Here is a 115,343-nt window from a genome sequence, read left to right as displayed (position 1 = left end):
GAGTCTTAATCGATGATCTTTCACTGCGTATTCCTAAAGGCGCAATTGTTGGAATTATCGGACCAAATGGTGCTGGTAAATCAACACTATTTAGAATGTTATCAGGTCAAGAGCAACCAGATTCAGGTAGCATTACACTTGGTGAAACCGTACAGCTTGCATCGGTTGATCAGTTCCGTGATAGTATGGATGATAAAAAAACGGTATGGGATGAAATTTCACATGGCCAAGATATTATGCGTATTGGTAACTTTGAGATCCCAAGTCGTGCTTATGTTGGGCGCTTTAACTTTAAAGGCGTAGATCAGCAAAAACGCGTTGGTGAATTATCAGGCGGAGAACGTGGCCGAGTTCATTTAGCAAAACTACTACAAGTAGGCGGTAATGTACTGCTACTCGATGAACCGACCAATGATTTAGATGTTGAAACGCTACGGGCGCTTGAAAATGCCATATTGGAATTTCCTGGCTGTGCACTCGTGATTTCCCATGACCGTTGGTTCTTAGATCGCATTGCAACGCATATTATTGATTACCAAGATGAAGGGCATGTTGAGTTCTTTGAAGGTAACTTTACGGAATACGAAGAGTGGAAAAAACGAACGCTTGGCGCTGAAGCATTAGAGCCTAAACGCGCTAAATACAAACGTATCACGAAATAAAATCACTCATTTCGTTAAAATATTGTTGTAAGATATCATTCTATCGAAAAAACCATAAGGCCGAATTATCGGCCTTATTTATATCGTTTAAGTAATAAGCTCAGGCTTAATAATCACAGGGTCAAGAACGGGGATATTTTGTAACAAAATAGCTGCGGCCTGCCGACCAATCTCAATAGGCTGATTATCAATATAATTTATCAATTTTTTGGCGATATAGATCTCAGCTTGTGTACCAAAACTAAACACTTCAATTTGCGGTTCAAAATAACTTATCATACGACCTTTACCCAACGCTCGGCCTAATTTAGATACCGTTAGCATCAAAGATAATGTTGTTGAAGAGTCGTGACATAAAAATGCCGAGATATTAGGATGCTGTTTAAGTAACTGCTCAAAATCAGCGAGTACCTCCGGGTGCTCATGGCTGATGGTCCACTCAGCCTTAAATTTTAAACCATGTTTAAATAATGCATCAGCAAATCCGGCTAAGCGCTCTGCTCTTGTTAAAGAATCCATTCGACCACCAAGATAACTAATTTGCCGATGACCCTTATTAATTAAATACTCAGTCGCAAGTTTAGCGCCTAATCGGTTATCTGAGCGTACCACTTTTATATTATCAATATTGCTAGATTGAGCGGCAATAATCAGCGGAATATTTTGTTTGTCAGCCATTATTTTCACTTCATCAGTGATTTGCCCGCCAATACATAAAATAATTCCCGATACACCTTGCTCGATTAAAGAATTAGCACATTGTAATAGTGTTTTTTGCTCATTGCCTGATTGAGTCAAAAATATCACATAACCTTGCTCTGTTAAAACGTCATTAATACCGGTAATAATACTTGCATAGAAAGGATCACGAATATCTTTGACGACAACACCAATTATCGCTGATTGACCACTGCGTAAATTAGCCGCGCTTTTATTGCGAATATAGCCTAACTCTTGTATTGCTTCATTAATTTTTTGTATCGTTATGTCAGATATACGCCCCTTACCACTTAAAGCAAGTGAGACCGTTGTAACAGAAACATTAGCATATTTTGCAACGTCATTAATGGTGGTTTTTCGTGTCATACCAAATTTATTTGAATATATTTTAATAATTATCATAGTATCTATTTTAAAGTAACTTGCCTATCTATAAATTTATTTTCTCATTTTGTGACAAACCCCTCATTTAGCTAATGGTAAAACGTTTTACCATGATGTAAATTGAACATGAAATTTATTAACTTTTAGGTAATATCATGTCAAATAAAATAACAACAAAAGTGACGTTCTGGGAATTCTTTCAAAGCCTAGGCAAAACATTTATGCTCCCCGTCGCTCTTCTATCATTTTGCGGTATCATGATGGGAATAGGTAGCTCACTTGCTAGCCAAGATGTTCGAGAATTATTACCATTTCTAGATAATCACATCTGCATTACCATTTTCACATGGATGAGTAAAATGGGATCTTTTGCTTTTAGCTTTTTACCTGCAATGTTTGCTATTGCCATTCCATTAGGGCTTGCGAGAGAAGATAAAGGGGTTGCAGCCTTTTCTGGTTTTGTTGGTTATATCATCTTAAATTTAAGCATTAACTTCTATCTAACTATTTCAGGCATTTTACCAACTACCGACCCAGACATACTGCGTTTAAATGACATTCAATCTGTTTTCGGTATTGAATCGATTAATACCGGTATTTTAGGGGCGATTTTTGTTGGTATCATTGTTTATTGTTTACATGAACGCTTTAGAGCAATTCGCTTACCTGATGCGTTAGCCTTTTTTGGCGGTAACCGCTTTGTCCCCATTATTACAACGGTTACTATCGGAATATTAGGGCTTATTGTACCGCTAGTTTGGCCATTTTTTGCATCAGCAATTAGTGGTTTAGGTTATATCATTAACAGTACTGGCGTATTTGGGCCACTTATTTTTGGTACCGGCGAACGCCTATTATTACCTTTTGGTTTACATCATATATTAGTAGCACTTATCCGCTTTACTGATGCAGGTGGCACCATGGAAGTATGTCATGAGACAGTGAGCGGCGCGTTAACTATTTTCCAAGCACAAATGTCATGCCCAACAACAACTGGCTTTGCTGAAAGTGCTACACGCTTTTTATCACAAGGTAAAATGCCCTCATTCTTAGGGGGTTTGCCCGGCGCAGCGCTTGCAATGTACTATTGTGCAAGGCCGGAAAATCGTCATAAAATCAAAGGATTGCTTATTTCAGGTGTGGTTGCTTGTGTAATTGGCGGGATCACCGAGCCATTAGAATTCTTATTCTTATTTGTTGCGCCAATATTATATGTTATCCATGCTTTCTTAACCGGTCTTGGCTTTATGGTCATGTCTATTTTAGAGGTGACAATTGGTAATACTGACGGTAACTTAATTGACTTTGTAGTATTTGGTATTTTACATGGCACAGCGACGAAATGGTATTGGGTACCAGTTATGGCGGCTATTTGGTTTGTCGTTTACTTCTTAGTGTTTCGATTTTTTATATTACGCTTTAATATCAAAACCCCTGGCCGTGAAATAGAAAGCCAAGAAAGTAACGAAGAAACGAACAATATTGCCTTAGGTAAATCAGGTTATAATGTTGTGGCTATCTTAAAAGCGCTTGGCGGCGCTGATAATATTGTGTCTTTAGATAACTGTATTACTCGCCTGCGTTTATCCGTTGAAGATATTAGTATTGTTGATGATAGTTTATTAAAAGCTAATAAAGCGATCGGTGTTGTTCGCCTTAATGAGCATAATTTACAAGTTGTCATTGGACCACAAGTTCAGTTAGTTAAAGATGAATTACAACAGTACTTATAAATAGATATTTACATCAGATAACAGCCGTATTTAATGACGGCTGTTATTGAACATAGAGGAACAAATACAATGTCAACTTTCAACTCTGATTTGTTTGATTTTGATACTCAAGTCGATAGAAAAGGAACTTGGTGCACCCAATGGGATTATGTGCAAGATCGTTTTGGTGTTAATGACTTAATTCCATTCACCATTTCTGATATGGATTTTAAAATCGCACCTTGTATTGAACAAGCATTGAATCAGCGAATTAGCCATGGTGTTTTAGGTTATAGTCGTTGGAATAATACTCAATACCTTAGTGCTCTTGAACACTGGTATTCATCACAATTTGTAACGAATATTGACACCAATATGGCGGTTTATGGTCCTTCTGTAATTTATATGGTCGCTAAACTTATTCATTTATGGAGTAATGAAAACGAAAGTATTGTGGTTCATACACCCGCTTACGATGCTTTTTATAAAGTAATTATCGGCAATAATCGAAACGTTGAAGCCTGCCCACTAATTAAAACAGACTCTCATTGGCAGTGTGATATGACTTACCTTGAAACGCTATTAGCCAAAAAAGAAGTAAAAATATTATTATTATGTAGCCCACATAATCCAACTGGTAAAGTATGGACTGAACAAGAATTAAGCCATATGGCACAATTATGTAAAAAATACCATGTAAAAGTAATTAGTGATGAAATCCATATGGATATGATATGGCAAGGAAAACACTTACCATGGAGCCGATTTGGTCTCAATGAATGGGCGCAACTATCGTCAGCATCAAAAAGTTTTAATATCCCAGCACTAACTGGTGCATACGGTTTTATTAACTGCCCTGAAACGAAAGAGCTGTATTTGCAACAGTTAAAATCGAAAGATGGCTTATCCTCACCCGCCGTATTATCTTTAGTTGCGACCATTGCAGCATATCAACAAGGCTTGCCTTGGCTTAACGCACTAAAATATTATTTGCGAGATAATCTTAATTTTGTCACGGAAAAATTAAATGATGCATTTCCACAATTAAACTATGAGATCCCACAATCAACCTATTTAGCTTGGATTGATTTAAGAGCCTTGAATATTGATGATGCAAAACTACAACATCAATTAATTCACCATGAAAAAGTTGCAATAATGCCTGGAACGACTTATGGTGCAGAGGGAAAAGGGTTTTTACGCTTAAATGTTGGCTGTGCACGCAGTAAAGTTGAAAAAGGTGTAAATGCTATCATTAATGCCGTTCATGCGATTAGATAATAAAAAAGAATAAACCTATCAATACGTTTATTCTTTTAAATTTACGGCTCGGTAAATACTAACGACTTGTAAGAGGCTAGCTATTGCACCTTACCCGTTGTTAGTCGTTATTTTTGGCTAATTTATCAATAATTTTTTGGTGTATACCACCAAAGCCGCCATTGCTCATCACTAAAATAACGTCGTTTGGCTTAAGCGTTTTTACAATCATTTCAACAAGCAAATCAAGATCACCTGACCAATGAGCAGGTTGGATACATTCATCAACCACATCTGAAACTAACCATGGCAAATGCTCGGGTTGGTAAATAAATACTTCGTCAGCTCGTCCTAAAGAAGGTGCGATTTCATCCTTACTCACGCCCAATTTCATCGTATTAGAGCGCGGCTCAAGCACCGCTAAAATACGTTTATTTGAGCCAACTTTACTTCTTAATGCTTCAAGTGTCGCTAAAATTGCCGTTGGATGGTGAGCAAAATCATCATATAACTCAATAGAATCAATTTGCGCATAAAGCTCTAAACGCCTTTTAGCATTATGAAAAGAACTTAATGCATTACACGCATCTTTAACTGTAATACCGACATTTCGAGCAGCGGCTATCGCCATTAAGGCATTATGCATATTATGTTCACCTACCAGTGAATACTTAACCTCTCCAACAATCTCATTGTTGAAGTAAACGGTAAAATGGCTTGCGTCATTAGAAACTTTTTTAGCATCCCAACCCGTTGCTGATTCAGTATTAATCTGTTCACTCCAGCAGCCTTTGGCTAAAACTTGCTTGAGGTTAATATCGTCTTGAGGCGAAATAATTAAGCCTTTACTTGGTACAAGCCTAACTAAATGATGAAACTGCTTTTGTATGGCATTTAAATCATCAAAGATATCTGCATGATCATATTCTAAATTATTTAAAATCAAGGTTTTTGGGCAATAATGCATAAATTTAGAACGTTTATCAAAAAAGGAGCAATCATACTCATCGGCTTCAATAACAAAAAAGTTACCTTCACCAAGCCGAGCTGATATATCAAAATTGCCGGGTACGCCACCAATTATAAAGCCTTGCTGATAGTTAGACTGTTCTAATATCCAGTTAACCATCCCAGCGGTTGTTGTCTTACCATGAGTACCTGCAACAGCAATAACCCAACGATCTTTAAGAACATTATCATGCAACCACTGCGGGGCTGAAATATAAGGGATATTATTATTAAGAATATATTCTACGCAAGGATTACCTCGCGACATGGCATTACCAATGATAACCAAATCAGGAGCCGTTGTAAGCTGACTTGGATCATAGCCTTCAATAACTTGAATATTTTCTTTTTCAAGCAACGTGCTCATTGGTGGATAGACATTTTTATCAGAGCCAGTCACTGTATGGCCTAAAGAACGTGCAATTAGGGCAATACCGGCCATAAATGTACCGCAAATACCTAGAATATGAATGCGCATTTTTTTATCCTTTACTGTTTACAATTATATTATACTTATTTCAAGTTATTTTGGATATTAATGATTAATCGACAGGCCATAGATGCCGAGCTAGCAATGAAATACTTTGATTGCCTCTAAATTCGTCGATCTCTAGCTGATAAACAATTTGTACTTTTCTAACTGACTGATCTGGCCATAATGCTAGGTCAACATTGAATGCAATACAGTTCATTAATGGCCCACCATCAAGCGGCTCTATCACGAGCTTTAAATGCTTACCTACCACGAGTTTTTGCTGATGAATTAAAAAAACACCATCAAATACAGGCTCAGGAAATGATTCGCCCCAAGGACCGTTATCTTTTAATAGTTTTGCTGTATCAAGGTTAAAAAAGCAATTTTCAATTTCACCATCAGTTTCAATAATATTGTCTAAACAAATATTACTCACAAGTTGAGCGACTTCCTCGGTAAAATATTGACTGAATTTAGGTAGATTTTTTTCGGTGATAGTAAGGCCAGCGGCCATAGCATGCCCACCAAAACACACAATTAAACCAGGATCACGAAGACTTACTCGCTCTAATATATCACGTAAATGGATCCCTTTAATAGAGCGCCCCGATCCTTTTAAATAGCCATTATCAGCCAGTGCAAACGAAATAACCGGTCGATAAAATCGTTCTTTAATTCTTGAAGACAAGACCCCAATCACGCCTTGATGAAAATCAGGATGATAAATCACAAAATTATTGGGGATTTCGCTAGTATTTTTCTCTAACTGTTCAATAAATGCTAGCGCATCTTGTTGCATATTTTTTTCAACTGTTTTTCTCGCTAGATTAAGATCTTCTAAAATCTCTGCAGCAGCAAAAGCACTTTGTTCATCCTTAGCCAAAAGTAATTCAACACCCAATGACATATTTTCCATTCGGCCCGCGGCGTTGATCCGTGGAGCAATATAATATGACAAATCTTGTGATGTTAATCGCGGTATATTTCTTTTAGTGATAGTTGCTAATGCTTTTATGCCAACGCAGCAATAACCAGAACGGATGCGCGCTAAACCTTGTTGTACTAAAACTCGGTTATTTTGATCAAGGTTAACAACATCAGCAACAGTGCCAAGCGCAACAAGATCAAGTAAATTGGCTAAATTATATTCTTTGAGATGCCGAGCTTCAAACCATTGATGCTGACGTAAAAAAGCACGAAAAGCCAGCATAAAATAAAATGTTACCCCAACCCCGGCAAGGCTTTTAGATGGGAATGGGCAATTCGGTAAATTAGGATTAATAATCGCATCAGCATCAGGTAAGGCTACTGGAGCAAGGTGATGGTCGGTTATGATCACTTGAATATTATTTTGTTTCGCAAACGCAACCGCGTCAAAAGCAGAGATCCCGTTATCAACGGTAATAATTAAATCAGCCTGCTTTTCTTGGGCTTTTTTAACAACAGATAAGCTTAAACCATAACCATCTTCAAAGCGATCAGGAATAAGGTAATCAACATTTTTAACCGCAAATTGTCTTAATGCCGTTACAATTAATGCCGTACTAGTTGCGCCATCAGTATCAAAATCACCAACAATTAAAATATTTTTATCCGCAGCGGCAGCTTGATAAAGTATTTCCACCGCATGATCAATACCCGATAACTGCTCGTAATTTATTAATGCTTTTGTTGAATGATTTAACTGCTCACAAGATTCAATCCCGCGAGAAAGGTAAAGCCTTTCTAATAAAGGATGAGAAATTGAAGATAGCTTAACTTTTTGCGAAGGTAGAACTCGCCGTTTTATTACCGTATTACTCATAGCTCACTTAATCTTTAATAGTAATAATGCGATACATTGGTATAGCATTATTACTATAAATTAGCAAAATTGAATGATTATTTAGCTGTTTTATCAAGTATTTTGATTAACTCACTGGCAGGAACATAACCGGCTAACAATTGACCGTTTGGTAAAACAATGCCTGGCGTTCCTGAAAGGCCAATTTTACGACCCGCATCAAACTGCATTTGCACATAAGGAACCATGCTGGTAGCTGGCGAAATTTTACCGCCTTTATAGGCATTATCAAACGCAGCCTTACGATCCTTAGAACTCCAAATTGACTGCATGTCCTTTGCCACTTGCGTATCTAACCCTTGTCTAGGAAATGCAAAATAATGCACAGAAATACCTAAATCAAGGTAGCTATTGATCTCTTCATGTAATTTTTTACAATAACCACAAGTATAATCAGTAAATACTGAGATCACATATTTTTGGTTTTTAGCTTGGTAAACAATCGCATCTTTTGCAATCGAATTAATCAGTTTAAGATTCTCACTATTGGCAATATTTTCTGGCGCTTCGCCTGTCATATTGTAAATTGGCCCTTGAGTTAAGAACTTACCATCATTTGTAATATAAAAAACGCCATCTGGAGTGGTGGCCCTTTTCATTGAACTCATTGGCGTAGTATTAATTTGGATAGTATCTTTTGGATAACCTAATTTTTGTAACGTCGCCATAATATCAGCATCTGATGCAGAAGCTGAACCGATTAATAAACTACTAAGAATGCCGAGGGTAAAGGTTAGTTTTTTCATTGGTCGTCCTATTATATCTGTTGCTATTAAAAAAAATCACGCTCTTGGATGATGTCTACGATGTAACTGTTTTAACCGCTCCGTTGCTACGTGAGTATATATTTGTGTTGTTGATAAACTGCTATGACCCAATAACATTTGCACAACACGCAAATCCGCGCCATGATTAAGTAAATGGGTCGCAAAAGCATGACGTAAAACATGAGGCGACAATGTATCAGAATCTATATTAGTTAGTATCGCATAATATTTAATCCGATGCCAGAATGTCTGCCGGGTCATTTTGTTACCTAACCGACTAGGAAACAAAACATCACTCGGCCCCTCTTTTAATAAATCGTTACGACTATACTTTAAGTAATATTCAAGCCAGTATACAGCCTCTTCACCTAAGGGAACTAAGCGCTCTTTATTCCCTTTACCAATAATTCGAACAACGCCTTGCGTTAAACTAATATCGTTAAGTTCCAAGCCAACAAGCTCTGAAACGCGCAAACCAGTTGCATAAAGAAGCTCTAGCATTGCTTTGTCGCGGATCTCTAGTCCATCTTGCGTATCTGGCGAATTAAGTAACGCCTCAACTTGAGACTCGGTTAAATCTTTTGGTAGATTTTTAGGTAATTTGGGTGATGATAATGCTGCGGAAGGATCATCCTCACGATATTTTTCACGATATAAATATTGAAATAATCGCTTAATGGCACTAAGTAAACGAGCTGAGCTCGTTGCTTTATAGCCTTCCTCAACTCGTTGTAATAAAAAATCTTGTAAATGCATTGTCTGGGCAGTTAAAAATGTCACGTTAAGATCGCCAAATGCTTTAATCAATGCGCGCAGATCTAAGCGATATGACTGAACGGTATTATCCGCCAAATTTCGCTCTAACCATAATGAATCTAAAAATTGATCTAGCAATACCGTATCTTGTGACATTATTAAACTTATATTTGTTTTGTTGGCTAATTAATAAATAGTGCGACTATTTCTAAAAAATAATTTCTCAACACCACTAACGACATTTTTAGCCAAGCGATCAGATATTTTTCTACGCCTTTGATATTTAACTGCAATAATTTTATAATTATCTAACTGCGATAAAATATAATCATCACTTGTACCAATTTCATCAACTAAACCTTTTTCTTGGGCTTGAAGCGCAAACCAGTGTTCACCAGTTGCAACGTCATCAATATTAAGTATAGGTCGGTTTTGTGCAACAAAATCTTTAAATAATAAATGCGTTTCTTCAAGTTCTTGTTGGAATTTTTGTCGACCTTCTTCGGTATTTTCACCAAACATCGTTAAAGTGCGTTTAAATTGCCCAGCAGTTTGTAATTCGACATCGATTTCATTCTTTTTTAATAACCGGTGGAAATTAGGAATTTGAGCAACCACACCAATAGATCCAACAATAGCAAACGGCGCTGCAATAATTTGGTTTGCCGTGCATGCCATCATATAACCGCCACTTGCTGCAACTTTATCAACCATAGCAGTTAGGTGAATATTACGCTGCTTAAAGCGCATCAATTGTGAGGCAGCAAGTCCATAACCATGTACTACGCCACCAGGGCTTTCAAGTTTTAATAGCACTTTATCATCAGGTTTGATAACCGCGAGCACCGCGGTAACTTCTTGTCTTAAATCTTCAACTTCATGAGCATCAACGCTACCATTAAAAGACAAGACATAACACATTGGCTTTTGAGTGGGCGATTTATTTTCAATATCGGTATCTTGCTCTTTTTTACTGGCATTATTTTTTTGGGCTTGCTTAGCCTTCTTTTGCTCTTGTTTTTTGATTTTCTTTTGTGTTTTATGGAATTGTTTAGCCTCAGCTTCATCCATAATACTTAACTGCATTGTCTCTTTAATATCTTGATATTCGACAGTGATATCTTTTATTTCAAGTGCGCCTTGTGGAGCAGATTTTTTACGCTGAACAATAATAAAAAGCAGAACAACAACGATAGCTAAAACAACAGTTACTGTTTCAGCTAAAAAAATAATATATTGAAAAAACCATTCCATAATTCTTAATCCTTAACAATCAATAGCAACATATCATAACAGATTTACTATTAATGTAATGTTCTTAGCAATTTTTTTACTTAACCTAATTGAGCCTTGTGTTACTAGTTTTAATCATACTAATCAATAAAAACCCTGAAGATTCATAATAATAGATTGATAAATGCTATCTTTAGAATCTCGCCTTTATTCAAAGTAGCAATTTCATTATACTATATAACATTAACACATCTTAATTTAAGGGATAATCGTTATGGCAGGCTCGGCTAAGTTACTTCCTATTCATGAAATTGCTCTAAAGTGTGGTATCGAGAATGAATATTTAATTCCTCACGGTAAATACGTTGCTAAAGTTGATTTATCGCTGATTGACGCGAATAAAAACAAACCTAAAGGAAAGTTAGTACTCGTAACCGCCATTACACCGACACCATTAGGTGAGGGTAAAACGGTTAATACCATTGGATTAAGCGAAGGGCTCAATTATATTGGTAAAAAAGCGATTGCCTGCATTAGGCAGCCAAGCCTTGGTCCCGTTTTTGGTGTAAAAGGCGGCGCAGCTGGTGGTGGTCAAGCTGAAGTCTTACCAATGGAAACCTTAAACCTACACCTAACCGGTGATATTCATGCAATTACTGCGGCTCATGATTTAGCCTCAGCAGCGCTTGATGCAAGGTTATATCATGAAGAGCGCCTTGGTGAGGAATTTACCGCACAAACAGGCCTTGAGCGTTTAAATATCGACAAAAATAGAATTATCTGGAAACGGGTAATTGATCATAATGATCGTGCATTAAAAAATATTACTGTTGGTGTTGGTGGTGGGCTTAATGGTGTTGAGCGCAAAGATGGTTTTGAAATTACTGCCGCATCAGAATTGATGGCAATACTGGCCTTGGCAAATGACCTACAAGATATGCGCCAGCGCGTTGGTAAAATTATTCTCGCTTATAATACTGATGGTGATGTGATAACCGCTGAAGATTTAGAAGTTGCAGGTGCAATAACCGTATTATTAAAAAATGCCATTAATCCTAATTTAATGCAAACCGTTGAAAATACGCCAGTACTGATCCATGCAGGCCCTTTTGCCAATATTGCTCATGGTAATTCATCGGTCATTGCCGATCGCGTTGCTCTACCATTAGCCGACTACGTTATAACGGAAGCTGGTTTTGGTTCAGATATGGGCATGGAAAAATTCTTTAATATTAAATATCGCCAATCAGGGATCGCGCCATCATGCGTGGTGCTCGTTGCAACCGTTAGAAGTTTAAAATCAAATAGCGGTAAATATAACATTAAACCTGGCCAGCCAATCCCAAAAGAAATTTCAGAATCAAATGTTGAATTACTCGAGCTTGGCGCAGCTAACCTTGCTTGGCATATTAATAATGCGAAAAGCTACGGAATGCCTGTTATTGTTGCAATTAACCGTTTTCCTCATGATAGTGATGAAGAATTGGCTTTTTTACAGCAATATGCCCTAAATCATGGCGCGTTTGCCTGTGAAGTTAGCGAAGTATTTACCAAAGGCGGCAAAGGCGCTGAAGAATTGTCACATCATATTGTCAATGCTTGTGAACAAACGAGTAAAGTTAAGTTGCCTTACCAAGATAGCGACAAATTAATCGATAAAATTCAATGCATGGCGAAAAAATATGGCGCCAATAGGGCCAACCTATCACCGCAAGCATTAAATGATATTAATGATATCGAAAAACTAAAACTGGATCATTTGCCACTTTGTATCGCCAAAACGCCAATGTCGATCAGTGCTAATCCAAACCTTAAAAACGTCCCGACTAATTTTGATATTGATATTAGTCACCTTGCTCTATCTGCTGGTGCTGGGTTTATTCGAGTTTATGCTGGCAATATTATGACCATGCCAGGACTTGGAACAAACCCAGCTTATCGCCATATTGATATTGATGAGCAGGGTAATATTATTGGTTTAAGCTAATGACACAAATATTGACAGCCTTTATTGATGAAAACAACTGTATCGGTTGCGGCAAATGCATTCGTGTTTGCCCAACGGATGCAATCGTTGGCAGTAAACACTATTTACATACTATTATTCCACAGTTATGCACATCTTGTGAGGAGTGTATTAATGCCTGTCCAACTGATTGTATTAGCCTAAAAACGCCATATAAACCGATGAGCCTTGCACTTGAGCAAAAATTAAAGCTTAAAAAGCAGCAACGCTTATCAGCAGCTAAAGTAGCGCCAACAACAATTAATAGTGCAAATAGTTCGGTAATGATGTATACCCCAGAACCACCTGCGCCAGACGAGCGAAAACAACAGATCGCAGACATGATTGCGCGCGCCCAAGCAAGGAAGAATTTGGCAAATAAATAGCTGTTATTTTCGTTATTTTTTTGTTGTAAGATATGATTATAGTGAAATAAATTCGAAAAATTTTTTGGGTAAAGGGCTCAGATGAGCCTTTTATTATAAGATTAAAAGTGACTTAAATTTTTCTTTTTTGTTCATCTATTTTACAATACTTTTATGATTGAATTGGGATCCAAAACGCCTCTTCCGCTAACGAATTATCAGGCGAATAGCTTTTGTGCATGATGTCTAATCTAGGTCGGTATTTATCTATGGTAATATTTTTATGCACTAAATAGTTAATAGCGGCAGAAAAGGATTGATTAAATTGCTTAGCTAAACCTGTATGAATAAAACCATAATAATCACCTTGAATCTCAAGGAGATTAAGCGGTTCACTAAGATAGGCCGATTTATTAACTATTTCTACCGCAGCCCACTTTCTTATCACACTAGCGGTAATATACTCATTGATTGAAATGATATTTTCATCAATTAAATAAGGCGCTATTTTGGGGTATTGAGCGGTCATAAAGCTTTGCCATAGCATATAGATATCGTGCCTATTTTGTGTACTCAACAAATCAGGATGATTTTTATCTATGGTTAAGTCAATCGAGCAACCGATTAACGTTTTATTTAATGTTTTATATCCTATGATTTGCAAGTCATTATTGAGCATATCGGTATTATCCTTAAGCTTAATTATTACTCTTTTTAAAATAGATATAACATTAGTTTTGAAAAAAAGCAGCAGAAATTATTTAGCATTGACAATCACTAGCGAGAAAAGACTATTTAGCATCTCTTGCAACTCACAGACTTATAAAATTCGAACCTCATAAACTTTAGGCGTAAAAAAACCTACTAAAAAGCAGGTTTTCAAAATTATAAACGATGTCCTATCGTTTACCCTTCGAGCCATTGCAATAGCAACGTTCAAATTTATTCCCGATAAATTAGTGGTCGGCGAGAGAGAATTCAATCGTATCATCCATGATACTCGCCTTACAGGTATCGTTTTACGATATGCAAATCTGTTCCTGACAGATTTGTCGACCTCCTGCGGAGGTTCGAACCTCATAAACTTTAGACGAAAAAAAACCTGCTAAAAAGCAGGTTTTCAAAATTGGTCGGCGAGAGAGGATTCGAACCTCCGACCCACTGGTCCCAAACCAGTTGCGCTACCAAGCTGCGCTACTCGCCGTAAGCTTAATGGGGTGGCTAATGGGATTCGAACCCACGACAACTGGAATCACAATCCAGGGCTCTACCAACTGAGCTATAGCCACCATATAAGCAGGACGCAATCTTACGCATTTCTAAATATTTTGTCTAGTAGATTTTTAAAAATCTTAGCTTATTTGTTTATATAAGCAACACTTTGTCACTTATTAGTCATTTTTTTATGGTTTGCTCGCCATTATTTCAATAATTTGTGCATCAGTTTGTCTCATACTGTTACTCGCAAGCGCACATAAATTATTAATCGATGACTCAACGCAGTCGCATACAATCCCTTCATTTCCAGTTACACGCACATCATCTAACGCCATTAGTACTGATTTAAATGCAGAGGAAGCAGAAGTTGATACTTTTAACGCACAGCTATTTGATGCACCATCACAAATAATACCCGTCAAATCCCCAACCATATTACAAATAGCCATATTTACCGCATCAAAGTTACCTTTATCAAGCAAATATACCATACCCGCAGCCGCTCCCATTGAGGCGGTTGATGCCGCGCAAAGCGCAGATAAAGGTGGAAACTTGCTATGGATATAAATTGCAATAGTGTGTGATAAGACAAGCGCTCTTGCTAAAAAATCATCATCAGCATCAATATAATCGGCAATAACAACCACCGGCATTGTAGCTGCAATGCCTTGATTACCTGAGCCAGAATTACTCATTGCGGGTAATGCAGCACCACCCATTCTAGCGTCAGAAGCAGCTGTTGTTCTAATCATTATTTTTGTCAATAAATCGTCAGATAGTAATCCACGGCTTACTTGCTTACGTAAAATATGGGCGATACTTAGTCCATAAGTTTGTGCAAGCCCTTCTTTAGATAACGCATCATTTAATTCAGCCGCTTTAAGGATAAATTTAATGTCATCAAAATCAATTTTACTAACAAAATCATAAATAACTTTAATTGATACTTGTTCCATTATATTAACTGAATGGTTAATATCACTTTGGCTATTACTCTTTTGGAAAACAACCTCATTATTATGCTCAATTAAGATAATATTAGTATGGTGATCTTCAATGCATACCCTTGCACTGTCGCCTTGTGAATAAATCTTAACTTCACAATACAGTGGTTTATCTGTTGGCAATATTGAAACACTAACGCAGTTTTGCTGTAAAAGCTCTTTAGCCCTAACTACATCTGCCGCTGTTATTTTTTGTAATACATCAAGCCCTGCATCAGCATCACCGCCGATAACCCCAACTGCGGCTGCAATTGACAAGCCAACCATGCCGGTACTTGGCACTGTTACACCCATGCCATTTTTCATTAAGTTAGGAGAAACTTTAGCCTCAATGCGTTCAATGTTATTCTTGGTTAAGTATTTTGCGGCAACCGCACTTGCAAAAGCCAAAGAAATAGGTTCAGTACAGCCTGTTGCTGGTAAAACTTGACGTTTTAAAACCTCAATCAATTCGTGCCAAATTACCTCTACGCTCTCCACTATGCCTCTCTTATATACTCATTTAACAATCCAACATGACAATATAACGTCTTATTTTATAATTAAAAGATATCATTTCAACAATATATGGTAGCTATTTTATAATCGTTTTTTTTAAAACACATTAACAATAATAGAAAAAATTTATTCAATATTATACAAAGAGTTAATAATTGGACTTGTTTCGATTTGATTTCCTCGCCATAATAGCAGGCTATTAGGCAATAACTGATTTCTAGATTGGTATGAAAACACACTGGTTTTTTTGTCCAATTTTATTTATATTGAATATATTAATAATAATAATTTTTAGAGGTAAATTAATATGTATAAGCAAGACGTTACAATCACTGCGCCAAATGGCCTACATACGCGGCCAGCAGCTCAATTTGTAAAGGAAGCAAAAGCATTTAATTCAGAAATTACCGTCACATCTAATGGCAAAAGTGCCAGCGCAAAAAGCCTATTCAAACTACAAACCCTTGGCTTAACGCAAGGAACTGTTATCACTATCTCCGCAGATGGTGAAGATGAGCAAGAGTCGGTAGAGCATTTAGTTAAGCTTATTCCAGAACTTGAATAACCCCACCGAATTAAAAATATTAGGTTTCTGTCATACCATCAGATAAGGATTAATAATTATGGTTTCAGGTATACTCGTTTCGCCAGGTATTGCATTTGCAAAGGCCTTATTACTTAAAGAAGATGAAATTGTTCTAAATACTAGACCAATTGCAGATAATAAAATTGATGCAGAGATTGCTCGCTTTAAAGATGCTCGTCAAAAATCAAGCGAACAATTAAATACAATTATGGAGCGTGCAAAAACCACTTTAGGTGAAGATAAAGCCGCAATCTTTGAAGGTCATATCATGCTATTAGAAGATGAAGACTTAGAAAGTGAAGTAATTAACCGTATTAAAACTAAGCATTCATCTGCTGATTCAGCCGTCCACTCTGTATTTGAAGCGCAAGCCAAAGAGTTAGAAGGTCTTGATGATGAATATCTAAAAGAACGTGCCGCGGATATCCGTGATATTGGTAAACGTTTATTAAAAAATGTACTAGGCTTGGAAATCGTTGATTTAAGTGCTATCTATGAACCTTGCGTTCTTGTTGCAAAAGATCTAACACCATCAGAAACAGCGCAGTTAAATCTTGATATGGTCCTTGGTTTTATTACTGATCTTGGTGGCCGTACGTCACACACTTCAATCATGGCTCGCTCTTTAGAAGTTCCTGCAATTGTTGGTACATCTAACGCAACTAAAACGATTAAACAAGGTGACAATATCATCTTAGATGCGATTAATAATAAAATTTATATTAATCCAGATGATAAAACGACTGAAAAACTTAAACAAGTTCAAAAACAATATATCTCAGATAAAGAAGAGCTAGCTAAATTGAAAGATTTACCAGCAATCACTTTAGATGGACATCAAGTTGAAGTATGCGCTAACATTGGTACTGTGCGTGATATTGCTGGTGCTGATCGCAATGGTTACGAAGGTGTTGGGCTTTACCGCACTGAATTCTTATTTATGGATCGTGATGCGTATCCTAATGAAGATGAACAATTTAAAGCCTATAAAGAAGTGGCTGAAGCGGCAAATGGACTACCCGTTATTGTTCGTACCATGGATATTGGCGGCGATAAAGATGTTCCTTATATGCACTTACCAAAAGAAGAAAATCCATTTTTAGGCTGGCGTGCAATCCGTATTGGTATGGATAAAAAAGATATTTTACATGCTCAGTTACGTGCTATTTTACGTGCATCTGCGTTTGGTAAGTTACGTATTATGTTCCCGATGATTATCTCGATTGAAGAAGTAAGAATGCTAAAATCAGAGCTTAACATTCTTAAAGAGCAACTGCGCGCTGAAAGTAAAAAATTCGATGAACAAATTGAAGTGGGTGTTATGGTTGAAACGCCAGCAGCAGCTGTTATTGCTCATCATTTAGCAAAAGAAGTGGACTTTTTAAGTATCGGTACGAATGATTTGACCCAGTACACGTTGGCCGTTGACCGTGGTAATGAGTTAATTTCACATCTTTATAATCCGATGTCACCATCAGTACTTACATTAATTAAAAGTGTTATTGATGCATCACATGCAGCAGGTAAGTGGACTGGAATGTGTGGTGAATTAGGCGGTGATGAGAAAGCGACGGTATTATTACTCGGTATGGGACTTGATGAGTTTAGTATGAGCGCAATCTCAATTCCAAAAATTAAAAAAATTATTCGCAACACTAATTTCAGCGAAGCACAAGCATTAGCAAACGAAGCTTTACAAAAAGCGACGGCAAAAGAAATTAGTGATTTGCTCGAAAAATTTACAGCTGAAAAGCAAGCTTGCTAGCAGGAGATAACTATGGGCTTATTCGATAAATTAAAACAGTTTGTTTCTGATGATGATCAGAATTATATTGAAATTTTAGCGCCAATATCTGGTGATATCGTTAAAATCGAAGATGTACCCGACGTAGTTTTCGCAGAGAAAATAGTTGGTGATGGGGTTGCAATTAAGCCAACGGGTAATAAAATTGTTGCACCATTATCTGGTAAAATTGGTAAAATTTTCGAAACAAATCATGCTTTTGCAATCGAGTCAGATGACGGGATTGAATTGTTTGTTCATTTTGGGATCGATACAGTTGAACTAAAAGGCGAAGGCTTTAAGCGCATTGCTGAAGAAGGACAACAAGTTAAAGCAGGTGATCCAATTATTGAATTTGATTTAGCTTTCCTTGAGGGTAAAGCAAAATCTATTCTAACGCCTGTTGTGATTTCTAATATGGATAGCATTCATGAACTGATTAAACTTTCTGGTCCTGTTGAAGAAGGAAAAACTCCGATTATGAAAGTAAAAAAATAAGTCTATTTTATTGAATAAAAAAAACCGCCAATTGGCGGTTTTATTTTTATTTACGACTTAACGCCATGATTTATAAAGATTAATTAAACCATTCGTCGAACTATCATGCGATGTAATATCTTCATTATTTTCTAGCTCTGGTAAAATACGACCCGCTAATTGTTTACCTAACTCAACACCCCACTGATCAAAGCTGAAAATATTCCAAATCACACCTTGAGTAAAGATCTTATGCTCATAAATAGCAATTAGGGCCCCAAGAGTATAAGGCGTCATTTCTTTAATTAAGATCGAGTTTGTTGGCCGATTACCTTCAAATACTTTAAATGGCACAATCTCAGTAATATCTTCAAGTTTTTTACCGGCAGATATAAATTCTTGCTCAACTTCCTCTTTAGTTTTACCAAAAGCAAGCGCTTGTGTTTGAGCAAAAAAGTTAGACAATAGTTTTTCGTGGTGATCGCCTAATGGATTATGGCTAATTGCTGGTGCAATAAAATCACATGGAATTAATTTAGTCCCTTGATGGATCAATTGATAAAAAGCATGTTGCCCATTAGTGCCAGGTTCACCCCAAATTACAGGGCCTGTCGAGTAGGTAACTCTATCACCGTTACGATCAATATATTTCCCATTAGACTCCATATTACCTTGCTGAAAATAAGCAGCAAAGCGGTGCATATATTGATCATAAGGAAGGATCGTTTCAGTTTCTGCGCCATAGAAATTATTATACCAAACATTGATTAACGCTAAAATAAGGGGAATATTTTGCTCTGCAGGTGCTTGGCTAAAGTGTTTATCAATATCATGGGCACCCGCTAATAGTTGTTTAAAATTATCAAAACCGATTGATAATACAATTGATAAACCAATTGCTGACCATAATGAATATCGTCCACCAACCCAGTCCCAAAATTCAAACATATTTGCCGTATCAATACCAAATTTAGCCACTTCTTTAGTGTTAGTTGATAAGGCAACAAAATGCTTTGCAACCGCAGTATCATCGTTAGCAGATTTTAGTAACCAATCTCTTGCACTTTGTGCATTAGTCATCGTTTCTTGTGTAGTAAATGTTTTTGACGCGACTAAAAATAGGGTAGTTTCTGGATTGACGGTTTTTAACACTTCAACCATTTGTGTACCATCAATATTAGATACAAAATGCATATTTAAATGATTCTTATAAGGTCGTAATGCTTCAGTGACCATAAATGGGCCTAAGTCAGAGCCGCCAATACCAATGTTAACAACATCAGTAATTGCTTTACCTGTATAGCCTTTCCATTCACCGCTAATTACCCTTTTACTAAAAGACTCCATTTTAGCGAGTACAGCATTAACATCATCCATAACATTCTTGCCATCAACATAAATGGGGGTATTAGAAAGGTTACGTAATGCAACGTGTAAAACGGCGCGATCTTCAGTACGGTTAATTTTTTCACCACTAAACATTGATTTAATCGCCGCTGATAAACCACATTCTTTCGCTAAAGCCTGCAGTTTATCTAGCGTATCTGAAGTAATACGATTTTTTGAATAATCGACAAAAATTTGCTCATTAAAGGTTAACGAAAATTTTTCTGCGCGCATTGGATCACTAGCAAAAAGTGATTTGATAGTCGTATTTTTAGTATCTTCAAAATGTGTTTGTAATGATTTCCACGCATCGGTATGAGTCGGATTAACTGTTTTTAACATAATATATAACTCCTCTATATAGATAGAATAATAATATAACGCTGAGCAAAAGAATCAACCTCGTTAATCATTTATTATTGATCCAAATCACATCAATAGTTGGAGACATCAATTTTTATACTAAAATGATACATTACAACAAAATAATAACGAAAAAATATTAGCGCAAAATATTTGATAGCTGATTACTCGTATTTACGATCAGTGATAATTTATCATTACCCTATTATCGCTTATGATTGTGAATAAAAAATGCTTATAAAAGAGTGATAAAAATAAACTTATTTATTTAATAATTTGTTTTTTAATATCTTTTTCAACTACTCCTAAAGTAGTAATTCCTTAGAGTACTTATATTCTACACCGGGTTACATACAATATAATCAGTTAATAATTTGAAATATAAAGTTAAAAATTAAAATTGGAGCATTTATGAGCAAAACTAATCTCGTTATTATTGGTAATGGGATGGTTGGGCATCGTTTCGTTGAAGAGCTAATCGAAAAAACACAGCCTGACTTATTCAATATCACGATTTTTTGTGAAGAACCACGCGTCGCCTACGATCGTGTTCACCTTTCGTCTTATTTTTCTGGTCATACTGCTGAAGCGCTATCGCTTGTTAGTGAAGGATTATACGCTAAACATAATATTAATATTTTACTCGGTGAGCGTGCAATTTTAATTAATCGTCAGCGTAAAGAAATTCATTCACAAACAGGGCGCATTGTCACTTATGATAAGTTAATTATTGCGACAGGATCTTATCCTTGGGTGCCGCCGATTAAGGGAGCGAACGGCGTCGATTGTTTTGTATATAGAACAATTGAAGATCTTGATGCAATTAAAGAATGTGCAAGTCGTAGTAAAAGCGGCGCGGTCGTTGGTGGCGGATTACTTGGACTTGAAGCCGCTGGGGCAGTTAAAAATTTAGGTATGCAAACGCATGTCGTTGAGTTTGCTCCAGTATTAATGGCTGAGCAACTCGATAGCATGGGGGGTGAGCAGCTACGCCGTAAAATTGAAGAGATGGGCGTTGGTGTTCATACCAGTAAAAATACTCAAGAAATTACAGATACACCAAAAGGCAAACTCATGCAGTTTGCTGATGGCTCTTCACTCGAAGTCGATTTTATCGTATTTTCAACGGGTATTCGTCCTCATGATGAACTTGCGAAAGCCTGTGAACTAGATATTGGACCTCGCGGCGGAATAATAATTAATGATTATTGCCAAACATCTGATCCTGATATTTATGCAATAGGTGAATGTGCTTGCTGGCAAGGACGCGTTTTTGGTTTAGTCGCTCCGGGCTATAAAATGGCTCAAGTTGCATTATCACACCTAACTGGCGATGACGCGAAATTTGAAGGCGCAGATATGAGCGCTAAATTAAAACTTATGGGTGTTGATGTTGGCAGCATTGGTGATGCTAAAGCTCGCGCAGCAGGTTGTCGCAGCTATGTTTACCTTGATGAAAGCATTCCGGTTTATAAAAGGCTCGTTGTTTCTTGTGATAATAAGAAATTACTCGGCGCAGTATTAGTGGGTGATACATCAGATTATAGTAATTTATTACAATTGATGCTTAATAATATGGATTTACCTGAGCATCCTGATACGCTTATTCTTCCCGAACATGCAGGTGCAAAACCTGCCATGGGCGTTGATGCTCTTCCTGATAGTGCGCAAATTTGCTCTTGCTTTGATGTTAGTAAAGCAAAAATCATTAATGCAATTCATGCCGGTTGTCATACAATTGCCGCAATTAAAGCAGAAACAAAAGCAGGAACAGGCTGTGGTGGCTGCATTCCACTTGTCACACAAATTCTTAATTTAGAGCTAGCGAAACAAGGAATTGAAGTCAGCCAAGCCCTGTGTGGTCATTTTAAGTATTCACGCCAAGAGCTTTATCACTTAATTCGTGTTGAGGGATTAAAATCATTTGACGAGGTGATTAAAAAACATGGTAACGGTTATGGCTGTGAAATATGTAAACCAACCATCGGATCTTTACTTGCGTCTTGCTGGAACGAGTATGTTCTCAAACCAGATCTTGTCCCACTACAAGAAACTAATGATATTTTCCTCGGTAATATTCAAAAAAATGGTACTTATTCTATCATTCCTCGTAGTGCTGGCGGCGAAATAACCCCTGCCGGTTTAATTGCGATAGGTGAGATTGCTAAAAAATATAATTTGTATTCTAAAATTACGGGCTCTCAGCGTATTGGCCTTTTTGGTGCACAAAAAGATGACCTGCCAACCATCTGGCAAGAATTAATCAAGGCAGGATTTGAAACTGGTCATGCTTATGCTAAAGCATTACGTATGGCGAAAACTTGCGTTGGTAGTACATGGTGCCGTTATGGTGTAGGTGATAGTGTTGGTTTAGGCGTTGAATTAGAAAACCGCTATAAAGGAATTAGGGCACCACATAAATTTAAACTAGGCGTATCTGGCTGTACACGTGAATGTGCAGAGGCACAAGGTAAAGATATTGGCGTTATTGCAACAGAAAAAGGTTGGAACCTTTATGTTTGCGGTAATGGTGGAATGAAGCCACGGCATGCTGATTTATTGGCAGCCGATCTTGATAAGGCAAAACTCATTGCCTATATTGATCGTTTCATTATGTTTTATATTCGCACAGCAGATAAGCTACAGCGAACCTCTGTATGGCTTGAAAACATGGACGGCGGCATTGAATACTTACGTAACGTTATTGTTGATGATAAGTTATTAATCAATGCTGAGCTAGAAAGCGAGATGGCTCGTATTCGTAAATTAGCAGTTTGTGAATGGCAAGAAACCGTCAATAATCCAGAAAACCAACACCGCTTTGCACATTTTATTAATAGTGATCTACGTGATGAAAATGTACAAATTGTCCCAGAACGAGATCAGCATCGCCCTGCAACAGCAGAAGAACGAGAAAGAAGATAAGGAGAATGAATATGAGTCAATGGATAACAATTTGTAAACTTGATGATATTTTACCTGCAACGGGCGTTTGTGCCCGCGTTAATAACGAGCATGTTGCTGTCTTTCGCCCATCGAATAACAATGAACTTTATGCATTAAGTAATATTGATCCTTTTGCTAAAGCGAGTGTATTATCTCGTGGTATTATTGCCGAACACGACGATGATTTATGGGTAGCAAGCCCACTTAAAAAGCAGCGCTTTCGTCTAAAAGATGGCTATTGCTTTGAAGATGAACAATACTCTATCGCTCACTATGAAGTAAAAGTTAATGAAGATGGGATTGTGCAAATAAAATCAGACTAAAGTCATTTCAAAACGAATAAGTTATATTGATATAATTTATCAACACATGGTAGATACTTTTACTCATCAAGTTAAGGATCTAAACCTAAATTAATCTATTTAATATTGATCCATAGTTTGCTAAATTAGGATCAATATTATTTTTTTTTGAGGCTCTATGGATTACTTACCCATATTTTGCAAACTTGAAAATCGTGACTGCCTCTTAGTTGGCGGTGGCGAAGTTGCAGAGCGTAAAGCGAGACTTTTACTTGAAGCTGGCGCGAAAATAACCGTAAATGCGAAAACATTTAACGAACAATTCCAATTCTGGGGTGCACAAAAGCAACTTCAACTGGCCACCGGTGAATTTAATCCAGAATTACTACAGGGCAAATGGCTTATTATTGCAGCAACAGATAGTAACGAAATTAATCAGCAAATTAGCGAAGAAGCAGAGCGACAACATATTTTTTGTAATGTGGTCGACTCACCTCAATCAGCAAGTTTTATTATGCCCTCGATAATTGATCGCTCCCCCATTATCGTTGCAGTATCATCAGCAGGCAGAGCACCTGTCTTAGCACGCTTATTGAGAGAAAAACTAGAGGCTATTTTACCTCATCATCTAGGTCAATTAGCCAACTATGCTGGTTATTTGAGGAAAAAAGTTAAAGCAACGTACAAAACGATTACTGAAAGGCGCCGTTTTTGGGAAAAATTATTTGTGCATGATCGCTTAGCTCAATCTTTAGCGAATAATGATTCAGATCAGGTTGAAAAATTAACACAATCACTATTTAATGAACCGGTTGTTGATCGTGGTGAGGTCGTCTTAGTTGGTGCAGGCCCAGGTGATCCTGGTTTATTAACATTAAAAGGATTACAACAAATTCAGCAAGCCGATATTATTGTTTATGATAGATTGGTTTCTGATGACGTCATGAATTTAACTCGTCGTGATGCTGAGAGAGTCTTTGTTGGTAAACGAGCAGGTTTTCATTGTGTTCCACAAGAACAAATAAATCAAATGTTACTTGAGCAAGCACAAAAAGGAAAACGCGTTGTAAGATTGAAAGGTGGTGATCCCTTCATTTTTGGTCGAGGAGGCGAGGAGCTAGAGACACTCTACAATGCTGATATTCCATTTTCTGTTGTTCCGGGAATTACAGCTGCATCCGGCTGCTCTGCTTATAGCGGTATTCCCTTAACTCATCGTGATTATGCGCATAGTGTACGCTTAATTACCAGCCACTTAAAAGATGGTAGTCACCTTGATTGGCAAAGCCTTGCCGCGGATAAACAAACGTTAGTCTTTTATATGGGCTTATCGCAAGCCGAAAATATCCAAAAACAGCTAATGTTGCATGGTATGGAGGCAAATACACCAGCCGCGATTATCGAAGAGGGAACGACGACCAAACAAAAAACTATCAGTGGTTCACTACAAGAATTATCGAATATGGCATTACAAGCCCGCAGCCCAAGTATTATTATTATTGGATCTGTTGTTGCGTTACGTGAAAAGCTCAATTGGTTTAGTCATAATTCGTGAGAAAATGTACTCAATAATATTGAGTACATTTTACTACTTAGTCATTATCAAATTTTAATAAACCATTATATGGGTAATTCCAATTACCATAGGTTCGTTATTGATAACCGGTAAAACACGGATAGGATGGATTTGATTGATAATGATATTAACGAGAGTACTTTAGCGTAAAAAAGTATTATTAATAAATTAACTCTGCCATTTAGCTTTTATACAAGAAGATAAATAGCCGAGCTAATCTATTTTAATTATTAAACTTAAAACATAAAATCAAGGACTAAAAGATTATTATTATCTTTATACTGGATCTTTTTCAGATTAGAGATGTTTTTCTTTAATTTGATAACGAGTTTTAAATTATCGTGTTCTTGTTCTGCTTTAATTGACAAAATAGAACCAGACATTCTTTTTATACGATTATTTAAGCGCGTTAATACTTCTTGGCTTGCCGTCATTTTATCAAGAATTAAGGTAAATGAATTATCTGTATCTGGCGTAAGTGTATAAGTAATTGGTTTCAAGGATTCAATTACAAAACGAGAACTATTTTTATTATCGCCAATACGTAAATCAACAATAGCCATTTCGCCAGAATTAACTTGGCTCAATTGGCTTGCATTGTTATTTACGGCTTTATTGGTGTTGTTAGTTTTTACTTTATCCTTGCTACTAACAATAGCGACTTGTCCTTTTGGGGGAGTCGATACTTTTTTGCTCTCTACTGTTTTTTGTGCAGCAATCTGATCTTTTAAGCTCGTTAGATTATCTTGAGCTTTTGAATATCCTTGTTTTGCTGCCTTTTCAAACCAATATAATGCTTTATCTTGATCTGCTTTTAAGCTACCAAACCCGGTCTGATATGCTAAACCTAAATTATTTTGTGCAGGCGTGTATCCCTGAACGGCAGCTTTTTCATAAAAAGAGATAGCCTTAAATGCATCTTGTTCTACACCTTTACCACTAGCATAAAAAACACCTAAACTATTTTGCGCCGCTGCATCACCTTTATCTGAGGCTTTTTGGTACCATTCACTCGATTTTTGATAATCTGGTGCATCTAATCCTAGCCCTTGTTGATACATTAAACCAAGCACTGTTTGCGCAGGAACATAACCGTTATTAGCGGCTTTTTCATACCATGAATAAGCAGCAGGATAATTTTGATTCGCACCTTGGCCGTTAGCATACATATAACCAACTGTTGCCATTGAGATAAGATCGCCTTGTTCAGCAGACTTTGTATACCACTTGAGTGCTTGTTGATAATTTTTTTCAATTTTATCGCCTTTATAGTACATATTTGCTAGCTGATTTTGGGCATAAGTTAGTCCTTGCTCTGCTGCTTTTTCATACCATTTTCTGGCTAATTCATAATCTGGTTCAACTTGTTTCCCCTCAGCATAAATAAAACCGAGAGTGTTTTGTGCATTACTATCATTATTTTCAGCTGCTTGTTTTAATAACGCCAAGCCCTTGTTAAAATCAGTTGTTACTCCAACGCCATTTACATACATTAAAGCAAGATGATATTGCGCTGGCGCATAATTTTGCTGAGCTGATTTTTCTAATAACGCTTTTGCCTTGTTATAATCGCGTTCAACCCCATCACCTTCAAAATATAATGCGCCCAAATAGTACTGTGCTAACATATGATTTTGATTAGCAGCTTTTTCTAACCACGATAATCCTTGCTTATACAGGGTTTCATTATCTTTATTATCCAATAGCATTAAACTTAAAGAGTATTGACCATCTGCATAATTATGTTCTGCTGAACGTGAAAAATATTCTAAAGCAGCATTAAAGTTTCGTTCAACACCTTGCCCATTTGAATACATTAATCCTGCTAGATATTCATTTTTCCCTTGGCTATCAGGAACATTGATACAGCGCTGAACAGCTTGAGTGAAATCACTACTTTTTAAGCCATCTAAATAAGCAGATAGACAAACATCGACATCAGCTGGTTTTTGAGTAGTTGAGGTAGCAGGCTCATTTAATTGAGTCTCTGCGGCAAACACATTACAACTAAAAATAAAAAAGAGAGAAATGAGGCTTCGCTTCATCTAGGATCCTTTGATGCCATGTTTAATCAAATCTTTACCATCTTATAAAAATTCAATTTAATAGACTAAATATAATTAACGACTATGACATCATTAAAGGTGCCAATCGATGTGATTCAAGATTATAACTTATAGCAAATAGCAAATAATTTGGCTAATGGTCATAACTTCAATTTATTTTTTCTATAAAAATAATATAGTATTCTATTCCTAGACTACTTTAGTAACAAGCCCTAATCTATTTACTACCTATCGATTTTACGCCTAATTTAATAGTTATATTCACTTTTTTATCAATGTCCGCAAGGTGTAAAGAAAAATTTTTAATCAGATGAATAAAATCCAATTATCCGCACAATTGCTAATTAAAATGTAAAAGAGTTAATCATTGATGTGATATTTTTTAATAAAATTGGCGAATAAATTTATCATTATCTTTTACAACAAAAGAAGCCGTTAAAAGGCTTCTTTCTTATTAGGTTTAAAACTGAAAAGAAATAAAATAAAGAGCACAGCTGCATATGACGAAAAAATAAGCCAGATAGTTGACCAATCACGGGTGCTATTTTCAGTAAAAATATTAACAATAATACCACCCAAAACTGCACCTAGATAAGCACCAAACCCTTTAACAATCATAAAGAGCCCTTGAGCACTATTTCTGATATCCTCGGTAACCGATTTTTCTATAAAAATGGAACCTGATACATTGAAAAAATCAAATGCACAGCCGTAAGCGAGCATAGATAAAATAAACAATATAAGCCCATATGATGATGGATCTGCATAAGCTAAAAAACCAAAACGTAGGATCCAAGCAAAAAGGCTAATTAGTAAAACCCCTTTAATACCATACTGTCTTAAAAAGAAAGGAATACAGACAATAAAAAAGATTTCTGACACTTGAGATAAAGATAATAAAATGCCAGGGTAGGCAACGACAATGCTCGTTTGATAGTCACTCCCCCCATTAAAATCATGTAAAAAAGGGCTGATAAATGCGTTATTTATCTGCAAAATAGCACCTAAAAAGAGTGTAAATAAGAAAAATATGCACATATTGTATTGTTTGAATAATATTAACGCATCAAGCCCAAGCATTGAAATCCATGATTTTTTTTCATTTTTTTGCACTATAGAAATACAAGGTAACATAGCAATAAATACGACTAGCAATAGTGAAACTGCCGCGCCAATAAATAATTGGATATGGCTTAATTCAAGTTTTAATAAGCTTATTATACACATTGCAGAAATTAACCCGACCGTGCCATAGACCCGCATTTTAGGGAAATAGCTAACAGGATCTCTTTGGTTTTTAGCTAAAAAATAAAAAATAATGGAATAAGATAATGAAATTGAAGGCATAAATGCACAACAATGAATAAGCATTATTAATATCATAATCGTTGGGTTAGTAACAAACCCGGCTATCGCTAATGAGATTGCGCCAATTAGGTGACAGAGCAAATAAAGATAGTTGGCGGGGATCCATTTATCAGCAATAATTCCAAGTATGCTTGGCATAAATAGACAAGCAATACCAACATTACCATATACTAAGCCAACCTCAATACTACTAAAACCTAACGTTTTAATCATATAAGCACTAAGGCTTATAAGCCATGTTCCCCAAATGAAAAATTGTAGAAAAGAGATGATTTTTAAGCGAGTTTCAATATTCAAAATAAAAGTTCTTTTATGTTATAAGTGATTAATTAGCGAGTTCAAATTTTATCGATACCGTGATATTAAAACACGATTAATGAAATGCATGAAAACTACTCTTTACTTTGCAGGTACCATACTGTCATTTCCATTCGTGATTTAAAGTTTAGCTTTTTAAAGATACTTTTTACATGTACTTTAACGGTACTTTCAACAATATCTAACTCTTTAGCAATTAATTTGTTTGATAGGCCTTGAACAAGTAAATTAAATATTTCATGTTCTCTAGGTGTTAGGGTGTTAACATCGTGATTTTGCGTAGCTGCTTGCTGCTCTCCTCGCATATAACTGAGGATAATATCGGCTGTTGTTCCTCCCATCATTAATTTACCATTCATGACTTCTTGTAATGATTGTAAAAAATCTTCAGGCTCCATGTCTTTTAGCAAATAACCATCAGCGCCATTTTTTAAAGCCGTTATGATATCTGCTTTATCGTCAGATACGGTAAACATGATAATGCGGCTAGCGACATTTTTACTACGCAGATGGCGTAAAATATCAAGGCCATTAATGTCATTCATATTAATATCAAGTAAAATAATATCAGGATCAAGCTCTTGAGCTAATTCTATCCCTTCTATCCCATGACCCGTTTCACCAATAACTTGAAAATGTGGGACAGTATTAATAAGCTGCTTCACACCATTACGCAACATTGGATGATCATCAATTAGTAATATTGTTGTTTTTAGTTGTTCCATATTTTAAGCCTTAAATCACCGTTAATGGAATATCAGAATTATGCTTAAACGTTATCATAACCTTAGTTCCTTTAAAAGGAATGCTTTCAACTATCAAGTTACCATTTAATAATTCAGCACGATCTTGCATAATAATTAATCCATAATGGTTTTCTTCTGTATTTTTATTTTGAATTCCTACACCATTATCTTCAATACTAATTGAAATAATTTGATTACTTTCAATAGTAAAATTAAGCGTAACTTGTGAAGCCTTGGCGTGCTTATAAATATTATTTAATGCTTCACGAATAATCTGAAGTAGGTGGATCGTATATTTGGTATTAATAATATTTAGTGGTAGCTGATAATTTTGAGTAAAAGCAAACCCCAGTTTTTGTTCAAATTCTTTAACCAGTTCTTGTAAGCTAGCATAAAACCCCGTTTGATTTAGTCTTAAGCGAAAAGTTGTAATTAGTTCACGCAGCTGAGAGTAAGCAATGCTCGTTTCTTTACGCATTGTATTAAGTAGTTTAATACTCTCTTGTGAAGAGGGCTCAACTTGCATTTGTAAGCAGCTTATATGTATTTTCAGGCACGATAACGATTGTGCAATCGAATCATGTAATTCTCTTGCCATCGCCGATCGCTCTTGCATTAGTAAATATTGTTTTTGTTGCTCAATTTGCCTATCAAGCGCAATCGCTAACGTCATTTGTTCGATTAAGCCTAAAATTAAATTTTCTTGCTCATCAGTTAATATTTCATCATCAGGTAAAATGGCAAATAATAAGCCATATTTTTCGCAACTATCTTGTAAATACCAACGAAGGGATTTACCTTTACTTGAAAGCGGTTTAGAGGGGATCAAGCAAGCTGAACACGCCTTTTCTTGGCAATGAGGCAATTTTTGTGCATTACCATAGCCAATTTGTTGGTAACGTTCAAGATCATCGGTTTCATAAAACCGCATTTGAAATTGACTTAACGGCGTTAATTTTTCCAACTGATTCAATATAACTAAAAATCGCTCGCATAAAGGCCTTGACGTATGTAACTGTTTTGTCGCCCAATATAAAAAAGAAACAATACTATTTTTAAGCTGCAATTCTGCTGTTTTTTCAACAACACGTTGTTCTAACAATGAATATTGTGACTCAATTTGTTCAGACATATTATTGAATGCAAGCCCAAGCAGATCTAATTCATTTCTTTTTCGGCCTAATTTAAAACGCTCACTAAAATTATGCTGAGAAATCGCTTCGGCCATATTAATAAGTTTTTTCCAAGGAATAAGTAAATATTTGCGTAAATAATACATTTGAGCAGACAATACTAGGACAATAATCACGATGAATAAAAGCTGTAGACGAGATATCATCACTAGCTGATCCTCCGTCTTTTGATCTATGCTATGAACTAAATAATCAATTTGTGCAACGTAACTATTAATCATCTGCCGAATATCATCAATCGATTTAGCCTGTTTAATTTTAGGAACAAGTTCATTAACCCATAGCTTTTGGAGCTGATCAAATTCACCAAGTAATTGATAACGTGCAAGTAGCTCACTATATTTTGAAGACAAAGGAATATCTGCAAATAAGTCTAAACGAAAATATTGGCGCGGCTCTAAAGGAACCATCGATAAAAGCTGATAATTTTTCATGCGTAGTAAGCCTAATTGATTAGTCATATAGGCCCCACCTTTAGTGTCATTAGCAATACGCACCGATATTGATAATGCAATTAGCGCAACGGCGGCAAGAAAAAGCATCAGCAATGTCAGCCGATTAACAATTGATACGCTGTATCCTACTTTTCTTTTTAACATTTTATTTCAAATAGAGGTAATATATGCACTATTGTAACGTTAAAAAGATAGGTCAATCGATCTTTTTTGTGACTTTTTGCGATCTTTTACTAAACAGCCCTTGCAACAAAAATGTTTTTTGCGTAAAATTCACGCCCTATATGATCAATCTATGCAGACTGTAAATAATTTAGATGATGTCGTCTGCTTTTTATTGCGGAGTTAGATATGTACGCAGTTTTCCAAAGTGGTGGTAAACAACACCGAGTTAGCGAAGGCCAAGTCGTTCGCTTGGAAAAATTAGAAGTCGAAACCGGTGCTCAAATCGTATTCGATAAAGTTTTAATGGTAGCAAATGGTGAAAACATCCAAGTTGGTGCTCCGTTTGTTGAAGGTGCAACAGTTAAAGCAGAAATCGTTGAACACGGTCGTGGCGACAAAATTAAGATTGTTAAATTCCGTCGTCGTAAACATTACCGTAAACAACAAGGTCACCGTCAGTGGTTCACTGATGTTAAGATCACTGCAATAGCTTAATAGGAGTAACTAACAATGGCTCATAAGAAGGCTGGTGGTTCATCACGTAATGGACGTGATTCCCAAAGTAAACGTTTAGGTGTTAAACGTTATGGTAGTCAGGAAGTTTTAGCTGGTAACATTTTAGTTCGTCAACGTGGAACACAATTCCACCCAGGAACAAATGTTGGCTGTGGTCGTGATCATACATTATTTGCGCTAATTGATGGCCAAGTAAAGTTTGAAGTAAAAGGACCTAAAAATCGTCGTTATATCAGCGTCGTTGCTAATAGCTAATTAAAATAAGCTTGATTTTAAAAGCCTCACTGTTTTGTGGGGCTTTTTCGTTTATTTTTAATCAATAGTAAGATCCATTTACAAGATTGATTAATAATTAACTCTGAGTTAGTTTAAGCGATACTAAATCATTATTTTGTGGTCTTCCACTATGATTAAACAGCAGAATGTAAAAATTGGTTTTTTATTAGCAATACTAACCGCCATTATGTGGGGCGCAGTACCTATTGCAATGAAATATGCCTTAGTTGCAATTGATCCCTATACCCTTGTTTGGTATCGTTTTTTTATTTCAGCATGTGGATTAACTATCTGGCTAGCCTATAAAAAACAGTTCCCAAGTCTTACTATTTTTAAAAAACGTCGCCGCTTTGTACTGTTGGTGATTGCAGGATTTGGTTTACTCGGTAATTTTATTTTATTTGCCTCTGGCGTAAAATACCTATCACCTACCACCTCTCAAGTCGTAGCTCAATTAGGTATAGTTGTATTTATGATTTCAAGTGCAATCGTCTTTAAAGAACGCTTAAGACCATCGCAAATTATTGGAATTATTATACTTGTAGCTGGACTAATTTTATTTTTTAATAAAAATATTACCAGCCTTTTTGCAAATCTGTCTGAATATGGTTTAGGTGTTTGGCTAGGTTTATTTGCCGCTATTGTTTGGGCATTATATGCCTTGGCACAAAAAGTATTATTAAAAAAATTACGTGCTGAGCAGTTACTTTGGTTAATTTATGTTATATGTTCAATCTTTTTATTGCCAATAGCTTCACCAACTGAAATACGAAATGCGAATATGACGCAAATTTTTGCGGTAATATTCTGTGGATTAAATACAATTATTGCATATGGCGCTTTAGTGACAGCGATGGAATACTGGCAAGCAGCACAAGTTAGTGCAGTTACGACCTTAACACCGCTATTTGCATTAGTTTTTTCAGATCTGTTCGCATTATTGTGGCCAGAGAGTTTTACTATGCAGTATCTCAATGTGCTTGGTTATATTGGTGCAATAGCTGTAGTGTGTGGCGCAATGTTTGCCACAATCGGCCATAAAATATGGCATCATAGAAAAGGGTTTTTAATTAACCGGAAAAAAGGAGAACAAGAATGAAGTTTGTTGATGAAGCTTCCATCCGAGTTGAAGCCGGTGATGGCGGTAATGGCTGCGTCGGCTTTCGTCGCGAAAAATATATCCCCAAAGGCGGACCTGATGGTGGCGATGGTGGTGATGGTGGTGATGTTTATTTCATTGCCGATGATAATTTAAATACCCTAATTGATTTTCGCTTTGAAAAAGCGTATCGAGCAGGCCGAGGACAAAATGGTCAAGGCTCGGATTGTACAGGAAAACGAGGTGATGATATTACCGTTAAAGTTCCTGTAGGTACTCGAATCATTGATAAATACACCAATGAAGTGATTGGTGACTTAACTAAACACCAGCAAAAAATTATGGTTGCTAAAGGTGGCTTTCATGGTTTAGGTAATGCAAGATTTAAATCTTCTGTTAATCGGGCCCCGAGACAAAAAACTGATGGTACGCCAGGTGAGAAACGAGATATTTTACTCGAATTGTTGCTACTTGCCGACGTTGGTATGCTTGGGCTACCAAATGCAGGTAAATCTACTTTTATTCGAGCCGTATCCGCCGCTAAGCCTAAAGTTGCTGACTATCCATTTACAACACTTGTACCAAGCCTAGGTGTTGTCAGAATGGATAATGAACAAAGCTTTGTCGTTGCAGATATTCCAGGATTGATTGAAGGAGCATCTGAAGGAGCAGGCCTTGGTATTCGATTTTTAAAACATCTCGAACGTTGCCGAGTATTAGTTCATTTAATTGATATCGCGCCAATCGATGAATCAGATCCTACCGAAAATGCACGTATTATTATTCAGGAACTAGAGCAATACAGCGATCTTTTAGCTAAAAAACAGCGCTGGTTAGTATTTAATAAGGCCGATGTATTAGGTAAAGAAGAATCAGCTAATAAAGCAGCTGAAATCGTTGCAAAACTTGGTTGGGAAGATAAATATTATTTAATCTCTGCTGTGAACCAAGAAGGGGTTAAACCGCTTTGCTGGGACTTGATGACTTATATTAATGATCACCCAAGAGAGCAAGAACAAGCAGAACAACCGAAAGAAAAAGTTGAATTTATGTGGGATGACTATCATCAACAAGCGATTGAAGACGCATCTGAAGATGATGATTTTGATGACTGGGATGAGAGTGATGAAGAAGGTGTCGAGACCTTTTATGAAAAGTAATTTTTATCAAAGGCTTACAAAATAAATTGTAAATTTTATAAATATTGCTTGATTATGTAAATGATAATTATTATCATTAATTGTGCTCCGATAGATAATTTCATCTAAAAGAGTATGACATTGCTCACATTGCTTCCAATGTTTCGCCAGCTTAATTTATTAAGCTGGCTTTTTTATAACTCAATATAAGATTTTACCATTATTTTTTATATAGCAATATCTGGTATTATTTTAATATCAATACGATGTTATTTTATCGCCATCATGTAATTTAAAATCTTTTCTCGCAATTTATGCTGACTCGTTTAAGCTTTGGCCAAGGTTAAGTATTTTGTTAAGCCTAACTAACGCTGCAAGTGCTATCAACGAACTTTTTAACAATGAGTTACCCGAAATTTAAGCGTCAATTCAAAGCCTCTCGTGATGAAACATACCCATTTGATCTAGCCTCAAAGTAGATAATGAAAAAATGTACTTTTTTCAAAATAATGTGATTTCAGTCATAATAATTGATAAATTATGTAGCTAATAGATTGTTAGTATTATAGTCTACGCCGCAGTTTGGATCTTTTTAAAAGACCATAACAAAATAACCATTAATACGGTTGTTATAAACATAGACAATACTGTTTTTAGGTGTGTTACTAGATAAAACTAGGCAAAAACCTGAATGGAATAGTTCATTTATTGAGCTAATCTATTCAGGTTTTTTTATTAGTAAAAAATAGAAGGTTGATTATGAAAAAAAAAATAATAATGCTCTTATCTTTATTTCTAACTATGCCAGCAATCGCCAATACTGATCGCGAGTGGAACGGCATTGTACTAGGATTTGAACCTCCATCAAAAGGAATATTCGGGGATATGTTAGGGATCAGGCCCATCTTATCAAATAATGGCTTTACTTTTAATAGCAATTATTTAAGTCAAACAGCATACAATATGAGCGGTGGATATGATAAAAATAAACATGTTGCATATATTGATCAATTTGCAGTGACATTTAACCAAGATCTTGAGCGATGGACAGGCATCCCAGATGCACGTATAGAGGGTAATATTGTTAATCGAAATCACAATGATGATCTGACGATTAAACGCACTCAAGATTATCGGGTACTTAACAATGACCAAACACAAGAAAGCGCTGGTGGCGGCTCAATCACTCGCTTAGGTTGGCTAACTTTCGCTAGAAGCTTTGATGATCGCCGCCTAACATGGCGTATTGGTATGATGAATAAAACCCAAGAGTTTGACCAAACAATTCCTTGTGATTTTCAACTTCGCACATTGTGTGGGGGAAAATCTGCCAATTCTTTGACTTGGAGTAACTGGAATATTCACACATGGGGGACAACTCTTAGCTATAAAATAACGCCAGCGTTAACATTTAAAACTGGGATTATGGAGCAAAACAATAAAGCTACCGAACGAAGCCATGCGTGGAGTTGGTCAACGAGTGGAAGCAAAGGGTTTTTACTACCATTAGAAATTGAAACCCATACTTTTGTAAATGGCTTACCCGGGGCATATAACATAGGTTTGTTATATACTAATGCGAAACAAAAAGATCTCTATAAAGATAAGTCTTATAAAAATACATGGTTTATGTATGCTGGAATGAATCAGCAACTAACACAACATAAAAATGACCCAAATCGAGGCTTGAGTGTTTCAGTGAGCGGTAGTTATCATGATGAACGTAGTAATTTTATGAATTATGTAATTTCTACATCTTTGCGTTATCGCGGTTTATTTGATATTAGGCCTGAAGATTGGCTTGGCTTTGGTATTTCTTATACTGATTTCAGTAGTCACTATGCTAAAGGACAAAAAAATAAGAATAAAGCACTTAATATAACAGATTATAAAAATCCACTATATAGCCCCGTTGCAACGAATGCATTAAATGCAGAGCTTTATTATCGTTTCAAATTGGCATCTTGGTTTGAACTACAACCTGACTTACAATATTGGCATAATCCTGGGGGAATTAAGCGAACATCTGATGCTTTCGTTTTAGGATTAAAAACTACCATCACTTTTTAATCGTATTTAGATAGCATTCGTTTTGCTAAAATGTTGATTTAAGCGGCTCACAGTTCAGTGGTTTATTTTTATTATGAAAAAGAAACCACTGAATAATATTTGGTATTTAATCATCTTGATTAGCGAAAAAAAGACTCTGTATGTTTATCTACATCAAACAGGACTAATAATGCCGCATCACCACCAAACTCTTTGGGAGCTTGATGAAAACAGATCACATCTGGATGTTGAGCAAGCCACATAGGCGTTTGCTTTTTAAGAATATTTTTACCATGACCATACATAATACAAGCACATGATGCCCGCTCTCTAGTACAAGCGGCTATTAGAGCTGCAATTTCTTTTTTAGCTTCATTTTGAGTAAGTCCATGCAAATCCAAAAAAAAATCAGGTTCATAGAATCCGCGTTTTAATCGTTTAAGTTCATTTGGATCACTATCTTCTCTAGAATAACGGATCGGATCATCTTGTAACAAAGGCTGAAAATCATCAGAAAAATAAAATTCATTGTTACCATTTTCTTGTCGTTGCTTTTTTTCATAAGCAGCCACCCTATTTTGCTTTTTTGGAGTATGCACGACAGTATCTTGTTTAATTTTTTTTGTATTAACAATAATACTATTAAATAGCGCTAACTCTTCATCTGTAGGACGATAATTTTTTGACATTACAAATTACTCAGGATAAACCTTATCTTTAAATTCACATAAATCTTCAATTACACAAGCCCCACACCGAGGCTTTCTTGCTATGCAAGTATAACGCCCATGTAATATGAACCAATGGTGACAGTTGATTTTATATTCATCTGGCACAACTTTTAATAGCTTATCTTCAACTACATCAACATTCTTACCTGGAGCAAATCGAGTACGATTACATACTCTAAATATGTGTGTATCAACAGCGATAGTTGGATGACCAAATGCCGTATTTAATACTACATTAGCGGTTTTCCTCCCGACACCGGGTAAAGCAATAAGCTGATTAAAATCTTCAGGTACTTCACTAGCATGCAACTCAATTAATATTTGGCAAGTTTTCATAATGTTTTCAGCTTTACTATTATAAAGCCCAATAGTACGAATATAGCTTTTTAATTTGTCGAGTCCCAATGCTAAAATTTTTTCGGGAGTATTAGCAATGGCAAATAGTGGCTTTGTCGCCTTATTAACACTCACATCAGTTGCTTGAGCTGACAGCAATACGGCAATTAATAATTCAAACGACGAATGATAAATCAATTCTGTTGTTGGATCTTTAATATGATCTTGTAGACGCTGTAATATTTCAATTCGTATTTTCTGCTTCACAATGCTTCTTAATGAGAATTTATTATCTTTTAACATTATAACAATTATTAATACCTTTAGTCATAATTTTTGGCTTTGAATAATTCTATGCTAAGCTAGCGGGCTGATTATTTAATGACTAAATATATTATGTCTTTACCTATGATTATTACTTTTGCTATTTATATCGTCGGTATGATAGCGATTGGTTTTTTTGCCTTCCGTGCAACTAAAAATTTTGGCGACTACATTCTTGGTGGTAGAAAAATAGGCAGTTTTGTTACCGCATTATCGGCCGGAGCTTCAGATATGAGTGGCTGGTTATTAATGGGGCTACCAGGTGCAGTCTTTTTATATGGTATATCACAAAGTTGGATTGCAATTGGCTTAACTATCGGCGCTTATTTAAATTGGCTATTAATTGCTGGGCGTTTGCGTGTTTTTACCGAAGTTAACCATAATTCATTAACATTACCTGATTATTTTTCTCGTCGATTTAATGATAGCAGCTCGCTATTAAGATTAATTTCCGCAATTATCATTTTAGTATTCTTCACTATTTATTGTGCTTCGGGTGTGGTTGCTGGGGCTAAATTATTTCAAAGTACATTCGGTTTAAGCTACGGCTGGGCAATGTTAGCCGGCGCGGGTGCAACTTTTGCCTATACTTTTATTGGTGGCTTTTTAGCGGTTAGTTGGACAGATACAGTACAAGCTAGCTTAATGATGTTTGCCTTAATTCTTACTCCGATAATGGTTATGATCTCTTGTGGTAGCTTTGATAACTCAATAGAATCAATTCATCATCTAAATCCAAATTATCTCAATTTATTTTCAGGAATGGATACTATTGCCATTATCTCGCTATTAGGTTGGGGACTAGGCTATTTTGGCCAGCCACATATTTTAGCGAGATTTATGGCAGCGGATTCACACCAAGTGATGAAAAATGCCCGAAGAATAAGCATGACTTGGATGATTTTATGTTTAATGGGCGCTATTACTGTTGGCTTTTTTGGTATTGCGTATTTTTCTAATCATCCACAAGTCGCTTACTTAATCAATGATGGCAAACAAGAACGTATTTTTATTGAATTATCGAAACTACTCTTTAACCCATGGATAGCTGGAATTTTACTTGCAGCCATTTTAGCTGCAGTAATGAGTACATTAAGTTGTCAATTACTCGTATGTTCAAGCGCAATTACTGAGGATTTATATCGTGCTTTTTTTCGACCAAAAGCGAAGCAAAAAGAACTCGTTTGGGTTGGGCGAATGATGGTTTTACTTGTTGCCGTGATAGCGATTTTATTAGCAATAAATCCAAATAATAGTGTTCTTGATCTAGTAAGTCATGCTTGGGCCGGCTTTGGGGCGGCATTTGGGCCTATTATTATTTTTTCAGTATTTTGGCGTCGTATGACTCGTAATGGCGCTCTAATAGGAATGCTCGTCGGTGCATTTACTGTTTTACTATGGATAAAATTCGAATGGTGGAACTTATATTCTTTAATTCCTGGATTTGTCTTTTCATCAGTCGCAATTATTATGATAAGTTTGCTTGGGAAAAAACCAGAGAATGACGTATTAAATCATTTTGATAATGCCAATAATCTCTACCATAATAAATAGCTGAGAATAGTAGTCTGTAGCAGACATTGAAATAATAATAAGTTATACTTTTGGGCTAGAAAATAGAGTTTAATGCTTTTTATAATAAAATAGATCAATTTAAAGCTAATTATTTGACAACAAAAAGAAATAAATTAAACAGAGATAAAGGTAATATTATGTCAACAAATGTGATTAAACAACTTGAAGAAAGGGGCCTTATTGCCCAAGTCACAGATGAAAAAGCACTAGCAGAGTTGTTATCAAAAGAACAAATTTCACTGTATTGTGGTTTTGATCCAACTGCTGATAGTTTACATTTAGGTCACCTTGTACCCCTGTTATGTTTAAAACGTTTTCAACTGGCAGGGCACCAACCAATCGCATTAGTCGGTGGCGCAACGGGCCTAATTGGTGATCCTAGTTTTAAAGCCGTTGAGCGTAAACTAAATACACAAGATATTGTTCAAGATTGGGTTGATAAAATAAAAAAACAAGTTTCGCCATTTTTAAACTTTAATTGCGGAAATAATTCAGCCATCGTAGTAAATAATCATGACTGGTTTGGTGATATGAGTGTGCTTACCTTTTTGCGAGATATTGGTAAGTATTTTTCAGTTAATGCAATGATTAGTAAAGAAGCAGTAAAACAACGTATTGAGCGCGATGATGTTGGGATTTCATTTACTGAGTTCGCATACAATTTATTACAATCTTATGATTTTGCAAGCTTAAATAAAGCACATAATGTAGTACTACAAATTGGTGGCTCGGATCAATGGGGTAATATTACTTCAGGCATTGATTTAACAAGACGTTTACATCAAAAACAAGTATTTGGTTTAACCGTGCCTCTAATAACGAAATCAGATGGTACGAAGTTTGGTAAAACAGAAGGCGGCGCAATCTGGCTTGATCCTAAAAAAACGAGTCCTTATAAATTCTATCAATTTTGGATTAACACCGCAGATGCTGATGTTTATCGTTTCCTTAAGTTTTTTACATTTATGTCACTTGAAGAAATTAATGCCATTGAAGAAGAAGATAAAAATAGTGGCGCTGCACCTCGTGCACAATATATTTTAGCTGAGCAAGTAACAAAACTCGTTCATGGCGAGGATGGATTAATTGCAGCTAAACGCATCACTGAAAGTTTGTTTTCTGGCTCATTAAAATCATTATCCAAAGACGATTTTCAGCAACTAGAGCAAGATGGCATGCCAATCGTTCAGTTAGATAAAGATGCAGACTTACAACAGGCAATTGTTAATGCAGGGCTCGCACCATCTAGAGGTCAAGCAAGGACAATGATTGAATCAAATGCAATTTCAATCAATGGTGAACGACAATCTGCTGCTGATTATAAGTTTAATGATAATGACCGTTTATTTCAGCGTTATACATTGTTACGCCGTGGTAAAAAATATTACTGCTTACTGATCTGGAATTAAAATTTGTCATTGTATTAATCCTAACTTATAAATAGGAAACAAAATGAAAAATATACTATCTATTCAATCTCATGTTGTTTTTGGTCATGCAGGTAATAGTGCAGCCGAGTTTCCTATTCGTAGGTTAGGTGTCAATGTGTGGCCTTTAAATACCGTACAATTTTCAAATCATACACAATATGGTGAGTGGACGGGAATGGTTATGCCAGCAACTCATCTTATTGATATTGTTGATGGTATTAGTGCTATTGATGAATTAAAAAATTGTGATGCAGTACTAAGCGGTTATATGGGTTCGCCTGAGCAAGGTAATGCCATTATTGAAATAGTTAAAAAAGTTAAAGTAGCAAACCCAAATGCAATCTATATTTGCGATCCTGTTATGGGGCATCCTGAAAAGGGATGCTTTGTAGCACCTGGCGTAGCAGAGTTCTTATGTGAAACAGCGCTACCCTTAAGTGATATCATATCACCTAATATTCTTGAACTTGAAGAATTAACCGGTAAGCATAAAATTAATCATGTTGATGAAGCAATTATTGCAGGTCGAAAAATCTGTGAACGCGGTCCAAAACTCGTTTTAGTTAAACATTTGAGTAGCGCTGGCTACCAAAGTGACCGCTTTGAAATGTTACTTATAACGAAAGATGAGGCTTGGCATATTCATAGACCACTCGTTAATTTTGGTGTACGTCAACCCGTTGGTGTTGGTGATATGACAAGTGGTTTATTGATAGCTAATATTCTTAAAGGTAAATCGTTAGTTGAAGCGTTTGAGCACACTACTTCAGCCGTATATGCGGTGATGCTTGAAACCTTAAAACAAGACAAGTATGAATTGCAACTTGTCTCTGCCCAAGATGAAATTTCGAAACCAAGTCAATGGTTTAAAGCAAAAAGGATTGATTAATTAAAAAAATGTGTAAGAATAAACGAGTTACCATTATTAACTCTAAACATAACGATTATTGTGAGGCTTGCGGATGAAAGAAGAAACAATTGAAAATAAAGATGATATTGTTTCATTGGGGAAAAAATTAGCCAAATTACGTTTAGCCCAAGGTTTGACAGAATGTGATATAGCGACGAAGATCCATGTACGAACAAGCATAATACAAGATATTGAAAATGATAGAGTAATAAATGTACCTGCAATTTTTTATAAAGGCTATATTAAAAACTACGCAGATATTGTTGGTTTACCTGAAAATGAATACCAATCTTACATTGATACACAATTAAATCGACCATCAATTCAAATCATAAAAAACTATTCAAATAAAGAACAAACAAAACGATATACTAAACGAATACTTGTCATCAGTTTATTTATTATTTTAATGATTGTTGGAATTACTGCATTCCTTGTTTGGAGAGATAATAAAACCGAACTTGTTGAGGTAACTCATTATATATCGCCACCAACTTCAATTAATAGTTAAGCCTGCTAAATAAAAATAGTTATCTAGGCTAAAAATATTTATTAAACTATATTGCCTTGTGATAGCACGCCTATCATCATCGTTGATATGGCATATAAGCGTTACCTATTTGACTTTTCCAAGCCATTATTACTAATAGGTAACACTTTATATTAAAATTTATACTAGAGGTAAAATAACTTAATTTCCTCTTTCTACGTATAATTGCACTCTTCTATCTGGTTGTAAACAAGCCCTTAGTTCATCACCAGCTAATTTAAAACAACCATCGGTGATCGGGTACTCTTTCCCCTTGCTTTCAATAATATAATTAGTTTGAATATTATGATTTTGTAAATATTCTTTTATTGTCTCCGCGCGGGCTAAACCTAAATCATAGTTATATTGCTTAGAACCAATTCGGTCAGTATATCCAACAATTTTAATCGACTGAATATCACTTAAGTTATTGCCTAATAAATGAGAAACGAGTCCATCTAATTGTTTTTTGCCATCTAAAGAGGAGTCATCCAAAGATGAGCTGTTATATACAAATAATATATCTGCTGATATGGTTACCTTCTCTAATTTTGGCGTTAATTGCTCACTACACCAACTATTTTTTACATTAAATCGACCATTTTCGCTTGAACAGCTGGTTATTGCTAAAGCCATAGAAAATAGTGATATAATAATTAATATTTTTTTCATTTTTCATTCCTTACAATTTAGCTACCAATGATATTTATACCCAATCGTTCCATTATATTGTTTATATTTTCCTTTTGAATCACCAAAGGAATGATGATAACGAGTATCAAAATAAAGGTAAGATGAATTACCTAATGGTATTTGAGCCCCAATGCCAGCTTCTCCGGATGTTGCATTATCTGGGTAGTCAATAGAACTAGTACCAAAACTAACACCTTTACCGCCCATAAAGTCGTGAATGATATTTGCGATTAAATAAATAGATCGAGTTTTTAATTCTTCCGTCCCTGTATTATAAGCTAATCTCAGACCAACCCTTGCTCGTAATGTTTGCTGATTATGCTGATCAACAATAACATCAAAATTATGATCTCGATCGATATCAATATCGTTATATTTTAGATATTGATAGATCATCTGTGCTTGCGGTTCAAGTAACCAATCACCATTATTCAAACCATGATTAGTTAAAGCGTACGGCCTACCAACTTCGATAGAGCCCGCTACACCATAAGCATGATTTTTATTATCACTTGAATCATCGGTTGTATATTTATTACGAATATACGTCAAATTTCCAAGTAAATCTAAATAGCTACCATTTTCACTATAGTAAGTATAATAAGCTCCGAGGCCAAAAATATCTGATTGCCCATGACCCGTTTGAGCTCGCTGCGAAATATAATCTTGTGAATTTGTATCAAAAATAACATTTTGCGCATCATAAAACTTTAAATTATCTTTTGCGTAGGTGACCATAACACCGGAATGACTTCTTGAATTATCATTTTTATCGTAATTAACGGAAAAATCATAACCAAATTGAGCGCCCCATAACTTGGATTTATATTCAAGTCGCTTTTCGATTTGCTTAACATCGCCATAGTTTCCGATTAATCGCCCCCACACTTGCCCTTCATTATGTTCTATTTGACAAGTAGAACAATCATCCCATGCCATCGTTTGCTGTTCACTTACTCTTTGATGTAAAGTACTGATAATTGCATATTCAGCATTTAGGTTAGCTAAAGGCATTAAAGCCGTGCCAGGTGCTTTAGGATCAATTGGAACAATGTGTCCCGAATCTGGATTGGATGGACTAGCAAGTCGCCACGCATAGGTATTTGCATCTTTTTGTACCAAAAGAAGTAATCCTGCTCCCGTCGTATTTGCGAAACCGTAAAAGTTATTACTATTAACAGCATGATTATCAACAACAATGACATCATTAGAATATTTATCTTTCCATGTAACTTTATCAGATGTTACATCACCAATAATACCGTTTAATGTTTTTACTTGGGTATAGCCAGTTGCGGTTCCGGTAATATGGACAGAATCACTATAACTAGTCGACAGATCATTATTCCAAACCGTATTAACAACAATTGATGAACCATTTAAATTACGTTTATTTGAATCGCCATTATAATTACCCTTTATCAACAAGGTTGATACTTTACTAACATCATTTGGATTTTTAGTACTAACTAAATTAATTAACCCACTATTGGTAACATTACCATTAATAGTGCTTGTTCCTGGATTAGTCGAATATAATATAGAGTCACCATCAATATTTAAGTTACCCGTTCTAGTTGAAGAGAAGAGGTCACCATCTAACGTAATGATTGAACTCTCTAATAACGTATTATCCCAATTGACTAAGTTAACACCTTTTATATTATTGACAGTATCAGTAAACACATTTAAGGTTTGGCCCTTTAAAGTCAACTTACTACTATCTCCCGACCTCGTGGCGCCGCCTTCTAATTGAATATTATAATTCAATTTAGACGCACCAGAGATATGGCCAATGTTTGTTCCGTCTCCCATATGAAGATCACTGTTTAATATTCCGCCAGTCATAATATACTGTGCATTACCTGTTCCTAATATAATTTGACCGACATTATTTGAGGTACCAACAACGCTTGCCGAATCATATACACCACTAATAATACCATTAGTCTGATTGATAATATGATTACCATTTTGACTAAAATTAATATTACCGTAAAGCCAGCCAGAGTTTCTTAATCTAACATCAGAAGCGACTGTTGAAGATGCTTCAATGACATCTTGAGCATTAATCATCCCGGTATTAGTCACCGTTGAACCATTTAAAACACCTGTTTCAGCATTAATTACAATACCGCTCCCATTATAATTATTAGCACTATTCGTGATTAAGTATCCGCTATTTCTAATCGTTATCAAATTAGGCTGCTGAGTAAAAGGATATGATGTATTCAACGTTTTGCCAGTTGATACATTAATTGCTATTGAAGAATTATCGCCAGATATATTGATACGATTACTATTTTCAATACTAATGATACCATTATAACCTTCGACCTCAATACCTGTCGCTTTGGTATTTGCCGTAACTTCAATATCGCCCGTATTGATTACTTTTTGAGTTGAGCCATAACGATTATTAAAACCCCCATTTATTCTATCATCGCTTTGGTTATAGAATGTTGCCGAAGCATAGATTCCTGTTGCATCTGCACCTGCAGAGCTGATAATTAATTTACCTCTATTTTCAATATCATTAATAAATGAATGAGATTGTATACCGTAAGCATTGACGCCAGCAGAGTTAGTTGATGCAACCGTAATATCAGAACTTAAATCGATGCTTGTTGTAGCATTACTACCAAGACTATTGGTTTTAGCTAAAACACCATTAGCCTCATCACCGCTATTAACCGAATCAGTTATTACATTAATTAATGAGTTTATGTCGGTATTAATTTCTGCCTTACCACCATTTTGAACATAGTCAGTGTAAATACCTGTCGCACTTGCTGTTGCTGACTTTACCTCTATGCTCGTTTGATTTATATCGATATCAATCGATTTTGCACCAAACGTAGAAATCTCATTGGCTGTAGCTGTCGTTGTACTACCGTGAATGAGGGAATCAACAACATTGGATTTAGCAACAACCCCTATAGCCGATTGAGTAGCTCCATCTACAAATATATTACTAGCTCGTGTTTCCAAAGAGTGATCTTGACCAGAACCGTAAGCCTCACTGTTAATACCAATAGTATTTTGTGATACCGTCTGCCCAGTTGTTACAAGAGAAATATTTGAATCATTTATCGAGGTACTCAAACTACCACTACTAATGGTATTAAAGTTTTGGTAATCGTTTATACTCGTAATTAATGCTTGATCTTGATTACCATCTTTTAAAAAAGTTTGTACCCCGCGATCGGCTCCTTGACTTCCAGAGACATTTAAAGTTAAGTCATATATCTCTAACCTATTGTCAATCAAAGTACCTGCAATTGAAGGGAATAACCCAGACCAACCTAGTCCAATAAAGCTATTTTGGTTATTTGCTTGAGCTGTAGCTAAATTATTAAGCCCACCGCCAAAAATAGATTGGTTATCACCACTAATAAAAAGTGAACCATTACTTTGTTGTACAACGGATTGGTTTGTGCCACTGGGATAATCTGGACAAGCACCGCCATTATTACAAGTAATTGCGAAACTTTCAGAGGAGTAAAAATTACAAAGAGATAGTGCTATGATGGTAAGTGATACTTTGTGCTTATACTTTATTTCCATTTTCTTTTCCTTACTAATATTAATTATATTTTTGAGCTTAAATATTTGTACTTCAATTACGACTAAAAGAAGAAATTACTCTATGCCCTTGCTAGTATTAGTAAGATTTTTTTATAATTTAGCTAAGTCATTTGAGAATGAAATCATGACAAATAACAATAAAACCTATGTGGTTATATTAATGTTATTTAAAAAATAATAAAGAATTACTTACCTAAATAGATAACTTATTTTTGTTATCTATTTAGGTAAGTAAAATGAAATAAATGTACAAATATGATATTTTTAAAATTTTGGTATAATTACCGATTATTTGCTCAAAAATGACATAACATGATTGCGCGGCTAAAATTCCGAATTAAATAGCAAATATAAAAATATCGATAATTAAAATTGCGTTTGTGAAAAAGAACATATAGCTAATTTTTCCGATTCTTTGCAGACATTTTTAACAAATTTTGCTAATATTATTAACAAGTAATTTTTTATTTTATTTAGGTTATATATGAGCCATGCGCAGTCGCCAATAAAACGACGGGAATCTACTCGAATTTATGTTGGCAATGTACCCATTGGTAATGGCGCACCAATTGCTATCCAATCAATGACCAATACCCGTACAACTGACGTCGAAAAAACTATCGCACAAATTCAATCTCTTGAACGTGTTGGTGTTGATATTGTTCGAGTATCAGTCCCTACGATGGACGCAGCTGATGCATTTAAGCTAATTAAACAGCAATCTAATGTGCCATTAATTGCCGATATTCACTTTGATTACCGAATTGCGTTAAAAGTCGCAGAATATGGCGTAGATTGTTTACGCATTAATCCAGGAAATATTGGTAATGAAAGCCGTATCCGTAGTGTCGTTGATTGTGCTCGAGATAAAAATATTCCAATCCGCATCGGTGTAAACTCTGGCTCGCTCGAAAAAGATATTCAAGAAAAATATGGAGAACCAACACCACAAGCAATTGTTGAATCAGCTATGCGCCACGTAGAAATACTTGATAGATTGAATTTTGACCAATTTAAAGTTAGCGTTAAAGCATCTGACGTATTTACGGCTGTTGATGCATACCGCCTATTAGCAAAACAAATTAAACAGCCACTCCACCTTGGTATCACTGAAGCCGGAGGAGCAAGAAGTGGCTCAATAAAATCGGCAATCGGTTTAGGAATGTTACTTGCTGAAGGGATTGGTGATACACTGCGTGTTTCGCTGGCGGCAGATCCTGCGGAAGAAGTTAAAGTCGGTTTCGATATTTTAAAATCACTTCGCATTCGCTCACGCGGTATCAATTTTATTGCTTGCCCTACGTGCTCTCGGCAAGAGTTTGACGTTATAAGTACGGTCAACGAGCTAGAAAGACGATTAGAAAATATCATTACCCCAATGGATGTATCAATTATTGGCTGCGTAGTAAATGGCCCAGGAGAAGCACTTGCATCAACGATGGGCGTCGCCGGCGGGAATAATAAAAGTGGTTTTTATGAAGATGGTGTGAGAATTGGTAGAATCGATAATGATGCTATAATCGATGAATTAGAGGCAAAAATTCGAGCAAAAGCACAATTATTGGCTAACCGAATTGAAATTAAAACAGAATAATTAACTAAGTAGTGAAATGAAAATGGCAGAAAAAAAAATACAAGCAATTAGAGGAATGAATGATTTGCTTCCAACAGAGAGTTATCTTTGGCAGCAAGTAGAGAAAACCGTAAAAACAATTCTAAATAGCTATGGTTATAATGAAATTCGGACCCCAATCGTTGAAGCTACGGGTCTATTTCAAAGAGCTGTCGGTGAAGTTACCGATATTGTTGAAAAAGAAATGTATACCTTTAATGCTCGCAATGACAAAGATAAAGAGAGCTTAACACTAAGGCCAGAGTTAACAGCTGGCTGCGTTCGAGCAGGAATTGAACATGGGTTATTATATAACCAAGAACAACGTTTATGGTATTTTGGTCCTGCATTTAGGTATGAAAAACCACAAAAAGGCCGTTATCGTCAATTCCATCAATTTGGAGTAGAAGTTTTTGGTATTGAAGGACCAGACATTGACGCTGAATTAATTTTACTAACAGCCCGTTTATGGCAAGCGCTTGGTATTGCCGAGCATACATCATTAGAGCTAAATAGTATTGGTTCTTTAGAAGCAAGGGCTGATTATAAAAAAGCATTAGTTGCTTATTTAGAAGAACACAAAGATGCTCTCGATGAAGATTGTAAGCGCCGTATGTATAGCAATCCTTTACGCGTTTTAGACTCAAAGAATGCAGATGTACAAACAATATTGAATAATGCACCAAAATTATTTGATTATTTAGATGCCGAGTCAAAAACACACTTTGCCGGGCTATGCCAATTACTTGATAGTGCGGGGATAAAGTACAAGATTAATCAACGCTTGGTTCGTGGCCTTGATTACTATAATAGAACTGTTTTTGAATGGGTAACGAGTAGCTTAGGTGCGCAAGGTACGGTTTGTGGCGGGGGACGCTATGATGGATTAGTTAGCCAGCTAGGAGGACAAGCAACGCCTGGTGTTGGTTTTGCTATTGGTGCTGAGCGTTTAATACTACTTATTCAAACTGTTAATAACCAACTGAAAAATGATAATAATATTGATGTTTATATGATATCATCAGGCGAATTAGTCAATGGTCAAAATACAACAGCAATTGCTCAGCAATTAGCCGAAAGAATTCGTGATATCATGCCAAATAAACGAATTATGACCCATTATGGTAGCACTAACTTCAAAAAACAATTTAGTAAGGCTGATAAATATGGTGCAAAATTAGCGGTTATTATCGGTGGTAATGAAGTATTAGAAAAAAAAGCGATGATTAAAGAGCTACAAACAGGGAACCAATATGCGATAGAGCAAGACTTGGTAGCCCAAAAATGTTTAGAAATACTCGAAGGAGAATAACGTGAGTCATTCTGATAATGAAGAAAAACTACAGGAAATTCAAGAGTTTCTTGGTAAAACATGGAAAATTATGGTTGCGATTATCATAATTGGTTTACTTGCTTTTTGGGGGTGGCGTTATTGGAAATCACATAATGTAGAAAAGGCGATGGTTGCATCAAGTCAATACGAACAACTAATAGCTAAGCTTAGTAATGATGATCCTACCTCGATAGATGGACTAGTCAAATTTGCTGACCAAAACGATACTGTTTATAGTGTATTTGCTGACTTAAAAGCAGCACAACTTTATGTTGAAAATAAGAAAGATTATAGCGGGGCAGAACAATTGCTTATTGCCGCTAGTAAAAAAACTGATTCAGAGCCAGTGCTCGCTATTATCAATATTCGTATTGCAAGATTACAATATCAACTTGGAAAATATGAAGATAGCTTAAAATCTTTGGATAAAGTAACTAATAGTAATTGGGCATCGATTGTTAATAATATCCGAGGTGATGCTTTAGCTAAAATGGAAAAATACTCACTAGCTTGTAATGCGTATGAAGTAGCATTAGCATCTCAGCCAACGCCTGAGCAAGAAAAAGAGTTAAAAATGAAACTAAATAAAGCCCAATATTTAGCGGCAAAGCAATCGCAGGAACAACAAAAATCAGTTAAAAATTAATAAAGAATGGCTGAGAAATAGATAAACCTAAATTCTCACCCGCAAAGTAACAACAATATATTAAAGGCTTAATTAAGCTATTTGTAGGAAAAAACATGAATTTGCGTAAATATTTTTTAGCAAGTGCACTAGCTATATCATTGGCATCGATCACAACGGGTTGTTCTATCTTTGGTGGTGATAAAGATACGATTGAAATTTCTCCATCTCCAGAGACGCAGACTCCATTTCCACTGAGCCAACTGTGGAGTAATAGCTTATCGGGTAATACAAAAATATATTCTCAGCTATCTCCTACTGTAAATAACAATATCGTTTATGCAGCAGGTAGAGGCGGTGAAGTTAAAGCGATAGAGCTTTCAACCGGTAAAACCTTATGGAATATTGATTTATCAAATAGCTCCTTTTTCCATAGCCAGTCAGCATTACTCTCGGGTGGCGTGAGCGCAGATGATAAATATGTCTATTTAGGCTCAGAGAGAGCAAATGTTTATGCATTAGATAAAAATAATGGCAATGTCATTTGGCAGAAACAAGCGAAAGGCGAAGTTTTAGCCAAACCAATTGCACCTGAAAATGAAGTTATCATTCGTACAACTAATGGTTATTTACAAGCATTTGAACAAGATACTGGTAACTTAGCATGGGAAATACAAATGGATGATGAGCCTACCTTATCACTGCGTGGTCAATCTAAACCAACAGCAGCTTATGGTGCAATTATTCTTGGTGATGATAGTGGGCACGTAAATGCCTATTTCACTAAAGATGGACAATTAATCTGGCAGCAACGAATATCTCAGCCTAGTGGATCTACCGAAATTGCAAAACTTAATGATGTGGATACAACACCAATCGTTGAACAAGGCTTAGTTTATGCTATCGGGTATAATGGTAACATAGCGGCTTTAGATTTAAGTAATGGCCAAATTATTTGGAAAAAAGCACTTAGCTCAACACATAGTTTTGTAATGAATCAAGACCGTATTTTTGTCGTTGATCAAGATGATAATCTTTATGCGCTATCTAAAAATGGCGGTTCAATAATTTGGAAACAATCAGATTTACTACATAGACAATTAACTAATCCTATTATTTATCAAAATTACGTTATTGTAGGCGACTATGAAGGCTATCTTTATCTAATTGATATCAATTCTGGCGATATTATTTCAAAAACACAAGTTAGTAGCAGTGGTTTAGCAAATGAACCTGTAGTTGCTGATAATAAAATAATTATTCAAGCTAAAAATGGCAATGTTTATACATTTGGCCAAAAGTAATTTTTAACTTGTCTTAAAAAAGAGAACTACATGATACCAGTCATTGCATTAGTCGGTCGCCCCAATGTGGGAAAATCGACATTATTTAATCGATTAACGAAAACTCGCGATGCGTTAGTTGCAGATTTCCCAGGCTTAACACGCGATCGCAAATATGGCCGAGCTGAAATAAAAGGTCATGAATATATAGTTATTGATACTGGTGGTATTGATGGCAATGAAGAAGGCATTGAAAGCTTTATGGCAGAGCAGTCTTTACTCGCAATCGAAGAAGCCGATATTGTTTTATTTATGGTTGATGCAAGAGCTGGCGTTATGCCAGCTGATCATGTTATTGCAAAGCACCTTCGTAGTAGAGAAAAACCAACATTTCTGGTCGTTAATAAAACTGATGGGCTTGACGCAGAGATCGTCATGAATGAATTTTATGAACTAGGTCTTGGTGATGTTCATCCAATTGCTGCAAGTCATGGGCGCGGTGTTACTTCATTGATAGAAACAGTGCTCAATCCAATTTTCAATTTTGAAGAACAGGCAATTTTTAGCGATGAAGATGATGAGCGCCATGATCTACCAGAATCCTATGATGACTCTGTTTTAGATGATTTCGATGACGTTGAAAGCCTTATTAATTTACCAATTAAAGTTGCCATCGTCGGTCGCCCAAACGTTGGTAAGTCAACACTAACTAATCGTATTTTAGGCGAGGATCGCGTTGTCGTTTACGATATGCCAGGTACAACTCGAGATAGTATTTACATCCCAATGACTCGTGACGAGCGCGAATATATCTTAATCGATACTGCCGGAGTTAGAAAGCGCGGAAAAATTACTGAAACTGTCGAAAAATTTTCAGTAATAAAAACCTTACAAGCGATTGAAGATGCTAACGTTGTCATTCTAGTGATTGATGCAAGAGAAGGGATATCAGATCAGGACCTTTCTTTACTTGGTTTTATTATCAACAGTGGTCGATCGTTAGTCATTGCTGTTAATAAATGGGATGGCTTATCACAAGACGTTAGAGAACAGATAAAATCGACTCTCGATGAACGACTTGATTTTATTGATTTTGCGCGTTTGCATTTTATCTCCGCATTACATGGTAGCGGTGTTGGTAATTTATTTGATTCTATTCAAGAAGCTTATGACTGTGCAACGCGCCGCGTAAGTACAGCTTTATTAACTAAAATTATGCAAATGGCGCAAGATGACCATCAACCACCATTGGTTCAAGGTAGACGAGTAAAATTGAAGTATGCTCACGCTGGAGGGTATAATCCGCCAATTGTCGTTATACATGGCAATCAGGTGACTGATTTACCTGACTCTTATAAACGCTATCTCATGAATTATTTTAGACGCTCGTTAAAAATTATGGGTTCACCAATTCGAGTGCAATTCAAAGAGGGTAATAACCCTTTCGAAGGCAGGAAAAATAGCTTGACCACATCACAACAACGTAAACGACGCCGTTTATTAAAGCATGTTAGAGGCCGACGCTAAAAATGGCGAAAAAAGAACATAATATGACGATAGAAGGTAAGTGTCCAACTTGTGATCATATCATGGATCTAAAAAGCCCAAGGCACTATTATTGTCAAAATTGCCAACAAAATTATTATGAAAACTATATTTGCCCGATCTGTAAACACGAAATTTCTCAAATTAAAGGATGTGGGGCAATCAATTATTTATGTAAAACTGATGGCTTAATATCAAGTAGTAAAATACTATTTCAGTATTTAGCACAGTAAAAAAGAGGTTATCTTTAATGAAAATTATTTTATTAGGTGCTCCAGGAGCAGGGAAAGGCACACAAGCTCAATTTATCATGCAACAATATGGTATTCCACAAATATCAACAGGAGATATGTTGCGTGCTGCAGTTAAAGCCAGTACTCCTCTTGGATTACAAGCTAAAGAATTAATGGACGCGGGTAAATTAGTAACTGACAAATTAGTGATTGCATTAGTAAAAGAACGTATCACTCAAGAAGATTGTAAAAATGGTTTTTTATTAGATGGTTTCCCACGCACAGTACCTCAAGCGGATGCGATGAAAGCAGCTGGCATTAATGTTGATTATGTTCTTGAATTTGATGTGCCAGATGAAGTAATTATTGATCGCATGAGCGGTAGACGAGTTCATGCAGGATCTGGCCGAGTTTATCACATAAAATATAATCCACCGAAAGCTGAAGATATTGATGATATAACTGGCGAGCCGCTAACTATTCGAAAAGATGATGCTCAAGAAATTGTCAGTAAACGTCTAGTTGAATATCATCAACTAACAAAACCATTAATTAGCTACTATCAAAATGAAGCTAAATTGGGCAATACAAAATACTTTAGAATTGAAGGCACAAAGCCCGTTACGACGGTAACTAAAGAATTATTAACCATTTTAGGTTAATCTTGCCTACAAATATATAACCATTAAAGCATCATAAATTATGATGCTTTTTCCATATAATTATCCTAATTATATATAAGCGCATGATGCTCATTTAATTAATCTGTAATTTTATCTAAAATAGACTACTATTCTCAATTTTACTCAATACAAACAATATTCTCATTGAATCAATCAAAATTTATACCTTAAGGTTTTCTTAAGCTTAAATCCATAAACTCTAGAGTAATGTAATTCATCTAGATATGGAGAAGTAAAGATGACATTAACTGAAATTGATACCCAATTGTTTTTGCTAATAAATGCAGCTCAAAATACACCTAAACTCGCAGTCACTTGTGCAATATTTTGTGCCCAATATTTAATTTATTTACCGATTTTTATTAGTTTTTTTTATTGGTTTAAATATCCAAAAAGTAGAGAAACGATCACTAAAATAGTGGTGATAGTAATAACTACGCTATTAGTTACTGCGATATTACGTTCGTTAATTAGTTCATCAAGGCCTTTTGACCTAGCAATTGGAACTAATTTTTTACCACATTCCAATACAAACTCTTTTCCTAGCAAACATGCTTCCGTAATATTTGCCATAACATTTGCATTATTTTATGCAACGAAAAATCAAATTAAACAAAAAAAGTTTTTTATTGGTAGTTTATTAATCGCGATACTTATTAGTTGGGCTAGAGTCTACCTTGGTGTCCATTGGCCTCTAGACATATTGGCAGCAATACTAATTAGTTTTATATGTGCTTATTTTATTAGTGTATTTTGGCTAAAAATTAAGACTATTTCGTTATTTTTAGCATTAAAAAGCCACATCATCATACTAGCGATCACCAATAAACGTAAAATAACTAAGTAGTTAATAACAAGACAACAAGTATTATATTAAGAGCGTCAACATTATGCAGAAAAGAATTAAAGTTTTTTTAAAAAAACGTACAGTATCAATATCATTATTTATTATGATTATAGCCTTTTATCAGGCAACTTATTTAAATTCAACTTATTATCAACAAGTATGGTCTAAATTATCAATTAGTAATATTGAAGGTCTTTTATTTTTTTGTTCCATGCCAGTGGTTGTTTTTTGTGTTATAGCTATCTTACTCAATATATTAATCTTTCCTAGATTAATCAAACTTATTGCAAGTTTACTCATTATGATAAGTGTCGCTGTAAACTATTTTATGTCGACTTATCGTATAATGATTGATCGCGATATGTTGCAAAATGCATTAGATACTAATCAAATGGAATCGTTTTCGCTAATTACGCCTAGATTAATTACACAAGTTATTATTTTTGGTTTAATGCCGGTTTTATTAATTATTTTAATAAGAATAAAACCAATACAACATTGGGTATATTATTTATTTCGCCGTTTGCTGACGTCAATTATCGCCGTCATTGTAATATTACTTATTGGTATTTTCTTCTATAAAGATTATGCAACTTTTATGCGAAATAATTCAGGAATTATTAAATATTTAACACCATCTAATTATATTGCCGCGCTTTATCAGCAGTATGATTATTTAAAATATAAAAATTTACCATTTATTGAGTTAGGTGATGATGCAAAGCAGCTACATATTAATAGTAATGGTAAAAAGAACGTAATAATTTTAGTTGTTGGTGAAACAGCTAGAGCCAAAAACTTCTCGCTAGGAAATTATGAAAAAGAAACTAATAGCTTACTCGCTAAGCAAGCAATTACTTACTTTCCCAATACCTCTTCTTGTGGCACATCTACTGCTTATTCTTTGCCTTGTATGTTTTCAAATATGGCACGTGAAGATTATGATCCTAAGAAAGCAAATAAACAGTCTAATATGCTCGATATTTTACAAAAATCGGGAATTAATATTTTATGGGTTGATAATGATGGTGGCTGTAAAGGCGTTTGTGATAGAGTACCAACTATTGATGCAACAAAAAAATATCAAAACGATGAAAAACTATGTAAAGATGGTGTATGTTATGACGAAGTCTTATTGCAAGATTTACCCGACTATTTAGATAATGTGACAAATGATACATTGATCATTTTACATACTATTGGTAGCCATGGACCAACTTACTATCAACGCTACCCTAAAGAATACCAAAAATTTACACCAACTTGCGATACCAATGAAATAAACTATTGTTCACAAGAAGCTTTAGTTAATACTTATGATAATACGATTGTGTATACCGATGCAGTTGTAGATAAAGCAATTAACTTATTAAAAAATTATGACAAACTTTATAATACCGCATTAATGTATATCTCTGATCACGGTGAATCATTAGGAGAAAATAATATTTACTTACATGCTATGCCTTATGCCATTGCACCAGAAGAACAAACTCAGGTACCTCTTTTACTTTGGCTTTCAACGCAATATCAACAACAGCAAGCAATTGATAAAGCGTGTTTAGATCAAAAGGCAAAAGATGATGTATTTTCACAAGACAATTTATTTCATTCATTACTTGGGTTATTTGATGTTCGAACAGAGCAGTACACCGCGCAATTAGATCTTTTAAAAAGTTGTCAAATAACACATAACCAATAGTTGGAATAATCTAATGAAAATACTTATAACAGAAGATGATAATCTATTGCAAAAAGGATTATATAGTGCACTAACTACTGAAGGTTATGCCTGTGAAATTGCTGAAAATGGTAAACAAGCAAATCAGCTTATGGAAAATTATGAATTTGACTTAGTTATTTTAGATTTAGGATTACCTGATTGCGATGGTTTGCAATTGCTTGCCAAATGGCGAAAAAACAAAAATTCGACACCAATTTTGATACTAACTGCAAGAGATACCATCGAAGACCGAGTGGAAGGATTAGACTTAGGCGCTGACGACTACTTGATAAAACCATTTGCACTAAAAGAATTATTAGCTAGAGTCAGAGTATTAAATCGGCGCAACCAAGGTCATAGCGATAATATTATCAGCTGTGGCGCATTTACGCTTGATCTTAAGCAGCAACATGTAAAATTAAATCAAGAGACGATTGCCTTAACACCAAAAGAATTTGCTATTCTTGCTCGGCTAATGGCAAAAGGGCAACAAGTTCATCGTGATATTTTACAAAATGACCTCTATAATTGGAGCAATGATCCTAGTTCGAATGTGCTTGAAGTTCATATTCATAGTCTACGTCAAAAAATTGGTAAACAGTACATAAAAACGATTCGCGGATTTGGCTATCAATTTACACTTAGTTAACATCACTTATTGAGAATAGTATATGAAGTTAAAACCGAAGATTGATCTGCTAAGATATAGCATCCGTTGGAATCTTTTTATTACTTTAGGCTTGCTAATGCTAATTTGCCAAGTTGTGACGGTTTTTTGGCTATGGCATGAGAGCAAAGAGCAGATCGATTTTTTAGTTGATTTAACGTTAAGTAAGGAAGTAACTGAAGCAAAAGTTCACAAAGAAGAAATAGAAGCCATTTTAGCTTTGTTATCGTCAACATTTATAATTATTAGCTGCACGCTAGTTCTTACTTATATAACAATTAAACGAATTACCAAACCACTAGAGTCGTTGCAACATAATCTTTCTATTAGAGCTGCGGAAAATCTTAAACCTATCGGTTCACTAAGCAAAATGCGTGAGATAAAATCGATTACAACAACCTTAGATGGTTTATTCTATCGTTTAGATGAAACATTACAACAAGAACGCCTTTTTACTGCTGATGTTGCACATGAGCTCAGGACACCTCTCGCAGGAATACGATTACATTTAGAGCTTCTTGAGCGTAGTCAAAATATTTCATGCCAAGAATTAATTGAGCGAATAGACCGATTAGTCAATACTGTTGAACAACTTTTAACTTTAGCGAGAGTTAGCCAAAAATTTATTACAGGTGAAGAAAAATTAATTGATTTTCAGAACAATGTTGTAAATATAATTTTTGGTGAACTAGATGATATGGTTAATCTAAAACATCAACGGTTAATATGGAATATTCCTGCCCAGCCTATTTTTTTTCTTGGTGATAGTACACTTATTTGTTTACTGATTCGTAATCTTGTCGAAAATGCCTCTCGTTATAGTCCTGAAAATAGTGAAATAGTAATAGGTATCAGCCAATATAATAAGCAAATTATGCTTGAAGTACTAGATCAAGGCATTGGCATAGATGAGGATAAAATTGCCCAATTGACTCAAGCTTTTTTTAGAATGGATAGACGTCATAAAGGGATTGGCTTAGGGCTAAGTATCGTACAACGAATTATTAAATTACATCAAGGTCAATTAATTTTAAAAAATCGTAATGATGGACAATTAGGAACCATCATTCAATGTATTTTTAATTGCTAAAATATAATCTCACGCAAAAAAGGTGAGATTATAAATTAACTCAGCTAACTATTTAGCAACAATAACCATTGCCGGTCTCATCAAACGGCCATTTAAAGTATAACCTTTCTGGATAGTATTAACAATTTGACCCGAAGAATGTTCTGGAGAGTCAACCATTGTAATCGCTTGATGAACCTCTGGATTTAGTTGACCATCTTCTGTTGCAACAACCTCAATTCCAAATTTTTTCACCGTATCCAAAAATGATTTTAGCGTTAACTCAAGTCCTTCAACTGTTGCTTTATACTCTGGATTATCTTTATTTGTTGATTCTAAGGCTCTTTCTAAATTATCAATAACGGGAAGAAGCTCACTCGAGAATTTTTCTAAAGCAAACTTACGAGCTTTATCAACATCTTGTTCAACACGTTTACGCACATTATCAATTTCAGCCCTTGCTCGTACCATGGCTTCGCTTTCATTTTTCTTAGCAAGCTGTAGGTCTTTTTCTAGATCAGCAATGCGCAGATCCTTCTCTTTGATTGCCGCTTCTAAAGCGATATGTCCTGCGTTATCTTGCGCGCAAGAATCGGTAGAATTATCTACTGACGCAGATTGTGTGTTAATATCGTCGTTCTGTTCTGACATATTATTTGTTTGTTCTGTCATAAGGCACTCCAAAATTATCAAAAATACTTTTTATTTAAGGTATTATGGGGATAAAATTTCAGATTACAAGACTATACCTGAAAACGAAAACAATTAATCGATTTTATTCTTTAAAATCAAAAACTTAACAAGGACTATTTTATGAACACACTATTTAATTGTATCGGATTAATTGGTGTACCAAGGCAGCCTGAAGCGCTTGCAACACATGAATTACTTTATAAATGGTTAACGAAAAATAACTATCATGTGTTAGTTGAAGATAATTTAAAACAACTATTATCATTTGACGTTGAGCACTATGCTTCTTTAGATGAAATAGGGCAGCATGCAGAACTCGCTATTGTGGTTGGCGGTGATGGCAATATGTTAAGGGCAGCACGTTATTTATCTCACTATAATATAAAAATTATCGGAATCAATCGTGGTAATCTTGGTTTTTTAACTGATATTTCACCCGATAAAGCGATATCTAGCTTATCTGAGGTTCTTGCCGGTGAATATATTGATGACACTCGCTTTTTACTTGAGGTCACTTTATATAATAAAAAAGGCGAAAGTACCGTTTCAAGTTTTGCGGTTAATGAAATCGTGGTTCATCCGAGCCAAGTTGCGCATATGATTGAATATGATGCCTATATTAATAATAAAAAGGCATTCTCACAGCGCGCAGATGGCGTGATTATATCAACCCCAACTGGCTCTACTGCTTATTCACTATCAGCGGGTGGGCCGATTATTACTCCTGACTTAGATGGTTTCATCATTACGCCGATGTTTCCGCACTCCTTGTCAGCAAGGCCTTTGGTTATAAAAAGCGATAATATCATCAAAATTAAGTTTCCTAATGCGACCGAGAATTTACAAATTGCTTGTGATAGTCAGATCATTCTTAACGCAGAGCCAACTGATGAAATTTTAATTAAACGCGCACCCTATGAGTTTAATTTGATTCATGCGGCCAATTATAACTATTTTAGATCATTATCTACCAAACTGGGTTGGTCAAAAAAACTCTATTAATAATATAAATTATTGAATTTCTAAATATTGATAAATACATAGAGTTACTCAATCTAAGTAAAGGGGAATTTGCCAATCCCCTTACTTTAATTCAAATATCAAAATAATATTATTTGATGAATATTTAATTTAAAACACCTAGGTACTCAATAATAGCCTTATTGTTTCTTATCGTCAGGAAAAAGGAAATTAAGCACAATAGCAGTTAATCCGCCGGCAGCGATCCCCGATGAAAATAATGATTTAACCCAGTCAGGCATAAAATTGAAAATCTGTGGCTGCTGTGAAACGCCTAAACCAATCCCTAATGATAGCGCAATAATCATCATTGCTCGACGATTAAGCGCAACTCGAGAAACAATTCGTACACCAGATGCAGCAATCGTACCAAACATAACTAATGTGGCGCCACCAAGAACAGGTTCCGGTATATGCTGCACAAAACCACTCACGAATGGAAACAATCCTAATAAAATTAACATTCCAGCAACAAAGTATCCGACATAACGACTCGCAACGCCCGTTAATTGAATTACACCATTATTTTGGCCAAAACAAGAATTAGGAAAAGTATTAAATACCGCTGAAACAAATGAGTTAAACCCATTGGCGAGTACACCACCTTTTAATCGCTTCATATAAAGAGGACCAGAAACTGGTTGCTCAGAAACATCTGATGTCGCAGTAATATCACCAATCGTTTCAAGTGAGGTAATTAAAAATACCAATACAAATGGTAATAATAATCCCCAATCTATACTTAATCCATAATAGAGTGGAGTTGGGATCATAATAGCACTACTGGTCGTTTCAGATATGATGGGTAATAGATCAAGCCACCATGCAAGCCCATAGCCAATCGCCATAGCAATCACTAAAGAAGAAAGGCGTAAGTACGCGTTTTTTTGAATATTAAGTAAAATAATGACAAATAATACAACCCCAGCTAATAATAAATTAATTGGTGCCCCAAAAGTATTGCTCTCCATAGCAGCAAAGCCGCCGCCAACAGAAACTAAGCCCACTTGGATAAGTGATAATCCAATTATCATGACCACAATACCAGACACTAAAGGCGTAATAATTCGCTGCGCTAGATGTAAAATACGAGATAAAATCATCTCAGTAAAAGAGCCTAACATTAGCGTGCCAAATAGTGTTGCCATCATAACTTCAATACTAGCACCGCCATTTCTAAGGGTTAAGCCTCCAGCGATAACAGGAGCAACAAAGTTAAAACTCGTTCCTTGAATCGATAGAAGACCTGAACCAATAGGTCCCCAAGCTCGAATTTGAATCAATGAGGCAACGCCCGATGCAAAGAGTGACATACTGATAATATGCTGAGTATCTTCTGCGGGGAGTTTTAAACTCTGACAAATAATGAGTGCGGGTGTTATTACCGCAACAAACATTGCGAGCAAATGCTGAAAAGCAGCAAAAAGAGTTTGTAATAAAGGTGGTCTATCGTCTAATCGATAGATTAATTCAGTTTTAGTAGACGTTGGCATAAAGTAAAAAGAAACGCTGATTTGACAGGCAACAAATTATAAGTATTTTCTTACTAATTGGCTACTTTTTTATCAATTTAGTTACCTTAATCGACAGAAAAAGGCTATCTAATGGGAGAGGAATGATAAAAACTTATCTACACATGATGAATATGCATAGATAAGTAGAATCAATTGAATTAACGATTACCACGGGTTAAATTAATAACACGCAATTTTGCTAATGCTTTAGAAAGTTCAGCAGAGGCCTGTGCATAAGTCATATCAGCACTTGGATTACTAATATGCTCTTGTGCTTGTCTTACTGCTTCTTGCGCTTTCGCTTCATCAAGGTCTTCACCTCGAATAGCTGTATCAGCTAAAATAGTTACCACTGTTGGCTGGACTTCTAAAATGCCCCCCGATAGATAGATAAACTCCTCATCCCCATCAGCTTTAACAATACCGACCATTCCTGGTTTAATCGTCGTTAGCAGCGGAGTATGACCTGGATAAATACCAAGTTCACCTTCACCACCAGTTACTCTGATTCGCTGAACATCACCAGAAAATAGGTGAGATTCAGCACTAACAACTTCTAATTGATAGGAAGTTAGTGCCATAATACTATCTCCGATCTATTCATCTCTTATAGAGATTTTGCTTTCTCAATCACTTCATCAATTGAACCAACCATATAAAATGCCTGCTCAGGTAAATGATCATAATCGCCATTCATTATCCCTGTAAATGCACTAATGGTATCTTTCAATGAAACATATTTACCTGGTGAACCAGTAAAGACTTCAGCAACAAAGAACGGTTGTGATAAGAAACGTTGGATCTTACGAGCACGAGCAACAATCAACTTATCATCTTCTGATAATTCATCCATACCAAGAATTGCAATAATATCTTTTAACTCTTGATAACGCTGTAAAATTGACTGGACGCCACGAGCACAGTCATAATGTTCTTGGCCAACAACCAATGGATCTAATTGACGACTCGTTGAGTCCAACGGATCAACAGCGGGATAAATCCCTAAAGATGCAATTTGACGACTTAATACGATTGTTGCATCTAAATGCGCAAACGTTGTTGCTGGCGATGGGTCAGTTAAGTCATCAGCAGGGACATATACAGCTTGAATTGAAGTAATTGAACCCGTTTTCGTTGACGTAATACGTTCTTGCAGTTGCCCCATCTCTTCAGCTAGTGTCGGTTGATAACCTACCGCTGATGGCATACGACCTAATAATGCAGATACTTCTGTACCTGCTAAGGTATAACGGTAAATATTATCGATAAATAATAATACGTCTTTACCTTCATCACGGAATTTTTCTGCAATAGTTAAACCCGTTAGAGCAACTCGTAAACGGTTTCCTGGTGGCTCATTCATCTGGCCATAAACCAGTGACACCTTATCAAGAACATTTGATTCTTTCATTTCATGATAAAAGTCATTACCTTCACGAGTACGTTCACCCACCCCCGTAAATACTGAGTAACCAGAGTGCTCAATCGCAATATTACGAATTAATTCCATCATATTAACGGTTTTACCAACACCGGCACCACCAAATAGACCAACCTTACCGCCTTTAGCAAATGGGCAAATCAAGTCAATAACTTTAATACCAGTCTCTAAAAGCTCAGTTGAGTTAGCAAGCTCATCATAACTAGGCGCACCGCGGTGAATAGCCCAACGTTCTTTTTCGTTGATTGGACCCGCTTTATCAACAGGATCACCAAGCACATTCATGATACGGCCTAATGTCTCAGTACCAACGGGTACTTCAATACCATGCCCTGCATTTACAACGTTTAATCCACGCTTTAATCCGTCAGTAGATCCCATTGCAATACAACAAACGACACCGCCACCTAATTGCTGTTGAACTTCTAGAACCAGTTTTTCAGCGCCAGTTTCCACATTTAGTGCGTCATAAATATTTGGTACCGCATCTTCCGGGAATTCGACATCAACAACAGCGCCGATAATCTGGACAATCTTTCCAGTAGCCATCTTTAATCCTCTATGTCTTTATCTCTATATAATCTGTTAAAACATTAAATAATGTTTTAACATGACTTAACGTTAACCTGAAACAGCTGCCGCACCCGATACAATATCAATCAACTCATTGGTGATTGCACTTTGTCGCGCTTTATTATAAACAATTTGTAAATCATTAATTAGATTTGCACCGTTATCAGTTGCTGCTTTCATCGCGACCATTCTTGCAGCTTGCTCACTTGCTAAATTCTCAACAACAGCTTGATAAACTTGAGACTCAATATAACGGCGTAACATTACATTTAATAATGATTTTGCATCGGGCTCATAAATATAATCCCACGTTTTTATTTTCAGCTCAGCGTCATCTGCTGGTGGTAATGGTAGCAATTGTTCAATCGTTGGCTTTTGCGACATCGTATTAATAAACTTATTTGTCACAATATAAAGACGATCAATTTTACCGTTATCATAAGCTTCTAGCATCGTTTTAACAGGACCTATCAGATTTGATAAAGTTGGCTCATCGCCCATTCCTGTTACTTGAGTTAGAATATTTGCTTTAATTGAGGTAAAAAATGATACGCCCCTTGAACCAATCAAGGCGACATCAGATTCAACACCCTTGTTTTGCCAACTGCTCATATCTGTAAGGACTGATTTAAATAAATTAATATTTAAGCCACCACATAAGCCGCGATCTGTTGAAATGATCAAATAGCCAACTCGTTTTACATCCCTATCTTCTAAATAAGGATGCTTCACACCCGTGTTAGCTAACGCTAAATGTCCAATTACGTTACGAATTAACTCTGCATAAGGACGACTTGCTGCCATTCTATCTTGCGTTTTACGCATTTTAGAATTAGCAACCATTTCCATCGCTTTAGTAATCTTTTGCGTACTTTGAATACTTGCGATTTTCGTTCTTATCTCTTTTGCATTAGCCATTTATTTATACCCTCGTCACTTACTGGTAGTTACCAAGTCTGTGTTGATTTAAAGCTTTCAAGCATCTCTTTTAGCTTATTTTCAACATCATCATTGTAATTACCTGTTTTCGCAAGTTCTGTCATAAACTCATTGTGCTGACTATGTGCGAAAGAAAGTAGTGCAGCTTCGAAAGGGAGTACTTTCGCAAGCTCAATATCTTCTAAATAGCCACGTTCAGCAGCAAATAAAACCACAGCTTGCTCAGCAACAGTCATTGGAGCATATTGTTTCTGTTTTAAAAGCTCAGTTACTTTTTCACCATGACTTAACTGGTTTCTTGTTGCTTCGTCAAGATCAGATGCAAATTGCGAGAAGGCCGCTAGCTCACGATATTGCGCAAGCGCAGTACGGATACCACCAGATAATTTTTTCATCACTTTAGTTTGCGCAGCACCACCAACACGAGATACCGAAATACCAGGGTTAACAGCAGGTCTAATACCTGAGTTAAATAAGTTGGTTTCTAAGAAAATCTGCCCATCAGTAATAGAAATTACGTTGGTTGGTACGAATGCAGATACATCGCCCGCTTGAGTTTCAATAATAGGTAACGCAGTTAAAGAACCCGTTTTACCTTTTACTTCACCTTTAGTAAATTCTTCAACATAAGCAGCATTTACACGTGCAGCACGTTCAAGTAAACGTGAATGTAAATAGAACACATCACCAGGATACGCCTCACGCCCAGGTGGACGACGTAATAGCAACGAGATTTGACGATAAGCTACGGCTTGTTTTGAAAGATCATCATAAACAACCAATGCATCTTGTCCACGATCACGGAAATACTCACCCATCGCACAACCAGCATATGGTGCAAGGTATTGTAATGCCGCAGATTCAGATGCTGATGCAACAACAACAATCGTATTTTTTAACGCTCCGTGTTCTTCAAGTTTACGTACCACATTAGCAATAGTCGATTGTTTTTGACCGATTGCAACATAAATACATTTAACACCAGAATCGCGCTGATTAATGATAGCATCAACCGCAAGAGCTGTTTTACCTGTTTGACGGTCACCGATAATTAATTCGCGCTGACCACGACCAATTGGGATCATTGAGTCGACAGCTTTATAACCTGTTTGTAAAGCCTGATCAACTGACTGACGTTCAATAACACCAGGAGCAACCATCTCAACTGGCGAAAAGCCGTCATTTTCAATAGTGCCTTTACCATCAATTGGTGCACCAAGCGTATTAATTACACGGCCAAGTAAGCCATCACCGACCGGAACTTGTAAAATACGACCAGTACATTGAACTTTCATGCCTTCAGCAAGATCTTCATATGGACCCATTACAACCGCACCAACAGAGTCTCGCTCTAAGTTAAGTGCCATTGCAAAGCGGTTACCAGGTAGAGCTATCATCTCACCTTGCATAACATCAGTTAATCCATGAATACGAAGAATACCATCACTAACTGAGATAATGGTTCCTTCATTGTGAGCCTCGCTCACTATGTTGAACTGAGCAATTCGCTCTTTAATTAGTTCACTTATTTCCGTTGAATTTAGATGCATTATCAGTCCCCTTAAGACTGTAGCGCGTCACTTAAACGATTAAGGCGCCCTCTAATACTACTATCAATAACCATGTCACCCGTACGAATAATAAAACCAGAAATTATCGACTTATCAATATGACATTCTAATTTTACTTTTCGAGATAAACGTTGTTCGATTGCTGCTTTAATTTTATTAAGTTGTGCTTCGGTTAACGGCGATGCAGAAATAACATCAACATCAGCAACTGCTTGGCTCTCTAAAACATATTTAATAAAGAGAGTTAATACTTCTGGCAGTAGGGCTAATCGCTTATTTTCAGCCATTACTTTAATAAAATTAGTACGGTATTCATCAAGTTCATCTTTACAGATACTGATAAATACATTTGCAATTGAATCAGGCTTCATATCAGAAGTCAGAACACTTTTTATCTGTTCTGCCTGACTGACGTGTGATGCTACCACCAACATTTTTTGCCATTCTTCAATACAATTACGTTCTACAGCAAAATCGAAAGCAGCTTTAGCATAAGGGCGAGCAATTGTAACTAGGTCTGCCATTGCTCAATCTCCTCTTATAATTCAGCTACGAGTTTGTCAATAATGTCGCTATTAGCGGCCTCATTAACAGAACGTTCAATAATTTTTTCTGCACCTGCAATTGCAAGCATAGCAACTTGTTGTTTCAATTCAGCTTGAGCACGTTTACGTTCAGCGTCTACTTCAGCAAGACCTTGCGCAACAATACGATCTTTTTCTCTGATCGCCTCTTGCTTTGCTTCTTCTAAAATAGTTGCTTTGCGTTTATTTGCTTGCTCAACAATTGCATTTGCTTCAACCTTAGCCTGTTGCATTATTTCAGATGTATTTGCTTTGGCTAATTCCAAATCTTTTTTTGCGGCTTCTGCTGAATTTAAACCATCGGCAATCTCTTTTTGGCGTTTTTCAATCGCACGAATAACCGGTGGCCATACAAACTTCATACAGAACCAAACAAATAATACAAATGTAATTGCTTGGCCGAGGAGTGTTGCATTCATATTCATGAGACAATTCCTCTCAGTGTTCGATTAAACAAATTATTAACCAGCAACTGCGAAAATAACATATAGCGCAATACCGACACAAATCATTGGGATCGCATCAACTAAGCCCATTACAATAAAGAATTGGGTACGTAACATTGGCATAAGCTCTGGCTGACGAGCCGCACCTTCTAAAAATTTACCACCAAGGATCCCAATACCAATTGCCCCACCAATTGCAGCTAAGCCCATCATAATACCTGCAGCAATAAATAACATCTCCATCATTTTACTCCAATTAAATTAACAAAAAATTTGATTAATGCTCTTCTGTTGCCGATGCCATGGATAAATAAACAATCGTCAACACCATAAAAATAAAAGCCTGTAACACAATAATTAATATATGGAAAATAGCCCACGGTAGTGATAAAAACCACTGTGACCACCATGGTAATAATGCTGCAATTAGAATGAAGATTAATTCACCCGCATACATATTTCCAAAAAGTCGTAGACCAAGTGAAATTGGTTTTGCCAGCAAGCTAACCATTTCAAGCACAAAATTGATTGGTGCAAAAGCCCAGTGATTAAAAGGATGCAAAGTATAATCTTTAATAAATCCTTTAATTCCTTTGTACTTAAATGTGTAAATTATAATAAGTAAAAATACACCAAGAGACATCGACATAGTAATATTTACATCAGCTGTTGGTACAACGCGTAAATAAGGAATACCCATTTGTTGAGTCACATACGGTAAAAAATCTACTGGGATTAAATCCATTGTGTTCATTAACAAAATCCAAATAAATACGGTTAACGCCAAAGGCCCGATTACTTTATTTTGCCCACTAAACATATCTTTAACGGTTTTATCAACAAAGTCAAAAACCATTTCAACCGCACATTGCAATTTACCAGGAACACCGCTAGTTGCTTTGCGCGCAACACAATAAAAAATGAGTAAAAACGCGACCCCGAGTACGATTGAGAAAAATAATGAGTCAATATTAAATGTCCAAAATCCTTCGCCAACTTGCAAGCTATGAAGATGGTGCTCAATGTACTGTTGTGGCGTTTTTGGGGATGAAATTGCCATATTACCACTTATCCTTTACTTAAAATAAAAAATTACCTATACCTTTCATCATTGTTCCAATGATGAAAGGTATAAACAATCGCTCTAATAATCGATACCTGCTATTTTAAACCTATATACCCGTGCCAAGTCAACAACAGCTTTTACAAAAAGCTAGATTAGCACACAATTTATCAAATTGCAGGAGGCTTTGTTTAAATATTGCGCATAATATTATTTAAAAAACAAATTCTAATATTAATAAATTATCGATTCATAAAATTAATAAATTTGATGCTGGTAACAAACATCATTTCCTTGTCCTTGTATGGTAACAAAAATACCGACCGCAGTAATTAATGTTTCATTATAAAACACTAAAGGAATTCGAGTTCGCATCCATGGTGGAATGCCCAATTCTTGCCATAATTTTTTTATCTGTCTTGAGCCTTTGCGCCCAACTATTTGGTATATGCCTTGAGTATAAAAACCAACAAAAACTTGTTGATCTTTATTTGGTAGGCAACAATTATTAGATAATGTTGTTGTCATCGATAGCTTACCAAGATTATCGGGTAATAGAAGCGCATTATTTAGATCTAACCAATTAAGCTTAATTGATTGTAAATCTTGGTAGTTAGGTAACAAATAGAGCTTTTCTTGATATCGACGAACCTGCTTATCATGCAAAATAAACTGAGGGTTACTATCTTCCTTAGCCTGAATAACAGTTTGCCAAATAATATCGAGTTGTTTACGACTAGGCATTGTAACTTGGTGGCGCTTAAACCACATTCGTAATATCGCATTACGTTTAACTAAAGAAAAAGAAAGGAGTGGCTTAATCGATAAATTTAATTCGTTATCAATAAGTAGCTCAAAACAATCAAATAATAGCTCATCTAATAATTGTTGCTGTTCGTGACAAAGCTGTGCGCTTCTTGCAACCATCTGATTAAAATGAGGCCAGCGTTCATTTATTACGGGTAATACGTTTAAACGCAGAAAATTACGATCATAACGAGGATCTTGGTTGCTTTCATCTTCGACCCAAGCTAAGTTACATTCTTGTGCATATTGTTCTATCTGATGACGACTAATAGTTAGTAATGGCCGAAGCAATAGATGAGAAGCCAGCTCAATAGACTCTGGCATAGCCGATAATCCGGTTGGGCCACTACCGCGCTTTAACGCTAATAAGAATGTTTCAGATTGGTCATCAAGGTGCTGAGCTGTGCATAATGCGATATCTGGCGTTAGGTGCTTATTAATAGCGTTATATCGAGCATCTCTTGCCTGCTGCTCAATATTACCTTGTTCTAGTGCTAAGCAAACCTTTTCAATAATAAAAGGTACTTGCCAGATTTTACACTGCTCACGGCAATGCTCAGCCCAAACATCAGCATGTTCACTAATACCGTGATGAATATAAATTGCTTTGACATCTAAATCTGGCAAATGCTGCTGTTTTAACATAACAAGTGCGTGAAGCAACACTGAAGAATCAACGCCGCCACTATAAGCAATGAGTAAATTCCGATTAAAACCAATTTTAGCTTGCACAGTATTTAAAACTGCTGATATTAAAGAATTTTTCATGCACCTATACCGAGATTATAACGTTGACATCTTATTTTTACTGAGCGTGATACGATTGAGTCCCGATTCTAAATCAGTAATTAAATCATCAGGATCTTCAAGGCCAATATGCAAGCGAATCAATGTACCATCAAAATTGACGCCAGTAACAGGCCTAATTTGAGCGATTTCTTCAGGTTGATGGGCTAAAATTAATGATTCAAACCCGCCCCAAGAATAAGCCATTGAGAATAACTTAAACTGATCTAAAAAATCAGCTAATTGAGCATCAGAAAGGCGGTCGGTTAAAATAAATGAAAATAGTCCACTGTAACCTAAAAAATCACGCCTAAAAAATTGATAGCCTTCACAACTTGATAATGCTGGGTGGTTTACTTTTTCTACTTTTGGATGCTTGGCAAGCCACTTTGCAACTTTTAAACTACTTTTTTGATGTTGCATTAAGCGAACAGCTAAAGTCCTAAGTCCTCTAGCTGTAATATAAGCAGTATCAGCATCACACATTTGTCCCATAAGATAAGAGCGCTCACGAAGCTGTGGCCAACATCGCGCATTAGCAACAGCTGTACCAATCATTGCATCTGAATGGCCAACTAAATATTTGGTGCCCGCTTGAATTGAAATATCGATATCATATTCAAGTGCTTTAAATAAAACGCCGGCACTCCAAGTATTATCAATCATAATAATAATTTGTGGATTAATTTTACGCGCAGCAGCGACTATTGCTGGAATATCGTGAACTTCCATTGTGATTGAACTTGGTGCTTCTAAAAATAATACTTTTGTATTTGATTTAATATACGTTGTAATATGTTCGCCAATTAAAGCCGGGAAATAGCTAGTTTCAATATCTAAATCTTTAAGTATACGATCACAAAAATCATGCGTAGGCTCGTAGGCCCCTTCAGATAATAAAACATGATCACCTGCTTTAACAAATGCTAAGATTGAATTTGTCACCGCTGCCGCGCCACAAGGGTAAAGATAACAACCCGCACCACCTTCAAGCTCACACATCGCATCTTGCAATGAAAAGTGGGTTAACGTTCCTCTACGCCCATAATAGAGTGCACCTTCCGTGCGATGTTTTGCCGCATCCTTTTTAGCTTCAACAGAATCAAAAACAAGCGATGATGCTCGTTGAATTACGCTATTTACTGAACCTTGTGTATAACGGTTTTTACGGCCGGCACTAATTAATTTCGTTTGCATTATTTTAGGAAATTTCATATTGGCTTCTCGAAAAAGATAAATAATGATTTTTAGCTAAATTTATAAAAACATATAATACTAATTAGCATAACATGTTTTAAAACAACTCTCCAAAATCCTGTTAGAATAGTAAAAATTTTCTTAATCTATCTAATTTATGTGCCAAAATTTTGTTTTTATTCAAACTGCGAACCTAAACGATCTCGATTTAGCCACGATGTTACAATCAACATTGCTATCATCACAAGTGATTAAACAAGCAGAAAATTTTTCATCAAATAAACAAAAGCAGTTTGTTGCATGTCGATATTTATTGGCGCAACTACTTAATAGACACTTAGATATTGTATCACTACCAAATATCAAAATTGCCGAGAATAGCCGCCCCCAATTTGAAAAATCTCATTTACCCGATTTTAATATTAGTCATAGCGGTGATTTTATTGCCGTTGCAATAAGTTCAGTAGGAAGAGTTGGATTAGATATTGAATTTGATAGACCAAGAAAAAATATACTCACTATTGCCAAACAGTTTTTTTCAGAGCAAGAAAACATCTGGTTGAATAAACAAATTAATATACTCTCTGCATTTTGGCAACTATGGACTCTGCGTGAATCAGCTCTAAAACTTTATGCTAAAGGCGTATGGCAGATGAAAGAACTTGAAATCATGATGCCAGCACAAAAGGCTAGTGCTAAATTTGCAACAGAGTTTTACCTTTATCATCAAAAACTTGAGCATATTTACTTATCGGTATGTTGTGGTAAGCCAATCTATACTATTGTTATAGATTAGCAAACCTTAGATTTTATAATTAATTCGTTATTTTTTTGTTGTAACATACTATTATAGTGAAAATAAATTAGCGCATTTACACTATAATAATCTTAGTTTAAAAACTTACTGCACCTTCTTCTGCTGAAGCTAAGTTTTCACGAATAACAGAAAATAGCTCGCGGCCAAAACCATGATAAGAGTCAGTGAGATTAAACTTTTCGGGGATCCTTGTAGCCAACTCTTTTGGATCAACTAATAACGTCATTTCACCACTTTGACCATTAACGCGAATAATATCTCCATCTTGAACTCTGTTAAGTAATCCACCAATATAGGCTTCTGGTGTGACATGAATAGCCGCAGGAACCTTACCTGATGCACCAGACAATCTGCCATCTGTTAACAACGCAACTTTGTAACCACGATCTTGCAAAACACCTAATGGGGTAATTAATTTATGCAGCTCTGGCATACCAATTGCTTTTGGTCCTTGATAACGAACAACAACAACGCAGTTTTTATCCAATTTACCTGCTTTAAAATCAGCATCAAGATCGTATTGACTATTAAATACAACGGCTGGGGCTTCAATAATTTGATGATCTGGCTCAATTGCTGATGTTTTCATTACTGCTCGACCTAAGTTACCGGACATCACTTTTAAACCACCATGCGAATTAAATGGCTTCTCAAATGAAGCGATAACCTTATCATCTAACGATTTTAATGGGCCATCTCGATAAATTAGTTTACCATTTTCTAAAATTGGTTCTTTGGTATAACGGCTTAATCCACGGCCAACAACAGTTTCAACATCTTCATGTAATAGGCCGCCAGCTAATAGTTCCCGAATCAAAACAGACGTACCACCAGCAGCTTGGAAGTAGTTGATATCAGCAGGGCCATTAGGATAAATTTTGCAAAGTAGAGGTACGACTTCAGACAAATCGGAAATATCATCCCAATTGATAATAATACCCGCCGCTTTTGCCATTGCAACCAAATGCATAGTTAAATTTGTTGAACCACCGGTTGCAAGTAATGCAACTAAGCCATTAACAATAACTCGCTCATCAACCATTTTTCCAACCGGCATATAATTACCTGATTGCTCGGTTAAACGTGTAATTTGCCTTGCAGCTGCATTTGTGAGCTCAAATCTCAATGTGGTTTCTGGATGAACAAATGCAGCGCCAGGCAAATGTAATCCCATTAATTCAATTACCATTTGGTTACTATTAGCAGTACCATAAAAAGTACATGTTCCGCTTGTATGATATGATGCAGACTCAGATTCTAATAAATCTTCACGGGTTGCTTTACCTTCAGAGTAAAGCTGACGGATCCTCACTTTTTCCTTATTTGACAAGCCTGATGGCATTGGGCCTGCTGGTATAAAGATAGCGGGTAAATGACCAAAAGCCATCGATCCCACAAATAAACCTGGTACAATTTTATCGCAAATGCCTAAATATAATGCCCCATCAAACATATTATGTGAAAGTGCAACAGCGACAGACATTGAAATAATATCGCGACTCATCAATGAGATTTCCATACCCGGTTCACCTTGAGTAACCCCATCACACATAGCTGGAACGCCACCAGCCATTTGCCCTATAGCGCCAACCTCTCGCAACTCTTTTTTAATTTGCTCCGTATAAAACTCATAAGGACGATGAGCAGATAACATGTCATTATATGAACTGATGATACCGATATTACTTTTTAAAATATTTTTTAAATCATCTTTATCAGAACTACAACAAGCGGCAAAACCGTGCGCTAAATTACTACACGATAAACTAGCGCGAGCGACTTTTTTTGACATCGCTTGCTCAATTTTTTTTAGGTAAGCGTTTCTTGTTATTTTCGAACGTGCAATAATCCTGTTTGTAACGGCTTGTATAGTAGAATTCATTTATAACCTCTTAAACTTGTCTAATTTTAATATGATTTCATTGATGCTTAAATTTAATATTAGCTATTCACTTATTTGGCAAACATGGCAAATAATGGATTTAGTATCTGCTATTACCTTAGCTAAAGGCCGCTCTATATCGACAACAAAAATATCTTTTTCATCTATTGAAGGCTCTTCTAGCGTATTAAACTGTGATTGCAACATATTCGTTTTTTGATAATGCCCCTGACGTTTATTTAGTCTTTCTTGAATTGTCTCAAAACCACCTTTCAGATAAATAAAGTAAATATTATCGTTGCCATCGCGAATAACATTGCGGTAATTTTGCGTTAAGGCCGAGCAAATAATAACTGAGATAGGATTTACATTGCTCATAGCAAAAGCTGCTTGATTAATAAGCTTTAGCCAAGGCATACGATCTTCATCATTAAGCGGTATGCAACTACCCATTTTTAAAATGTTAGCTTTCGGATGCAAAAAATCACCATCTAAGTACGCGATATCTAAATCATAAGCGAGTTGCCTTGCAATGGTCGATTTTCCTGAGCCAGAGACCCCCATTAATACAAAAACTTGCTTGTTATTATTTTTCATCAAAGATCCTAGTATAAGCCTTTGTGTTACGGGTAACATTTTCCGCGTTATAATAACCGAATTCAACTTGGAAAAGTAAAATTTGTGATCATTATCATAATTTTAATTAAGGGAAGGGATATCAACAATACCAGCTAAAATGTTAATTAATATTAGGATTAAAGGAATAATTTATAAACTTTCACCATCTAGATATTTAACAGGCAAATCAATAACCTTATTGATGACGTCTTTACCATTTATGCGTTTTAATAGTAATTCTGCTGCCGTTTTACCCATCTCAATTCTAGGTGTTTGTATTGATGCAAGTTTAGGTGAAAGGGCTTGGCCTATTGCATGACCATGAAAACCAACTATTGCAATCTGCTTAGGAACTGGTATTGCTAAACGTTGGCACTCAAATAAAACACCTAACGCTAAATCATCGTTAGTACTAAAAACACCATCAACATTCGGATATTCGTCTAATGCATTATGCAATAATTTAGCTCCTAAAGCGTAAGATGATGCCTCTTTTGTTGCAAGCGTATGAGGAATTAACCCAGCGTCAAGCATCGCCTCTTCATACGCTTTTTGCCGAATTATACTACGATAATCCTGCCTTGCACTAAAATAAACAATATGCTTACGACCTTTGGCAATCATGCGTTTAATCATATTTTTTGCAGCATTAAAATTATCAAACCCTACAGCCATATCAATGCAAGGTGACACACTATCCATTATTTCAACAATTGGAATACCAGCAATCGCTAGCATTTTAAGTGTTGCGGGGTTGTGAGAACGCTCAGTTAAAATGACACCATCAACATTATAAGAAAGTAATGAACGCAGCCTCATCTCTTCTTTATCAGCACTATAACCCGTGTGCGCAATCATTGTTTGATAACCATGCGTATCAGTTACCATTTCAATACCTTTTAGTACATCAGCAAAAACTTGATTGGTCAAAGACGGTAAAACAACGCCAATTGCATGGCTTTTGGCATTCGAAAGCATATCGGGTGCTTTATTAGGAATATAACCAAGATCATCAATGACGGCAGCTATTTTTACCTGTAACAGTTTAGAAACCAGATTAGGATCTCTTAAAAAACGACTTACCGTCATCTTGCTAACACCTGCAAGATTTGCAATTTCAATCAGCCCTGAACGACGTTTTTTATTCATATCATTCTCTTATGGTAATCTAGGTTGCCAATCAATCGGGATTTTGCCTTGCTGCGTTATTAATTCGTTTGCTTGGGAAAAATGTTTACACCCCAAAAAGCCACGATGAGCGGATAATGGGGAAGGGTGCACAGAAGTTAAAACATGGTGCCTTTGCCTATCAATAAACTGACCTTTCTTTTGTGCAGGTGAGCCCCATAGTAAAAAGACAACTCCCGTCAAATTTTGATTAATGACATCAATAACATGATCGGTAAATTTTTCCCAACCGATTTTGGCATGTGAATGCGCGAGCCCATCTTGCACCGTTAATACATTATTTAGCAACAATACACCTTGCTCTGCCCAGGAGGCTAAATAACCATGTTTTGGGATCTCAAAACCAGCAATATCAGTCGCTAATTCTTTATACATGTTTTTTAACGAAGGGGGAGGATTAACGCCAGGTAAAACGGAAAAGGAGAGTCCATGAGCCTGATTGGGTCCATGGTAGGGATCTTGCCCCAAAATAACCACTTTAATATCTGAAAAAGCCGTAAATCGAAAGGCATTAAATACGTCTTGTTGCGCAGGATAAATAGTTTTACCACTATTACGTTCGTTGGCAACATATTGCAAAATTTGTTTAAAATAATCTTTTTCTTTTTCGATGCCAAGAACATCATGCCAAGTTAATTTTTCTACCATAAGCTGCCTACATTTGTTTTAATGATAATTTATGCGATGCGTCTTAGCGGTAATTATACCGAAAAACAATAATAAACCTAATAGATATCGCGGTGTAGAAATAATATTGATAATTAATTCATATAAAAACGATAACCAAAGATAATAATTATTAGATTAATAGGTTTTTTTGATTTAAATCAAATTTTAGAAGTGATATATTAACCATAACAAATTTAGGGCAATTTGGCTCATTAGGAGGTTTTAAAATGATTACAGGTATTCAAATTACTAAAGCAGATAATAACGCTCTTCTAAATTCTTTCTGGTTATTAGATGACAACACAAACGAAGCTCGCTGTGTGGCGGCAAAATCGGTATATAAAGAAGATCAAGTCGTTGCAACAAAAGACCTTGGTCAGTTCGAATATCGTGAAATCCCATTAGATGTAGCGCCAACTGTAAAAGTTGAAGGTGGCCAACATTTAAACGTTAACGTGTTGCGTCGTGAAACACTAGAAGATGCCGTTAAACACCCAGAAAATTATCCACAATTAACTATTCGTGTTTCTGGTTATGCTGTTCGTTTTAATTCATTAACAGCAGAGCAACAACGCGATGTAATTGCACGTACATTTACAACAAATATGTAATTTGCAGTTTATCGATTTAAATAGCCCAGTTAATCTGGGTTATTTTTTGCCCATTTATTAGAATTTTCCCGCAATTATTATTTATTGGTTATATAAATAAAACCGAATATCTATTTTTACTAGAACGTACAGTTCGCGCTAAAATTAACCATTAACTTTTTATTGAAAAGGTATATTAACAAGATGAAAGTAAACAAGGTATATGACGTAATTGTGGTGATAGTATAAATTAGAATAGATAATTAAAAATAAAACAATTTTCATTATTTTATAAATAAAAAAAGCCACTCACTAAAGTAGTAAATGGCTCTAGTTTTAGCTTAAATAAAGTTAGTAATTTATTTTAGCCAAAAAACTTTTTAACTTTATCAAAAAAGTTTTTCTCTTTTGGGCTATGTTTTGAGTTTTTATCGCCCGATAAACTTTCAGTTAACTCTTTTAATAACTCTTTTTGTTTATTCGTTAAATTAACTGGCGTTTCAACAACAACATGGCAATATAAATCGCCCATTGTCGCGCCACGTAATGATTTTATTCCTTTACCTTTAAGCCTAAATACTTTTCCTGTTTGCGTTTCAGCAGGAATAGTTAAACTCACTTTACCATTAAGCGTTGGTACTTGAACTTCACCACCTAAAGCTGCTAAGCCAATATTAATCGGGATTTCGCAATGTAAATTAATGCCATCTCGTTCAAATATTGCATGTTGTCTAACTTGTATTTGGATATATAAATCACCAGCTGACGCACCGTTTTTACCCGCTTCGCCTTCACCAGAAAGCCTAATTCTATTACCAGTATCCACACCAGCAGGGATAGTTGCTGACAATGTTTTAGTTTTTTGAATTCGCCCTTCACCATGGCATTTTTTACATGGATTTTTAATGCTTTTACCACGCCCATGACAAGTAGGACACTCTTGCTGAACAGCAAAAAAGCCCTGACGCATTTGCACAATACCACTACCATGACAGGTTTCGCAGGTTTTAATATCGGCCGCATTTTCAGCGCCTTTACCATGACAGACATCACAAACAACTGCCGTTGGTACTTTGATCTCTTTGGTTACACCGGTTGCCGCTTCTTCTAAGCTCAAAGTAACATTGTATTGTAAGTCATTGCCTCTTGATGCACCCTGGCTACGCCCGCGACCTCCTCCGCCACCGAAGAATTCACTAAAAATATCACCGAAAGCATCGCCAAAGTCAGCGCCACCACCAAAACCACCGCCGCCAAATCCACCATTACCGCCTTGTTCAAAAGCAGCATGTCCATATTGGTCATAAGCAGCTTTCTTTTGTGGATCATTTAAAATTTCATAAGCTTCTTTAATTTCTTTAAATTTAGCTTCAGCTTCTGTTTTATTATCCTGATTCTTATCTGGATGATATTTCATGGCAAGGCGTTTATAAGCTTTTTTAATCTCTCGCTCATCAGCATCTTTTTTGATGCCTAAAACCTCATAATAATCTTTCTTAGCCATTAATTATTTATCCCTTAATTTTGTTTCAATTTATATTAAAAATATTCTTTACTAACAAAGAGGAATTACTAATATAAAAAATTGAATCAAGCCTTTTATGTATTTATTTAAATAACTAAACGGGCTTGAGTTACCTCTTGCCCGTTTAAATGTAATAACTCTCTAATAATCAAATAAATAATAATTATTTATTATCATCAACTTCTTTGAAGTCCGCATCAACAACGTCATCTTCTGGTTTTGCATTACTACCAGCATTAGGTTGTTCTGCGCCAGATTGCTGTTGGGCAATTTCAAGTAACTTTTTAGATATTTCCATTAATGCTTGGATTTTTGCTTCAATTTCAGCTTTATCCTCACCACGAGCAGATACTTCTAAAGCAGAAACCGCATCTTCAATCGCTTTTTTATCATCTTCAGGTAATTGCTCACCCGCTTCTGACACTTGTTTACGCGTTGAATGAACTAAGTGGTCCGCTTGGTTACGAATTTGTGCTAACTCTTCAAATTTACGATCCGCTTCAGCATTCATTTCAGCATCTTGAACCATTTTTTGGATCTCTTCTTCACTTAATCCAGAAGAAGCCTTAATGGTAATATTTTGCTCACGACCAGTATTTTTATCTTTCGCTGATACATGTAAAATACCATCAGCATCAATATCAAAAGTTACTTCAATTTGAGCCATACCACGTGGAGCTGCTTGAATTCCATCAAGGTTAAACTGACCTAATGACTTATTATCACTAGCACGCTTACGCTCACCTTGTAACACATGAATAGTTACTGCTGATTGGTTATCTTCAGCTGTTGAGAAAACTTGACTATGTTTAGTTGGAATAGTCGTATTTTTCTCAATCAATGGTGTCATTACGCTACCCATTGTTTCAATACCTAATGATAATGGCGTAACATCAAGTAATAAGACATCTTTAACATCACCACCTAAAACACCACCTTGAACAGCAGCACCAACAGCAACAGCTTCATCAGGGTTAACATCTTTACGAGGCTCTTTGCCAAAAAAGTCTGCAACCACTTTTTGAACCATTGGCATACGTGTTTGACCACCAACCAAGATTACATCTTGAATATCAGATACTGATAATCCCGCATCTTTTAATGCTGTTTTTACCGGTTCCATTGAGCGTTTAACTAAATCTTCAACTAAAGACTCAAGTTTTGCACGAGTTACTTTAATATTTAAGTGTTTAGGGCCGCTTGCGTCAGCAGTAATATATGGTAAGTTAATATCTGTTTGCTGCGCAGATGAAAGCTCAATTTTCGCTTTTTCAGCTGCTTCCTTTAAACGCTGCATTGCAAGTGGATCATTTTTTAAATCAAAACCTTGCTCACGTTTAAATTCTTCAACTAAGTAATTAATTAAACGAGAATCAAAATCTTCACCGCCTAAATGTGTATCACCATTTGTCGCTAATACTTCAAATGTTTTTTCGCCGTCAACATCATCAATTTCAATAATTGAAATATCAAATGTACCACCACCTAAGTCAAAAACCGCGATAGTTCTGTTACCAACATCTTTATCTAAACCATAAGCAAGTGCAGCAGCTGTTGGCTCATTAATAATACGTCTAACTTCAAGCCCTGCAATACGACCAGCATCTTTAGTTGCTTGACGCTGTGCATCGTTAAAATAAGCAGGCACAGTAATAACTGCTTCAGTCACCGCTTCACCAAGATAATCTTCAGCGGTTTTTTTCATTTTCTTTAAAACTTCTGCTGAAATTTGTGGTGGTGCGATTTTTTGACCTTTAATATCAACCCATGCATCACCATTATCAGCTTTAACAATTTTGTAAGGCATGATACTTACATCACGTTGAACTTCCGCATCTTCATACCTACGGCCAATTAAACGTTTAATAGCAAAAAGTGTATTTTGCGGATTAGTTACCGCTTGGCGTTTTGCTGGTTGACCAACTAAGATTTCACCATCTTGTGTATAAGCAATAATAGATGGGGTTGTACGATCACCCTCGGCATTTTCTAACACTTTTGCCTGACCATTGTCCATTACTGCAACACATGAATTTGTTGTACCTAAATCAATACCAATAATTTTACCCATAATAATCTTCTCCTAAAAACCTGAATTTTATTTCTTGTATATAGGTATGAAATATTTTTTTTCAAGTCCCTAATAATAACAAGGAAATATTTGTTTCCTCATAGATGGGAGCATAATAGCTAATATCAAGGGGTAAAAATAAATTTTTTTTCAGTAGCTATTGATTGCGAGCTGGTCTCCCCTTATTATTGCAGCGCTTAAAGCATTAATTAAACTTTTAATAATTAGGAATTTTATGGAAAATACTAAACTTGCAAACCCGGGTCCTTTAGGCTTAATGGGATTTGGTATGACAACAGTTTTATTAAATATTCATAATGCAGGCTTTTTCCCTGCTGTTACAGCTATTGTTTCTATGGGTATTTTTTACGGCGGACTTGCTCAAGTTATCGCAGGAATTTTAGAATTCCGTAAAGGTAATACTTTTGGTACAACCGCATTTACGTCTTATGGTTTTTTCTGGATTGTATTAGTTGGGATCTGGTATTTACCAACAGCTGCAGCTACTGCGCCAACAGATAAAGTCTTTTTAGGCATTTTCTTAGCTTTATGGGGCGTTTTTACAGCCTTTATGTTTATAGGTACGTTGAAAGCAAATAAGGCATTACAGTTTGTTTTTGCAAGCTTAACTATCTTATTTGCTTTACTTGCTATTGGTAATATCTGTAATAATAGTACTATTATTCATATTGCTGGCTTTGAAGGAATTATTTGTGGTGCAAGCGCTATCTATTTAGCAATGGCTGAAGTTATCAATGAACAACATGGACGTACCATTTTACCAATCGGAGCACCTAAAGGTTCAAATCATTAATTAATTCGTTAAAATTTTATTGTAACACTTAATTATAGTAAAAAGCCCTTATCCTAGGGCTTTTTTATGGCTATTTTTTGAATAAGTCTTTACTGCCATGTGGGGCACTACGCGCATACTGTGGCGGCACAGTCACCTGAGCACCAAGTATTTTAGCTGCACGCCAAGGCCAATGTGGTTCAAATAACATATCGCGGCCTATTGCTACCATATCGGCTTGACCGGTTGAAACAATAGCCTCAGCTTGAATAGCTTGAGTAATAAGACCAACTGCAATAACAGGCATAGTAACTTGTTGCTTTATCTCCTGCGCAAAAGGGACTTGATAGTTTGGCCCCACTGGAATTTGCTGACGTATATCAAGGCCACCAGTTGATACATGGATATAGCTACAACCTAATTCGTTTAGTTTTTTAGCAAGTACGATTGACTGAGATAAATCCCAACCACCTTCAACCCAATCCGTTGCAGAAATTCGGATCCCAACACCTTTTTGTTTAGGAAATACAGATCTAATCGCCTTAAAGACTTCTATAACAAAACGTAAACGGTTATCAAGACTTCCACCGTATTCATCTGTTCTATGATTGCTTAAGGGTGATAAAAATTGATGAATTAAATAGCCATGAGCACCATGAATTTCAATAAAATCAATACCAGCGCGATCAGCTCTAATTGCTGCATCTGCAAATTGTTTTATTAAATTTTTAACTTCATCTGTCGTTAATTCTTTTGGTGTATCATAATTAGAATCAAAAGCAATCGCTGATGGCGCTATGGTTTTCCAACCGCCTTGCTCGATAGAAACATGTTTTTCATCTTTCCAAGGCTCAGGCATTGATGCTTTTCGGCCAGCATGAACAAGTTGGACAGCAATTGGCATTTTTGAATACTTACGGATTGATGAAATTAATGATTGCATAGCATGTTCTTGCTCATCCCCCCATAGACCTAAATCAAAAGGAGATAATCGACCTTCAGGGCTTATAGATGTCGCTTCTAAAATCATTAATCCAGCGCCAGAATGAGAAAGAGATCCATAATGCATTAAATGCCAATCAGTGGCTAAGCCATTTTTTGCTGAATATTGACACATTGGCGGAATAACGATTCTATTTTCAAAATGCTGATCACCTATTTTAATAGGACTAAATAGTTTACTCATCGAAAACTCCTTATTAATTTGGAAAATATTGAATTATTGATTACAAATTGATTATAATCTTTTTTTATTTTTTAGAAAGTATGCACTTTTTAGTATGATATGCACCAAAAGGAAAGTAATGTGGTAAAAACGCATAATAGAAGTTATTGATAAGAAGCCATTTGAATATACGCTTTCAATTATTGCGGGTAAATGGAAAATGAAAATTATCTATTTACTTATTTGCAGTGAAGTGGCTCGTTATGGTGAGATAAAACGTAGTATTACAGGGATTACACATAAAATGCTCAGCTCACAATTAAAAGAACTAGAACTAGAACTAGATGGCATTATTAATCGTAAAGAATATCCGCAGATCCCACCAAAAGTTGAATATACATTAACGACAAAAGGTAAAAGTTTAAAACAACTTATTAAAGATATATGTCAATGGGGAATAGAAAATGACAAATAAAGGCCAAACTATTGTTTGGCTTCAAGGCGGTTCATTTTTTTCATTTTTTGTTCAATTCGCTGACGTTTTAAAGGTGAAAGATAATCAACAAATAATTTTCCCATCAAATGATCCATTTCGTGCTGAATACAAATTGCAAGTAAGCCATCAGCATCAATCTCATAAGTTTCACCATCTCGATTTAAAGCTTTAATCTTAATTGTCTCTGCGCGTGAAACAAAACCCCGGCTATCAGGAACAGATAAGCAACCTTCTTCAATGCCTGTTTCACCATTTTTACACATTACTTCAGGATTGATAATAACATAAACTTGATCATGATTTTCTGATACATCAATAACAATAATTCGTTGATGAATATTAACTTGTGTTGCAGCAAGGCCAATCCCTTCTTCTGCATACATCGTTTCTATCATATCATCAATAATTTGCTGTGTTTGTGCTGTGATTTTTTCAACTGGTTTAGCAATTTTGCGTAGCCTTTCATCAGGAAAACGTAATACTGGTAAAATAGCCATAAATTTTTCGATTTGCCTCTAAATAGTTGTTCAATTATTCGGTATGTATTGTAAACACTAATTATATTAATGGGTAGCCTTTAATTCCTATTATTAAAATAGTGAGTGTATGAATAGATATGAGTTTTTAATTAGATTTTCAATAGTTGATAACAAAAAATCCTCAAAAATTAGGCAATACCTCTATCAAGTAGGTGATGATATTGATGATAATTTTTTACTACATCAACTTAAATTTAATTCAGAGCAGATAAAACAATTTTATCAATATGATATAACTAAAACATTAGATTGGATAAATAAAGATAATCACTTTTTAATTAGTTATAGCGATCAATTTTATCCAGAAAATCTAAAACAAATTAGTAATGCTCCTTTATTATTATTTGGTAAAGGCGATAAAAATTTATTAGCAACACCACAAATAGCAATGGTTGGTAGTCGAGCTTTTAGTGAGTACGGGGCTATGTGGGGACGTTATTTTGCCAGCGAACTGGCTATAAATGGATTAACGATCACCAGTGGTTTAGCGTTAGGTATTGATGCAATTTGCCATCGGGGAGCACTTGATGTAACAGGTAAAACAATTGCTGTTTTAGGAAGCGGCTTACAACATATTTTTCCTAAAACAAACTTTAATTTAGCTAAAGATATTATAGCAAATAAAGGCACAATTATTTCTGAATTTTTACCTGATAAATTAGCACTGCCAAAACACTTTCCACGCCGAAATCGTATTATTAGTGGCCTTTGCTTAGGTACCTTTGTAATTGAAGCATCAGAGAAGAGTGGATCATTAATTACCGCTCGTTTCGCACTAGAACAAAATCGTGATGTTTTTGCTTTACCTGGCGATATAGATAACTCAAATTGCAACGGTACTCATTGGTTAATTAAGCAAGGGGCTTATTTAGTCACAAAGCCAAATGATATATTGGAGCACTATTCAAGTCGTTTATCATGGATTAAAAAAAATATTGGGCAGACATTGGATAATTTACCCATTATTCATCCTGCAATTCTAGCGGTAATAAATAACCAAGCTATACCTATCGATATTATTGCAGATAAAGTAAGATTATCCGTTGCAGAGGTATCAGTAAAACTAATAGAGTTAGAACTTGAAGGATTAATTGAATCAGTGAATGGCGGCTATATTCGTAAGAAATACCTGTAATTATATAAACTTGTTAGCTTAAAAGTGCTAATATATTTAACAATAAAAGACGATTAAAATTAGCTATGACAATACTTTCATTAACTCAATCATGTAAAAAACTAAGCCTAGGTGAGGTTATTGCTTACCCAACAGAAGCCGTTTTTGGCTTAGGTTGCGATCCTGACAATAAAAATGCTGTATTAACCATTTTATCATTAAAAAATCGTCCCATTGAAAAAGGATTAATATTAATTGCTAGCAATTTTGAACAGCTGATCCCCTATATTGATCAGTCAAAAATAACTAGTCAGCAAAAAAAAATAATGCTTAATTCTTGGCCTGGCGCAGTGACATGGATTGTTCCTAAAAATAGTAATACACCTTATTTTTTAACTGGTCAGTTTGACTCAATTGCGATCAGAGTTACGGATCATTTTTTAGTTAGCAAACTTTGTACGTTATTTGATAAGCCAATTGTATCAACAAGTGCAAATCTTTCAGGCCAAGACCCTTGCCGAACAATGGCTGAAGTTGAAACGCAATTTGGTATCGACTTTCCTGTTTTGCAAGGAGAAATAGGTAAAAGAAAAAATCCATCAGAAATTAGAGATATAAAAACAGGGCAAATAATTAGGCAAGGATAAAGGGGAATAGTAATGAGAGATGCACTTTATATTGGCGTGATGTCAGGTACTAGCTTAGATGGCATAGATATCGCATTGGTGAATATAACTGAGAAGAAAATCTCATTTATTATTGGCGAAACCTACCCAATACCTGACAATATTAAATCTGATTTACTAACTATATGTGAAAAAAAGCAAAGCTCATTACAAAAATTAGGTGAAATTGATCATCAATTGGGTGAATTATATGCAACAATAATAAACCTTTTTATCGAAAAAAATAAAATAAATAATAAAGATATTATTGCGATTGGTTGTCATGGGCAAACTATTTTTCATTCACCAACTGGTAGTTATCCATTTACGATGCAAATAGGTGATGCCAATATTATTGCAGCTAAAACGGGGATCACAACTATTGCTGATTTTCGTCGTAGAGATATGGCTTTGGGTGGGCAGGGTGCTCCGCTAGTTCCGGCTTTCCATGATGCAATTTTTAGTGATCCCGATAAAAATAGAGTTATACTCAATATTGGTGGAATTAGTAATATTACCGTTTTAACACCAAATAAACCAATTATTGGTTATGATACCGGCCCTGGAAATGTATTATTAGATAGCTGGATAATGGCTAATTTAGTTAAAAGTTATGACAAAGACGCAACTTGGGCTAAAACAGGAAAAATAAATCAACAATTATTAAATGAATTTTTAATCGAAGACTATTTTAAGCAACCATATCCCAAAAGCACAGGTCGAGAGCTTTTCAATTTAGGCTGGTTAAAACAAAAAATATCGACATTTAATCTTCTTCCACAAGATATTCAAACAACCCTTGTTGAGTTAACAGTTAGATCGACAGTAAATGAATTATTAGCCAATCAATTATTAAATCCATCATTACCTTATGAATTACTGATTTGTGGTGGTGGTGCAAAAAATCCACTAATCATTGAACGATTTGATAAATTATTACCAAATTGGTTAGTTACTACAACAGATCAACAAGGAATAAGTGCCGATTATATGGAGGCGATTGCTTTTGCTTGGTTAGCTTACTGCCGAATAAATAATTTAGAGAGTAATATACCAAGTGTAACTGGCGCTAATAAATCAATAAGCTTAGGGGTAATATATCCCAAATAAGTACTCAAAAAGAGTGCAATATTTAATTACACTCTTTTTTGATTATATTAAGCCAAATTTATTTAAACCCTTGGCAATACCATCATTATTATTATCATCGGTAATAAATTCAGCTAATTTTTTTAATTGCTCAACGCAATTTCCCATTGCAATGGGATGATCAACTAATTCAAACATTTCTATATCATTTAAGCCATCACCAAATGCATAAGTTGGTACATCTGAAAATTTTTTATTTTCGAGTAGTTTTTTAATACCAAATGCTTTTGAACCACCATGATTAAAAACATCTACACAATATGGGGTATTACGTATAAAAGATAATTCAGGGAATAGCTTAATATATTGTTCTTCACCTTCTTCACAAAGTAGAAGTAACATTTGAATTGGTTCATTACGATAAATATCTTGATCGACAGGCGGCACAGACTGCTTTAAATATTGATAAAATTTTATTGCTGGATCGCTTAATTCCGAAATTCGCATAATTTTATCACTGTAGAATGAAAGCGGGATATTTGTTTTAGTTTTTGAATAAGCCATTACTTTATCAATCACGCTAATATCAATATTATTAGAAAAAATATGCTCTCCTTGATAAAAAACAGATTGGCCATTCATAGCAACAATTGAATCAATTTTAGCTTGCTTCATAATATGTTGCACTTCACAAATCGTTCTACCCGTTGCAATTACTGGCATAATATTATTCTTATGAAGAATATTTATCGCTTCAATAGTACTTTTAGCAACTGTTACATCACTCGTTAGTAATGTTCCATCTAAGTCAAAAAAAACAATTGCATCAGGTTTATTATTCATTAATTACTCCATAACATCATAAATTAAATACGGTTTTAATAAAAGGAATAGTAAGTTTCCTCTGCTCTGTTATTGTTATTTTATCAAGTTTATCAAGCAGATTTGATAATGTTTTCATATCGCGATCAACACGTTTTAGTAAAAATAATCCTACGTCTGTTGGTAGCTCAAAACCTCTTAATAATGCTCTAAGTTGCAATGCATATAGTTTATCTTCATCACTAAGTTCTTTTAATTGATAAACTTGACCCCACTCTAATCTAGAAATTAAATCCGGTAAAATAAAAGGTACCTGCTTAGGTGATGCATTACTAGTAATTAGGAGTTTACTATTATTATTTTCAAGTAGGCGATTAAAAAGATCAAAAATAGCCACTTCCCATGCCTTGTTACCCGCAATTTTATCAATATTATCTAAGCAGACAAGATCATAATCATCAAGTCCTAATAATATATCAGGCTCTAATAAAAAATGCTGTTCAAGGGGGATGTAACTAATTCGCTTATCTAAATGAGATAAATAATAACAAGATGCATGTAATAAATGCGTTTTTCCTGATAAAAAAGCGGACCAGGTATATAGTGAATAAAACCCAGATTTATTTAAAATTTCTTTTAAATAATTAAGTAAAAGTAAATTATCACCAGTATAAAAGCTGGTAAATGTTTCTGTATCTGGTAATGAAACAGGTAAAACTAACTGCTGGGAATTAATTGCTACTACCTCATAATATTTATATAACTTAGCTAGTATAAATTCTAGTGCTTAAAAAGCAATATTATTTATGATAGCTAATTAAGGTAGAAAAACTACCTTAATTTTATGGAGATCAAGAGCGAGGCAGAATAAGATTTAAAACAATTGCTAAAATCCCGCATAAACTTATGCCCTCTAAAACATATGATCCAAAATCAAAAATCATTCCACCAATACCAAATACTAAAACAAGTGCGGTAATACACATGTTACGAGATATTGATAAATCAACTTTATGTTTAACCAAAATATTAACGCCAACCGATGCGATTGAACCAAATAATAAAACCATAATTCCGCCCATAACAACTGATGGAATAGAAGCAAGAAAAGCACCAACCTTACCAATAAATGACATAGCAATAGCCCAAATAGCGGCCCACGTCATGATACGAGTTTTAAAATTACGTGTTAGTGTTACAGCACCAATAACTTCTGCATAAGTAATACAAGGAGGCCCACCAAAAAATCCTGCGACAGAAGTTGCAAGACCATCACCTAATAATGTTTTTTGTAATCCAGGATTTTTAGTATAATCTTTACCTGTTACACTACCAATAGCCATAATATCCCCAACATGCTCAATTGTTGGCGCAATAACAATTGGGATCATATAAACAATAGCCTGCCATTTAAACTCAGGAAAGGTAAAACTCGGCACAGAGAACCAAGGCGCATTAATTACAGGCTGAAAATCAACCAATCCTAAAAAACAAGAAAGTGCATAGCCAACAAATATTCCTGAAATAATTGGAACTAATTTAAGGATACCTTTCGCCCAAATTGCAACGATAAGCGTGGTAATAAGTGATGCCATTGAAATAATAATTAATTGATATTTAGGTAAAGAAGCATCAATACCTGAACCCATTGCCATATTAACGGCGATAGGAGCTAAAGATAAGCCAATAACCATAATAATGGGCCCTGTTACAACGGGAGGTAATATTTTGTTAATAACATCAGCGCCATTTATTTTCACTAAAAATGAAAAAAATATAAAAACAAATCCAGCTACGACTAATCCTCCCAGCGTAGCTGGAATACCCCATTGCGAAACACCATAAGAAATTGGCGCAATAAATGCAAAAGATGAAGCTAAAAAGACAGGGACTTTACCGCGCGTTGTTATTTGGAAAATAATAGTACCAACACCAGCTGTAAATAAAGCAACATTAGGATTTAATCCTGTTAATAAAGGAACCAAAACTAATGCACCAAATGCAACAAATAGCATTTGCGCACCAATTAAAACATCAACCCAAGAATGTTTATCGTTTTCTATGGTTTTTGTTATTTTATTTAAACTCATAAATTATACTTCTCTTTCTCTGTTAAATAATAGACATAAAAAAACCGGCTAAACCGGTCTTAAAATAAAATTTTATTTGGTACCGAAGATCTTATCTCCAGCATCGCCAAGTCCTGGAATAATATAACCTCGTTCATTAAGTTTCTCATCGATTGAAGCTGTATACAATTCAACATCTGGATGTGCTTTTTCTAAAGCATTAATACCTTCTGGCGCCGCAACTAAAACCAATACTTTAATATGTTTACAACCTGCTTGCTTAAGTAGATCAATTGTTGCAATCATAGATCCACCTGTTGCAAGCATTGGATCAACAACTAACGCCATACGATTTTCAATATCAGAGGTTAATTTTTGAAAGTAGGGAACTGGTTCAAGCGTTTCTTCATTGCGGTAGAAGCCAACAACACTTATTCGAGCACTAGGAATATGTTCAAGCACGCCATCCATCATACCTAGACCTGCTCGTAAAATAGGTACTACAGTGATTTTTTTACCTTTGATTCGTTCAACTTCAATTTGACCACACCAACCCTGAATAGTCACTTTTTCGGTAGGTAAATTTGCAGTTGCTTCATAAGTTAGTAGGCTACCAACTTCGCTTGCTAAATCTCTAAAATCTTTGGTTGAAATATCATGCTCACGCATTAAGCCAATTTTATGGCGTACCAGAGGGTGTTTTACTTCAACTATTTTCATGAAAGGCCTCAGTTGTTATTAATCAATATAGCAATAACTGCTGATGTAAAATTTTAACATAACTCGCTCGAATAAGCGAAAATTAGTTAAATAATTTAACTTACTCATTACTATTATTTTTTATCATAATTAAATTTCGTTCAGCATTAAGATTTGGAACATTGAGTTTTATTACATCCAAAATAGTAAATTTGCTGGGTAAAGATTTTAACTCTTCTTGAGAAGCTATGCTTTTTAAAGCATAAAAAATACCATTATCGTTAGGTAAATGGTGACACCAATTAAGCATATCATTTAATGAAGCAAAAGCTCGACTAATAACCCCATCAAATTGATAAGCGGTATATTCTTCAATACGACTTTGAATAGGGTTTATATTATCAAGCTTTAGTTCAAATTGAACTTGTTTTAAAAATCTAACACGCTTACCAAGGCTATCAACAAGGTCAAATTTTTTATCAGGATTTATGATAGCAAGTGGTATTCCCGGTAGGCCAGGACCTGTTCCTACATCAATAAATGAATTACCCTGCAAATAAGGTGATACAACTAAGCTATCCATAATATGCTTAGTTAACATCTCATTAGGATCACGAACAGAGGTTAAATTATAAGCTTTATTCCATTTATTAAGCATTTCTACGTAACAAATAAGAAGATCTAATTGTTGTTCACTAACGATTAGATCTGTTTGTTTAAGAAGATTAACGAGTTTAATTTTTAACATAATTTATTAAGCTTTATTTTTACTTATATAATTTTTTTTCTTCAAATAGACTAATAACATCGATATAGCAGCTGGTGTAACACCTGAAATACGTGAAGCTTGGCCAATTGAAACCGGTTTATGTTGTTTTAATTTAGCAACAACTTCATTAGATAGACCTGATATTTCAGCATAATCAATAATATCAGGTATTAATGTTTCTTCACTACGTTTTTGACGCGCGATCTCTTCTATTTGCAATTTGATATAACCATCATATTTAACTTGAATTTCAACTTGTTGCATTGCTTGTTCATTATCAATACCTGGAGCAAATAAAGATAGCGATTTTAATATTTTATAGTCCATTTCAGGGCGTTTAAGAAGCTCCTCACCATTTGCTTCTTTAGTTAAATTAGCACTAAGTACAGAATTAACTTCATTAATAGAATCAATATGAGGATGAACCCAAATATCACGCAGACGAGCGCGTTCATGTTCAATAGCTTCAATTTTTTGATTAAAATGTTGCCAACGATTATCATCAACTAGACCTAATTTACGGCCAATTTCTGTTAAACGAATATCAGCATTATCTTCGCGTAACATTAAACGATATTCAGCGCGAGAGGTGAACATTCGATAAGGTTCATTAGTACCTAATGTACAAAGATCATCAACTAATACACCTAAATAAGCTTGATCGCGTGTTGGATACCACTGATCTTCTTCATAAACAAATCTTGCCGCATTTAAACCAGCAAGTAGTCCTTGTGCAGCAGCCTCTTCATAACCTGTAGTACCGTTTATTTGACCTGCTAAAAATAATCCCTTAACAATCTTACTTTCAAGGGTTGGTTTTAGATCCCTTGGATCAAAATAATCGTATTCAATTGCATAACCAGGTCTAATTATATTTGCATTCTCAAGCCCTTTCATGCTTCTGACAAAGGCGAGCTGAGTATCAAATGGTAGGCTTGTTGAGATACCGTTAGGATAAATTTCATTACTGTCTAATCCTTCGGGCTCAAGATAAATTTGATGAGAATTACGATCAGCAAAACGCATTATCTTATCTTCAATCGATGGACAATAGCGAGGACCAACCCCTTCAATAACGCCTGTATACATAGGACTTCTATCAAGACTGTTACGAATAATATCATGAGTTTTTTCATTAGTTTCGGTGATATAACATGGAATTTGTTTTGGATGCTCACTAGCATTACCTAAAAAAGAAAAAACAGGAACAGGATTATCGCCTGCTTGAGTACCTAATTGGGAGAAATTTATTGTTCTTGCATCAATTCTTGGTGGTGTACCAGTTTTTAGTCGGCCCATTCTAAATGAGTATTGATGAAGTGATTTTGATAAACCAATTGAAGCAGGATCGCCTGTTCGGCCTCCACTGTAGTTATTTAATCCTATGTGGATCTTTCCGTCTAAAAAAGTACCGGCAGTTAAAACAACCGCTTTAGCTTTAAATTTAACGCCCATTTGAGTTATGACACCTGTTATCTGATCATTTTCAATGATCACATCTTCAACAGATTGTTGGAAAAGCATTAAATTTTCTTGATTTTCGAGTGTAATTCTTACTATATCACGATAGAGAGCGCGATCAGCTTGAGCTCTTGTTGCCCTAACAGCAGGTCCTTTACTTGCATTTAAAATTCTAAATTGAATTCCTGCTTTATCTGTTGCATGGGCCATTAAGCCACCCATCGCATCAATTTCTTTAACCAAGTGACCTTTACCAATACCGCCAATAGCAGGATTACAAGACATTTGCCCTAGTGTATTTATATTATGCGTTAGCAGTAATGTTTTTCTGCCCATTCTGGCAGAGGCCATAGCTGCTTCAGTACCTGCGTGACCACCGCCAACAATGATGACATCAAAAAGATCTGGGTAAAACATAATATCCTCAACTTACTTCAAATAAAAATGGGTAACTAAACACATAGGGATAAATAAGAATGACAAATTTTACTCGTCTTTTCGATAAGGTCAAATGATCTATTTTGGATCGTTAATTAATTAAAAAGATCTTTTATATCTTTTTCTTATTATTTTTACTACTACTGAGCTTTGATCTTGTGAGTAACTGCTTTTTATTGTTATTTTTTAACTAGTTAATCTGATTTTTACTCTGTTAATAGATCTATTTTTGATCTGTTTAAAGTTGAGGATAACTTACCTACTTATCCACAGCCAATATCTGTTGATAAGTTATTTAGTTGATATTAACACCTTAGTGATCATGTTGATCACAATTTTATCCACAGAAAATAAGTTTAACTGCTAGTTTTTTATATTTTAATTGTATAAAAAATATACTTATAGATCGTTTAATTTTATATTTCCCTTATTTAGATCCCGTTATTATATTATTATTAACTTCTATTTTAGTATAAATTAAAAAGGCACAATTATGTGCCTCTTTCTTTTATTTACTATATTTTAGTGTGCTTCATCCCAATTATTACCGATCCCTATATCTACTTTTAATGGAATATCTAATTTATAGCAATTTTCCATAATAAGTTTGATCTGTTTTACGATAGGATCAACGTGATCTTCTCTTACTTCAAAAACTAATTCATCATGAACTTGCATGATCATTTTGATCTTATCATTTTGCGTTTTTATAAATTTATCCATATCTATCATAGCTGTTTTTATAATATCAGCAGCCGTACCTTGCATAGGTGCATTGATCGCTGCGCGCTCGGCTCCGCGCTTTTCTATACCATTAGATGAGCTTATTTTGGGTAGATAAAGCCGTCTTCCTGATAATGTTTCAACATAGCCTTTTTCAGCAGCAAGCAGCCGAGTATTTTCCATATAGCGTTCAACACTTGGATAACGCTTAAAATAACTATCAATATAAAATTTTGCTTCATGTCTTGGTATTTTAATTTGTTTTGATAAACCAAATGCACTCATACCATAGATTAAACCAAAATTAACGGCTTTAGCTCGTCTACGCTCTTCTGATGTGACGTCTTGTTCATGTTTACTTAATATTTCGCTAGCCGTAAAACGGTGGATATCTTTATCATTAGCAAATGCATCAAGCAGATTTTTATCTTGTGATAAATGAGCCATGATGCGAAGCTCTATTTGCGAGTAATCAGCAGAAACAATTTTATAGCCTTTTGGTGCGATAAAGGCTTGTCGTATTTTACGGCCTTCTTCATTACGTACGGGGATATTTTGTAAATTAGGATCGTTGGATGATAATCGCCCCGTTACTGTTCCTATTTGATTATAATTGGTATGAATACGGTGATCTTTTTCGCTAATCATTAACGGCAATTTATCGGTATAGGTATTTTTTAATTTAGCAAGACCACGATATTCTAAAATTAATTTAGGTAATTCATAATCGCTAGCTAATTCACTAAGCACTTCTTCGTTAGTTGAAGGATCACCTTTTGGCGTTTTCTTAATTATTGGTAATTGATTTTTTTCAAATAAAATAACTTGTAATTGCTTTGGCGAGGCAATATTAAACTCCTCACCGGCTAAAAGATGGATTTGCTTTTCTAATTGTTCTAATTTTATTTTTAATTGTTTAGAATGCTGATTTAACTGTTTTTCATCTATCAAAACACCTGTTCTTTCCATATTTGCTAAAATAATTGCTAACGGCATTTCAATGTTTGTAAATAGTTTTTTCAGTTGCTCATCTTTTTCAAGAATTGGCCATAAATTATTATGTAATAGTAGTGTTATATCGGCATCTTCACTGGCATAAAGTGAGGTTTGTTCTATATCAACCATATCAATGGTAATTTTTTTTCTATCCACTTTGGTTAATTCATCGTAAGTAATCGTTTTATGGTTTAGATATTTTCTTGCCATACTGTCCATATCATGCCGTTCATTACTATTTAACACATAAGATTCTAACATGGTATCAAATGCAATCCCTTTAACTGTAATTCCGTTATTAGCTAGAATGCAGTAATCAAATTTTACATTTTGACCTATTTTTTTGATATTTTCATCTTCGAATATTGGTTTTAGTTTTTCAATTACTTCTTCAATACCGAGTTGCTTTGGTACCCCTAAGTAATAGTGATGAATTGGTATGTAGCAAGCTTCATTTGGGTTTATGCTTAGTGAAATCCCTACTAATTGTGCATGAAAATGATCAATACTATTCGTTTCTGTATCAAAGGCAAAAAGCTTGGCTGATTTTAATTTTACAACCCAATTATCAAGCTGTTCAGTAGTTAATATCGTTTGGTATTCTTTTTCATCATTTTGTGCATTTTTTAATTTATTATCTTCAATATCGTTAGCTATTAATGTTTCATTTGTTGTTATAGCTTTAGTTTTAATAAAAGCTCCATTTTGCAAATCATTTAGCCATCGATTGAACCCATGATATTCAAAAAATTCTTTAAGTTTATTATTATCATAAGGTTCCTGTTTTAATTGATCATTAGTAAAATCAACCGGTACATCAGTTTTAATAGTTGCAAGTAAATAGGAAAGACGAGCATCTTTTTCATTATCAATTAATTTTTGCTTAACTGATTTAGCCCCACGAATTGATAGCTTATCGACATTATCAATATTTTGATAAATATCATTGATACCTGAAAATTCAGTTAATAAGCTTGTTGCAGTTTTTTCACCAACGCCCGGTACTCCAGGAATATTATCTGAACTATCGCCCATCAACGCTAAAAAATCGATAATTTTAGTTGGAGGTACCCCAAATTTTTGCTCTACGCCTTTTGGATCTAAAATTACATTATTCATGGTGTTTATTAAGGTTATTTTATCAGATACTAATTGTGCCATATCTTTATCACCCGTACTGATTAGTACCTCTAAACCTTCAGCTTCAGCCTGTTTAGCAAGGGTTCCAATCACATCGTCGGCTTCAACACCCTCAATACAAAGTAATGGTAAGCCCATTGCTTTTAATATCGCATGTATTGGCTCTATTTGAACGCGTAAGTCTTCTGGCATAGCTTCACGAGTTGCTTTATATTCACTATATATCTCTTTTCTAAAAGATCCACCCTTAGCATCAAAAACAACCGCAATATGGGTCGGGTTATATTGATTAATTAAGCTTCTAATCATGTTTGTAACGCCATAAATAGCACCACTGGGTTCTCCTTTAGGATTGGTTAAAGGAGGTGTCGCAAAAAAAGCTCTATAAAGATAAGATGAACCATCAATAAGGATAATCGGGTTTTGACTTGACATAATAAATTCACTTGTTAAGTAGGAATATTAATTATGAGTATACTAAAAAGTGATAAAAATAGAAAACGCGCTTTAATGCGCGTTTTCTATATAAGGCAAACAAATAATTATTTTAGTGTGGTTAAATAATTTACTGTATGAGAATAATCGTTTAATAATGCTTCGCCAGATGTGCTATTTAACCCTTGAGGATTAATTAAATATTTACCATTAACATAAAAGCTAGGAATGCTTGATGGTTGTAACTCTTTTCTAGCTGATTCTTGTTGTGCAATAAATGCTTTAACTAAAAAATTATTTTTCATACTATCATATTTAGCATTATCAACACCTAAATTAGCAAAAACACCTTTAATATCATCGGCTGTTTTTATTGTTCTATCGCGTTGTATGCCATTATAAAGATTAACGCCAACATCATCTGAAATACCTAATATATTAGCTATTGCCCAAGCTTCTGATAATTCAGGTGCTAGCGGGCCAAAATCACTTAGACTGTATTTTTTAAATGTAACGCCTTCAGGTAATCTATCTTTTATTGTTTTACCTAACTTTAGTTCGTCATCTAAACGAAAACAACTTGGGCAGTTAAATGAGAAAAACTCAACGACTTCTTTTTCTGGAGCAACAAATTTAGGTAAAACAACATATTGTTTTCCTTCTTCAATTTGTACTGATTCGTTTGTTTGTAACTCAGCTGCAAAGACACTAAATGAAAATAATATTGCACTTAATGTAACAAAAAATGTTTTAATCATTATAAAAAACTCCTAATAAAATCGTTAGCTTGATTATTTGCTATTTAATAATACCACGCGCTTTTAGTAACGCGGTTTTAAAATCATCTTCATAATCTTTTTTTATTCCAGGAATAGCCTGGTTTTTATCTGCATTGCGCATTTTTAAATGATAAATAAGTATTTCATCACTTAAATTATTCAAGTCACCGTCAAATCCTGCCTCTTTAGCTAATTTACTTAAAAATTGTAATAGATTCAGATCGGATTCTTTTTGCCACTCAGGCTCTAAAAGCTCAATCAATTCTTCTATTCTATGACATGCCATAATTCTTTTACCTATTTATTTTAAAAATTTATGTTTATTATGCAATCTTTAGACTGATTGAGTATATACTCATCACTATCAATACAGTATTTGACTACTAATATTCTTAAATTCAGTAAGATTAACAATTGAAACATTATAATATTACTGGCTTGAGTATAGTAATGCTATTTTTAATTTTATCAATGCAAAATGAGTAGAAGTTATGTTAAAAATTCCTATAACAGCGATTATTCTTGCTGGTGGAAAAAGTGCGAGAATGAATGGTAATGATAAAGGTCTTTTATTGCTAAAAGATAAACCTCTTTATTGTCATGTTATTGATAAAATAAAGCCACAAGTCAATACTATTATGATTAATAGTAATAGAAATATAGCGCTTTATCAGCAAACAAATTATAAGGTTATCAATGATGCCTTGCCTGGGTTTTTAGGTCCACTTGCAGGTATTTATTCTGGGCTCATCAATAGCCAAACAATTTGGAATTTAGTTGTTAGCTGTGATACACCGTTTTTACCGACAGATTTAGTTACGAGGCTTAAACAAAAAGCTATTAATCATCAAGCTGCATATGTTTTTGATGGAGAAAAACATCATCCAACAATTTTACTTGTAAGGCGTGAACTGGCAGAAAAAATAGAACAGTATTTGATACAAGGCGATCGGAAATTAATGCTATTTTTACAAACTATTGATGCTGTAGCGGTTGATTTTAGTGATGAAAAACAATTGTTTATTAATATTAACACGCCCCAAGATTTAAATTTTTGGAATCAATCATTATGAAGTTAATCGGTATTTGTGGCTATAGTGGTAGTGGTAAAACAACATTATTAAAAAAACTAATTGTTTTGCTAAAATCTTATAATATATCTCTAGCTGTTATTAAACATAGTCATCATGATATGGATATTGATACTCCAGGTAAAGATAGTTATGAGCTTAGAAAATCAGGTGCTGAGCAAATTATTGTTGCATGTGATAATCGTTGGGCGCTTATTGATGAAACACCTAGCAATAAGATAGATTTAGCAGACTTGGCTAATAAATTTGATACAGTTGACCTAGTATTAGTTGAAGGATTTAAAGATGAAAAAATGGCTAAAATAGTGTGTTATCGAGAGGCAAACCACAAACCTCTTTTTTATGATGAATATACAATTGCGATTGCAACAGATCATGTTCTTGATATCAATATTAAGCAACTTGATATTAACAACGCACTAAGTATTGCTAATTTCATAAAAGATAACTTAACTGATAAGTAAGATGGATAATGTGTGCTTTTACTATGAAGATATTTAGATTCTTTAGAAAAATAATAATAATTTTTATCGCTATTTCACTATTTTTCGTATGCTTATTTCGCTTTATTGATCCCCCCGGCACGATGCTGATGCTTGAACAAAAAATGGGTAATTTTGATAAGAAACAGCAACGAACTTGGCGTGATTTTAATGATATTTCAGATAATATTAAAATTGCTGTTATTGCCGCTGAAGATCAAAATTTTGCTAATCATTTTGGCTTTGATTTACGTGCTATTGAGCAAGCTATAACGCATAATGAAAATAATCAAACAATTCGTGGGGCAAGTACGATCACGCAGCAAGTTGCAAAAAATCTTTTTTTATGGCCCTCAAGGAGCTTTGTTCGTAAAGCATTTGAATTTTGGTTTACACTATGGATTGAACTCTTTTGGTCAAAACAGCGAACACTTGAAATATATCTAAATAGTGTTGAGTGGGGAGAGGGGATTTTTGGTATTCAAGCTGCTTCTCATCACTATTTTCACACTAGCGCAAATAATTTAACTCTTGATGAAGCTTGTTTGCTTGCTGCTATTTTACCTAATCCTCGTAATTTAAGTCCTGTTAATCCTAATGAAAATATCAGAAATAAAGCTAATTGGATAAAAAAACAGATCCAAAATTTAGATAAAAATACTTATTTAAAAGAGATTAATGATGATTAACTAGAGTGTTAGTTAACTAATAATAGAATTTTTAACTATCTATTAAAAACTGTTTTACAAATTCAGGAATAACTTCACTTGCGGGCCCATATACTTTTGTTTTAAATAAGCTCTCTTTCAATGAGGGTTCTAAATTTAGTTCAATAGTTTTGGCTCCAAATTGATTCGCAATTTGTACAAATCCGGCAGCAGGGTAAACATTACCTGATGTGCCTATTGAAATAAAATAGTCGGCATGTTCTAATTTGTTATAAATGCGTTCCATTTGGAGTGGGATCTCTCCAAACCAAACGATATGTGGCCGAATATTGTGATTTTTTGAATACTCGATATCATTAAAGCAATCAGCTATTTTTCCTGTTTTTTCATTGCGAACTTTAAGTAGTTCGCCATGCATATGGATAATATTTTTAGAACCAGCTTTTTCATGTAAGTTATCCACATTTTGGGTTACAACAGTGACATTTTCGCGACCTAATTTATTTTCAAGCTTAGCTAAAGCAATATGCGCTTTATTTGGTTTAACGGTTGGCGATTGTAACTTTCGCCGTAACATATTGTAAAAATTATGTACCATATTCGGATCGCGCAGATAACCCTCATATGTTGCAACATCATCGACGTTATAGCCTTCCCACAAACCATTTTGTGCACGAAAAGTCGATAATCCTGATTCTGCTGATATTCCTGCACCTGTTAAAATAACAATTTTTGTGGGCATTATTGTTTCCTATAAAGGATAATATCTAAAAATTATTTTAACATAAAATGAATAAATCATTATTTATATTTAAAACAATAGGTTAGAGTGGTAATATAGAAGTAATTTTATTTATTACAAAACTATATAAGTTTATTTTTTCTTTTTTTATTTAGTATTAGTATACAAATTGCTATTATATTAGGTCGAAAATTAAACGTGAGATTATAATGTATCATTATTTGATTGTTGGTTCTGGTTTATTTGGTTCAATTTGTGCAAATGAGCTACATAAAAAAGGATATAAAGTTATCGTTCTAGAAAAGCGAAATCATATTGGCGGAAATATATATACTGAAGAGTGTAGTGGAATACAAGTTCATAAGTATGGAGCTCATATATTTCACACTGACAATAAAAGAGTGTGGGATTATGTAAATAATCTAGTTGAGTTTAATCGTTTTACTAATTCTCCAATAGCAAATTATAAAGGTAAATTATATAACTTACCGTTTAATCTAAATACATTTTATCAATTATGGGGTACCAAAACACCACAAGAAGCAAAAGATAAGATTGCAGCACAAAAAGCTTCAAGTAAAATAGATATTCCTACTAATTTAGAAGAACAGGCAATTTCTCTTGTTGGTCAAGATATTTATGAAATATTAGTAAAAGGATACACTGAAAAACAGTGGGGCCGTCGAGCAACAGAAATCCCCCCTTTTATTATAAAAAGATTACCAGTAAGATTTACATTTGATAATAATTATTTTAAAGATAAATACCAAGGAATACCAATTGGTGGATATACTAGACTAGTTGAAAAGTTATTAGATGGAATTGAAGTTAGATTAAATACTGATTTTCTTGCACAAAAAGAAAAATATTTAAATTTAGCTGATCAAGTGATCTATACTGGCCAAATAGACTCATATTATGATTATTGTTATGGACAGCTAGAATATCGCTCATTACATTTTGATACTGAAGTTATTCAAACAGACAATTATCAAGGTAATGCTGTTGTTAATTATACTGAATACGAAATTCCGTATACTCGAGTAATTGAACATAAGCATTTTGATCCAGTGGATACCCCTCATACAGTAATTACAAAAGAATATCCAAAAGATTGGAAATTAGGTGATGAGGCTTATTATCCAATAAATGATGAAAAAAATGCTCAATTATATGATAAATATCGTCAATTATCAGAAAAAGAAAAAAATATTATTTTTGGCGGTAGACTTGCTGAATATAAATATTATGATATGCATCAGGTAATTGAAAAAGCATTATTTTTTATCGAAAATATCAATAAATAGATTGTTATATTAATAGAAGGTTATTACTAGTTGGTATATTTGATTAAAAAATAGATTTATAATTTTATTTTTAAACCTAAAAAATAAATAATTTTTCGATTATTACTTTTGGTTAATGAAAATATCTTATCTTTAAAACTACAATAATTAACACCATCTATTAGTCGATATTGTTTATTATATAGCTGTGAAATTAAACTATCACCGCTATATATTTCTAATAAACTCTGATTAATAACAATATTTGTGGCCATTGTTAAAATTTTAGGCTTTATTTTTTTTGAAGAAAAATTCCAAGCGCAATAGAAACAGGATTTAAAAATATTTAAATAGATATCTTTGAATTGGTCAAATAAATTATTTTTTATCAGAAAATCATAAACATAATTAAAACATAACAAGTGGTCGATTGATTTATCGCTACCTTTAAACAAGTTATCCATTATTGAATTTTCTCGTCTAATATACTTATAGAAAAGTTTATTTAAAAAATAAGCTGATTTGGATACTGCTATATATTTCCAGAAAAAAACTATATCCTCAACCCAAAGCCCTTCAGGGAAATTAATACTGTATTTATCAATTATTGATTTTTTGTAGATTTTATCCCAAGCACATACATCTATATTCATTCTAATTGAATTATTTAATTCAATTAATCCATCATATTTTAGACGATAATATTCAATATCACTATCTCTAATTGGGGCGCTTTCAGATATTACTTCAGCACCAAAACAAAGTAAGTCTATAGAATAATTCATTAAAATATCGTAACATTCCTTATATGTATTAAGGTCGAGATAATCATCTGAGTCAACAAAAGTTATGTATTCCGATGTCGCATTTTCTAAACCAGTATTTCTTGCAGAGGACATACCAGCATTTGTTTGATTTATTATTTTTATTTGTGGATGATTTTTTGAGTATTCTTCTAAAATAACTAAGGAATTGTCTGTTGAACCATCATTAACACAAATAATTTCTATATCTGCTAACGATTGATTTACTATGCTATCTAGGCATCTTTCTAGAAATTTTTCGGTATTATAGACAGGGACAATTACTGATAATATAGCCATACTTACTTTAATCTCTTAAATTTAAATAGAAAAGGGAAATATCTCATTAATCTTAAATTGCGATATTGTCTTGATGTTAATACCTTTTTGCAAATTCGGTTTTCTACAAAATCAGCTTTAGTTTCTTTAATCCATCTTTTCAAAAACATTTTTTTATTAGATGTCTGTAATCGATTATAATTCCAGATGTATGCATTATATTTTATAGCTGGAATTAATTTTTTTATGCCTTCATACCAATTTGATTTTTTAGCAAATGATAATATTTCCTCATATTCATCATTTACACAAAATACTTTATTTTTAGAATTAATAGAAGAGTTAATATTATCTATTCTATAAAATAAATAAGCTTTATCTGTAATATAAAGTCGTTCACAGCATGCATATACCTTAAAAGAAAAAGATGTATCTTGATATGATGCCCCTGGTGTTTCTAAGAATTTAATATTATTCTTTGATAAAAAATCATGACGATATAAATTAGCCCAAATTGACGGTGCTTGAAAAAAAATAGACCAATGCTCTTGAGGTTTAACCACTTTATTCTGGGGAACGAAAGATAGATCGATTTTTTCTATATTTTTATCTTCAGTTCTAAAAAAATAATAATGACATCTTGCTACATCAAGTTGTTTCTCTACAGCTAATGTATATAGTGATTCAAGCATATCCTCAGCAATAAAATCATCCGACTCAACAATTGAAATATATTTACCTTGTGCATGATCGAGCCCGATATTCATCGAGTTACCATATCCTGTATTTGTCTTAGATATAATTTTTATTCTATCATCTAAAAGCGCAAATTTTTGTAGAATTGCCAAAGATGAATCAGTAGATCCATCATTGATACAGATAATTTCAATTTCTTTTAATGTTTGTTTTATAATGCTACTTATGCACTGCTCTAAATATTTTTCTACATTATATATTGGGACCAAAACTGATATTAAAATCTCTCTGTCGGTCATTCAAAACTCCCAAATTATTTATTTTATTAAGATAGAACTCTATTATTATAATCTTATATATTTATTTTTAGAATAATTTATTAAAATAACTACCAAATAATACTAAAGTATAAGTGTTTTCAGTCTTATACAATACGTTATATTGATACAACGTATTGTATAATGCCATACTTTTTTATATTAAGGATAATATCTAAAAATTATTTTAGCATAAAACCAATTAATTTTATGTTAATGTGCCATTTTCGTTATAATTTTGTTGTAACATGCTATTCTATTGTAAAAAAGCGATTTATATTTAATAATAGCTAAATTATTTGTGATCTTGATCAACACTTATGGTAAAAAAGGTGTATAATTTTGCGCCTAATTGTCCCGTTAATTATTCTGGAATAGATATTGTGATTGAAAATTTAAGAAATATTGCCATCATTGCGCACGTTGACCATGGTAAAACTACATTGGTTGATAAATTATTAAAACAATCTGGCACCCTTGGTGAAACTCGTGGTGAAGAAGCTGAGCGTGTAATGGACTCTAACGCGATTGAAAAAGAGCGTGGTATTACCATTTTAGCTAAAAATACAGCGATTAATTGGAATAATTACCGAATTAATATAGTTGATACCCCAGGCCATGCTGACTTTGGCGGCGAAGTTGAGCGCGTTATGTCAATGGTTGACTCTGTATTGCTGTTAGTTGATGCAATGGACGGACCAATGCCACAAACTCGCTTTGTAACACAAAAAGCGTTTGCACATGGCTTAAAACCAATTGTTGTTATTAATAAAGTTGATCGTCCTGGTGCTCGCCCTGATTGGGTTGTCGACCAAGTTTTTGATCTATTTGTTAATCTTGGCGCAACGGATGAACAATTAGACTTCCCAATTATTTATGCTTCAGCATTAATGGGTATTGCAGGTCTTGACCATGAAGTAATGGCACCAGACATGACGCCTTTATTTGAAGCGATTGTTGAGCATGTTGAGTCACCAAAAGTAGACTCTGATGGCCCATTCCAAATGCAAATTTCTCAGCTTGATTATAATAATTATGTTGGCGTAATTGGTATTGGTCGAATTAAACGTGGCCGAGTTAAACCAAACCAACAAGTTACTATTATTGATAGCGAAGGTAAAAAACGTAATGGTAAAGTTGGTCAAGTATTAGGTCATCTTGGATTACAGCGTTATGAAGCTGATGTTGCTGAAGCGGGTGACATTATTGCGATAACTGGACTTGGTGAACTAGGTATTTCTGACACAATTTGTGATGTAAATGCAGTTGAAGCACTCCCGGCATTAAGCGTTGATGAACCAACAGTAAGCATGTTTTTTAATGTTAATAACTCACCATTTGCAGGTAAAGAAGGTAAATTTGTTACTTCTCGTCAAATTTTGGATCGTTTGAAAAAAGAACTTGTTCATAATGTTGCTTTACGCGTTGAAGAGACACCAGATCCTGATGCATTTCGTGTTTCTGGCCGTGGTGAATTACACCTTTCAGTTTTAATTGAAAATATGCGCCGTGAGGGTTATGAATTAGGTGTTTCTCGTCCTAAAGTTATTTTTAAAGAAATTGATGGTAGACGTCAAGAGCCATTCGAACAAGTAACGTTAGATATTGAAGAACAACATCAAGGTTCTGTTATGGAAGCATTAGGCCTACGTAAAGGTGATTTAACCAATATGTTACCTGATGGTAAAGGACGTGTTCGTTTAGATTATATTATTCCTAGCCGTGGTTTAATTGGCTTTAGAACAGACTTTATGACCATGACATCAGGTACTGGCTTACTTTATTCTACATTTGATCATTATGATGATGTTCGCCCTGGTGAAATTGGTCAACGTAATAATGGTGTGCTTATTTCAAACGGTACAGGTAAAGCATTAGCTTATGCACTATATAGCTTACAAGAGCGCGGTAAATTATTCCTAGGTCATGGCGCTGAAGTTTATGAAGGTCAAATTATTGGTATTCATACTCGCTCAAATGATTTAACGGTTAACTGCTTAACTGGTAAAAAATTAACGAATATGCGAGCATCTGGTACTGATGAAGCAACAACTTTATCACCACCAATTAAAATGTCTCTTGAGCAATCTTTAGAATTTATCGATGATGATGAATTAGTTGAAGTTACGCCGATATCTATTCGCTTACGTAAACGTCATTTAACTGAAAATGATCGTAAACGTGCACATAGAGGTGGTAATAAAGATTAATTTCTTTATTAACTGTTTTACAAAAATCCCCTTCATTGGGGATTTTTTATATCTTTATTTTATCGCTTGTCGCTTGTTTTACTAAGCAATTGCTGGCAGATATGATGAAGTATTTTTGTATGTTGCTCAGTAATTGACGATGATAGATTGTTATCTTTATTGGAATGGGCATGTTTTATAATAACCTCATTATTTTCATTGAGTTTGCCTGATGTAATCATCATATAATTTTTTAAATTTATTGCCATTTTTCCTTGTTGAAAATCGATATTTTCAACAGTAAATTTACTATATTCAGGTTTAAAAAATAGCAATTTTTCATCATTACCAATACTATCAAGAAAGATTATTTTCTTTTTGGATATATTATTTGAATAATTTTCTAACATTTTTAAACCATACTGGTTAGTATTACCGCCATCATATAAAACAAAAGCGATCTTTTTCTTACTTTTTTTATCGAGGTTTTTGATTAGGTTAATTATGGTGATAATACTTGATGAATTACAGATAAAGTTTTTTTTATTCGAAATACCATTCCTAAATTTTAAAATAAAGAAAAAAAACACAACCGTTGTTAAGATCGATGAAATACCTGAAAAACTAAGAAATCCTTGTAGTTCAATATTCGGGATAAAAATAAAATAGTTGAAGATTATTGATAATAAAAATAAAAAAATAATCGGGATAAGTCCGATAAAATAACTTAGTTTGTTAAATTGAGGCTTAAAGGCATATGTTTTTAATAAGTTAAAATTATTTAGACCTGTATCATAATGAGTACAAATAATTAACTCGGCATTATTTAAGTCACCAATATATGCATTGTAGTAGTTTTCATAACGTTTTTTAGCTAATTTTAATTTAGCAATTTTGGTGTCAACATAATAGCCAAGCGCAATTAACTCTTTAGAGATAATTCTTAAAAAAGCGATTTTCTCTTTATAAGTAAAGCGGCGACCGAACATTATACAATAACGAAAAACAAGATCTCTAAAATTTTCCATTGTAGACATTAAATAAGGTTAATTAATAATCATCATTACTGTTTTCATTTGCTATATTGAAAAAATTGTCAATCGCATCTTGAATATTTTCATGGCCAGTTTCAATACACTCATTCACTAAATCATATAGTGTTGAGTTATCACGGTTACAAACAGCATTAATAACCATTGGTAAACTCATTCCTGTTATCACTCTAACATTCATACCAAGCTGATCCCAGTCTTGTATGCATCCCATTGCTGCATTATAAGGTGAGGCCCCATAGAGATCGACAAAGATTAAAATGCCATCACCCGAATCTAATATCTTAGTATAATCAAACAGCTGAATTTTAAGCTGACTAATATCTTGCCCTGGGTTTAATGATAGTGTTTCAAATTGAGTTTGCTCTCCAACGATCATTATAGCGCTATCTTTCATCCCTTCTGCCATTTTGCCATGGCTGACTAATAAAACACTAATCATTATCGATTACCTTTATTATTTAAAAATCTTGATTGCTTCTTCTAACATTACTTTTTTCAAAGAAGGCGTCGCTTGGAAGTAAATTTCCATATCAGGAAAACTATTTTGTAAATCTATCAATAAAGCTAACTGTTCTTTATTAATAGAGACTTCATTAATAATTTTCTCTGCGCCAGGAACTAGAGGTAAGCCACCAAGATTAAGATGTTTAACAGGAACACCTGCTTTAATGATTTTATACATAACTTCAATGTTTTTAGTAATTAAAATAACATTGAAATCATCATACTTGCGATCATTCCAGTATCTTACTGCACCATCTTCTTTTAACACGCGAATTTTATGACCAGTTCGAGATCCTGCACCTAAAATAATATTTTTAGTAAACTCATCATTTGCAGAGTGATCATCGGCTACAAAAAGTGCATTAGCGCCAGCAGATTTTGAGACATTCGTTGCAACTTGGCCGTGGATTAAGCGACTATCTACACGAGCTAAAACAATTTTTCCCATAATTTAAAACCTCTATAATTTAAAATAAATTAACTAATAACTTTTAAATATTCTACTAATAGATATTCGATTGTAGCCCATACACCAAGGATTATTGTTAATCCAACTAATGCGCGTGTTACTTTTAAGCCTTTTTTGGCGAAATAATAATATAGTCCCATTACGACAAGAAGTGGTAAGAATCCAGGTAAAATTTTATCTAAAATTTCTTGAACGATAAAATCCTTTCCTGATAAGTTAAACTTTAGAATTGATGATACTTTGATATAGCTAGCGGCTAAAATGCCCATCATAAATAGGCCTAAAATGGATAACCCTTCAATAATCATCTGCATTTTATTACCAACAACTTCGGTTGCTGCATTTCGGCCAAGCCTAAAGCCTAATTGAGCAAAGTAGTAACCAACGAAAAGTTGATAAAGCACAAAAGCGATAAATGGAAATAATGCACCGATAGCAAGTCCTTGCTGTGCCCATGGTAATGCAATAGCGATAAAAATATATTGTACGGTTCCTGAGTCAATTGCATCGCCAATTCCTGCTAGTGCACCCATTAATCCGGCTTTAGTGTTGTAGATCAAATCATCATCAATACTTATTGATTTTTCTTGGTGAACTTCACTGGCTCTAATTGATTCAAGAGATGCCATTATCCCTGAAATTGTACCGCCGCCCCAAGTTAATTGGGTATTAAAAAACAATAAATGTCTTTGATAAGCCTCAGCAAGATCACTTTTTTTCTTATATAGTTTTTTTAATATTGGCATTAAGCCCCACATCAATGACGCAGCAAGGTAGCGGTCAAAAGAGTGTGGAATTTCATTTGCGTAATACCATCTTAGCCAAGCAATAGTAATATCTTTTTTAGAAATGCTTTCAGGTTTTAAATCAATACTTTCTTGTATTATTTTAGCCATATTTCTATTCCTCTATTTTTTATTAATCAAAATCAGACATTGATTAATAATCATCATCGGCTTGACCGGAATTATTTGAATTTGTGTTAGTATTTTTCGCTACAGCGTTTGCCGCTTCATTTTTAGCTAGCACAAATATAAATGCGATAATTGCACCAAGAATTGCATAAGTTACCATGGTGATATTTAGTGGTTTTGCGACAACAGCAGTAAAATAGGCGAGTAAAAAGAAAATAATATAACTTTTTTTGCCTATAACATAGATAGTTAAAGCGATACCAACAGCAGCAAGTCCGCCGCCGATCACATTAAGAATATGGAAAGCAAGTCCTCCCGCATTAGATTTTATGATATCGGCAATAAACGGCGCACCAAAATAGAGGGCCGCAAACATAAATGGAAAAAATAGCACAATACCGGCAATAAATGGCAAGACTATGATGGAAAGCGTTAATCCATGACTATTCCCTTCTGCTGCATATTTTTCAGTTAGCTTCATAATCATGGTATTAAGAAAAAAGCGAAGTTGGTATAGATATGAGCCTAATAAACCAACTGGCACCGCAACTGCGACAGCGGCCGTAGGATCCATTTTCCCTAATACAGCAACAGGTACGGCAACGGCGGTTGCTATTGCTGGCTCTGATGGCATTTGTCCGCCCGGTGAGAAAACCCCCATATAGATAAGTTGTATTGCAGCGGTTGTGATCATCGCATGAGGAATATCATTAAATACAACGCCCACAATAAGCCCTGTCATCATTGGCGAGAAACGCAGTGTTAATGTTGCGCCTCCTAATCCTCTTGACATAATTAGCGCAACCCAAATAGCAATAATGGTTGCCTGAAGAACGGTTACATGCATATCTTGCATATATTAACTCCTAGCATAATTAAATAAATATTGATAAAAATTTGAATTAGTAATATGTCATTAAGAAACAACGTTTTTTAACGGAGCCTTTTTTACCAAATTTTCAATATCGCTAACGCATTTTTCACCCATACCTTGTAAACATTCTATTGCGTAAGCAGAAGTATGTGGCGTGACCAATACATTAGGGTGTTTGATGAGAGGATTATCATTAAATGATGGCTCAACGTACATCACATCTGTTGCGTGACCTGCTACGATATTTTCATCTAATGCATGTAATAGTGCTGCTTCATTAATTAATTCAGCTCGAGCCGTGTTGGTAATATAAACCCCTTTTTTTATTAATGAGAATTCACGTTTATTTAAGATGTTATAACTAGTGTCATTTAATGATGCATTTAAAGAAATGATATCAGAATGTTCAAGGAGGTAATCTAATTCAACAATTTCTATATCATGTTTTATAGCCCAATTTTTATCAACTTTAGGGTCTGTTACTAAGATTCTTGCATTAAAACCATGTTTGAATATTTCCGCTACACGGCTACCAATATTACCGCAGCCAATAATACCGACTGTTTTACCGGTAACATTAATGCCTAAAAAAGTAGCACGCTTGCTCCATTCATTATCTTTAACAGCATCTTGCGATTGAACAGTTTTTCTAACGAGTGCAAGTAAATTTGTTATGGCATTTTCAGCTACAGCATCTCGTTCAACAAGTGGTGGGACTATACTAACGATTGTGCCATGATTTTTGGCGGCAATGATATCAACATTATTGTATCCAATACCATGACGAGAGATAAGAAATAGCGCATCTTTATGAGCAAAAAAGTCTTTATTAAAGAATGGTCTTACACTGGCAATAATGATATTAAATCCTTCTAGCGCTTCGGCTAATGATTTACCATCAATATTATTATCAAAAGTGAATGATTTTACTTTTCCGATTTTCTCTAATCTTTGTAAATGTTCAGGAAAGTATTTTCCAAAGCTACTTGAGTTTATTACTGCTATATTGTAATTTTTCACACAAAACTCCTAGTTACATAAAACAGATATATTTTTTAAGATATATAAATTTTTTTATTACTGCAGAAAGTAATCTATGTATTTCAGCCGATTATTTTTAGATTTAAAAATAATAGCGATAGTCTATTTTGTTGATTTAGCTTATTAATGTGACCGGTCACAATCAGCAATATAGATTATTAGGAAAAAAAAATCTATAAACCTAGATCACAGATTTGAAATAAAGTTGATTATTATTAGAACTGAAACTGGAGAGATAAGAGACAAAAAAGAAGGGCGATATGCCCTTTTTGTTATTAGAATAAAAGTCTTGCTCGAATAGTACCCGATACATTTTTTAATTCAACAAGGACTTCTTCGGCTTTATTAAAGTTAACATTATCAATATCAATTACCACATAGCCAACTTGTGGTGTTGTTTGTAAATATTGCGCTGCGATGTTTAGCCCTCTGCTTGCAAATAAGGTATTGATGGCGGTTAATACACCGGGCTGATTGGCGTGAATATTTAAAAAGCGGCTTACTCCTTTTGCTGGTATCGGCAGTGATACCTCTGGGAAATTTACCGTACTTAATGTTGAGCCCGTGTCAGAATATTTGGCTAACTTTGTAGCAACTTCAATGCCAATATTTTCTTGTGCTTCAATTGTTGAGCCGCCAATATGAGGGGTAATAATAACATTATCATATTTACATAATGGTGATTGAAAAGGCTCACTATTACTAGCCGGTTCACTAGGAAAAACATCAATTGCCGCTCCCGAAATATGCTTATTTTCTACAGCATCGGCTAAGGCATCAAGATCAACCGTTGTTCCACGAGATGCATTGATTAAAATAGCGCGCGGTTTCATCATCGCCAGCTCGGCCTTGCCAATCATATTTAATGTCGTTGGATTTTCGGGTACATGTAATGAAATAACATCGCATTTTTCAAGTAATGACTGTAATGTCGGCATCTGCTTTGCATTACCTAATGGGAGCTTTGTTTCTGTATCATAGAAGTAAATTTTCATGCCAAGTGATTCTGCAAGTACACTAAGCTGACTACCTATATGACCATAACCAATAATTCCTAGGCGCTTTCCTCTCGCTTCGTGCGAACCAAGTGCAATCTTATTCCATTTACCTAAGTGTGCTTGAGCATTGACTTCTGGTATACGTCTAAAAAGTAAAATTATTTCAGCAAGAACGAGTTCTGCAACGGAGCGAGTATTTGAAAAAGGTGCATTAAAAACAGGGATCCCTTTTGTTGCCGCTGCAGCTAAATCAACTTGATTAGTTCCAATGCAAAAGCATCCTATTGCAGCTAATTTCGGGGCACTATCAATAATATCTTTCGAGAGTTTAGTTCTGGAGCGAATACCAATAAAACGAGCATCTTTTATTGCTTTTTTTAATTCATTTTCATCTAGCGCACCTTTGTGGTACTCAATATTGGTATAACCCGATGATTTTAAAATTTCAACGGCACTTGGATGAACACCTTCAAGTAATAAAAATTTATTTTCATCTTTAGTTAGTGCTTGAACAACCATGTTATCCTCTCTTTGATTAGTTTATTATTGGTTTACTAAAAAATTTAATTTTCCTTACCTTACCTCTTTTACTCCACTTGTTGTACCTACAAGCGCGATATTAGCACTACGATTAGCAAATAATCCAACGGTCACAACGCCAGCAATATTATTGATTTTATTTTCAACTTCTATTGGATTTATAATCATAAAATCGTGAATATCTAAAATAACATTACCATTATCAGTAACTACGCCTTCACGATAGATAGGTTTTCCACCTAGTTTAAAGAGTTCCCTTGCTACATAAGAACGAGCCATTGGAATGACTTCAATAGGTAATGGAAATCTCCCCAATGTATTAACTAGCTTTGATTCATCAACAATACAGATAAATTGTTTACTAATAGCTGAAATGATTTTTTCGCGAGTGAGCGCGGCACCTCCGCCTTTGATCATATGCATTTGATGATTAATTTCATCAGCACCATCAACATAAATATCTAAGCTGTCGACTTCATTACAATCAAAAACAGGAATTCCATATGCTTTTAATTTAGCTGTTGATGCTTCTGAACTTGAAACGGTACCGATGATATCATTTTTAATCGTCGCTAATGCGTCAATAAAATGAGCTGCAGTTGAGCCTGTACCAACCCCAACAATTGTATTAGGTTTAACGAATTTAAGTGCGGCAAAGCCTACTGCTTTTTTTAGTTCATCTTGAGTCATTAGCGTCACCTTTGATTGATTTTTCGCAAAAAATAAAAATTTTGAAAGCAATCTATTGCTAGATATGGCATAGTAACCAATTAGGAAGTAAAAATCATTATGATTTTGATAAAATAAACTAATATTTTAACGATCCCATTAACAATAAAATTATTATAAAACCATGAAACGTCCAGATTATAGAGCATTACAAGCATTAGATGCCGTAATAAAAGAGCGCGGATTTGAGCGTGCGGCTGATAAGTTATGCATTACACAGCCTGCAGTATCGCAGCGAATTAAGCAGTTAGAGAGCTTTTTTGGCCAACAACTACTAGTTAGAACGATTCCACCAAAAGCAACTAAGCAAGGCGAGCACTTGTTGGGATTGCTTCATCAAGTGGAACTATTAGAGCACCAATGGCTTGGCAATAATGATACCAACACAACGCCGTTATCTCTTTCCGTTGCAGTTAATGCCGATTCTCTCGCAACTTGGGTTCTTCCTGCCTTAAAAAATGTATTAGATAAAAATAATTTGCGCTTTGATATTCAGGTTAAAGATGAAGAGCATACTTTAGATCTACTACGATTGGGTACTGTGGTTGCAGCTATTAGTATTCAAGAGTTACCATTACCCGGCTGTTTGTCTGATAAGTTAGGGGCTTTAGACTATATTTTTGTTGCCTCACCTGATTTTGCTAAACGTTATTTTCCAAATGGCGTCACTCGTTCAACGTTAATGAAAGCGCCGGCGGTTGCCTTTGATCATTTAGATGATATGCACCAGATGTTTTTAAATGAAAATTTTAACTTAGCACCAGGAAGCGTTGTATGCCATATTACTAGTTCATCTGAAGCTTTTGTTCAACTTGCAAAACAAGGTTCTGCTTGCTGCATGTTACCAATTCTTCAAGTTGAAAAAGAGCTTAAAAGTGGTGAGTTAGTTAATTTGACTGAAGGACTATTTCAGCGTCGAATGCTTTATTGGCATCGTTTTGCTCCAGAGAGCAGTGTAATGCAAAATATTTCGGAAACAATTCTTAATTATGCTAAGAATGTTTTATGGCAAGACAGTTAAATGTCGATTAAATTTAAGGCGTTTAAATTAAACGCCTTACTTATAAACTAAGCATATTAAGCGTTATTACTGCTTGTTAGTAAGCCCGATTCAGAAAGTACTTGGTTAAAATCCTTATCCATAAAGAATAAATCACGTTTATTCTCGCCAACAAGCTCTAATTTATCGACGATAGTTTTGAATAATTTTTCTTCTTCATGCTGCTCGGCAATATACCACTGTAAAAACTGGAATGTAGCGTAATCCTTTTTAGTTAACGCGTAGTCTACAAGGGCATTAATGGCCTGACTAATTTTTATTTCATGGGCATAAGCTTTTTTAAATACATCATTTAATGATTTAAACTTGGTATCTGGAGCATCAATTTTGCCAACGATAGCAAGTGCACCACAATCTTGTACATAATCAAATAGGCGCTGCATATGTGCCAACTCTTCTTTTGCGTGATCACGCAAGAAGCGAGCAAATGTCGAAAAATTTTGATCATCGCACCAAGCACTCATTTGTAGATAAAGATTTGATGAATAAAATTCGAGGTTAAGCTGGTCGTTGAGTTTTGTAGTCATTTCTTTGGTTAACATGATATTGCTCCTATATTGTTATTAATTACTTATTGTAATGTTTTGTTAGTGCTTACTATCATTAATACAAGTTTTTTACATAACTAGTATATATCTAAACCATATTAACAAGAATCATATTAAATAATAATCTTGAATAGTTTGACGTTTACTTTCATTTAATTGATATTCATTTTCTAACCAGTTATTGATGGTTTGATATTTATTTTTAATTGCATCAAGTGCTGATTGTAAATAAACAGGTTTGGCTGCAAAAATTTGTTTGCGCTTTTCTAATTCCTCATCCGTTAAGTGAGTTTGATAATGTAAAAATAGTTTTTCCCTAAAATTAGCTAAAACCTTATCTGATAATAAATAATCTGCCATAATCGTTTTTTCGTCAACCCCTAAAGCAAATAGGGTTAAAGCAACCCCAACTCCAGTTCTATCCTTACCGATAGCGCAGTGTTGTACGATTGATTTACCTTCATTATTTAATAATAATTCCACCAAAGTTTGATAAGCGGTATTATTAAATGGTAACAATTGATACAGCTTAATCATAAAGTCATTTGGAAAATCTTTTTTCAGTATGTTAGTATTTGCTAACTCTTTTGTTAAATTAGCTGTAACATCATCACTCATTGGATTTGCTGGAATATTGAAATATTGTGCTTGGTGCCATAAATTATCAGGTCTAGTTTTTATTTCAGTATGGTCGCGATAATCTAGCACAATATTTAGGTCTAATTTTTTAGCAATAAAATTCTGTTCATCTAAGGTAATTTGATTAAAATCGCCAGAGCGAAATAATAGCCCCGATTTTATTTTTCGACCATCTTGAGTTTTAATTCCGCCAAGATCTCGAAAATTAATACCATTTTTTATCGCTAAAATTTCGGTTGATAGTTGTGACATTATTACCTCTTTACTATTTCTTATTTGAGATTAAATTATAGCGTAATTTTATCTATTAAAAAGTACGAAACGAGCGATTAGCTTTTATTGTTTATACTATCTTTAACACAGATGTATATTATTAAATTATTTTGTTAAAATAGCGGTTAAGTCATTATTTATTAATAAAATGGAGTCACGTCTTATGTCTACAATGTCGATTTTTTTATCAAGTAAAGCTGCAAGTGCACAATGGGGCAAATCAGCTTTACTAAGTTATTCAGATGGCGGGATCACAATTCATTACAAAAAAGAGCTTAAATTAGATGCAATTCAGCGTGCTGGGCGAAAAATTGAAAGCCAAGGGATCGGTCATTGTAAACTTGAAGGAGAGGGTTGGGATCTTGAAGCAAATTGGCATTTTTGGTTAGGTTATCGTCAACCAAAAAGTCATCATATAGCGAAAATAGAGTGGTCAAAACTTAGTCAAAAAGAAGCGTTGGAGCTCAAAAATCGTTTATTAATTATCGATTGGACAAGAGATTGT

At 34.9% G+C, this 115,343-nt stretch carries 105 protein-coding genes and 2 tRNA genes (2 of these 107 running past the window's edge); 45 read left to right on the top strand and 62 right to left on the bottom strand.

The window, feature by feature from the left end; genetic code table 11:
* Positions 1-662, top strand: partial view of an energy-dependent translational throttle protein EttA gene (gene ettA / locus RHO14_01035; GenBank protein WVD71401.1) — the 3' portion only. Its footprint begins 1,006 nt before the window's first position; 662 of the gene's 1,668 nt are visible here — the last part of the coding sequence; the start codon falls outside the window, past its left edge; the stop codon is at positions 660-662.
* Between the two features lie 87 nt (positions 663-749).
* Here ettA and malI read toward each other — a convergent pair whose 3' ends face one another.
* Positions 750-1,748, bottom strand: a complete 999-nt coding sequence (gene malI / locus RHO14_01030) for a Mal regulon transcriptional regulator MalI (GenBank protein ID WVD71400.1) — start codon at positions 1,746-1,748, stop codon at positions 750-752.
* Positions 1,749-1,921: 173 nt separating this feature from the next.
* Between malI and malX the strand changes: the two genes are divergently transcribed.
* Positions 1,922-3,499: a maltose/glucose-specific PTS transporter subunit IIBC gene (gene malX, locus RHO14_01025; protein WVD71399.1), complete on the top strand. Its 1,578-nt coding sequence runs from the start codon at positions 1,922-1,924 to the stop codon at positions 3,497-3,499.
* A gap of 69 nt (positions 3,500-3,568) precedes the next feature.
* On the top strand, positions 3,569-4,759 hold the full coding sequence (locus RHO14_01020) for a MalY/PatB family protein (protein WVD71398.1): 1,191 nt from the start codon (positions 3,569-3,571) through the stop codon (positions 4,757-4,759).
* A gap of 100 nt (positions 4,760-4,859) precedes the next feature.
* Here the strand turns inward: RHO14_01020 and mpl are convergent, their stop codons facing one another.
* From mpl to sohB, 5 genes are all read right to left on the bottom strand, one after another.
* Positions 4,860-6,224 (bottom strand): UDP-N-acetylmuramate:L-alanyl-gamma-D-glutamyl-meso-diaminopimelate ligase, encoded by a 1,365-nt coding sequence (mpl, locus tag RHO14_01015; protein ID WVD71397.1) that lies wholly within the window; start codon positions 6,222-6,224, stop codon positions 4,860-4,862.
* Between the two features lie 64 nt (positions 6,225-6,288).
* Positions 6,289-8,025 carry a single-stranded-DNA-specific exonuclease RecJ gene (gene recJ / locus RHO14_01010; GenBank protein WVD71396.1) on the bottom strand — a complete coding sequence of 579 codons (1,737 nt, stop codon included), beginning with the start codon at positions 8,023-8,025 and terminating at the stop codon, positions 6,289-6,291.
* Positions 8,026-8,102: 77 nt separating this feature from the next.
* Positions 8,103-8,810, bottom strand: a complete 708-nt coding sequence (gene dsbC, locus RHO14_01005) for a bifunctional protein-disulfide isomerase/oxidoreductase DsbC (protein ID WVD71395.1) — start codon at positions 8,808-8,810, stop codon at positions 8,103-8,105.
* Between the two features lie 36 nt (positions 8,811-8,846).
* On the bottom strand, positions 8,847-9,743 hold the full coding sequence (gene xerD, locus RHO14_01000; GenBank protein ID WVD71394.1) for a site-specific tyrosine recombinase XerD: 897 nt from the start codon (positions 9,741-9,743) through the stop codon (positions 8,847-8,849).
* A 30-nt stretch (positions 9,744-9,773) separates the two neighbouring features.
* The gene (sohB, locus tag RHO14_00995; protein ID WVD71393.1) at positions 9,774-10,841 is read right to left on the bottom strand and encodes a protease SohB; all 1,068 of its coding nucleotides are present in this window, start codon (positions 10,839-10,841) and stop codon (positions 9,774-9,776) included.
* A 253-nt stretch (positions 10,842-11,094) separates the two neighbouring features.
* Here sohB and RHO14_00990 point away from each other — a divergent pair, with 253 nt between their 5' ends.
* Positions 11,095-12,807, top strand: coding sequence for a formate--tetrahydrofolate ligase (locus RHO14_00990; GenBank protein WVD71392.1), 1,713 nt, complete (start codon positions 11,095-11,097; stop codon positions 12,805-12,807).
* Positions 12,807-13,211 carry an RnfABCDGE type electron transport complex subunit B gene (locus RHO14_00985; GenBank protein ID WVD71391.1) on the top strand — a complete coding sequence of 135 codons (405 nt, stop codon included), beginning with the start codon at positions 12,807-12,809 and terminating at the stop codon, positions 13,209-13,211. The genes RHO14_00990 and RHO14_00985 overlap by 1 nt, the downstream gene beginning before the upstream one ends.
* 151 nt (positions 13,212-13,362) lie before the next feature.
* On the opposite strand, the gene RHO14_00980 is transcribed toward RHO14_00985, so the two are convergent.
* From RHO14_00980 to RHO14_00965, 4 genes are all read right to left on the bottom strand, one after another.
* Positions 13,363-13,869 carry a hypothetical protein gene (locus tag RHO14_00980; protein WVD71390.1) on the bottom strand — a complete coding sequence of 169 codons (507 nt, stop codon included), beginning with the start codon at positions 13,867-13,869 and terminating at the stop codon, positions 13,363-13,365.
* A 448-nt stretch (positions 13,870-14,317) separates the two neighbouring features.
* Positions 14,318-14,394, bottom strand: a tRNA-Pro gene (locus tag RHO14_00975).
* 9 nt (positions 14,395-14,403) lie between these two features.
* Positions 14,404-14,479, bottom strand: a tRNA-His gene (locus RHO14_00970).
* A gap of 114 nt (positions 14,480-14,593) precedes the next feature.
* Complete coding sequence (locus RHO14_00965) at positions 14,594-15,892, bottom strand: L-serine ammonia-lyase, iron-sulfur-dependent, subunit alpha (GenBank protein WVD71389.1); 1,299 nt, start codon at positions 15,890-15,892, stop codon at positions 14,594-14,596.
* A gap of 325 nt (positions 15,893-16,217) precedes the next feature.
* Between RHO14_00965 and ptsH the strand changes: the two genes are divergently transcribed.
* From ptsH to crr, 3 genes are read left to right on the top strand one after another with little or no spacing between them, the layout of a single operon-like run.
* Positions 16,218-16,475 (top strand): phosphocarrier protein Hpr, encoded by a 258-nt coding sequence (gene ptsH, locus RHO14_00960; protein ID WVD71388.1) that lies wholly within the window; start codon positions 16,218-16,220, stop codon positions 16,473-16,475.
* Between the two features lie 58 nt (positions 16,476-16,533).
* A complete protein-coding gene (gene ptsI / locus RHO14_00955; protein ID WVD71387.1) occupies positions 16,534-18,261 on the top strand; it encodes a phosphoenolpyruvate-protein phosphotransferase PtsI in 1,728 nt (575 codons plus the stop codon).
* A gap of 12 nt (positions 18,262-18,273) precedes the next feature.
* Positions 18,274-18,777 (top strand): PTS glucose transporter subunit IIA, encoded by a 504-nt coding sequence (crr, locus tag RHO14_00950; protein WVD71386.1) that lies wholly within the window; start codon positions 18,274-18,276, stop codon positions 18,775-18,777.
* A gap of 57 nt (positions 18,778-18,834) precedes the next feature.
* Here the strand turns inward: crr and pgi are convergent, their stop codons facing one another.
* A complete protein-coding gene (pgi, locus tag RHO14_00945; protein WVD71385.1) occupies positions 18,835-20,484 on the bottom strand; it encodes a glucose-6-phosphate isomerase in 1,650 nt (549 codons plus the stop codon).
* Positions 20,485-20,916: 432 nt separating this feature from the next.
* On the opposite strand from pgi, the gene nirB reads away from it, so the two are divergent.
* The 3 genes from nirB (at position 20,917) to cysG (ending at position 25,308) form a co-directional block, all read left to right on the top strand.
* Positions 20,917-23,430: a nitrite reductase large subunit NirB gene (nirB, locus tag RHO14_00940; GenBank protein WVD71384.1), complete on the top strand. Its 2,514-nt coding sequence runs from the start codon at positions 20,917-20,919 to the stop codon at positions 23,428-23,430.
* A gap of 11 nt (positions 23,431-23,441) precedes the next feature.
* Positions 23,442-23,774, top strand: coding sequence for a nitrite reductase small subunit NirD (gene nirD, locus RHO14_00935; protein ID WVD71383.1), 333 nt, complete (start codon positions 23,442-23,444; stop codon positions 23,772-23,774).
* 157 nt (positions 23,775-23,931) lie between these two features.
* On the top strand, positions 23,932-25,308 hold the full coding sequence (gene cysG / locus RHO14_00930) for a siroheme synthase CysG (protein WVD71382.1): 1,377 nt from the start codon (positions 23,932-23,934) through the stop codon (positions 25,306-25,308).
* 257 nt (positions 25,309-25,565) lie between these two features.
* On the opposite strand, the gene RHO14_00925 is transcribed toward cysG, so the two are convergent.
* From RHO14_00925 to narX, 4 genes are all read right to left on the bottom strand, one after another.
* A complete protein-coding gene (locus RHO14_00925) occupies positions 25,566-27,374 on the bottom strand; it encodes an SEL1-like repeat protein (GenBank protein WVD71381.1) in 1,809 nt (602 codons plus the stop codon).
* A gap of 456 nt (positions 27,375-27,830) precedes the next feature.
* Positions 27,831-29,060, bottom strand: coding sequence for a nucleoside permease (locus RHO14_00920; GenBank protein WVD71380.1), 1,230 nt, complete (start codon positions 29,058-29,060; stop codon positions 27,831-27,833).
* 95 nt (positions 29,061-29,155) lie between these two features.
* The gene (gene narL / locus RHO14_00915) at positions 29,156-29,806 is read right to left on the bottom strand and encodes a two-component system response regulator NarL (protein WVD71379.1); all 651 of its coding nucleotides are present in this window, start codon (positions 29,804-29,806) and stop codon (positions 29,156-29,158) included.
* Positions 29,807-29,816: 10 nt separating this feature from the next.
* Positions 29,817-31,619, bottom strand: coding sequence for a nitrate/nitrite two-component system sensor histidine kinase NarX (gene narX / locus RHO14_00910; protein WVD71378.1), 1,803 nt, complete (start codon positions 31,617-31,619; stop codon positions 29,817-29,819).
* 207 nt (positions 31,620-31,826) lie between these two features.
* Here narX and rplU point away from each other — a divergent pair, with 207 nt between their 5' ends.
* The 5 genes from rplU to RHO14_00885 all read left to right on the top strand — a co-directional run bounded on the left by rplU (position 31,827) and on the right by RHO14_00885 (position 36,740).
* On the top strand, positions 31,827-32,135 hold the full coding sequence (gene rplU, locus RHO14_00905) for a 50S ribosomal protein L21 (protein ID WVD71377.1): 309 nt from the start codon (positions 31,827-31,829) through the stop codon (positions 32,133-32,135).
* A gap of 15 nt (positions 32,136-32,150) precedes the next feature.
* The gene (gene rpmA, locus RHO14_00900) at positions 32,151-32,411 is read left to right on the top strand and encodes a 50S ribosomal protein L27 (GenBank protein WVD71376.1); all 261 of its coding nucleotides are present in this window, start codon (positions 32,151-32,153) and stop codon (positions 32,409-32,411) included.
* A gap of 151 nt (positions 32,412-32,562) precedes the next feature.
* Positions 32,563-33,531 carry a DMT family transporter gene (locus tag RHO14_00895; GenBank protein WVD71375.1) on the top strand — a complete coding sequence of 323 codons (969 nt, stop codon included), beginning with the start codon at positions 32,563-32,565 and terminating at the stop codon, positions 33,529-33,531.
* Positions 33,528-34,691 carry an Obg family GTPase CgtA gene (gene cgtA / locus RHO14_00890; GenBank protein ID WVD71374.1) on the top strand — a complete coding sequence of 388 codons (1,164 nt, stop codon included), beginning with the start codon at positions 33,528-33,530 and terminating at the stop codon, positions 34,689-34,691. Before RHO14_00895 ends, cgtA begins: the two co-directional genes overlap by 4 nt.
* A gap of 738 nt (positions 34,692-35,429) precedes the next feature.
* Positions 35,430-36,740: a carbohydrate porin gene (locus tag RHO14_00885; GenBank protein ID WVD71373.1), complete on the top strand. Its 1,311-nt coding sequence runs from the start codon at positions 35,430-35,432 to the stop codon at positions 36,738-36,740.
* 119 nt (positions 36,741-36,859) lie between these two features.
* On the opposite strand, the gene smrB is transcribed toward RHO14_00885, so the two are convergent.
* Positions 36,860-37,408 (bottom strand): endonuclease SmrB, encoded by a 549-nt coding sequence (gene smrB, locus RHO14_00880; GenBank protein ID WVD71372.1) that lies wholly within the window; start codon positions 37,406-37,408, stop codon positions 36,860-36,862.
* A 6-nt stretch (positions 37,409-37,414) separates the two neighbouring features.
* On the bottom strand, positions 37,415-38,053 hold the full coding sequence (gene nth / locus RHO14_00875; protein ID WVD71371.1) for an endonuclease III: 639 nt from the start codon (positions 38,051-38,053) through the stop codon (positions 37,415-37,417).
* A 114-nt stretch (positions 38,054-38,167) separates the two neighbouring features.
* Here nth and putP point away from each other — a divergent pair, with 114 nt between their 5' ends.
* The 4 genes from putP (at position 38,168) to RHO14_00855 (ending at position 42,536) form a co-directional block, all read left to right on the top strand.
* A complete protein-coding gene (putP, locus tag RHO14_00870; GenBank protein WVD71370.1) occupies positions 38,168-39,664 on the top strand; it encodes a sodium/proline symporter PutP in 1,497 nt (498 codons plus the stop codon).
* A gap of 158 nt (positions 39,665-39,822) precedes the next feature.
* Positions 39,823-41,094: a tyrosine--tRNA ligase gene (tyrS, locus tag RHO14_00865; GenBank protein ID WVD71369.1), complete on the top strand. Its 1,272-nt coding sequence runs from the start codon at positions 39,823-39,825 to the stop codon at positions 41,092-41,094.
* Positions 41,095-41,137: 43 nt separating this feature from the next.
* Positions 41,138-42,004, top strand: coding sequence for a pyridoxal kinase PdxY (gene pdxY, locus RHO14_00860; protein ID WVD71368.1), 867 nt, complete (start codon positions 41,138-41,140; stop codon positions 42,002-42,004).
* Positions 42,005-42,077: 73 nt separating this feature from the next.
* Positions 42,078-42,536, top strand: a complete 459-nt coding sequence (locus RHO14_00855; protein ID WVD71367.1) for a helix-turn-helix domain-containing protein — start codon at positions 42,078-42,080, stop codon at positions 42,534-42,536.
* A 180-nt stretch (positions 42,537-42,716) separates the two neighbouring features.
* Here RHO14_00855 and RHO14_00850 read toward each other — a convergent pair whose 3' ends face one another.
* Complete coding sequence (locus tag RHO14_00850) at positions 42,717-43,226, bottom strand: OmpA family protein (protein ID WVD71366.1); 510 nt, start codon at positions 43,224-43,226, stop codon at positions 42,717-42,719.
* Positions 43,227-43,247: 21 nt separating this feature from the next.
* Positions 43,248-46,814 (bottom strand): autotransporter outer membrane beta-barrel domain-containing protein, encoded by a 3,567-nt coding sequence (locus RHO14_00845; GenBank protein ID WVD71365.1) that lies wholly within the window; start codon positions 46,812-46,814, stop codon positions 43,248-43,250.
* Positions 46,815-47,319: 505 nt separating this feature from the next.
* Between RHO14_00845 and ispG the strand changes: the two genes are divergently transcribed.
* The 7 genes from ispG (at position 47,320) to adk (ending at position 54,128) form a co-directional block, all read left to right on the top strand.
* A complete protein-coding gene (ispG, locus tag RHO14_00840) occupies positions 47,320-48,429 on the top strand; it encodes a flavodoxin-dependent (E)-4-hydroxy-3-methylbut-2-enyl-diphosphate synthase (GenBank protein WVD71364.1) in 1,110 nt (369 codons plus the stop codon).
* 22 nt (positions 48,430-48,451) lie between these two features.
* Complete coding sequence (gene hisS / locus RHO14_00835; GenBank protein WVD71363.1) at positions 48,452-49,759, top strand: histidine--tRNA ligase; 1,308 nt, start codon at positions 48,452-48,454, stop codon at positions 49,757-49,759.
* Position 49,760: 1 nt separating this feature from the next.
* On the top strand, positions 49,761-50,426 hold the full coding sequence (locus RHO14_00830; GenBank protein WVD71362.1) for a tetratricopeptide repeat protein: 666 nt from the start codon (positions 49,761-49,763) through the stop codon (positions 50,424-50,426).
* A gap of 95 nt (positions 50,427-50,521) precedes the next feature.
* Positions 50,522-51,709 carry an outer membrane protein assembly factor BamB gene (gene bamB, locus RHO14_00825; protein ID WVD71361.1) on the top strand — a complete coding sequence of 396 codons (1,188 nt, stop codon included), beginning with the start codon at positions 50,522-50,524 and terminating at the stop codon, positions 51,707-51,709.
* A 30-nt stretch (positions 51,710-51,739) separates the two neighbouring features.
* Positions 51,740-53,215 (top strand): ribosome biogenesis GTPase Der, encoded by a 1,476-nt coding sequence (der, locus tag RHO14_00820; protein WVD71360.1) that lies wholly within the window; start codon positions 51,740-51,742, stop codon positions 53,213-53,215.
* Positions 53,216-53,217: 2 nt separating this feature from the next.
* A complete protein-coding gene (locus RHO14_00815) occupies positions 53,218-53,466 on the top strand; it encodes a zinc-ribbon domain-containing protein (GenBank protein WVD71359.1) in 249 nt (82 codons plus the stop codon).
* 17 nt (positions 53,467-53,483) lie between these two features.
* Positions 53,484-54,128 carry an adenylate kinase gene (gene adk / locus RHO14_00810; protein ID WVD71358.1) on the top strand — a complete coding sequence of 215 codons (645 nt, stop codon included), beginning with the start codon at positions 53,484-53,486 and terminating at the stop codon, positions 54,126-54,128.
* Between the two features lie 393 nt (positions 54,129-54,521).
* Here adk and RHO14_00805 read toward each other — a convergent pair whose 3' ends face one another.
* On the bottom strand, positions 54,522-54,722 hold the full coding sequence (locus tag RHO14_00805; protein ID WVD71357.1) for a hypothetical protein: 201 nt from the start codon (positions 54,720-54,722) through the stop codon (positions 54,522-54,524).
* A 317-nt stretch (positions 54,723-55,039) separates the two neighbouring features.
* Here RHO14_00805 and eptA point away from each other — a divergent pair, with 317 nt between their 5' ends.
* Genes eptA through pmrB form a run of 3 tightly spaced genes read left to right on the top strand, consistent with a single transcriptional unit; the run spans position 55,040 to position 58,476 of the window.
* A complete protein-coding gene (gene eptA / locus RHO14_00800) occupies positions 55,040-56,698 on the top strand; it encodes a phosphoethanolamine transferase EptA (GenBank protein ID WVD71356.1) in 1,659 nt (552 codons plus the stop codon).
* Positions 56,699-56,711: 13 nt separating this feature from the next.
* Positions 56,712-57,368 carry a response regulator gene (locus RHO14_00795; GenBank protein WVD71355.1) on the top strand — a complete coding sequence of 219 codons (657 nt, stop codon included), beginning with the start codon at positions 56,712-56,714 and terminating at the stop codon, positions 57,366-57,368.
* A gap of 22 nt (positions 57,369-57,390) precedes the next feature.
* Positions 57,391-58,476, top strand: coding sequence for a two-component system sensor histidine kinase PmrB (pmrB, locus tag RHO14_00790; protein ID WVD71354.1), 1,086 nt, complete (start codon positions 57,391-57,393; stop codon positions 58,474-58,476).
* Between the two features lie 48 nt (positions 58,477-58,524).
* On the opposite strand, the gene grpE is transcribed toward pmrB, so the two are convergent.
* Positions 58,525-59,127, bottom strand: a complete 603-nt coding sequence (gene grpE / locus RHO14_00785; protein ID WVD71353.1) for a nucleotide exchange factor GrpE — start codon at positions 59,125-59,127, stop codon at positions 58,525-58,527.
* A 141-nt stretch (positions 59,128-59,268) separates the two neighbouring features.
* On the opposite strand from grpE, the gene nadK reads away from it, so the two are divergent.
* Positions 59,269-60,150 (top strand): NAD(+) kinase, encoded by an 882-nt coding sequence (nadK, locus tag RHO14_00780; GenBank protein WVD71352.1) that lies wholly within the window; start codon positions 59,269-59,271, stop codon positions 60,148-60,150.
* Positions 60,151-60,308: 158 nt separating this feature from the next.
* Here the strand turns inward: nadK and RHO14_00775 are convergent, their stop codons facing one another.
* The 11 genes from RHO14_00775 to metC all read right to left on the bottom strand — a co-directional run bounded on the left by RHO14_00775 (position 60,309) and on the right by metC (position 71,107).
* Entirely contained in the window at positions 60,309-61,661 is a 1,353-nt protein-coding gene (locus tag RHO14_00775; protein ID WVD71351.1) for a uracil-xanthine permease family protein, read from the bottom strand.
* 179 nt (positions 61,662-61,840) lie between these two features.
* Entirely contained in the window at positions 61,841-62,263 is a 423-nt protein-coding gene (locus RHO14_00770) for a F0F1 ATP synthase subunit epsilon (protein WVD71350.1), read from the bottom strand.
* A 26-nt stretch (positions 62,264-62,289) separates the two neighbouring features.
* Positions 62,290-63,672: a F0F1 ATP synthase subunit beta gene (atpD, locus tag RHO14_00765; protein WVD71349.1), complete on the bottom strand. Its 1,383-nt coding sequence runs from the start codon at positions 63,670-63,672 to the stop codon at positions 62,290-62,292.
* A 72-nt stretch (positions 63,673-63,744) separates the two neighbouring features.
* Entirely contained in the window at positions 63,745-64,614 is an 870-nt protein-coding gene (gene atpG, locus RHO14_00760; protein WVD71348.1) for a F0F1 ATP synthase subunit gamma, read from the bottom strand.
* A 29-nt stretch (positions 64,615-64,643) separates the two neighbouring features.
* Positions 64,644-66,188, bottom strand: coding sequence for a F0F1 ATP synthase subunit alpha (gene atpA, locus RHO14_00755; protein WVD72483.1), 1,545 nt, complete (start codon positions 66,186-66,188; stop codon positions 64,644-64,646).
* An 8-nt stretch (positions 66,189-66,196) separates the two neighbouring features.
* Positions 66,197-66,730: a F0F1 ATP synthase subunit delta gene (gene atpH / locus RHO14_00750; protein WVD71347.1), complete on the bottom strand. Its 534-nt coding sequence runs from the start codon at positions 66,728-66,730 to the stop codon at positions 66,197-66,199.
* A 14-nt stretch (positions 66,731-66,744) separates the two neighbouring features.
* Positions 66,745-67,215: a F0F1 ATP synthase subunit B gene (gene atpF, locus RHO14_00745; GenBank protein WVD71346.1), complete on the bottom strand. Its 471-nt coding sequence runs from the start codon at positions 67,213-67,215 to the stop codon at positions 66,745-66,747.
* A 36-nt stretch (positions 67,216-67,251) separates the two neighbouring features.
* Complete coding sequence (atpE, locus tag RHO14_00740; protein ID WVD71345.1) at positions 67,252-67,482, bottom strand: F0F1 ATP synthase subunit C; 231 nt, start codon at positions 67,480-67,482, stop codon at positions 67,252-67,254.
* Positions 67,483-67,513: 31 nt separating this feature from the next.
* On the bottom strand, positions 67,514-68,296 hold the full coding sequence (gene atpB / locus RHO14_00735; GenBank protein WVD71344.1) for a F0F1 ATP synthase subunit A: 783 nt from the start codon (positions 68,294-68,296) through the stop codon (positions 67,514-67,516).
* Between the two features lie 261 nt (positions 68,297-68,557).
* Positions 68,558-69,874, bottom strand: a complete 1,317-nt coding sequence (gene tilS / locus RHO14_00730; GenBank protein ID WVD71343.1) for a tRNA lysidine(34) synthetase TilS — start codon at positions 69,872-69,874, stop codon at positions 68,558-68,560.
* Positions 69,875-69,889: 15 nt separating this feature from the next.
* Positions 69,890-71,107, bottom strand: coding sequence for a cystathionine beta-lyase (gene metC, locus RHO14_00725; protein WVD71342.1), 1,218 nt, complete (start codon positions 71,105-71,107; stop codon positions 69,890-69,892).
* 199 nt (positions 71,108-71,306) lie between these two features.
* On the opposite strand from metC, the gene RHO14_00720 reads away from it, so the two are divergent.
* Complete coding sequence (locus tag RHO14_00720; protein ID WVD71341.1) at positions 71,307-71,885, top strand: 4'-phosphopantetheinyl transferase superfamily protein; 579 nt, start codon at positions 71,307-71,309, stop codon at positions 71,883-71,885.
* Positions 71,886-71,982: 97 nt separating this feature from the next.
* On the opposite strand, the gene edd is transcribed toward RHO14_00720, so the two are convergent.
* From edd to ung, 4 genes are all read right to left on the bottom strand, one after another.
* Positions 71,983-73,788 (bottom strand): phosphogluconate dehydratase, encoded by a 1,806-nt coding sequence (gene edd, locus RHO14_00715; GenBank protein WVD71340.1) that lies wholly within the window; start codon positions 73,786-73,788, stop codon positions 71,983-71,985.
* A 63-nt stretch (positions 73,789-73,851) separates the two neighbouring features.
* On the bottom strand, positions 73,852-74,385 hold the full coding sequence (locus tag RHO14_00710; protein WVD71339.1) for a gluconokinase, GntK/IdnK-type: 534 nt from the start codon (positions 74,383-74,385) through the stop codon (positions 73,852-73,854).
* A 171-nt stretch (positions 74,386-74,556) separates the two neighbouring features.
* Entirely contained in the window at positions 74,557-75,555 is a 999-nt protein-coding gene (gene gntR / locus RHO14_00705) for a gluconate operon transcriptional repressor GntR (protein WVD71338.1), read from the bottom strand.
* Between the two features lie 9 nt (positions 75,556-75,564).
* A complete protein-coding gene (gene ung, locus RHO14_00700; GenBank protein ID WVD71337.1) occupies positions 75,565-76,242 on the bottom strand; it encodes a uracil-DNA glycosylase in 678 nt (225 codons plus the stop codon).
* Between the two features lie 248 nt (positions 76,243-76,490).
* On the opposite strand from ung, the gene grcA reads away from it, so the two are divergent.
* Positions 76,491-76,874: an autonomous glycyl radical cofactor GrcA gene (grcA, locus tag RHO14_00695; GenBank protein WVD71336.1), complete on the top strand. Its 384-nt coding sequence runs from the start codon at positions 76,491-76,493 to the stop codon at positions 76,872-76,874.
* Between the two features lie 343 nt (positions 76,875-77,217).
* On the opposite strand, the gene dnaJ is transcribed toward grcA, so the two are convergent.
* Positions 77,218-78,357: a molecular chaperone DnaJ gene (dnaJ, locus tag RHO14_00690; GenBank protein ID WVD71335.1), complete on the bottom strand. Its 1,140-nt coding sequence runs from the start codon at positions 78,355-78,357 to the stop codon at positions 77,218-77,220.
* A 184-nt stretch (positions 78,358-78,541) separates the two neighbouring features.
* Positions 78,542-80,449 (bottom strand): molecular chaperone DnaK, encoded by a 1,908-nt coding sequence (gene dnaK, locus RHO14_00685; GenBank protein ID WVD71334.1) that lies wholly within the window; start codon positions 80,447-80,449, stop codon positions 78,542-78,544.
* Between the two features lie 235 nt (positions 80,450-80,684).
* Between dnaK and satP the strand changes: the two genes are divergently transcribed.
* Positions 80,685-81,263, top strand: a complete 579-nt coding sequence (gene satP, locus RHO14_00680) for an acetate uptake transporter (GenBank protein WVD71333.1) — start codon at positions 80,685-80,687, stop codon at positions 81,261-81,263.
* Positions 81,264-81,333: 70 nt separating this feature from the next.
* Here satP and RHO14_00675 read toward each other — a convergent pair whose 3' ends face one another.
* Complete coding sequence (locus RHO14_00675; GenBank protein ID WVD71332.1) at positions 81,334-82,428, bottom strand: NADH:flavin oxidoreductase/NADH oxidase; 1,095 nt, start codon at positions 82,426-82,428, stop codon at positions 81,334-81,336.
* A gap of 133 nt (positions 82,429-82,561) precedes the next feature.
* Between RHO14_00675 and RHO14_00670 the strand changes: the two genes are divergently transcribed.
* Positions 82,562-82,882, top strand: a complete 321-nt coding sequence (locus RHO14_00670; GenBank protein WVD72482.1) for a helix-turn-helix domain-containing protein — start codon at positions 82,562-82,564, stop codon at positions 82,880-82,882.
* A gap of 8 nt (positions 82,883-82,890) precedes the next feature.
* Here the strand turns inward: RHO14_00670 and def are convergent, their stop codons facing one another.
* Positions 82,891-83,400, bottom strand: a complete 510-nt coding sequence (def, locus tag RHO14_00665; protein WVD71331.1) for a peptide deformylase — start codon at positions 83,398-83,400, stop codon at positions 82,891-82,893.
* Positions 83,401-83,509: 109 nt separating this feature from the next.
* Between def and dprA the strand changes: the two genes are divergently transcribed.
* The 3 genes from dprA to RHO14_00650 all read left to right on the top strand — a co-directional run bounded on the left by dprA (position 83,510) and on the right by RHO14_00650 (position 86,331).
* Positions 83,510-84,577, top strand: a complete 1,068-nt coding sequence (dprA, locus tag RHO14_00660; GenBank protein WVD71330.1) for a DNA-processing protein DprA — start codon at positions 83,510-83,512, stop codon at positions 84,575-84,577.
* A gap of 65 nt (positions 84,578-84,642) precedes the next feature.
* Positions 84,643-85,203 (top strand): Sua5/YciO/YrdC/YwlC family protein, encoded by a 561-nt coding sequence (locus RHO14_00655; GenBank protein ID WVD71329.1) that lies wholly within the window; start codon positions 84,643-84,645, stop codon positions 85,201-85,203.
* A gap of 12 nt (positions 85,204-85,215) precedes the next feature.
* Entirely contained in the window at positions 85,216-86,331 is a 1,116-nt protein-coding gene (locus RHO14_00650) for an anhydro-N-acetylmuramic acid kinase (GenBank protein WVD71328.1), read from the top strand.
* Positions 86,332-86,373: 42 nt separating this feature from the next.
* Here the strand turns inward: RHO14_00650 and RHO14_00645 are convergent, their stop codons facing one another.
* The 9 genes from RHO14_00645 to RHO14_00605 all read right to left on the bottom strand — a co-directional run bounded on the left by RHO14_00645 (position 86,374) and on the right by RHO14_00605 (position 96,927).
* On the bottom strand, positions 86,374-87,153 hold the full coding sequence (locus RHO14_00645; protein WVD71327.1) for a Cof-type HAD-IIB family hydrolase: 780 nt from the start codon (positions 87,151-87,153) through the stop codon (positions 86,374-86,376).
* A gap of 16 nt (positions 87,154-87,169) precedes the next feature.
* A complete protein-coding gene (hda, locus tag RHO14_00640) occupies positions 87,170-87,868 on the bottom strand; it encodes a DnaA inactivator Hda (protein WVD72481.1) in 699 nt (232 codons plus the stop codon).
* 115 nt (positions 87,869-87,983) lie between these two features.
* Positions 87,984-89,222 (bottom strand): uracil-xanthine permease family protein, encoded by a 1,239-nt coding sequence (locus tag RHO14_00635; GenBank protein ID WVD71326.1) that lies wholly within the window; start codon positions 89,220-89,222, stop codon positions 87,984-87,986.
* Between the two features lie 72 nt (positions 89,223-89,294).
* Entirely contained in the window at positions 89,295-89,921 is a 627-nt protein-coding gene (upp, locus tag RHO14_00630) for a uracil phosphoribosyltransferase (GenBank protein WVD71325.1), read from the bottom strand.
* 100 nt (positions 89,922-90,021) lie between these two features.
* Positions 90,022-90,648 carry a 16S rRNA (guanine(527)-N(7))-methyltransferase RsmG gene (rsmG, locus tag RHO14_00625; GenBank protein ID WVD71324.1) on the bottom strand — a complete coding sequence of 209 codons (627 nt, stop codon included), beginning with the start codon at positions 90,646-90,648 and terminating at the stop codon, positions 90,022-90,024.
* Positions 90,649-90,654: 6 nt separating this feature from the next.
* The gene (gene mnmG, locus RHO14_00620) at positions 90,655-92,547 is read right to left on the bottom strand and encodes a tRNA uridine-5-carboxymethylaminomethyl(34) synthesis enzyme MnmG (protein ID WVD71323.1); all 1,893 of its coding nucleotides are present in this window, start codon (positions 92,545-92,547) and stop codon (positions 90,655-90,657) included.
* A 543-nt stretch (positions 92,548-93,090) separates the two neighbouring features.
* The gene (gene polA / locus RHO14_00615) at positions 93,091-95,862 is read right to left on the bottom strand and encodes a DNA polymerase I (GenBank protein WVD71322.1); all 2,772 of its coding nucleotides are present in this window, start codon (positions 95,860-95,862) and stop codon (positions 93,091-93,093) included.
* Positions 95,863-95,969: 107 nt separating this feature from the next.
* The gene (locus RHO14_00610) at positions 95,970-96,620 is read right to left on the bottom strand and encodes a DsbA family protein (GenBank protein WVD71321.1); all 651 of its coding nucleotides are present in this window, start codon (positions 96,618-96,620) and stop codon (positions 95,970-95,972) included.
* A gap of 40 nt (positions 96,621-96,660) precedes the next feature.
* On the bottom strand, positions 96,661-96,927 hold the full coding sequence (locus tag RHO14_00605; GenBank protein ID WVD71320.1) for a YihD family protein: 267 nt from the start codon (positions 96,925-96,927) through the stop codon (positions 96,661-96,663).
* A gap of 205 nt (positions 96,928-97,132) precedes the next feature.
* Here RHO14_00605 and mobA point away from each other — a divergent pair, with 205 nt between their 5' ends.
* From mobA to mtgA, 3 genes are read left to right on the top strand one after another with little or no spacing between them, the layout of a single operon-like run.
* Positions 97,133-97,714, top strand: coding sequence for a molybdenum cofactor guanylyltransferase MobA (gene mobA, locus RHO14_00600; protein WVD71319.1), 582 nt, complete (start codon positions 97,133-97,135; stop codon positions 97,712-97,714).
* Entirely contained in the window at positions 97,708-98,196 is a 489-nt protein-coding gene (gene mobB / locus RHO14_00595; protein ID WVD72480.1) for a molybdopterin-guanine dinucleotide biosynthesis protein B, read from the top strand. Before mobA ends, mobB begins: the two co-directional genes overlap by 7 nt.
* A gap of 23 nt (positions 98,197-98,219) precedes the next feature.
* Positions 98,220-98,903, top strand: a complete 684-nt coding sequence (gene mtgA, locus RHO14_00590) for a monofunctional biosynthetic peptidoglycan transglycosylase (protein WVD71318.1) — start codon at positions 98,220-98,222, stop codon at positions 98,901-98,903.
* Positions 98,904-98,934: 31 nt separating this feature from the next.
* On the opposite strand, the gene cobB is transcribed toward mtgA, so the two are convergent.
* Positions 98,935-99,624, bottom strand: coding sequence for an NAD-dependent protein deacylase (gene cobB, locus RHO14_00585; protein ID WVD71317.1), 690 nt, complete (start codon positions 99,622-99,624; stop codon positions 98,935-98,937).
* Positions 99,625-99,833: 209 nt separating this feature from the next.
* Here cobB and glf point away from each other — a divergent pair, with 209 nt between their 5' ends.
* On the top strand, positions 99,834-100,931 hold the full coding sequence (gene glf / locus RHO14_00580; GenBank protein WVD71316.1) for a UDP-galactopyranose mutase: 1,098 nt from the start codon (positions 99,834-99,836) through the stop codon (positions 100,929-100,931).
* A gap of 56 nt (positions 100,932-100,987) precedes the next feature.
* On the opposite strand, the gene RHO14_00575 is transcribed toward glf, so the two are convergent.
* A complete protein-coding gene (locus tag RHO14_00575) occupies positions 100,988-102,013 on the bottom strand; it encodes a glycosyltransferase (GenBank protein WVD71315.1) in 1,026 nt (341 codons plus the stop codon).
* A 2-nt stretch (positions 102,014-102,015) separates the two neighbouring features.
* A complete protein-coding gene (locus RHO14_00570; protein WVD71314.1) occupies positions 102,016-102,987 on the bottom strand; it encodes a glycosyltransferase in 972 nt (323 codons plus the stop codon).
* A gap of 350 nt (positions 102,988-103,337) precedes the next feature.
* Between RHO14_00570 and typA the strand changes: the two genes are divergently transcribed.
* On the top strand, positions 103,338-105,215 hold the full coding sequence (gene typA, locus RHO14_00565; protein WVD71313.1) for a translational GTPase TypA: 1,878 nt from the start codon (positions 103,338-103,340) through the stop codon (positions 105,213-105,215).
* Between the two features lie 59 nt (positions 105,216-105,274).
* Here the strand turns inward: typA and RHO14_00560 are convergent, their stop codons facing one another.
* The 8 genes from RHO14_00560 to rpiA form a co-directional block, all read right to left on the bottom strand.
* Positions 105,275-106,222 (bottom strand): hypothetical protein, encoded by a 948-nt coding sequence (locus RHO14_00560; GenBank protein ID WVD71312.1) that lies wholly within the window; start codon positions 106,220-106,222, stop codon positions 105,275-105,277.
* 22 nt (positions 106,223-106,244) lie between these two features.
* Positions 106,245-106,688, bottom strand: coding sequence for a PTS sugar transporter subunit IIA (locus RHO14_00555; protein WVD71311.1), 444 nt, complete (start codon positions 106,686-106,688; stop codon positions 106,245-106,247).
* Positions 106,689-106,703: 15 nt separating this feature from the next.
* Positions 106,704-107,201 carry a PTS sugar transporter subunit IIB gene (locus RHO14_00550; GenBank protein ID WVD71310.1) on the bottom strand — a complete coding sequence of 166 codons (498 nt, stop codon included), beginning with the start codon at positions 107,199-107,201 and terminating at the stop codon, positions 106,704-106,706.
* A gap of 29 nt (positions 107,202-107,230) precedes the next feature.
* A complete protein-coding gene (locus RHO14_00545; protein ID WVD71309.1) occupies positions 107,231-108,118 on the bottom strand; it encodes a PTS system mannose/fructose/sorbose family transporter subunit IID in 888 nt (295 codons plus the stop codon).
* A gap of 43 nt (positions 108,119-108,161) precedes the next feature.
* Complete coding sequence (locus tag RHO14_00540; GenBank protein ID WVD71308.1) at positions 108,162-108,992, bottom strand: PTS sugar transporter subunit IIC; 831 nt, start codon at positions 108,990-108,992, stop codon at positions 108,162-108,164.
* A gap of 60 nt (positions 108,993-109,052) precedes the next feature.
* On the bottom strand, positions 109,053-110,030 hold the full coding sequence (locus tag RHO14_00535; protein WVD71307.1) for a D-isomer specific 2-hydroxyacid dehydrogenase family protein: 978 nt from the start codon (positions 110,028-110,030) through the stop codon (positions 109,053-109,055).
* A gap of 296 nt (positions 110,031-110,326) precedes the next feature.
* On the bottom strand, positions 110,327-111,568 hold the full coding sequence (gene serA / locus RHO14_00530; protein ID WVD71306.1) for a phosphoglycerate dehydrogenase: 1,242 nt from the start codon (positions 111,566-111,568) through the stop codon (positions 110,327-110,329).
* 54 nt (positions 111,569-111,622) lie between these two features.
* Positions 111,623-112,279, bottom strand: coding sequence for a ribose-5-phosphate isomerase RpiA (gene rpiA, locus RHO14_00525; protein WVD71305.1), 657 nt, complete (start codon positions 112,277-112,279; stop codon positions 111,623-111,625).
* A 163-nt stretch (positions 112,280-112,442) separates the two neighbouring features.
* Here rpiA and RHO14_00520 point away from each other — a divergent pair, with 163 nt between their 5' ends.
* Complete coding sequence (locus RHO14_00520) at positions 112,443-113,339, top strand: LysR family transcriptional regulator ArgP (GenBank protein WVD71304.1); 897 nt, start codon at positions 112,443-112,445, stop codon at positions 113,337-113,339.
* A 56-nt stretch (positions 113,340-113,395) separates the two neighbouring features.
* On the opposite strand, the gene ftnA is transcribed toward RHO14_00520, so the two are convergent.
* Both ftnA and RHO14_00510 read right to left on the bottom strand, forming a co-directional pair.
* Entirely contained in the window at positions 113,396-113,920 is a 525-nt protein-coding gene (gene ftnA, locus RHO14_00515; protein ID WVD71303.1) for a non-heme ferritin, read from the bottom strand.
* Positions 113,921-114,034: 114 nt separating this feature from the next.
* Entirely contained in the window at positions 114,035-114,817 is a 783-nt protein-coding gene (locus RHO14_00510; GenBank protein ID WVD71302.1) for a tyrosine-protein phosphatase, read from the bottom strand.
* A 184-nt stretch (positions 114,818-115,001) separates the two neighbouring features.
* On the opposite strand from RHO14_00510, the gene pepB reads away from it, so the two are divergent.
* Positions 115,002-115,343, top strand: partial view of an aminopeptidase PepB gene (pepB, locus tag RHO14_00505; GenBank protein ID WVD71301.1) — the beginning only. 945 nt of this gene lie beyond the right edge of the window; only the first 342 of its 1,287 coding nucleotides appear in the window; its start codon is at positions 115,002-115,004; its stop codon lies off the right edge, out of view.

The sequence above is a fragment of the Orbaceae bacterium lpD04 genome (assembly GCA_036251935.1).
In the GTDB taxonomy this organism is placed as follows: domain Bacteria; phylum Pseudomonadota; class Gammaproteobacteria; order Enterobacterales; family Orbaceae; genus Orbus; species Orbus wheelerorum.
The sequence above is the reverse complement of the archived record's forward strand: the minus strand, read 5'-3'. Positions and strand labels throughout refer to the sequence as shown.

Bases quoted from the DNA above. Each gene is read 5' to 3' on its own strand.
- RHO14_00545 (WVD71309.1), bottom strand. From the start codon at position 108,118: ATGGCTAAAATAATACAAGAAAGTATTGATTTAAAACCTGAAAGCATT.
- RHO14_00605 (WVD71320.1), bottom strand. From the start codon at position 96,927: ATGGCATGTCATAGAATAGAAGAATTGATTGAGCTTTTAGAGCCTGAG.
- polA (WVD71322.1), bottom strand. From the start codon at position 95,862: ATGTCAAGTCAAAACCCGATTATCCTTATTGATGGTTCATCTTATCTT.
- rpiA (WVD71305.1), bottom strand. From the start codon at position 112,279: ATGACTCAAGATGAACTAAAAAAAGCAGTAGGCTTTGCCGCACTTAAA.
- RHO14_00610 (WVD71321.1), bottom strand. From the start codon at position 96,620: ATGATTAAAACATTTTTTGTTACATTAAGTGCAATATTATTTTCATTT.
- RHO14_00850 (WVD71366.1), bottom strand. From the start codon at position 43,226: ATGAAAAAAATATTAATTATTATATCACTATTTTCTATGGCTTTAGCA.
- RHO14_00710 (WVD71339.1), bottom strand. From the start codon at position 74,385: ATGAAAAATAATAACAAGCAAGTTTTTGTATTAATGGGGGTCTCTGGC.
- metC (WVD71342.1), bottom strand. From the start codon at position 71,107: ATGAAATTTCCTAAAATAATGCAAACGAAATTAATTAGTGCCGGCCGT.
- der (WVD71360.1), top strand. From the start codon at position 51,740: ATGATACCAGTCATTGCATTAGTCGGTCGCCCCAATGTGGGAAAATCG.
- glf (WVD71316.1), top strand. From the start codon at position 99,834: ATGTATCATTATTTGATTGTTGGTTCTGGTTTATTTGGTTCAATTTGT.
- atpE (WVD71345.1), bottom strand. From the start codon at position 67,482: ATGATGGAGATGTTATTTATTGCTGCAGGTATTATGATGGGCTTAGCT.
- xerD (WVD71394.1), bottom strand. From the start codon at position 9,743: ATGTCACAAGATACGGTATTGCTAGATCAATTTTTAGATTCATTATGG.
- crr (WVD71386.1), top strand. From the start codon at position 18,274: ATGGGCTTATTCGATAAATTAAAACAGTTTGTTTCTGATGATGATCAG.
- rplU (WVD71377.1), top strand. From the start codon at position 31,827: ATGTACGCAGTTTTCCAAAGTGGTGGTAAACAACACCGAGTTAGCGAA.
- RHO14_00845 (WVD71365.1), bottom strand. From the start codon at position 46,814: ATGGAAATAAAGTATAAGCACAAAGTATCACTTACCATCATAGCACTA.
- RHO14_00855 (WVD71367.1), top strand. From the start codon at position 42,078: ATGAAAGAAGAAACAATTGAAAATAAAGATGATATTGTTTCATTGGGG.
- atpH (WVD71347.1), bottom strand. From the start codon at position 66,730: ATGGCAGACCTAGTTACAATTGCTCGCCCTTATGCTAAAGCTGCTTTC.
- RHO14_00675 (WVD71332.1), bottom strand. From the start codon at position 82,428: ATGAGTAAACTATTTAGTCCTATTAAAATAGGTGATCAGCATTTTGAA.
- cysG (WVD71382.1), top strand. From the start codon at position 23,932: ATGGATTACTTACCCATATTTTGCAAACTTGAAAATCGTGACTGCCTC.
- RHO14_00990 (WVD71392.1), top strand. From the start codon at position 11,095: ATGGCAGGCTCGGCTAAGTTACTTCCTATTCATGAAATTGCTCTAAAG.
- mnmG (WVD71323.1), bottom strand. From the start codon at position 92,547: ATGTTTTACCCAGATCTTTTTGATGTCATCATTGTTGGCGGTGGTCAC.
- RHO14_00775 (WVD71351.1), bottom strand. From the start codon at position 61,661: ATGCCAACGTCTACTAAAACTGAATTAATCTATCGATTAGACGATAGA.
- RHO14_00645 (WVD71327.1), bottom strand. From the start codon at position 87,153: ATGAATAATAAACCTGATGCAATTGTTTTTTTTGACTTAGATGGAACA.
- RHO14_00985 (WVD71391.1), top strand. From the start codon at position 12,807: ATGACACAAATATTGACAGCCTTTATTGATGAAAACAACTGTATCGGT.
- hisS (WVD71363.1), top strand. From the start codon at position 48,452: ATGGCAGAAAAAAAAATACAAGCAATTAGAGGAATGAATGATTTGCTT.
- sohB (WVD71393.1), bottom strand. From the start codon at position 10,841: ATGGAATGGTTTTTTCAATATATTATTTTTTTAGCTGAAACAGTAACT.
- atpD (WVD71349.1), bottom strand. From the start codon at position 63,672: ATGGCTACTGGAAAGATTGTCCAGATTATCGGCGCTGTTGTTGATGTC.
- RHO14_00885 (WVD71373.1), top strand. From the start codon at position 35,430: ATGAAAAAAAAAATAATAATGCTCTTATCTTTATTTCTAACTATGCCA.
- malX (WVD71399.1), top strand. From the start codon at position 1,922: ATGTCAAATAAAATAACAACAAAAGTGACGTTCTGGGAATTCTTTCAA.
- malI (WVD71400.1), bottom strand. From the start codon at position 1,748: ATGACACGAAAAACCACCATTAATGACGTTGCAAAATATGCTAATGTT.
- eptA (WVD71356.1), top strand. From the start codon at position 55,040: ATGCAGAAAAGAATTAAAGTTTTTTTAAAAAAACGTACAGTATCAATA.
- RHO14_00650 (WVD71328.1), top strand. From the start codon at position 85,216: ATGAGAGATGCACTTTATATTGGCGTGATGTCAGGTACTAGCTTAGAT.
- upp (WVD71325.1), bottom strand. From the start codon at position 89,921: ATGAAAATAGTTGAAGTAAAACACCCTCTGGTACGCCATAAAATTGGC.
- RHO14_00575 (WVD71315.1), bottom strand. From the start codon at position 102,013: ATGGCTATATTATCAGTAATTGTCCCTGTCTATAATACCGAAAAATTT.
- tilS (WVD71343.1), bottom strand. From the start codon at position 69,874: ATGAAAAATTCTTTAATATCAGCAGTTTTAAATACTGTGCAAGCTAAA.
- putP (WVD71370.1), top strand. From the start codon at position 38,168: ATGACTAAATATATTATGTCTTTACCTATGATTATTACTTTTGCTATT.
- dnaJ (WVD71335.1), bottom strand. From the start codon at position 78,357: ATGGCTAAGAAAGATTATTATGAGGTTTTAGGCATCAAAAAAGATGCT.
- RHO14_00655 (WVD71329.1), top strand. From the start codon at position 84,643: ATGACAATACTTTCATTAACTCAATCATGTAAAAAACTAAGCCTAGGT.
- narL (WVD71379.1), bottom strand. From the start codon at position 29,806: ATGGAACAACTAAAAACAACAATATTACTAATTGATGATCATCCAATG.
- RHO14_00980 (WVD71390.1), bottom strand. From the start codon at position 13,869: ATGCTCAATAATGACTTGCAAATCATAGGATATAAAACATTAAATAAA.
- ftnA (WVD71303.1), bottom strand. From the start codon at position 113,920: ATGTTAACCAAAGAAATGACTACAAAACTCAACGACCAGCTTAACCTC.
- grpE (WVD71353.1), bottom strand. From the start codon at position 59,127: ATGACAGAACAAACAAATAATATGTCAGAACAGAACGACGATATTAAC.
- def (WVD71331.1), bottom strand. From the start codon at position 83,400: ATGGCTATTTTACCAGTATTACGTTTTCCTGATGAAAGGCTACGCAAA.
- ispG (WVD71364.1), top strand. From the start codon at position 47,320: ATGAGCCATGCGCAGTCGCCAATAAAACGACGGGAATCTACTCGAATT.
- nirD (WVD71383.1), top strand. From the start codon at position 23,442: ATGAGTCAATGGATAACAATTTGTAAACTTGATGATATTTTACCTGCA.
- nadK (WVD71352.1), top strand. From the start codon at position 59,269: ATGAACACACTATTTAATTGTATCGGATTAATTGGTGTACCAAGGCAG.
- RHO14_00770 (WVD71350.1), bottom strand. From the start codon at position 62,263: ATGGCACTAACTTCCTATCAATTAGAAGTTGTTAGTGCTGAATCTCAC.
- recJ (WVD71396.1), bottom strand. From the start codon at position 8,025: ATGAGTAATACGGTAATAAAACGGCGAGTTCTACCTTCGCAAAAAGTT.
- gntR (WVD71338.1), bottom strand. From the start codon at position 75,555: ATGAATAAAAAACGTCGTTCAGGGCTGATTGAAATTGCAAATCTTGCA.
- cgtA (WVD71374.1), top strand. From the start codon at position 33,528: ATGAAGTTTGTTGATGAAGCTTCCATCCGAGTTGAAGCCGGTGATGGC.
- RHO14_00550 (WVD71310.1), bottom strand. From the start codon at position 107,201: ATGGGAAAAATTGTTTTAGCTCGTGTAGATAGTCGCTTAATCCACGGC.
- smrB (WVD71372.1), bottom strand. From the start codon at position 37,408: ATGTCAAAAAATTATCGTCCTACAGATGAAGAGTTAGCGCTATTTAAT.
- atpF (WVD71346.1), bottom strand. From the start codon at position 67,215: ATGAATATGAATGCAACACTCCTCGGCCAAGCAATTACATTTGTATTA.
- dsbC (WVD71395.1), bottom strand. From the start codon at position 8,810: ATGAAAAAACTAACCTTTACCCTCGGCATTCTTAGTAGTTTATTAATC.
- nirB (WVD71384.1), top strand. From the start codon at position 20,917: ATGAGCAAAACTAATCTCGTTATTATTGGTAATGGGATGGTTGGGCAT.
- pmrB (WVD71354.1), top strand. From the start codon at position 57,391: ATGAAGTTAAAACCGAAGATTGATCTGCTAAGATATAGCATCCGTTGG.
- atpG (WVD71348.1), bottom strand. From the start codon at position 64,614: ATGGCTAATGCAAAAGAGATAAGAACGAAAATCGCAAGTATTCAAAGT.
- RHO14_00795 (WVD71355.1), top strand. From the start codon at position 56,712: ATGAAAATACTTATAACAGAAGATGATAATCTATTGCAAAAAGGATTA.
- ptsH (WVD71388.1), top strand. From the start codon at position 16,218: ATGTATAAGCAAGACGTTACAATCACTGCGCCAAATGGCCTACATACG.
- adk (WVD71358.1), top strand. From the start codon at position 53,484: ATGAAAATTATTTTATTAGGTGCTCCAGGAGCAGGGAAAGGCACACAA.
- cobB (WVD71317.1), bottom strand. From the start codon at position 99,624: ATGCCCACAAAAATTGTTATTTTAACAGGTGCAGGAATATCAGCAGAA.
- RHO14_00540 (WVD71308.1), bottom strand. From the start codon at position 108,992: ATGCAAGATATGCATGTAACCGTTCTTCAGGCAACCATTATTGCTATT.
- dprA (WVD71330.1), top strand. From the start codon at position 83,510: ATGAATAGATATGAGTTTTTAATTAGATTTTCAATAGTTGATAACAAA.
- narX (WVD71378.1), bottom strand. From the start codon at position 31,619: ATGTTAAAAAGAAAAGTAGGATACAGCGTATCAATTGTTAATCGGCTG.
- tyrS (WVD71369.1), top strand. From the start codon at position 39,823: ATGTCAACAAATGTGATTAAACAACTTGAAGAAAGGGGCCTTATTGCC.
- RHO14_00635 (WVD71326.1), bottom strand. From the start codon at position 89,222: ATGAGTTTAAATAAAATAACAAAAACCATAGAAAACGATAAACATTCT.
- grcA (WVD71336.1), top strand. From the start codon at position 76,491: ATGATTACAGGTATTCAAATTACTAAAGCAGATAATAACGCTCTTCTA.
- ung (WVD71337.1), bottom strand. From the start codon at position 76,242: ATGGTAGAAAAATTAACTTGGCATGATGTTCTTGGCATCGAAAAAGAA.
- pgi (WVD71385.1), bottom strand. From the start codon at position 20,484: ATGTTAAAAACAGTTAATCCGACTCATACCGATGCGTGGAAATCATTA.
- RHO14_01020 (WVD71398.1), top strand. From the start codon at position 3,569: ATGTCAACTTTCAACTCTGATTTGTTTGATTTTGATACTCAAGTCGAT.
- rpmA (WVD71376.1), top strand. From the start codon at position 32,151: ATGGCTCATAAGAAGGCTGGTGGTTCATCACGTAATGGACGTGATTCC.
- satP (WVD71333.1), top strand. From the start codon at position 80,685: ATGGAAAATACTAAACTTGCAAACCCGGGTCCTTTAGGCTTAATGGGA.
- RHO14_00520 (WVD71304.1), top strand. From the start codon at position 112,443: ATGAAACGTCCAGATTATAGAGCATTACAAGCATTAGATGCCGTAATA.
- RHO14_00720 (WVD71341.1), top strand. From the start codon at position 71,307: ATGTTACAATCAACATTGCTATCATCACAAGTGATTAAACAAGCAGAA.
- RHO14_00570 (WVD71314.1), bottom strand. From the start codon at position 102,987: ATGACCGACAGAGAGATTTTAATATCAGTTTTGGTCCCAATATATAAT.
- RHO14_00815 (WVD71359.1), top strand. From the start codon at position 53,218: ATGGCGAAAAAAGAACATAATATGACGATAGAAGGTAAGTGTCCAACT.
- dnaK (WVD71334.1), bottom strand. From the start codon at position 80,449: ATGGGTAAAATTATTGGTATTGATTTAGGTACAACAAATTCATGTGTT.
- mobA (WVD71319.1), top strand. From the start codon at position 97,133: ATGTTAAAAATTCCTATAACAGCGATTATTCTTGCTGGTGGAAAAAGT.
- RHO14_00805 (WVD71357.1), bottom strand. From the start codon at position 54,722: ATGGCAAATATTACGGAAGCATGTTTGCTAGGAAAAGAGTTTGTATTG.
- edd (WVD71340.1), bottom strand. From the start codon at position 73,788: ATGAATTCTACTATACAAGCCGTTACAAACAGGATTATTGCACGTTCG.
- RHO14_00555 (WVD71311.1), bottom strand. From the start codon at position 106,688: ATGATTAGTGTTTTATTAGTCAGCCATGGCAAAATGGCAGAAGGGATG.
- mpl (WVD71397.1), bottom strand. From the start codon at position 6,224: ATGCGCATTCATATTCTAGGTATTTGCGGTACATTTATGGCCGGTATT.
- mtgA (WVD71318.1), top strand. From the start codon at position 98,220: ATGAAGATATTTAGATTCTTTAGAAAAATAATAATAATTTTTATCGCT.
- pdxY (WVD71368.1), top strand. From the start codon at position 41,138: ATGAAAAATATACTATCTATTCAATCTCATGTTGTTTTTGGTCATGCA.
- RHO14_00510 (WVD71302.1), bottom strand. From the start codon at position 114,817: ATGTCACAACTATCAACCGAAATTTTAGCGATAAAAAATGGTATTAAT.
- RHO14_00895 (WVD71375.1), top strand. From the start codon at position 32,563: ATGATTAAACAGCAGAATGTAAAAATTGGTTTTTTATTAGCAATACTA.
- RHO14_00925 (WVD71381.1), bottom strand. From the start codon at position 27,374: ATGAAGCGAAGCCTCATTTCTCTCTTTTTTATTTTTAGTTGTAATGTG.
- bamB (WVD71361.1), top strand. From the start codon at position 50,522: ATGAATTTGCGTAAATATTTTTTAGCAAGTGCACTAGCTATATCATTG.
- rsmG (WVD71324.1), bottom strand. From the start codon at position 90,648: ATGTTAAAAATTAAACTCGTTAATCTTCTTAAACAAACAGATCTAATC.
- RHO14_00560 (WVD71312.1), bottom strand. From the start codon at position 106,222: ATGGAAAATTTTAGAGATCTTGTTTTTCGTTATTGTATAATGTTCGGT.
- serA (WVD71306.1), bottom strand. From the start codon at position 111,568: ATGGTTGTTCAAGCACTAACTAAAGATGAAAATAAATTTTTATTACTT.
- ptsI (WVD71387.1), top strand. From the start codon at position 16,534: ATGGTTTCAGGTATACTCGTTTCGCCAGGTATTGCATTTGCAAAGGCC.
- atpB (WVD71344.1), bottom strand. From the start codon at position 68,296: ATGGCAATTTCATCCCCAAAAACGCCACAACAGTACATTGAGCACCAT.